Here is a 115,343-nt window from a genome sequence, read left to right on the forward strand (position 1 = left end):
TAAATAGCGACGCGATTCCCATAGTACCGAAAACCAATCCAAATTGTGTTCCCTCCCAACCTTTTGTTCCAAACCAACAATTTGCAATAGTTATAAGCCATGCTCCCCAGACAAAAAATTGGAGGAAACTCATCGAGATTAACCGATTCTTTATATTCATTATGTTTCAGGTATTATAAAAAGAAGTTTTGTGGATGCAAATTTACTTATAATATGGAAGTTAGCGTTTTTTATTATATAATTTCACTCACAAGTTCTAGAACAATTTCAAATTGTTCAGAAATAGTTAGATATGAATTATCAATTTCGACCGCATCATCCGCTTTTACTAATGGTGAATCATCTCTATGAGTATCTATATAATCTCTTTCCTCCACATTTTGCAAAACCTCATCAAAAGTTATATCTGGATTTTTAGAAACTAATTCTTCATATCTGCGCTGCGCACGTGTAGATGCAGAAGCAGTCATAAATATCTTTAGTTCGGCTTCTGGAAAAACTACCGTTCCAATATCTCGGCCGTCCATCACAATTCCGCTTTCTGTGCCCATCTCTTGTTGTTGCTGCACAAGCATTGCTCTAACTTCAGAAATTTCGGCAACTCGACTCACAAAACTTGAAACCTCTATAGTCCTTATTTGCTGCTCGACGTTTTCGTCATTCAGAAACATTTCGGCGAAAGCCAAATTTTGATTGTACTTAAATTGCAGTTTGATTGAATTTAAAGATTGAATCAGAAGATCTTTATCGAAGAAATCTTTGGAAATGTATCCATGCTGCATGGCAAAATATGCTACTGCACGGTACATAGCCCCAGTATCGACGTAAATATATCCAAGATGATTTGCCAATTGTTTGGCCAAAGTGCTCTTTCCAGTAGACGAAAAGCCGTCAATTGCTATAATAATTTTTTTTGTCAAAACTTATTCTTGAAAGTTAATAGTAAGGCCAAATAAACTTGTATTCGCTGCTAAAGTATACCTTGAATACGAATAGTCGAATTTTATCTTATTAAATTTTAATCCAAACCCAACCGAAATACCTGAAAAATTTCTTTGCTCTAATAATTTAAGTTCTTCGGCACGCCTAAAATTGTATCCAACTCTTAAGTTAAAGCCTTTGGTTGGAAAAAGCTCAGCGCCTACAATGACGTGACGAAGCGCGTTATTAAAAAATGATACCTTCTCTTCTACAGCACCACCATCAATCGTACCTTCGGCTCTTGCGGGATTGCTAAAAGCTATATTCCACTGTTGTAAATTTTCTAATGTAAGATGCCATCTTATTGGTACATTCTCAAGTTCCTGAGAAATTCCAGCCATAATTTCGAGTGGTAATTTTTCTTGTGTTCCGGAGTAGGTTGTAAACTGAGTTCCGATATTGCGAATAACCAAACCATAGTTAATGTCATTATCTTGATCGATATAAAGTGCACCCAAATCGATAGCTCCTCCGTAAGAATTATAACTTTCTAAAGTAGACGCAATTAATTTCGCGGAAGCGCCCAAATACAATTCAGAATAAGGGACATTGTACGCATATCCAAAAGATAGCGCAATTTCTGAACCTGTGAATTCACTGGTGGCTATTCCATTTTCGTCACGGCCATCGAAGGTACCATAATTGACATAATTGACCCCGGCTTGGAAAGTTTGCACGCGTCGGTCATAGGTGTAGGCATAGGATGCAGTTCCGTAAGAAACTTCACCAAAATAGCTTCCATAATTTAGAGCTAGATGATTGTCCATATCCGCATTAATAGTGGCTGGATTATAATGCGCCTGATTGACATCATTATCGTATATGGTAATGGTTTTACCACCTAAAGCTGCTTGTCGTGGAGAGGTAACTAGATTGAGAAATTCGTATACGTGCTTTCCTCCAATCTGCGCGTAAGAAGCAGAAAAAAACAAAATCAAGAAACAAGAAAAAAACAGTTTATACATCTTTAAAATTCAACTTCTATTATGCATAACGCAAATAATAGGGCAATATTTTTATGTCGCAATTTAAAACAATTTTCACTGCGAACGCAAAAAAAAACCGGCAACATTGTTACCGGTTTCTATATGTGCTGCTTATAGATTTAAGAGAGTATTTTTGCGTGTTTTACTTTCTCATCAGTTAATGCATAATTTATAACTTCTTTCATTTCAGAAACATAGTGAAATGTAAGTCCCTCAAGATATTTTGGGTTAATCTCATCAATATCGCGTTGATTTTCTTTACAAAGTATAATCTCCTTAATATTAGCGCGTTTTGCGGCCAGAATTTTTTCTTTTATTCCGCCTACAGGCAGTACTTTACCTCTTAAGGTAATTTCGCCAGTCATTGCGAGATGTTTTTTTACTTTGGTTTGCGTATACAATGATACTAATGATGTTAACATCGCGATACCCGCACTTGGACCATCTTTGGGTGTTGCGCCCTCCGGCACGTGAATATGTACGTTGTAATTGGATACTACTTCTGAGCTAATTTCAAACATTTCGGCGTTGGCTTTAATATATTCTAAAGCAATTGTCGCTGATTCTTTCATCACTGTACCAAGATTTCCGGTCATGGTCATGGTTCCTTTCCCTTTGGACAATAATGATTCTATAAATAAAATATCACCTCCTACAGAAGTCCACGCTAATCCTGTTACCACTCCTGCCACTTGATTGTTTTCATACTTATCCCGAGTCATTTTTGGTGCCCCCAGTGCTTGATTTATATCTTCGTCAGAAATCTTTTCGTTATACGGCTCGTCCATCGCAATGGATTTGGCAGAATTTCGAATTACTTGAGCAATTTTTGATTCCAATCCTCTAACTCCAGATTCTCTTGTATATCCAACAACAATTTTCTCTAATTCTTTTTTAGATATGCTTAATTGTTTTGAATCTAAACCGTGCTCTTTTAATTGTTTAGGGAAAAGGTGCTTGCGCGCAATCTCAACCTTTTCTTCGATGGTATATCCAGTCATGGTAATTATTTCCATACGATCACGAAGAGCAGGCTGCACAGCGTTAATACTATTTGAAGTCGCAATAAACATTACTTTAGACAAGTCAAAACCCATTTCTAAGAAGTTGTCGTAAAATTCGTTATTTTGCTCGGGATCCAAAACTTCTAACAAAGCCGAAGAAGGATCTCCCTGATTACCCGATGCTAGTTTGTCAATTTCATCTAAAACAAAAACAGGATTTGCCGTTCCAGCTTTCTTTAGACTTTGAATAATTCGACCTGGCATTGCACCGATATACGTTTTTCTATGACCTCTAATTTCTGCTTCATCTCTCAATCCTCCTAATGAAATTCGAACATACTCTCTACCTAACGCTTCAGCGATTGATTTTCCGATTGAGGTTTTTCCGACTCCTGGAGGTCCTGTAAGGCATATAATTGGCGATTTCATATCATTGCGAAGTTTTAAAACAGCAAGATGTTCAATCATTCTCTTTTTTACTTCTTCAAGGCCAAAATGATCTCGATCTAATATTTTTTGCGCACGCTTTAGGTCAAAATTATCTTTAGAATATGTCCCCCAAGGAAGGTCTAAAAGAAGTTCAAGGTAATTGCGTTGTGTGCCAAAATCAGGAGCTTGCGGATTCATTCGTTGTAATTTTGATAACTCTTTATCAAAACTCTTCTGAGTTGTTTCATTCCACTTCTTAAGTTTGGCCTTGCGACGCATTTCCTCAATCTCTTCGTCATGAGAAACTCCTCCAAGCTCTTCTTGAATGGTTTTCATTTGTTGATGAAGAAAATATTCTCGCTGCTGTTGATCTAAATCGAATCGTACTTTTGACTGGATGTCATTCTTCAATTCTAGTTTTTGAAGTTCGACATTCATAAACCGTAGTGTTTCAAGAGCGCGGTCTTTTAGACTATTAATCGCCAAAAGATTCTGCTTCTCTTCTACAGTCAAATTCATATTTGACGACACAAAGTTTATTAGAAATGATTTGCTTTCAATATTTCGAATAGCGAAAGTTGCTTCGGTTGGAATATTTGGACTTTCCTTGATAATTTCTATAGCAAGTTCCTTCACCGACTCGACAATGGCACTAAATTCTGAGTCATCATCCTTTGGGCGAGTTTCCTCTACCTCTTTTACGGTTCCTATCATATACGGCTGTTCTGTGACGATAGAATCAATCTCAAAACGCTTCTTTCCTTGTAGAATAACCGTGATGTTTCCGTCAGGCATTTTTAAAACTCTTAGAATTTTAGCTACTGTCCCGACCATGTGAATATCAGCAGCAGCCGGATCCTCGTCATCTTCATTTCTCTGAGCAACTACTCCAATAATCTTTGATCCTTCATTGGCGTCATTAATAAGTTTAATCGATTTATCGCGACCAGCTGATATAGGAATAACTACACCTGGAAAAAGTACCGTATTTCGCAAGGGCAAAATCGGAAGAGTTTCAGGTAGCGCTTCGCTATTCATTTGGGCTTCATCCTCTGGGGTAAGAAGTGGAATTAAATCAGCTTCTGAATCTATTTCTTGTAGTGACAAATTGTCAAGAGTAATTATTTTTTGTTGAGACATATTTTTATTAGGTCATTTTGTCATTAATAGTATAAGGAATGTTCGCTTTCCAGTGAGCTATAGACTATATAGTTCTCAAAGTCAGTAAATAAACAGGGTATTACGTTCTTCCTAATTGTAGGTAGACAAGCACTATGCCATAAAAATGCCCCGAACAGAATTACACTATAAGGGGCATTTTAAATAATTAAGATTTAGAAAAAACTCGTATTACTATAGATTAGCTTTAAACTGTCCTGCAGTAATTGTATAAGTTACACCGGCGATATTTACCACGCCCGAGAATGTTGCTTTAATGTTGGTAGCAGTTTTAACCGTAATTTTAACTTGACCTGCAGTTGCTTTGTTCACGTTCACCCCTTTTTTTAATTTGATTTGAACCTTATCCTCAGCACCACCAGCCGTAATATTATAAGTTCCAACGGGAGTATTCGCCTTTATATTGATTGTAATTTCATCTCCTTCGTCATTGACTGCTTTATACGAATCAAATGACACATTATTAATTGAAGTTGGACCATATAGTACAAAATCATCCACCGCTAAGAAATTTTCACCATTAATTTTTGCAAAGAAATTTTCGAAAACAACTCCAGGTCCACCTCCATTATCAACAGGAATATCTCCAGTATACGGTATAGCAGTAAAGATTCCGTTAGTAAATTCTTTAGTACTTAATGCTTCATCAGATACAAAATCGCTTTCATAGCCAGTAAAATGAAATGTTCCAGAAACAGTTTTTGCAATAGTATCTATTTCGGCAAGAATTAACTCACCATTTGGAGCGAAAGGATCAGCAGGATTAATATGGAAAAATGCGGTAGTGCTACCTAACATCGAATACTGTCCTAAGGCTGATGGTCCAAATTGATAAGTTCCAACTGTGTAACCAATTGTTGTTATTTGAACAGCATTCCCTAGTGAATTTACTGAAGAAATAGTAAAACCAGTGCTGTGAGCCATTGCTTGATTAGAAAAACCTACGAAAGTCTGTCCATCAAAATCAACTTTAAAATTTCCATTAGTGACAGGATCTACTGGACCAGTGGTACCGCCATCGCCAATTACCCCTGCACCTAATGGCTCAACATCCGAGCATGAGTTTAAAGTGAAAACAGCAAACAATATATAAATTGAATAAAGTAGGTTTAGTTTTTTCATTGTTAGATTAAAGTTAAATTTTTCAAATATAATTAATTTAGTTTGGCGAATAAAACGAGATTGCATTTTTTTTCGAATATATTCGTAAATGGTTCAACATAATGACCCCCACTATAAAAAATAAGGCTAAAAATAGTATCGCAAGACGCGGACTACCAGTGATTTGGTCAATTACTCCATAAATGCACATTCCTATTACAATTCCGATTTTTTCTGCTACATCATAAAAACTGAAATACGACGCAGTATCTTGTGTTTCCGGTAACAATTTTGAATAAGTTGACCTAGATAATGACTGAATTCCTCCCATCACTAGACCTACAAATCCTGCCGTAAGGTAAAAATGAAAAGGAGTTGTAACAAAGTATGCTCCTAAGCAGATGGCAACCCAAATACTATTTATAAGAATTAATGTTCTAATGTTTCCAATTTTAGATGACAATAATGAAGTGATCTGCGCTCCTACAACGGCCACCAATTGAATGACCAAAATGCTAATAATCAAACCAGATGTTTTTTGCGAATCATCTTTCCACGAAATTTCTTGCTCTCCAAAATAGGTAGCTACCAACATTACCGTTTGTACCGCCATACTGTAAATAAAAAAACTACTTAAATATTTTTTAAGTATCGGATTAGTGCTCAGCGATATCCAAACTTTTTTTAGCTCTTTAAATCCGCCAAAAATCAGCGATTTGTTTGCAATGTAGCCTACCTTTCTCTGACCCTTAGGCAAGTAATAAAACGTGTATTGGCTAAAAACTATCCACCAAACACCCACCATTATAAAAGAAAGTTTCATTGCAGAAAGTGCTGCTTCGTTTGACTCAGCCGTCATTACCATAGCAAGATTTATTAAAAGTAGCACGACACTTCCAAGGTATCCAATTGAATAACCTTTGGCGGAAGCCGCATCTTGCTGATCTGGAAACGCAATATCGGGCAGGTAAGAATTATAAAAGACTAAACTCCCCCAAAATCCAATAAGCGCTAAAAAGTAAAATAAAAGGCCAATATAAATATTTTCGAGGCTAAACCAATAAAGACCTATACAAGACGATGCTCCTAGATAGCAGAAAAATTTCAGGAATAATTTCTTATTACCTGCATAATCGGCAATACCAGATAGTAAGGGCGAAAGAATTGCAACAACTAAAAATGCTGCAGCAGTAACAAAGCTAATTAAGGCAGTACTCTTAAAATTTGACCCGAAAGCTTCTATATATAAGGTACCCTTTAATTTAAATAGCGCACCGTAATATATAGGAAAGATCGATGAAGCAATAACAAGTGTATAAACTGAATTTGCCCAATCATAAAAAGCCCACGCGTTGATTAACTTTTTACTTCCTTTAGGTAAGTTTTGCATCGATAAATAATTAGAAAAAAAAAGCTGCTCATTTTGAGCAGCTTCGAAGGTAGTATTTTTTTCTAATTATTGAAGACAACACCAAATTTCTTTGCAGTCGCTTTCGCTTCGGGAATTAAAGCTTTAATTTTTGCAATTCTAGTTGCATCGCTAGGGTGCGTACTTAAAAATTCAGGTGGTGCATTTCCGCCAGAATTCGCAGACATTCTTTCCCAGAAAGCTACTGCATTATCTGGATTATAACCTGCAATTGCCATTAATGTCAATCCTATCATATCAGCTTCAGATTCATGACTTCGCCCAAAAGGTAGCATCACTCCAACTTGCGAACCTAAACCATAATATTGTTGCCACATTTGCTGTTGTTCCTCGCTCTTACCACCTGTTGCAAGACCTACTCCTACTGCTCCTAATTGCTGCAATTGTGAAGCACTCATTCTCTGTGCTCCGTGATTTGCTAAGGCATGTGCTACTTCGTGCCCCATGACAGTTGCAAGACCTGATTCATTTTTTGTAATTGGTAAGATTCCAGTATATACCACGATTTTCCCACCGGGCATGCAAAAAGCATTTACAGCTTTATCTTCCACCAATTTGTATTCCCACTTGTAACCTTCCAGATAATTATCGTATCCCAATGATTTCAAATAACGCTCACTTGCATTTTTTATTTTTGTACCAACATTCTCAACATTTTTCGCATCATTCGAGCCTCTAACTACTTTATGTTCTGTGAGAAATTGATCATACTGCTGAAATGAGCTCGGGAATAATTGCTCATTGCTAACAAAATTTAAATTATTTTTTCCTGTAAAAGGATTCTTTGTCGTGCACGAAACTGCAATAACTAATGCAAGTATCGACGGTAATAAAATTTTTGTTTTCATATGGCTGATTTTAAGTTTCAAAAATACAATTGATTTTGGTAGGAATTTTATATGAATTTAGAAAAATGTTTTATAATCTTCTCCTAACCAATAATTGTTCCTTTAATTTAATCTTAAGAGTTTGATGTCAAATTAATGCAGACCTTTGTTTGAATATAAATTTCAGAATACTATGAGCAGTAAGAATAAACAGGAAATTAAAAACATAGCCGCTTCACAAGTTCCCAAAAATATTTTGAGAACCTCTAAAACGCTACAGTTTTTGTCTCCTAAACTTGCGTCTCTTTTTGCGTCTAAGATTTTTACAACTCCGGTCAAACATAAGCTTCCAAATCGGGAAGTTGCGATGTATAAGGATGCAAAAAAAACTCCTCTGCTGATTCCAGAAATTAAGAAAGAAGTTGTTGTTTATGAATACGGTAATGATTCGCACACACAAAAAAAGATATTGTTAGTTCATGGCTGGTCCGGTCGAGGCACTCAGCTTTTCAAATTTGCCGATGCATTTGTTGCTCAAGGCTTTTCGGTTATTAGTTTTGACGCGCCTGGTCATGGCGATGCGAAGGCAAATACCGCCATACTAACAGATTTTATCGCTTCCATTTTATTTATACAAAAACAATACGGACCCTTTGAGGTTGCGGTTGGACACTCATTGGGTGGAATGGCAATGCTAAATTCTGTACCTAGAGGATTAGTGGTTTCAAAAATGGCGGTAATTGGAAGTGCTGATGTGGTGAAAGATGTGATAGATGAATTTATCGCTGCCATTGGTCTCAAGGGAAAAATTGCCAATATAATGGAAAAGTTGTTCGAAAAGAGAACCAACACTCCAATGGCCGAATACTCTTCTTATATTTCTGCTCAAAAGATTTCAATTCCTGTTCTAGTAATTCATGACGAGGATGATGCCGAAGTTTCGATTGACTGTGCATATAACATAAATGAAAATTTACTAAATGGTGACCTTTATATCACCAAAGGTCTAGGACATCGCAAAATTCTTGGAAGTGCAGATGTTATTAATAAAGCTGTCGATTTCCTAAAATAAGGAATTCTAGTTCAATTCTGTATTTTATAAAAGTTCTTTAAGTGAAATTTACATTACTTAAGGTTAATATAAAATAATAGTGGTTGCGAATTTCATTCTGTAATTTTACAATTGAATAAATAAATCGCATCACATTCATACAAATTCATCATGAAAAACATATTTTTAATAGCAATTCTATTTGTGCTTTTTTCCTGCAAAGGGCAGTCAAATAGTGAAGCTACTCCCACGAAGAACTACAAAATAAACAAATCTGAAGGGGAGTGGAAAAAGTCATTGACCGCGGAAGAATATGAAGTTCTTCGAAAGAAAGGGACAGAAAGAGCCCACGCTGGCGAATATGTCAACACCTTCGAAAAGGGGAGATATGTTTGCGCAGCCTGCAACAATTTAATCTTTAATTCCGATACAAAATTTAGATCTGATTGCGGCTGGCCTTCATTTGATCAGGCTATCAAAGGTTCAGTGATTTATAAGGATGACAATAGTTTTATGATGGAACGAACTGAAGTTCTGTGTTCAAAATGCGGCGGACATTTAGGACACGTCTTCGATGATGGTCCCATGGAAACTACCGGAAAACGGTATTGCATGAATTCAGTAGCAATGAAATTTATACCTGAGAATAAGTAGGGCATAATTTTATAATTAATAATTTTCAAATTAATATCGAATGAAATATAATATAGAGAAAACAGAACAGGAATGGCTTGCCGAATTAGGTCCAGAAAAATATAGAGTTCTACGGCAGAAAGGTACGGAAGCACCTCATTCTGGAAAATACAATCTTCATTTTGATCAGGGACAATATTGCTGTGCCGCATGCGGGCAAGCACTTTTCGCTGATGATTCTAAATTTAATTCCAGTTGCGGATGGCCCTCTTTTGACAATGCTTTGCCAGGCACAATCGAATACATCAAGGATACCACTTACGGTATGTTGAGAACTGAAGTTGTTTGCTCCAATTGTGGAAGTCATTTAGGACATGTTTTTGACGATGGACCCACCGATACTAAGCAGCGTTACTGCATCAACTCTTTATCTGTAGATTTTAAAGAACGTTAATTTGCAATGAATCCATAAATTAATGTCCTCAAAACTAGGCTAATGACCATTAATGAAAAAGTAGACGAAGACAGTAGATAAATTAATTTTGTAAGCTTCCATGCAAATTATGTAAGAAAATGAATCGTCGGATTTTCCATCTTTACCGAAACCAAAAACAACTATATTATGAACGGATTTTTCAAAACAATATTGGCCGGGTGGGGAGCTAAAAAATTAGGCGGTGGTTGCATCGGTACTATAATAGTATTTATTATAATTTATTGGCTATTAGGAATGTTCTAAAATACAATGACTGCTTTTTAAGCAGTCATTTTTTTTATAAGCTTTCTCAACACTGAAAGATTTAACTTTACAGCATTGCAATAAAAATAGAGATATTAAAGTGACTTGATGTAAAGTACACTGTTTTTATCTTGTTGGATTGTTACATACATTAAAAATTATTAACATATTTTGCTTCGCAAACTTCCTTGCGTTGCTGATTACTACTTTGACGCTACAATTAGCCAATAGCAAGACAATCGATTGAAAACGTATGAATTTTTCGAATTTCAAAGTAAAACATTTGCTGGTTCATAGTCATTTAATATGGAATCTCTAAATGGTTCATTTGCTACTGCAACTTATAGTAGATCCTTTCTTTACATGGAAATTCTATAAACTTTCTACAACAATAGGTAAGTGACCTTCCCCATGATTGTGCTAATTTTAAAAAAAATAAAATACTACTATTATGAACAATCAAAACAGCAATCAATCTAAGGGAAATCGCTCAGCAAACCACCGAGCAGGTGACAATCCTAGAAGTGATACTCAGAAACATCAATACTCTGATTATAACGAAGAGCAGACTAATGATGAATTATTCAAAGGTGGAAAACCTAAAGTAGATATGGACTTTAGAGACAAAGCAGATAATCTCGCGGATGAAGAAGAAAATAAGAAATAGAAATTTTAGGGAAATTTAGATCGTCAAGGTACTACTATGCACGTTCTAAATTTCCCTTAATTATTTTTTCAATTTCCTACCAAATTAATAAATGCTGCTTTGCCCAATTTTAGATTTACCCGTTAAAATATGTACACGATTAATTCCACTTCAAACAAGACAAGTTCGATTATAAGCGAAGTTATCACCGATTTAAAATCTTTAAGTCAAAATAATAACTTCTCTAAACAACAATTAGCCTCCATTTCAGAAAAAATTGAAAAATTAATTTCTGTTTTAGATAACACGACCATTTCGGATAGTCATGAATTTCAAAAATTATTTAATGCGAAAAATAAAATTATCGAATTATCAAATTCTTTAGTTGAAAATTTAGAAAGAGGTGATGATTTAGAAGCTTCAAATACTAAAGCGATACTTGCTGTTTGGATAGATAATTTTTTGTTGCATAATGAATTAATTCAATTTAAGTTTAATGAAATTGTACAGAAGGATTCACTTGACAACCATAGTTATAAAGATCACAATAATTCAGATTTAATTCATCAACAGGACGATAATTTAGATTTTTCTGACAGCATACAAGGAACTATCAGTAAGGCAGCAGCTGAGAGCTTTAAACAGAAATTACCCTCATATCTTGCGCAACTTCCCTTGGGTATATGTATCGCAACCGGTGAAGATTTAGTCTTCCAATTCGCTAATGAAAAGTATTTAGAGATTATTGATAAAGATATCAGTATTATTGGCAAAAAAGTTTCTGATACGTTAATAGATATTGATTCCCAATTAATTTTTAATGCCATCAAAAACGTTTATGATACGGGAGAAGTGTATATCGCAAACGAAGTTTTAGTAAAACTTGAAAGATACGGTCAATTTAAAAATGCTTATTTTGATCTCGTTTGCGAACCTCTTCGAGAATTAGACAACAGTATTTCAGGGGTTGTGGTTATTTGTACAGAAGTTACAGAAATTGCATCTTCACGCAGAGCATTAGAAGAAAGTGAACTCAAATTTCGTCAAATCATAGATAGATCTCCTGTTGCAAAAACAATATTAAGAGGACCTGAATTTAAGGTTGAATTAGCTAATAAAAGAATGTTGGATTTTTTCTGGAGAAGGACTCTTGAGGAAGTACAAGGTAGACCGTTTCTAGAACTTTTTCCCGAACTAGAGAGTCAAGTTTTTCCTCAACGACTTCTGCAAGTCTATTCTACCGGTATCGCACATAGTGAAAATAATGCTTTGGCATATGTAGATTCGTCCGATGGAAGAAAGGAATATATTTTTGATTACGAATATGCGCCTTTATTAGATGAAAATAAAAAAGTTGATGGAATATTGATTTCAGCTTATGATGTAACTGATAGAGTTAGATCTGAACAGGCGCTTAAGGTTAGCGAGGACAGATTTAAATCTATTGCATCGGTAATGCAGCAATTTATTTGGACAGCAACTCCAAAAGGTCAGCTCGACTATTTTAACGAGGCAATCTATGAGTTTTCTGGCAAGACTGAGGAAGATTTACTTACCAATGGTTGGCTTAGCATCGTTCATCCAGATGACAGGGATGAGAATATTAAATTGTGGCTTCAATCAATTAATACCGGTAAAGATTTTATATTTGAACATCGCTTCAGAAAATCAAATGGAGATTATAGATGGCAATTATCGCGAGCAGTAGCTCAACGCGATGATCAAGGTACTATATTGCAATGGGTAGGTACAAGTACTGATATACATGACCAAATTAAATTTCAAGAAACATTAGAAGATCTTGTAGATGCAAGAACAAAGGATCTTAGTATATTAAATATTGAATTACAAAGTTCTAATCAAGATTTAGAATCGTTTGCATATATATCAAGCCACGATTTACAAGAACCTCTGCGAAAAATTCAGACCTTTATCAATATAATTTTAGATTCAGATTACGAGAATTTAAGCGACCGAGGCAAATCATATTTCTTACGAGTAGAAAGTGCAGCTGCTAGAATGAAAAACCTTATTACAGATTTGCTGACTTATTCTCGCACTAGTGCCGTGGACAAAGATTTTGAAAAAGTAAATCTTCAAGAATTATTGGAAGAAATTGAAGGAGATTTTATTGAAACTTTAGAGGACAAAAATGGAAATATTACCGTGGAGTCGATGCCAATAGTTAGTGGAGTTTCGTTCCAACTCAGCCAATTATTTGTAAATCTTATTTCAAACTCAATTAAATTTGCGCGGGATGGTGTGCCTCCTCAAATTAAAATTTCTAGTAAAATTCTTAGCGGTAGTGAAATAAATATCCCAAACCTATACACGAATCAGAAATATGTTGAAATAACGTTGCAAGATAATGGAATCGGCTTTAGTCAAGAATATGCTTCCAAAATTTTCGAAGTATTTCAAAGACTACACGCGAAAGGAACATATGATGGAACTGGAATAGGCTTGGCCATCTGTAAGAAAATTGTGGATAAACATCATGGATTAATAGCTGCTAGTTCTGTTCCTGGAGAAGGCGCAACCTTTACAATATTATTACCATTAGAGTTATAAAAACAAGAGCAGTAGGCACTACTGCTCTCCGTTTTTAAGTCTGTCGAATAATAGTTCTAAATTTACCGTGGCAAAACTTGAGCTATAATCAGATAGTCCGTAAGGAATTATCAACTCACCGTTGTGAATTATACTGCCACAAGAATAAACCACATTTGGCACATATCCTTCGCGCTCTTCGGTATTTGGAATAATTAAGGGTTCAGAGAGCCTCCCAATTTCAATCTCCGGATTGTGCAAATCTAATAGACTTGCGCCAATACTATAACGACGCATCGGACCCACGGCGTGCGTCATTATCAGCCATCCGTCTTTTGTCTCAATTGGCGAACCGCAATTTCCTAATTGTACAAATTCAAAGGGTAACTTGGGTTGTTGTATCAAAATTGGGTTTTCCCAATTATGGATGCTATCAGAATACATTATATAGTTATTGTAGCCATCTACGCGCGAAAGCATGACATATTTTCCATTAATTTTCCTCGGAAATAGAGCTAAATTCTTATTCTGTGCCCCTTTACCATGCAATGGGCTGGTTTTAAAATGGTAAAAATCTGAAGTTTTTAAAAGTTTTGGCATTATATATTGTCCATCAAATGCGGTGTAAGTTGCATAGTAAACACAACTGCCATTATCCAATGTAAATTTCACAAATCGCGCATCTTCAATTCCTTTGCTCTCCAAGTCCGAAATTGGAAATATTACCCGATCGCTAATATCAGTATCCTTCGAAAATGTAATATTTCTATAACTGTCGGACAATGCTAAAATTAAATTATATTGTTTTAAAGTTCTTGCATCTGTAGTTTCAGCCTTTTTTTCAATAATTATTGCTTTCAATTGAGGATAATCAAATTCATCACCCAACCGCTCGTCAACGGCCTTCAAAAAATCTTTATTAATTCCTTCATCTTGAGCCTTTCGTATAAACAGTCTCTTCTGATAAACCCCATTTCGAATCTTTTCTGCCTCATCCACATACTTTCCTGCAGGCAAGACCGTAATATTATTATACCTATCTATTAGCGCACGCCTAAACACTACCGACGACACGTGCCCTTCACCTACTGCTCTAAAGCTAATAATCACCCGCAATTGTCCTCGCTCCAGATTGCTCTGATCGATATCTTCGACAATTGATGGATTGAAAAAAGCTGCCGATTCAATTGAATATTCATGTGTAAAATAGGAACCAAGCAGCAATCTGCTATACTCATCCAACTTTTCTGGATCGTAGCCGGCAAGCCTTATCTGATGCTCCACTTTTTTGCAATGTTTCTCTAGTTTTTGAGTAATATTTCGGTGTCTTTTTGAAAAGTCCTGTAATATTGGCGAAATTAATTTAAAAATTTCCTCCTTAGAAAGTTCCATCACCTGCTTTATCAGCTGTACCGCTCGCTCCTCACCATTAAAGAAGAATTTTGCTATTACTCTGGTGGAATCAGGAGAAATTTTAACCTCTTTTCTTTCAATTATTAATCTCATAAATACTGTAATTAGGCTAAATTAGTTTTGCAATACTAGTAAAAATACAAATTGAATACCAACATCAAAATTTTTTAACGGATCATTCTCAATTGTCTTATAGGAATAATAATTATTTTTTATGCAAGTCCGAAGCCAGATCCTTTTCGTAAAAGTTGAAATTATCGTTTGGCTTTGGCCGGGCTATCTGCTCCCAATCTTTCTTACAGCTTGTGCTCCGTAAAGCCAAAACAAGGATTTCTACTTCAAATGAAGTTCACTGAACTCCTTTGCCAAATAAAATTTTAGTGATGTATTCACTCTCGCAGAATCCTCATTGAGACGAGCTAGTTATTAAATACGAGATACACCTAAAAAGAGTTTGAAAGTAATTTTTCATTCAAAATATTAACTTCACTCCCATCTTTTTTAATAAATAAAATCTCTACTAATAAAAAACTCCGCTAATTGCGGAGTTTATATTTTAGTAATCTAATAAGCTTTTTAATTCTTCTTCAAATCTGTCCTTAGGCAAATATTGATCTTCCAATGCTTTGGTGAATGGAATTGGTGTTTCGATACTCGCTACCCTTTTTACAGGAGCATCTAAATACTCAAAACAATTTTCCATAATCATCGCGGATAAATCAGAGGCAATGCCGCCAAACATACTATCTTCTTGCAGAATAATTACTTTGCCTGTTTTTTTAACCGATACATAAATCGTCTCTGTATCCAAGGGTTGCAAAGTTCTAAGATCAATTAAATCTGCCGAAATAGCACCTATTTTGTCTAAAGTTTCAATTGCCCAATGCACAGCGGCACCAAAAGAGACAACAGTAACATCAGATCCCGCACGCAAAATCGCCGCTTTTCCTAATGGAAGTGTATAATAATCGGTTGGTACGTCTTGCTTAATACTTCGGTATAATTGCTTATGTTCAAAAAACATCACAGGGTTTGGATCCTCGATAGAAGCATTCAGCAACCCTTTTGCGTCATATGGAAAAGCTGGATACACTACCTTAAGTCCTGGTGTTTTGGTAAACCAAGCTTCGTTTGTTTGTGAGTGGAAAGGTCCTGCTTGAGTACCGCCTCCGCAAGGCATTCTCACCACTACGTCAGCCTTTTCATTCCAACGGTAATGATTTTTTGCTAGATAATTTACGATTGGATTGAAGCCAGAAGACACAAAATCAGCAAACTGCATTTCCATTATTGCTTTATAGCCATTTATCGAAAGTCCCATCGCTGTAGACACCACCGCACTTTCGCAAATTGGCGTATTGCGAACTCTTCCCTTACCAAATTCTTCTACAAAACCTTCGGTAATTTTAAAGGCACCACCATATTCGGCAATGTCTTGACCCATAATTACAAGTTTATCATATTTTTGCATTGATTGTCTCAAAGCCGCAGTAATTGCATCAATAAAACGAATATTTTCAACTTCGTCAGAAGGCTTGGTTTCTTGAAAATTAAAAGGCTTATAAACATCTGCCAATTCTGCTTCCATCGACGCTACAATTGGAGCTTCGGTATTGGCAGTAAGCAAATTGTCTTCAATTTCTTTTTTAATTTCAGAACGCCACTGCGCATCAATTTCTTCGCTTAAAATGTTTTCTGAAACTAGGTATTTCCTAAAATTTTCTACCGGATCTTTAATAGCCCACATATCCATTAATTCCTGAGGAACATATTTGGTACCACTCGCCTCTTCGTGTCCGCGCATTCTGAAAGTTTTAAACTCAATTAATACAGGACGCGGATTTTCACGCATAGATTTGGCTATAGCCGAAATCTTATTATAAACTTCCACAATATTATTCCCGTCAATTATATGAGCTTCCATTCCATAACCTATGCCTTTATCAGCAAGATTCTCACAACGATATTGCTCATTTGTGGGAGTGGAAAGTCCGTAACCATTATTTTCGATCACAAACAAAACGGGCAAATCCCATACAGAAGCTATATTTAGTGCCTCGTGAAAATCGCCTTCACTTGTAGCACCTTCTCCTGTAAATACAGCAGTAATTTTTCCGTTATCGCTAAGTTTATCTGCTAGCGCAATTCCGTCGGCAACTCCAAGTTGAGGACCAAGGTGCGAAATCATTCCAACTATTTTATATTCTTGTGTACCAAAATGAAATGAACGATCACGACCTTTGGTAAAGCCATTTGCTTTTCCTTGCCATTGTGAGAAAAGTCTGTACAATGGTATATCTCTTGTCGTAAATACACCTAAGTTTCGGTGCATCGGTAAGATGTACTCATCTTTTTGCAATGCGGCGGTAACTCCCACTGCGATAGCTTCTTGGCCAATTCCAGAAAACCATTTTGATACTTTACCTTGTCTAATTAATTTTAACATCTTTTCTTCAATCAGACGCGGTTTAATTATTTTTTTGTACAAATCTAATAACTGATCATTGCTAAGATTACCTCTTTCAAAATTCATTATTTGCCTAAAATTTAGTTGGTTTAAAACAGTCCAAAAGTAATTAAAATTTAGATGAGACATTCTACCAATTTCAGAAAAATCAATAATTAAATAAATAGCAAATCTGTTGTCCTTTTATTAATTATATTTGTAGTAACAAGGTCAAAACACCATATTGGTACTGACATCAATTTAAATATTATGCAACAAATTCCTAGCGTTGATCTACGTGATTTCCTTTCGGACGACCCGAAACGTAAACAAAAATTTGTAAATGAAATCGGAAAAGCATTTGAAGATATTGGTTTTGTAGCTCTTAAAGGGCACTTTCTTGACGAACCACTTGTCGAAGAATTGTATAGTGAAATTAAAAAATTCTTTTCGATGCCAAAAGCAGCTAAGGAGAAATATGAAATTCCCGGTATTGGCGGTCAGCGTGGCTATGTGTCTTTTGGCAAAGAACACGCAAAAGGCCGAAAGGAAGGTGATTTGAAAGAATTCTGGCATTTTGGTCAATATGTAAATGACGATTCAAAATATAAAGGTCAATATCCTGAAAATGTTGAAGTAGAAGAATTACCAAGATTTAACATAGTTGGTAAAGAAGCATATCAAATGTTAGAGAAAACTGGAGTTTATGTCTTAAGGGCTCTCGCTTTACATTTAGGTTTAGATGAATTTTATTTTGATAAATATGCGCACGAAGGAAATTCGATTTTGCGACCAATTCATTATCCACCTATCACAGAAGAACCTAAAGATGCCATCAGAGCAGCTGCTCACGGCGACATCAATTTGATTACGCTCTTAATGGGTGCGCAAGGTAAAGGATTGCAAGTGCAAAATCATGAAGGAGAATGGATTGATGCCATTGCAAAGCCTGACGAATTAGTGATAAATGTAGGCGATATGCTTTCTAGGCATACCAATAACAAACTAAAATCTACCATTCACCAAGTTGTCAATCCTCCAAAAGAACTCTGGGGAACATCCAGATATTCGATTCCATTTTTTATGCATCCGATAAGTGAAATGAAGTTGGATTGCCTTGATAATTGTATAGACGCCGAAAACCCTAAGAAATTTGAAGATATCACCGCTGGAGATTTTCTTCACGAACGTCTTGTTGAATTGGGCTTAATTAAAAAATAAATTTAAAAACTGTAACTTCAGAAAGATATTGAGTTTTACTTACTGCTTTTCTGATTTAAATACTACATAAATGGATTTAAAAGATCAGCTTAAAAATCTCTTTCCAGAACACGAAGAGACTGACGAGCCAATTGCAGAAGATACTAGTTCATCAGAATTATGGTTGCAAGATGAGCCGATGGTTTGTAAATTCGAAAAACGAAAAGGCAAGCCAACAACTATTATCGAAGGGTATACCGGAGCGGACTCAGATTTTAAAAAACTAGCCAAAGAGATAAAGACAAAATTGAGCGTTGGCGGTACTTTCAAAGACGACACCATCATAATACAAGGAGATTATCGCGATCAGATAATGACCATTTTAAAAGAAAAGGGATTTAAAGTAAAACGTGTTGGCGGATAATAATTTTGCTTTCGCTAAATAAAAAATAGAACAATGATTAAAGCTTCAGAATTAATTTTAAATCCAGACGGTAGTGTTTACCATCTAAATGCTCGACCGGAAAACATTGCACAAGACATTATTTTTGTGGGTGATCAGGATAGAGTCGAGAAAATCACTCAATATTTTGATACCGTCACTTTCCGAACTCAAAAAAGAGAATTTAAAACTCAGACGGGCACTTACAAAGGAAAAGAGCTTACAGTTATTTCTACTGGAATCGGCCCTGACAACATTGATATCGTAATGAACGAATTGGATGCCCTGCACAATATTGATTTTGAAACAAGAAAACCAAAAAAAGAATTAACCAAACTCCACATTATTAGAGTTGGAACCTCAGGTTCTTTGCAAAAAAATATTCCTGTAGATTCAATTGTCATTTCGACGGCTGGTTTAGGAATGGACAATATGTTGCGTTCTTATAAAATGGAAGATGTGTGCAATATGAAAATGGAAGATGCATTTATAAAACATACTCAGTGGAATCTCGATAAGGGACGACCTTATGTTATTGAATGTTCAGAGATGTTAAAAAAACATTTTGATTCAGAAGATATTCACAAAGGAATTACCGCAACATCTGGAGGATTCTACGGTCCACAAGGTCGAGTTCTTAGATTACAATTAGAGGATGACAAGCTGAATGATACTCTCTCTAGTTTTGAATTTAAAAAACAAAAATTGACGAATCTTGAAATGGAAACCGCAGCTATTTATGGATTATCATCACTATTAGGCCACGACGCACTATCTATGAATGCGATCGTTGCAAATCGCGCTAACGGCACTTTTAGCGAAGATCCCTACAAAGCGATTGACTCCTTGATACAATATACTCTCGAGAAACTTGTTAGTTTATATAACCACTAGAAACTATGAAAAAAATAAAGATCGCTGGAGTACCTGAACATTTTAATTTTCCTTGGACTAAAGCTATTGCCGACAATAAATTTTCTGATAAAGGAATTAATTTAGAATGGACCGCAATTCCCGAAGGAACAGGACGTCTAAATCAGATGTTACGAGATGGACAAACTGATATGGCCATAATTCTTACCGAAGGAATAATTAAAGATATTCTAGCTGGAAATCACTCTAAAATTGTTCAAATTTACGTTGAATCGCCACTTATCTGGGGAATTCATGTTGATCATAATTCTCCTTTTGAAACTCCAGAATCTCTAAAAGATAAAATAGTTGCCATAAGCAGATTTGGATCAGGATCAGAATTGATGGCCAGAGTTCACGCACATCAAATGGGTTGGGATAATGATCGAATGCAGTTTGAGATCGTTAATACCATTGAAGGAGCAGTTACAGCGCTGCAAAATAAATCTGCCGATTACTTTATGTGGGAGCAATTTATGACAAAACCGCTTGTAGATCAAGGAATATTTAGACGGGTTGGCGTTTGTCCAACACCTTGGCCGAGTTTTGTAATTGCGGTTCGAGATGAAGTTCTCGAAAATGATACTGAGGCAATCCGCACAGTCTTGAACGTCATTAATAATTTTACTAAAAACTTTAAAAAGGAGGAAAATATTTCCACAATTCTTTCGGACACTTTTAATCAAAATGAAAATGATATACTTGAATGGATGGACCTAACAACTTGGTCACAATCTTCTATGGATGAGTCGTCGTTAAACAAAGTTCAAAATGAGTTATTAGAACTCGGAATTATAACAAAAAAAGGTACTTTTGCAGAAATCGTCAAAGCTTTATAGCTAGGGATTTACACTAATGGTAAATAATACAATTACTTCTATAAAAACGGTGAAAGAGCGACTACGGGTTAAAAAACCGTGGGATACAATCATTATTTTTGTTTTGAATGTTTTGATTGCTATTCCGCTGTTCATTATCGTACACCAAAATTTAATAGATCCAGAATGGCCATTTCATTTTGATAGGGTTTTAATTTTTATCGGAATTATTGCGATTATTCAGTTGTTATTGCAATTAATGCGCTCTATTATTATTATCTGTATCTTTTTTTACCTTATTTTTCTCATTTACGGAAGTGTTTTTGGAAATTATGGTTTCGGAGCTGTATTTGAGGATTATCGTTCGATGATGTACTCTATGGCCGATGATCCGTACCCACAGGATCTAATTATTTCAAAATTATTGCCATTTCCAAATAAATCGAAAGTTATAAATGCAATAAATTTCGAAAATCCCAATGTCCGAAATTTTGCTATTATGGCAACAACCAAGAGGTTTCGCAATGTGCAAGGTTTTAGAGAATACCGTCAAATTATTCAGTGTTTCGCCGTTTTTGAAGAAATTAATAGTCAATGGAATTACGTAAATGATCCTAAAGGTCGCGAATATATAGCCAAAGCGAGCGAAACTGTCTTTTCACTATCGGGTGATTGCGATGATCATGCGATTTTTATGGCTGCCTGTATACGTGCAATTGGTGGAACTCCGCGATTAATCCATACTAAGGGTCATATCTATCCTGAAATTTTGATTGGAAATAAATCCGATCTTGAAGCAATCAACTACTTAATTAAAAAAGAGTTATTTGTAAAGCAAAGTAAGAATAAGGAAATTCATTACCACATCGATGAGCGAGGTCAAATTTGGCTAAACCTTGATTATACCGCCAAATATCCGGGAGGACCATTTATGTCCGAAGAAATACTTGGAGCTTTGACACTTCAGTAATTATAGCCACCTTATCGGAGATTGCCTTGTTTGCTCTAAATATTCATTGGTTTTAGAAAAGTGCTTATTGCCAAACCACTTTCCTTGATTGGCACTTAATGGCGAAGGATGTCCAGACTTTAAAATCAGATGTTTTTGTTCATTTATAAATTTTGCTTTTTTCTGTGCAAAGCCACCCCAAAGTAAAAAAACTACATTTTCTTTTTCTTCTGAAATTATCTTGATTACCGAATCGGTAAACTTCTGCCATTCCAAATGTTTGTGGCTATTTGCTTGATCTTTTTGAACACTCAAAGTTGCATTCAACAACAACACTCCTTGTTTGGCCCAATGTTCTAAATTTCCTGATGTTGGAAAAAATACCGAATCCATATCTACAAGCAGTTCTTTGTAAATATTCCGCAATGACGGTGGAATTTTCACATTATCATTAACCGAAAAGCATAGTCCGTGCGCCTCACCTGCTCCGTGGTAAGGATCTTGTCCAATTATAACCACTTTTACATCTTTTGGCAAGCAATAATTAAATGCATTAAAAATTTGCGCTTTTGGAGGATAACATTCTGCTTTTTGGTATTCTTCGGAAACTGCTTTCATTAAATTTTGAAAATAGTTTTGAGAGATTTCATCTTTTAGAAATTCACGCCATTCTCCAGAAAGATTTAGTTGCATTTTGATAATTTTTGAGAACAAATTTCGTCAAATTTAATTTAATAATATCACAAGAAAAAGGTCGATAATTACTTTGTAACTTTGCATTCTAGAAATAAAGGAACTTAAAAAATATAATGGTTAGTATTACCGAAAAAACATTACAAGATTTACAATTTCCGACGGTTTTAAATACTGTTTCAGAATTGTGTAACACCGAATTAGGAGCTGAAAAAGCATTATTGATAAAACCATATCACGGTAAAGAAGCTTTAATGTCTTCCCTATTGATGACATCAGAGTACGCATCCTCATTTATAAATAATAATGCAATACCAAATCACGGTTTTGAGCAACTGTCTGCAGAGCTAAAATTTCTAGCTATTGAGGATAGTTATTTAGATACTCCCTCATTTAAAAAGATTTCAAACCTTTCTGAAACTGTAAATGTACTATTGCAATTTTTCAAAAAGTTTTACGACTATTATCCAGAGCTCAAAAAGTTTTCAGATAATGTGCCGCTCACTACTGAGCTTATTTCTGAAATTGCGAAAGTTGTCGATAAATATGGCGAAATAAAAGACAATGCTTCGCCGCAGTTGGTAGAGCTTCGTCGTGAGATGAATAGCGTTCGCGGAAAAGTGAACCAAAGTTTTGGAAGCGCGCTCACTCAATATAACTCACTTGGATATCTTGACGATATCAAAGAAAGTTTTGTTCAGAATCGTCGTGTTTTGGCAGTGCTGTCAATGTACCGACGCAAAGTGAAAGGTTCTATTTTAGGAAGTTCCAAAACAGGAAGTATTGCCTACATTGAACCTGAAGCAACTCTAAAATATTCGCGAGAGCTTGCCAATCTAGAATATGAGGAAGGAGAAGAAGTCAAGAGGATTTTGAAAAAATTATCAGCGATTATTCGGCCTCACGTCCCGCTCATAAAGCAGTATCAAGAATATTTGAGCGATATTGATGTGCTGGCCGCAAAGGCGAAATATGCTCGAAAGATAAACGGAATTTTACCCGAAATTACGGAGAACAGGATTGTAAATTTTCGAGATGCCTACCATCCTATTTTATATTTAACCAATAAGGAGAAAAAGGAAATAACTTATCCTCAAAGTATCAATTTCAGTGATGAAAAACGCATTATTGTAATATCAGGTCCAAATGCTGGAGGAAAAACAATTTCGCTGAAGACTGTTGGTTTGCTTCAATTGATGTTGCAAAGTGGAATGTTGATTCCTGTTCACGAACGAAGTGAAACATTTTTATTTGATAGAATTCTAACCGATATTGGTGATAATCAATCGATAGAAAATCATTTAAGTACTTACAGCTACCGACTAAAGAATATGAATTATTTCTTGAAAAAGTGTAATAACAAAACCTTATTTCTGATTGATGAATTTGGAACGGGATCTGATCCTGAATTAGGTGGAGCTCTTGCCGAAATTTTCTTAGAAGAGTTTTACCACCGAGAAGCTTTCGGAATTATTACCACACATTATTCGAATTTAAAGATGCTTGCCAATGAATTGCCACATGCAATTAATGCCAATATGCTTTTTGACGAAAAAACGTTAGAGCCAATGTATAAATTGATTCTAGGTCAAGCAGGTAGCTCGTTTACCTTTGAAGTCGCGCAGAAAAACGGAATTCCGTTTGGGTTGATAAATCGCGCAAAAAAGAAAATCGAGGGTGGGAAAGTTCGATTTGACAAAACGATTGCAACGTTGCAGAAGGAACGTTCAAAACTCGAAAAAACGTCTCAAAACTTGAAAGAGGTTGAAACGAAAGCTCGCGAAGAAGGTGCTAAGATGGAAACTACGAATGCAAAGATTAAACAGAAACTCGAAAGTTATCAAGAGCTCTACGACGCCAATCAGAAGACAATATATATAGGACAGAAAATTGAAGATATTGCTGAGAAGTATTTCAATAATAAAAGTAAGAAAGATTTGATTGGCGAGTTTTTGAAACTTGTCGAAATAGAAAATTCTAAGAGGAAAGTGGTTGCTCCAAAAGAAGTCAAGAAAAAGGAAGCTATAAAGAAAGAGATTATAAAAGAAGTTGCCGTTAAGGTTGATGAAATAAGAGAAGAGAAGAAAGAGAAGAAAATTAAGGCTGCACAAACTCCAATTAAGACAAATCACGTTTTGAAAGTTGGTGATCGTGTTCGTATGCTTGACGGAAAGGCAGTGGGAAGCATTGATTCTATTGAGAAAAAGAAAGCAATGGTAAATTATGGTATCTTTATGTCCAAGGTAAATCTTGATCAACTAGAGCTTGTAGAAGCAGTAAAAAAATAAAATGGAAATCGAAGAAGTTACAGTAGTAAAAAAAATCATTCTATTTGATGGCGTTTGCAATCTTTGCAATAGGATGGTAAATTACGTAATTGAACGTGATAAAAAAGATGACTTTAGATTTGTGTCCTTACAGTCTGAAACGGGAATTTCGATTTTGAAAAAGATTGGACTATACGGTAATAACATTGACAGCATTGTGTTGTACGAGCCTGGAGTTGCTTACTTCTATAAAGCAAACGCAGCACTTGAAATCGCAAAAAGCTTGGGTGGAATCTATTCTATTCTTGGCTATGTTCTAAATATATTGCCAGATTCCATTCTAAATTTTGGTTACGACTTCATAGCTAAAAACCGCTACAAATGGTTTGGAAAGCAGGATGCTTGTATGATACCCACAGCCGAATTGCAGTCAAAGTTTCTTGATTAGTTTTTTGAAAGCTTAGTTTCAATTTACCAGAAAATCCTCTAAAGAGGCGGAGTCGTTTTTAGCCCTGACTGAAGTGGAAAGCCTTTTGCAGGCAGAAGCCAATTTTTGTTGCATAAAAAAAGCGACCAAAGGAAGCTCTTTTTTTTGCTTACAAAAATGGCTTATGACCAAAAAGCTTGGAACAAAAAGCAGGATTAGCTCCAAAAAAAAAGCGCCCATAAAAAATTACGGACGCTATATAAATTAAAAATTTTCTACAAATTCACAGGAACGGGATTGTCGTGCAGTTTGTCTACAGATTTTGCAACAATCGTAGCAACGGCGGCATCCGATGTTACATTTACGACAGTTCGAACCATATCTAATGGTCTGTCAATGGCGAAAATCAAGGCTAAACCAGCCTCGGGTATTCCTGCCTGACCTAGTACAATTACTAGCATTACCATTCCCGCACTTGGCACTGCTGCCGAGCCAATTGACGCCAAAGTGGCGGTAACTACAATCATTAACTGTGTGCTTAAATCAAGCTCTAAACCAAAAGCTTGGGCGATAAAAATCGCTGCAACCGCTTGATAAAGACTTGTTCCATCCATATTTACGGTCGCACCAAGTGGCAAAACGAAACTCGAAACTTCTTCGTCCACGCCCAAATGTTCGGTTACTCTTTCCATCGTTACAGGCAAAGTAGCGGCACTCGAACTGGTTGAAAACGCCAATAATTGCGCTGGCATCATCGCAGAGAAAAATCGGCGCGGCGATACCTTGGCAAAAATCATCAAGAGCGACGGATACAACACAAAAATCATCAATAAGAGCCCTGTGAGTACGGTTGCTGCATAAACCAATAGTGCCTGCAGTGTTGAAAAATCGGGTATTTCGACCATTAAGGCCGCCATCAAAGCAAAGACTCCAATGGGTGCGGCGAGCATAATAATGTCGATAATTTTAAGAATTACATCGTTTAAACCTCGAAAAAATGCAGAAACGGGTTCGGCTTTTTTGGGTTCGATTAGGATTAATCCAACTCCAATCAAAATGGCAAATAAAATTACTTGCAGCATTTTGGAATTGTCGCCCATCGCAAAAAATACGTTTTCGGGAACAATATCTACGAGTGATTGCAATGGTCCTTGATTTTTGGCAGTTTCGGCCAACTGAATTTTCTGAGCGGCGTCACCAGCAAAACTAGATAATAGTGATTCTCGTGATTCTTGATTGATGTAACTGCCCGGTTTTACCAGATTGGCCAAAACCAGACCCAATGAAACGGCAATGACTGTGGTACATAGGTAGAGTCCGACTGTTCTTCCGCCTAATTTGGATAATTTCGAAATATCTTGCAAGTCAGCCAATCCGTTAATCAACGATACCAATATAAGTGGCACCGCAATCATTTTGAGCAGGTTGATAAAGATGGTTCCAAATGGTTTGATCCAATCGGTTACAAAAGTCAATTGATCAAAATTCTTCATGATATAACCGAAGACGAGTCCGGCAACCATTCCGAATAATATTTTCCAGTGCAGTGCTATTTTCATTTATTGCTGTAAATTTTATTTAAAAGGTAGAAATCGGCCATCACTAGAGCAGCCATCGCTTCGACAATTGGCACCGCGCGCGGTACAACACAAGGATCATGGCGCCCTTTGCCCATCAAATCGACGGTCTCTCCTTTTGCATTAATGGTTTGTTGATTTTGCATAATCGTGGCCACCGGTTTAAAGGCTACTCGAAAGTAAATATCCATACCGTTACTAATGCCGCCTTGAATTCCACCCGAGAGATTGGATTTTGTAGTTCCGTCGGGACTAAAAAGATCATTATGTTCGCTTCCAAGCATTTTGGCGCCACAGAAACCGCTTCCATATTCAAACCCTTTAACGGCGTTAATGGATAACATCGCGTGACCAAGAGTGGCGTGAAGTTTGTCAAAAATGGGTTCCCCCAGTCCAAGTGGCACATTCTGAATTACACACGTTACGGTACCGCCAACGGTATCGCCTTGCTTTTTTATTTCTTTGATGTAATTTTGCATTTTTTCTGCAGAAGCCAAATCAGGACAACGAACATCGTTGGTTTCGGTCAGCGAAAAATCTAAAGCTTGGTACGGTTTATCAATAAAAATGTCTCCAACCGACGATACAAAAGCATTTATTACTAGATCTGGAAGTAGTTGCTTTGCGATTGCTCCCGCAGCAACTCTTACTGCTGTTTCTCGAGCCGAACTACGACCACCACCGCGATAATCACGAATCCCATATTTTTGTTGGTAGGTATAATCAGCGTGACTTGGTCGGAAAGTGTCTTGATTATCGCTGTAATCTGCGGTTTTTTGATTGGTATTTCGAATAATAAATCCTATGGGCGTGCCAGTGGTTATGCCTTCAAATATACCAGAAAGAAATTCGATTTCGTCTTCCTCCTTTCGCTGGGTTACAATCGAGGATTGTCCAGGTTTTCGCCTTTGCATCTCTCGTCGTATAGCTTCGAAATCTAATTTGATTCCAGATGGACATCCGTCAATTGTACCGCCGATTGCCTCGCCATGCGATTCTCCGAAAGTAGTAAGTTTGAAGAGGATTCCGAAACTGTTGCCTGCCATTTTTTGAAGTTTGGAAACAAATATATGATTTAACTTTAAAAAATGGACTTTGCAAGCCTCAATTCTTCAATAATTGTGATTATTCCGACTTCCTAAATCTCCTATTTTTTGGCTTGACAGCCCATAACTGTCAAAAAAAATGTACCTTTGCCAAAAAATTAAAATGAGTACATTCGAGCAATTTAACCTTCCAAAATCTGTACAGAAAGCTATTGACGACCTGGGCTTTACCTCGCCTACGCCAATACAGGAAAAATCTTTTGGAGTTATTATGTCCGGTCGTGATATGATGGGTATTGCTCAAACTGGTACTGGTAAAACTTTGGCTTACCTATTACCACTTTTAAAATTATACAAATTTTCTACTTCTCATACTCCAAAACTGGTAATTCTTGTTCCTACACGTGAACTAGTTGTACAAGTTGTAGAGGAAGTTCAGAAATTAACTAAATATATGTCGGTACGCTCCCTCGGAGTTTACGGAGGTGTAAATATCAACACTCAAAAGACGGCGGTTTATACCGGGATTGATATTCTTGTGGGAACTCCAGGACGTGTGATGGATCTTGCGCTCGATAATGTAATTCGTTTTGAAGATACCCAGAAACTAGTTATTGATGAGTTTGACGAAATGTTGAATCTTGGTTTTAGGGTTCAGCTTACCTCCATTCTTGCGATGATGCCTAAAAAAAGACAGAATATTCTCTTTTCGGCAACGATGACCGATGAAGTTGATGCAATTTTAAATGACTTTTTTGATTATCCAGAAGAAGTTACACTTGCCGCATCAGGAACACCTTTGGAAAATATCGAGCAGTTGACATACAATGTTCCGAATTTTAATACGAAAATAAACTTACTCACTCATTTACTTCAAAATTACGAAGATATGAGCCGTGTTTTGGTTTTTGTAAATAATAAGAAGATTGCCGATTTATTACACGAGAAAATCGAACCTAATTTTGAAGATCAATTTGGCGTTATTCACTCAAATAAATCACAGAATTACCGCCTAAATACGATGGCAAGCTTTCAAGATGGAAAATTGCGCGGACTGATTACTACTGATATTATGGCGCGTGGATTGGATATTTCAAATATTACACACGTAATTAATTTTGAAATGCCTGAAATGCCGGAGCAGTATATGCACCGAATTGGTCGAACTGGTCGTGCCGATGCTAGCGGAACGGCAATTAATTTTGTAACTCCCCGAGAGCAGGAAATGCAAATGTCTATTGAAGAATTAATGGATTATGAACTTGAAATAACCGAATTTCCTGAAGAGGTTGCGATTTCTACCTTTTTGATTGGTCCAGAAAAAGACAAAGAGAAAATTAAATTTCTTCTTAAAAAACCAAAACTTTCGGGTGACGGTGCTTTTCAGGAAAAATCTGATAAAAATAAGAAAGTGAATCTTGGTGGTCCTTCAAAAACCAAAAAGAAAACTCACGGCTCGATTAACAGAGGGTTATTGCGCGCTCAAACGGCAAAAAGAAATAAAAAGAAAAAGTAAATTGAAAATAGAAGTGGAGGTTTGACAAATGCGTCAAATGTTCTGATTTTACTTTTTGATTTTGAAAACTTACTACTATATTTGATAAACTTAAAAAAGAATGCACTTTAGATACCCAGAAATTCTCTACTTCCTTTTCCTTCTGGTTATTCCTATTATAGTTCACTTATTTCAGTTACGTCGATTTAAGAAAGAATATTTTACTAATGTTCAATTCTTGAAAAACCTTGTCGTGCAAACAAGAAAAAGTTCACAGCTTAAAAAATGGTTGCTACTTATTACGAGAATGCTACTTCTTGCAGCTCTAATTATCGCATTTGCACAACCTTTTAGCGCTGCTAAAGATACTTCAAACACCAATAATAGTCTTTATATTATTCTTGACAACTCCTTTTCGATGCAAGCAAAAGGAGAAAAAGGAGAATTGCTAAAACGCTCAGTTGAAGATATTCTTCAAGAGATTCCTGAAAATCAGACCTTTTCACTTCTTACCAATGATGGGAATTATTGGGATACCGATATTACCTCGATGCAAAAGGATTTGCAACAGATTTCATATTCAAACAATTCATTTGATTTAGAAACTCAAATTGGAAAAATCAATACTAAAAATTCAATTGCAGGAAAGGACATAATAGTAATTACTGACGGAATTGGATTAAAATCTAAAGATGTCGATGCAACAAACAAGGGACTTCTGACTCATTTTATAATTCCGAAATCTCAAAAAACGAGCAATGTTTCTATCGATAGTGTTTACATCAGCGATATTCAAGATAGTTTTTACGATATTGCCGTAGATGTAAACGCTTACGGAAAAAACGATGGCAATTTGAGTATTGCCCTTTATAATAATGATAAGCTTGTCGCTAAAACACTGTTGCAATTTGATAAATCTAAAGTTACGGTGCCCTTTAAAATAGCCAAAGCAGATTTTCACGGATATGTTCAAATCGAGGACAACGCTTTAGAATATGATAATACGTATTATTTTTCGATCGCAAGTCCAAAGAAAACTTCGGTGATCAGTATTGGAGAAGACGATCTATCAGGATTTCTAAAAAGGATTTATACGTCAGAAGAATTTGATTATCAAAATTCGACTATTCAAAAACTCGATTATAGTTTATTGCAAAACCAAGATGTTATTGTGTTGAATGAATTATCAGAAATTCCCGAAGCACTTCAAACAAATTTAAAAGCCTTTTGCGCCGAAGGTGGAATTGTGATTGTGATTCCATCAAAATCAATGTCATCTGAGAACGGATCTTCACTTCTTTCTAAATTTGGAAATTATCAATTTTTAAAATACACTGAACAAGAAAAGAAAGTAAGCACAATTGCATTTGACAATCCATTGTTTAAAGGAGTATTTGAAAAGAAAGTCGATAATTTCGAATATCCCTCAACTAATGGTTCATTTGAAATTAGAAGTTCAGCAATATCAGCTTTAAAATACGTTGATCAAAGCAGTTTTCTAGCTGTCGTTCCTCATAAAGCGGGAAAAGTTTATGTGTTTTCGGCTCCTATAAATAAGAAAAATAGCAATTTTCAAAATTCACCATTAATTGTTCCCACCTTTTTTAATATGGCTCAAGCCAATGCAAATGCGGCGATTACTGCAATTAAAATTGGTTCTGAACAATCCTTTTCGGCAATTACAAGTTTGGGGAAAGATGCCGTTTTGAAAGTTGAAAACAAGGATGAAAGTTTTATCCCAATGCAGAAAGTCTTTAATAAAAAAGTCACACTTTCATTTGCCAATAATCCTTCGGTTTCTGGAAATTATCAGGTAATGAATAAGAGCGAAAAAGTTGCTTTAATAAGTTTTAATTACAATCGATCAGAAAGTGATTTAAGCAATATTGACAACAATCTTTTAGACAAGCTAAAAACCACAGAAAATATTGATTCGATATTATCTACTATAAAATCAGACAGAACAGACAATTCCTTTTGGAAATGGTTTATAGCCCTCTGCTTCCTCTTTTTACTAACTGAAATAGCCATTCAAAAATTTATAAAATGAAAATAATCATTAAAGCTGCTACGATTATTGATGCTGCAAGTCCATTTAATAATAAAAAAATCGATTTATTAATTGAGGAAGGCATCATTTCAAATATCGCAGAAAACATTGAGAATGATTCTAATATTAAGGAACTTACTTTAGAGAACTTACATATTTCTAGCGGTTGGTTTGATAGTAGCGTAAGTTTTGGCGAGCCTGGTTATGAAGATAGAGAAACTATCAGCAACGGTCTGATGGTTGCAGCAAAAAGTGGTTTTACAGCCGTTGCTTTGCAGCCCAATTCTACCCCTAGTATAGACAATCAGTCACAAGTTTTATTTGTAAAAAACAAATCAAACGCAGCAGCTACAGACCTTTATCCAATTGGTGCTTTGACAAAGGCGTCGGAAGGAAAAGATCTTGCCGAACTTTTTGATATGAAAAATGCTGGCGCAATTGCATTTGGCGATTATAATAAGAGCATCGGCAATTCTCTTTTATTTAAGATTGCACTACAATATGCTCAGGATTTTGATGGCTTAATCATCGCTTTTTGCGAAGACAAAAATCTTAAAGGTGTCGGAATTGCCAATGAAGGTATTATAAGTACACAACTGGGAATGAAAGGAATTCCCAACCTTGCCGAAGAAGTTGACCTTGCCAAGAATTTATTTATTTTAGAATATACTGGAGGGAAACTTCATATACCAACAATTTCTACCGCAAAATCGGTCGAATTAATTCGCGAAGCTAAAGCTAAAGGTCTAAAAGTTACCTGCAGCGTCGCTGTACACCACTTGACTCTTACCGACGAAACTTTGCAAGCTTTTGATACGAGATACAAAGTTACACCGCCTTTACGTGAAGACTCAGACAGAAAAGCCTTGATTGAAGCAGTCATTGACGGAACAATAGATATGATCACCTCTGACCACAATCCAATCGATATCGAACATAAGAAGATGGAATTTGATCTTGCGATGAATGGTACAATTGGTTTAGAAAGCGCATATTCAGCCCTGCAAACAGTTCTGCCAACAGAAGTAATCGTTAAAAAACTTACTGCAGGAAAAGCGATTTTTGGAATAGAGTCTACCAAAATTGAAAAAGGAGCGAAAGCAAATTTCACTTTTTTTACTCCAATGGGAACGGCAACTTTTACAAACCACGATATTCTATCGAAATCCAAAAATTCTGCATTTCTGGGTTTTGAAACTCAAGGACAGGTCTACGGTATTTTGAATAATTCACAATTAATATTAAAATAAAGATTATGCTCGAGAATATGGATGAAGGAAAAAAGATTGCAATCATAAGCTATGTCACTATAATTGGAACCATTAGCGCAATGGTAATGAATGGCGAAAAGAAAAATGCCTTTGCTGCTTTCCATATCAGACAATCACTAGGAATTTTTATCAGTTTTTTCCTTTTGGGATATTTTGTAGGCTATTTTGATAGTTGGATGGCAACTTATTCTTTCTGGTTATTTATTTTTATATTGTGGATTTATGGTTTTTCGACCGCTTTGCAAGGTCAGATGCGGGCAATTCCCCTCTTAGGAGATTTTTTTCAGAAAATTTTTAAAAATATAGAATAATATGACAACATCACTATATCATTTGGTTCGCGAACCAAAAGTTAAAAAAGACAAGAATCCACTGTTGCTTTTGCTTCACGGTTATGGCAGTAACGAAGATGATTTATTCGGATTTGCTGCTGAATTACCTGAAAATTACTGCATCGTTTCGGTACGTGCGCCCTACGATTTACAGCCTTATGGCCACGCTTGGTACGCAATAAATTTTGACGCAGATCAGAATAAATTCTCGAATAATGAGGAAGCAATTGTGTCGCGAGACAAGATTATGAACTTTCTGGACGAGATAATTCCGATGTATAATATCGACCAAGACGACGTGACATTGATCGGTTTTAGCCAAGGTTCTATCTTGAGTTATGCGATTGGATTGTCGTATCCAGAGCGCATTCGCCGCATTGTTGCGATGAGTGGCTATCTAAATACCGACTTGATTGTTGATGGTTTCCGAGAAAAGAATTTCGATAATTTCAAGGTTTTCTGCTCTCACGGAAGTCAGGATCAGGTAGTGCCCGTAGAATGGGGACGTATGGCAAAGCCTGTTTTGGAATCAATGAAGATCGATGTTACATATAAAGAATATCCTATTGGCCACGGCGTTTCTCCTCAAAATTTTAGAGATTTTCTGGGCTGGCTACTACTTACAAAAAAGTAGATTTTATACAAACCTAAAAAAATCGATTTGAGGACTAAGATCTAGTCTGCAAATCGATTTTTTGCTTTTTATTATACAAATTTCTTCTAATACTTAGTAATCAAGAGCAACGTAAATCTCATCATTAACGGTTTGCGCGAAGGATGGTAGCGGCATCCTTTTCTGGAGCTTGCGGAAGAAAAGATACAGCGGACAGCCTGACCAGAGCCACATTAAATAGTGTATTTAACGAAAACATTCTGGCGATGGTCGCGCCCAAAAAAGGACACTTCAAATGAAAACCTTATTTCTGGTATAGAATACTTTGAAATGTCTCGAAAGAAACCGTACCGTCGTCGTTTAAGAAATATTTGATCATCGCTTCTCCCCAATATTCACCATCGCTATAATCGGCGATAATCCATCGGTGGTTAAGAATCTTGATTTTATTGATGATGAATTTTTGATCAGTAATTCGATCCTGGCCTGTGTATTTATTTCCTTTTGGATCATCGTTGTAATTCAACAATTGATCCTTTACAAATGGAATTAATTTCACGTAATCCACATCTTTTGCAGGATCTTCATTGTAAAAATAATTCTGAGCCTTCTCATTTTTAATTAGTGCGAAATAATCATCATCATTTGAGGGAGAACCTTTCATTAAGCTGATGCTATCACGCATTTTCTGAGCCATTTCATCGTAGCGCTTTTCCTGAAAAGTCGATTGTTTGTTGAAAAACATATACGTAAAAATGTTAAAGAGGACAGCGAAAATAAATAAGTACAGATATAATTTTTTCATTACAAGTAAGGTGGTTTTTAAGAATTAAATTGTTATTTCGAGATTATCGTAGGCTAAAAAAACATTTTCAGGAAGCTTTTTCTGCACCTCTTCATGAAAACCCATTTTATGACTGATGTGAGTAAGATAGGCCTTTTTAGGATTTACAAGTTTGATAAAATCTAAGGCTTCGGCTAAACTGAAATGGGTTTCGTGCTCTTCCTCCCTTAGTGCATTTATAACTAAAACATCTAAATCTTCAAACTTAGAAAGCTCTTCTTTAGGAACCGTTTTTAAGTCGGTCAAATAGGCGAACTTGTCAATTCGATAACCAAAAACCTGTAACCATCCGTGAAAAGCGTTGATGGGAATAATTTTTTTTCCTGCCACTTCAAACGGTTCATCATTATTAACTTCGATTGTTTCAAGTGATGGCGCGCCAGGGTATCTGTTTTTAGTTTCGAAAATATATCCAAATCTACTTTTGATATTATCTAGAACTCTTTTATGACCATAAGCTTTTAAGGCGCCTTGCTGAAAATTAAATGGTCGGATGTCATCAAGTCCTGCGGTGTGATCGGCATGTTCGTGAGTAAATAAAATTGCATCAATCCAAGGACATTCCGATTTAAGCATTTGCTGCCTAAAATCTGGCCCACAATCTACAACTATCGAAAAGTTATCATCGTAAATCCAAACCGATACACGCAATCTTTTATCTTTCTGATCTTTGCTCAGGCATACAGGATCTTTGCTTCCTATCACTGGTATTCCTTGCGATGTTCCAGTACCTAAAAAATATACTTTCAAAGTTTTTAATTTTTACAAAAATAGGATAAAAAACTTTTCGCCTTGCCCTATTTCCTTAACTTTGTACTTAATCTAGTATTACGATTTTATGAACACTGAAAATTCGTTAAAAGGAGATAGAATTATTGCCCAAGTTCCATCCCTTGCCGACAAAACACTTCGCATAAATTTAAACACAAATATTTACGGAACATTTGCCGAAATTGGCGCTGGCCAAGAAACGGTTCGCCACTTCTTTAGATCAGGAGGATCTGCGCGAACAATTGCCAAAGCAATGTCTGCTTATGACAAAGACTTTAGTGACGACATTTACGGAATTGAAGAGGATGGACGTTATGTAACCGAAAGCAGATTAAAAAAAATGCTGAGTCACGAAGTTGATTTGATGGAAAGTCGCCTAAGTCGAGAAAAGCATCCTACAAAAATTTTCTTCAGCTACGCAAATACGGTTGCCACCATCGATTTTGCAAAGCAATTTAAAGGACACGGTTGGGTAGGAATTCGCTACCAATTAGATCCAGAGGAAGATTATAACGAAATCTCTTTACATATTCAGTTTAAAGAAACAGATACAAAGTTGCAACAGGAAACTTTGGGTACTCTTGGGGTGAACCTTATCTATGGTGCTTTTTATAAGTACCGTGATCCTAAAGTATTGATATCTTATTTATACGATCACTTAGACAAAGATCAGTTAGAAATTGATACAATCAACTTCTCAGGCCCTCGATTTGCTCAAGTTGATAACAGATTGATGAGTTTGCAACTTGTAAAATTTGGAATGACAGATGCGGTAATGTTTACACCAGACGGACATAATATCCTTCCAGCAACCATGTTGTACAAAAAGAATATTTTGGCGTTGCGCGGAAGTTTCAGACCAGTGACTAAAGTCAATATGGATATGTACCAGAAATCGATGGATATGTTCCTAAAAGACAAAAAAGTTGATAAAGAAAATACTCTGGTAATTTTTGAAATCACGCTTTCCAACCTAGCTTTTGAAGGAGAAATTGATGAAGCTGATTTTATTGATCGAGCTGAATTGCTCTGTTCTCTAGGGCAAACCGTAATGATTTCGAACTTTAGAGAATACTATAAAGTTGTAGAATATTTTGCGAATTACACCAAGGAAAGAATGGTGCTCGCAATGGGTGTGAGCAATCTTGTTTATATTTTTGATGAGAAATACTACAGACACCTTAGCGGTGGAATTCTAGAGGCTTTTGGGAAATTATTCTACAGAGATCTAAAAGTATTCTTATATCCGATGCTGGACGAATCCGGAGAAATTATTACTTCTGAAAATCTAAAAGTTCATCCAAGATTAAAAGAACTTTATAAATTCTTTAAATTCAACGGAAAACTTGTAGATATTGAAAATCCTGATTCCACAATTCTAGGAGTATTTTCTAGAGATGTTTTAAAAATGATCAATAAAGGCGAAGCTGGATGGGAACAAATGCTACCTGAAGGAATTGCAAACTTGATAAAAGATAAAAAGCTTTTTGATTACGATCATAGTCGTTCATTAGAAGCTAAAAAATAATAAAATAGCGGTCACTAAGTTGACCGCTATTTTTTTTACTTTAAAATTTGAGCTGTATGTTCTTTGGTTTTGACTGCCGTAATTATATCTTCGATATTTCCGCTTTCGTCAATTACAAAAGTTGTGCGTTTTATTCCGTCAAAAGTTTTACCCATAAATTTCTTCTCACCCCAAACATCGTAGGCTTCCAAAATCTTTTTGTCTTCGTCGGCAATTAATGGAAAAGGCATCTCGTATTTATCTTTAAACTTAGCTTGACGTTCTTGACTATCAGCACTAATGCCTAGAATTCTATAATTCTTAGCCTCAAATTCCTGGTAGTTTTCTGATAGATTCTTGGCTTGTGCAGTGCAACCGGGTGTACTTGCTTTTGGAAAGAAGAAAATAACAAGTTTCTTTCCAATATAATCGTTCAGTTTATGAATATTACCGTCTTGATCCAGTCCTTCAAAATCTGGAGCCTTATCTCCTACCTTAAACTTTGTCATAATATGTATCTTTGCATTAAAGTTACGGCAAATATTTATGAATAAAAAAGAACGAGTTCAGTTTGTAATTGACCAATTAGATAGACTCTACCCTAACATTGAAGTACCGCTTGACCACAAAGACCCATATACTTTATTAATTGCAGTACTGCTTTCGGCACAGTGCACAGATATAAAAGTAAATCAGATAACACCATTATTGTTTGCGAAAGCTGATAATCCTTACGATATGGTAAAAATGTCCGTAGAAGAAATACGGGAAATAATTAAACCCTGTGGATTAAGTCCGATGAAATCGAAGGGGATTTTTGGTCTTTCAAAGATGATTATCGAACAATATGATGGTGAGGTTCCTGCAACGTATGAAGCACTAGAGTCTTTCCCTGCGGTAGGGCATAAAACGGCATCTGTTGTAATGTCCCAAGGGTTTGGTTTTCCAGCATTTCCTGTTGACACTCACATTCACCGTCTCATGTATCGATGGAATCTCACAAACGGAAAAAATGTCGAACAGACTGAGCGAGATGCCAAACGGCTATTTCCTATAGAAAAGTGGAATGATATCCACTTACAGATGATTTGGTATGGTAGACAATATTCTCCGGCAAGAGGTTGGGATTTAGAAAAAGATATTATTACAAGGACAATTGGAAGAAAATCAATTTTGGACGAATATTCTAAAAAAAAATCCTGAAATAGCTCAGGATTTTTTTTTAGTTTGCAATTAATTCAATATTCATTCTGCCCACTTTAACTACTTGTAGTGCTTGCGAATATGCAAGTAGAAACTTTATTGTACTATTCTTGGGCATTTTGCTTGAATTTACTGAAGATTTTTTAGAGTAAAGTTTAGCCATATCATTATGTTTTTTATTATAACGATATCTTTGAAACATTATTACTAGTTTGTCAAAACTATTTGATGCTTGTCAATAACTTTACGCATATTCATCAGCGCGTATCTCATTCTTCCTAAGGCAGTATTGATACTTACTCCGGTAAGTTCAGAAATTTCTCTAAAGCTCAAATCTTGATACATTCTCATCATCAACACTTCTTTTTGATCAGCTGGAAGCTCTTCGATAATTTTACGGATATCTTCTTCTACTTGCGAAGTGATAATCCTACTTTCGATATTAGGTACATTATCTGACATTATTGAGAAGATAGAAAATTCTTCGGTTTCTCGAAACATTGGCATCTTCTTGGTACCACGAAAATGATCAATTACCAAATTATGTGCAATTCGCATCACCCACGGTAGGAATTTACCTTCTTCATTGTAAGAATTTGATTTTAAAGTCTTAATAACTTTAATAAAGGTATCTTGAAAAATATCGTCAGAAAGATTTCTGTCAGAAATTTTTGAATAGATAAAACCGTATATTTTTGATTGATGTCTATTAATTAATATTTCTAATGATTTCTCGTCACCAGCAATATAATTCTTCACCAATAAAGCGTCAGTAGTTGTGTTAGTAGCCATAATAGTACCTTTTAATTTGGGTTGGTCATAAATTTTTAAAAGTACTTTTGCTGTATAGGCTGCTATTTTTTTAGAGTTTATATTAACCAAATTTAACATTATTAAACTTTAGTATCCAAACTTTTTTTAAAGTTTAACAAAAAAAGGACAATAACTATTTCAAAAGCGAAGTAGTCTTCACTAAATATTAGGATATTCTAGCGTTGACTTTTTAGTATCTTTGTGTAAAAACAAGGGCTTTTTACTATGCAGAAAGATTTTAGCAAGTTGGATCCAAAAACCAACATTATAATAAAAGGAGCAGAAATTCACAACCTCAAAAAATTAGATGTTGTAATTCCGAGGAACAAATTAGTAGTAATTACAGGGCTTTCCGGTTCTGGAAAATCTAGTCTAGCTTTTGACACCTTGTACGCCGAAGGACAGCGTCGATATGTAGAAAGTTTGTCATCCTATGCCCGTCAATTCCTTGGCAGACTAGACAAGCCAAAAGTTGAATATATAAAAGGAATCGCTCCGGCAATCGCAATTGAACAGAAAGTAAATACTACAAACGCTCGATCGACTGTAGGAACATCTACCGAAATCTACGATTATCTTAAGCTATTATACGCTCGTATTGGCAAGACAATTTCTCCAATTTCTGGACAAGAAGTCAAAAAAGACACGGTCACAGATGTGGTTAAGAAAGTGTCTGAGTTTGAAATAGGCTCACGGTGGTTATTACTAGCGCCAATAGTTTTAGAAAAAGACAGACCTCTTGAAGACAAGCTAAAGGCATTGTTACAGCAAGGATTTGCGAGAATTTTAGTAGACAACGAAACCGTTCGATTGGATGAAATTGCAGATATTAAATTTGCCAAAAAAGAAATTCTGTTAATTGTTGATCGAATTGTTGTGGCCGACGATGAAGCATTTTTTAATAGATTGGCAGATTCTGTACAAGTGGCTTTTTATGAAGGAAAAGGTATTTGCTACCTTCAAGAAGTTGATGCTAAGAATCGTATAGAATTCAGCAGTAATTTTGATTTAGATGGCATTAGTTTTCTTGAACCAAATGTTCACCTTTTTAGTTTTAATAATCCTTATGGTGCTTGTCCAGTATGTCAAGGATATGGAAATATTATTGGAATTGATGCAGAATTGGTCATTCCAAATACGTCATTGAGTATTTACGAAAATGCTATTTTTCCGTGGCGTGGCGAATCAATGAGTTACTACAGAGATGAATTAGTTAAAAATTCACACCGTTTTGACTTTCCAATCCACAAACCATATTTTGAACTTTCTGATGAGCACAAAGCATTACTGTGGACAGGAAATAGTTATTTTACCGGTCTAAATGATTTTTTTAAGGAATTAGAATCAAAAAACTACAAAATTCAGAATCGCGTTATGCTATCGCGTTATCGCGGAAAAACAAAATGTTATTCTTGTCTTGGGCGACGACTGAGAGTTGAAGCAAATTATGTTAAAGTTGGCGACAAAACTATTTCTGAATTGGTCGATTTGTCCATCAAAAAGATTATTCCATTTTTTCAAGAATTAACATTAAGCGAGCACGACGCAATTATTGCAAAACGTTTGCTGATTGAAATAAATAACCGACTGTCATTCCTTTCTCAAGTTGGTCTGGACTATTTGACCATAAATAGAAACTCTGCAACCTTATCTGGTGGAGAATCTCAAAGAATAAATTTGGCAACTTCTCTAGGTAGTAGCCTTGTAGGGTCGATGTATATTCTTGATGAGCCAAGTATTGGATTGCATCCAAAAGATACTGAGCGCTTGATAAAGGTGCTAATTGCGCTTCGTGAACTTGGTAATACCGTAATTGTAGTAGAGCACGACGAAGATATTATGAAGGCGGCAGATATGATTATTGATATTGGACCAGAAGCTGGAACTTACGGTGGTGAACTTGTTGCGCAAGGAACTTATGATGAAATCTTGCGATCAGACTCGTTAACCTCCAAATATTTAAATGGTGACCTAAAGATTGAAGTTCCAAGAATTAGACGGAAAAGCGATGCTTATATCGAAATTCTTGGTGCTAGAGAAAATAACTTAAAGAATATTGATGTTCGTTTCCCTCTTGAAATGCTTACGGTAATTACTGGAGTATCTGGAAGTGGGAAAAGTACTTTGGTTAAGAAAATTCTTTTTCCGGCGATGCAAAAACATCTCGATGGACCTGGCGAAAAAAGCGGACAGTTTACAGAAATGCGCGGCCATTACCATAAAATTAGACATATTGAATATGTAGATCAGAATCCAATTGGAAGAAGTTCGAGGTCAAATCCTGTGACATATATTAAAGCTTATGACGACATTCGTGACTTATTTTCGAAAGAGAAGCTTTCGAAAATTCGCGGATATCAACCAAAACATTTCTCTTTTAACGTTGATGGCGGTCGTTGCGAAACGTGCAAAGGCGAAGGTTCAATTAATGTGGAAATGGTTTTTATGGCCGATGTGCAGTTGCCGTGCGATGATTGTGGAGGGAAAAGATTCAAAAAAGATGTATTGGAAGTTCGATTTGAAGGAAAAAACATAGACGACATTCTAACGATGACCGTTGACGATGCTGTAGAATTTTTTACAGAAACCAAACAAACTAAAATAATGCAAAAGCTTCAACCCTTGCAAGATGTTGGTCTTGGATACGTACAATTAGGTCAGTCCTCCTCCACTCTGTCTGGCGGGGAAGCACAACGTATCAAACTGGCAACTTTTCTAGTAAAAGGAGTTACAAAGGAGAAAGCTTTATTTGTTTTTGATGAGCCAACCACTGGTTTACATTTTCATGATATCAAAAAACTACTGGCCTCATTTGAAGCTTTAATCGATAAAGGACATTCAATTATTGTAATCGAACACAATCTTGATCTAATTAAATGTGCCGATTATATTATTGATATCGGTCCCGAAGGTGGAGAAAATGGCGGTTTTGTGCTTGCTACTGGAACCCCAGAAGAAGTAGCTAGAAATAAGAAATCAATCACTGGACAATACTTAAAAGAGAAACTTTAAACATCTCTTTATTTAATTTTTCGAGGCAGAATAAATTTAAAAATTTGATCTATCACCTGATTAATTTCGGGTGATATTTTTAGATAGTAATTTATAAATCCAAAGAAAACAGTCAAAATGGTCGACTTTAAAATAATATTAATAATGGGGTGTAAATTAAAATCCCAAAAATAGAAAACTCCAAAGCTTAGCAGTAATATGCCAAACGATTTGAGTGTCTCAACAGTAAATGGAAATAATTTCATCTGGAAAACTACAAAAAGTAATTTGGCAAGACTATAAAGTAAAATTGCTGATAATGTAGCAATTGCTGCACCGATAATTCCGTACAATGGAATTAGAATCATATTCAAAGTAATCGCAAAAAACGCAAGCAAAAGTCCCAGCATCAACACAATTTTATAGTATTTTGAATTAAAGATAATTGCATTATTATTCCCTAATATTAAATCTAAATATTTTGAAAAACCAATTAGAAATACAACAGTAATTCCGCCAGAATATTCAATTGGTAAGAGTGAATAGACAGATTTGATATTTATCAAAATTCCCAATAAAACATATCCTCCAACGATCTGAAGCGTAATAGAGGTTTTTTTGTAAAGTAGATTAAGCTCGTCGTATTTGTTCTCGCTCATCAACTTTGCAGTGATTGGATAAGTTATTTGATGCATCGCACGACTAGGTACCGAAATCACGGTGGCGATAAAAATTGCAACAGAATAAAATGCAATGTTGTCAATGTTAATGTATTGTCCGAGCATAAATTTGTCGATATCCAAAAGTAAAACTGCCACACTGCCCGATAGAATTATAAAGATAGAATAGGTAATAATCTGGCCTTTATTTTTTGGAAAATTAAAATTTAAAGACAATCGCTTGACGCGAATGGCAAAATACAGCATCAGCAGAGTTGTAGCCAAATAAATTGCTACCGTAATATAAATAAACTGCTCAACGGTGATGTAGTCGAAATAAACGGCAAAGAGAAATATCGAAATTAAAACCCTTAAAAAAACTTCTTTAATAAAATTCCCTAAAACTGATTTCATATTGACTTTGACCCAAGCATAAAAAATCTCAAAATAACCCATACAAAGTCCGATGATTGGCACAAGCCAAACGTAATCGTATATGATAGGATTTTCTACGGACAATGATTGTGCTATTTGCTTATAAAAAAATAACAGAATTAGAGAGAGCGGAATAATTGTGAGCAGCGGTAATAGCAGAACGAATGATAAAAATTGTGACTTTTGAAGGTCAGACTCGTAGGTGGAATAAAACTTCACTAATGTATTATGAACGCCAAAAGCCATTAAAGGCATAATTATATTGGCCGAAGAAAGCAGAAAACCGGTAAGTCCGTAGAAAGTTTTTCCTAGAAATTCTGGATACATAAAAAGTGCATTTACCGCACCGATTGCAAATCCTATATAGGTAATTATAGTATTTTTTATCGATTGATTTATGACGATGCCCATTCTACTTCTTTAAAATTTGTGCCAATTGAGAAGTCAAATTTTTTCTAGAATATTTCTGTAATCCCACCGCATTTGACTTTAAATTTCCTTGAAGATATTGTGTATAATATGCTAAAATAGTTTCTTTCAATTTATCTTTTTCGTCGTAATTGATAAAAACACCCGTGTTGGTTTCTGTAATGATTTCGGCAAAATCAGACATATCGGGTCCAATTCCGATAACCGGCCTGCCCGATACCATATATTCGAAAATTTTTCCTGGAATAATTCCATTCGTTTCTTCCGAGTCAATTTCGATTAAAAGCAAGACTTGCGCAGCTCTTTGTTCGGCAACAGCCTCCTTATGCGCCAAATATCCCAAATTGTTTAGGAATTTTGTCAAACCAAATTCATCAATATTAGCCAGAATAATAGGACTAACTGCTCCCGCCAATTTTAATTCAAAATTATCAGCGAAGCCAGGTTCTTCCTTGATTAGCTCTTTCAAAGCTTTCCATAATATACGCGGATTACGTTCAGAAAGAAAAGATCCAATATGCGCCAAAGAAAATTTTGTATCCAATGCTTTCTTCTGAACTTTTTCAGCGTCATAGCCATTTGTAATGATTTCGATTGGCTTGGAAGTAATCTTCGAAAATTCAACTTTCGTAGTTCTAGAAGTTACAATTACAGAATCGGCAGTATTAAGTACTTCTTTTTCTAAGGAAATATGGCGCTGCTGCGATTGTGCCGTTAATTTTAAAGACTTATGATACCCAATGGTAGTCCACGGATCTCTAAAATCTGCAATCCAAGTAATATTATTCAACTTTTTAAGCCCAAGACCAATTAGATGAACACTGTGAGGTGGTCCAGTTGAAATTATAGTTTCAATCTTATTCTCCTTAATATATTTATCTAAATAAGTAATTGACGGCTTCACCCAGAATACCCGGGCATCTGGAATAAATAAATTTCCCCGAATCCATAATGATGCCCTTTCAAAGAATGATTGCTTTCGCTGATGCGGAATAATTCCTTTGCTAATCTTCTTGATATTGCCACTACCGAAGATTGAAGCTATTCTGTAAGGTTCAAAAATTCGCTTACGCAAAATTGTTGCCTGTTTTGAAACATCATTTTCAAGATCTGAATCGAGAATTGGATAAGTCGGATTTTCGGGAATATAAACGATTGGTTCAATATCGAAATCTGGCAGATATTTGACAAATTTCAACCATCGCTGTACACCCGGTCCCCCTGCAGGCGGCCAGTAGTAAGTGATGATCAAAACTTTCTTTCTCTCTTTTTTCAAATTTAAAATCTGTTATTCTGTCTCTTCAAATGTATCTGACTCTTCTTTTCTAAAGAAAAATTCATAGTAAATTCCACCAACTATCAATAATAATATCCCTAACGAACTTACCAGCGAAATCATACTTCCAGTTTTAACCACTTGCGGCTCAAAACTAAATTCAATTGTATGATTTCCTTTCGGAATTTCCAATGCTCTTAAAGTGTAATCTACTCGAATATGATCAACTTCTTTTCCATCAATTCTCGCTTGCCATCCCTGCGGATAATAAATTTCAGAGAAAACCGCAAGACCGTTATTTGCATTGTTCGAAGTGTATTTTAAATAATTAGGTTTATACACTTGCAATTCAATTTTAGCAAGGCTGTCTTTTGAGAAATTTGACGACTTCAAAGATGGAAATTCAGAAGTATTGACGATTGCCTCTTCCAAACTATTAAATTCATCCAGCGCCTTCATTTCTTGGTCTGCAGTCGTTACTTTATTCACTTTCGAGACAAACCACGCGTTTCCGTTAGCGTCAGGATTAACGGCAGGAAATTCCTGTCCTTTTTCATCCACCTGAATCACATACTTTGTATTCAGCATATTCAGGATTTCAAAATTATTTTTTGCAATTTGGTAATCAAACAATTGCTCAATTCTTCGTGGACGCACTGCACTATAACCAGAAAGTGATTTATGGAAATAAGAAGTTCGAGCCTTTAATCTACCTTGAACTTCAAAAACTCTGTAATGTGAAGTATCTTTTAGAATTTCAAGATCTGCTGCTGTCGGCTGGAAAGGCTCTTCGACTTGTCTTGCTGCTACAAAGCTGCTGCTGTCAACATATTTTTTATCTACAAAAAATAAATCGGCAATCATAAAAACGCCAACCAAAATAACTGCTGTGGTTTGCGAAAAACGCTTTAAACTGTGTAAATAAAGGATTAGTCCAGCAACTATTATAAAGAACCCACTTCTTAAAAGATCGGCAGAATACATTGTTTTTCGGTCATTTTTAAGTGCGCTAACAAAGTCTGGACCGAAATTTTGAGCATATGCACCGTCATTGGAACCGTTGAAATTAAAGAAACCTTTTATTAAAAATAAAAATAAAATCAATCCCAAACTAATTGCAGTTGTTTTCCAAAGAGCATTCCATCGCTTGGCTTCGTCTTCTTCCTTAAAATAAGCCGAAAGTCCAATGATTGCTATTGCTGGCATACACAATTCGAGAATTACTTGGATTGAAGATACCGCTCTAAATTTATCGTAAAAAGGGACATAATGAATAAAAAAATCGGTAACAAGCGCGAAATTTTTTCCCCACGATAAAATTAGCGAAAGCAACGCACCGGCTAATAATAAGTACTTAATTTTCTTATTGTCTACGAAAAATGCTAATACCGCTAAGAAGAAAACGATTGCTCCAATATATGCCGGCGCTGCCACAATCGGTTGATCTCCCCAGTAGGTCGGCAAACCAGAGATAAATTCTCGTGCTTGTCCTTCTGATGCACCCGCTCCAATTAAGTAATCGTAAACGTCGCTGTCTTCTCCTAATTTTTCACTGTTTGAACCACCAAAAAGTCTCGGTGCAATCAAGTTAAAACTTTCGGCTAGACCATAACTATATTCAGTAATATAGCCATAGTCCATAGCAGCAGTTGTGGTATTTTTTGACCCATCAGGATTAAAAGTAAGTTCGCTTTTAGCCCGCATACTAAAGTCAGCATATTCTGCAGTCGCTAGCAATCCCGTGGCATTTGATCCAATTGCAAATATTGCTGCAATTCCAAACGTTGCAAGGGTAAATCCTAAAGTCTTGAAATCCTTTTCTTTAATAAAAATATACGTATAATAAATTCCGATTATTAGAAGTAAAAACAACAAATAATAGGTCATTTGAAAGTGATTGGCATTAATTTCTAAAGCCGCTGCGACCATCGTAAGCAATCCGCCCAGAATATATCTCTTTCTGTAAACCAGCAAAACTCCTGCAAGCACAAGTGGCATATATCCAATAGCGTGTGCTTTGGCATTATGACCAACGCCGAGAATAATGACCATATAAGTTGAAAGTCCGAAAGCAAGTGCTCCAATAAATGCTTTGAGCGGATTGATTTTTAGAACAATCAGCAAAACGTAAAATCCTATAAAGTATAAGAAAAGATAATCTGCAGGTCTGGGTAGAAACCGTATAATGCTGTCAAGCTTTTTTACATAATTATGAGGATAATTAGCACCTAATTGATAAGTTGGCATTCCGCCAAAAGCCGAATTTGTCCAGAATGGTTCCTGATTTTCTGATGCTCTAAAATCATTCTGCTCTTTGGCCATGCCAGTATACTGCACAATATCTGATTGAAAGATTTGCTTGCCTTGTAAAACTGGATAAAAATAAAGAAGTGCAATTATAATAAAACCGGCAATTGCAGCCAAATGGGGATAAAACTTACTAATAGATTTCATAAATGCTTAGAAAATTCTGTTTGATATACTTTGTAAAAGTAGAAAATTAAAAACGCTAAGCCGAAAATCAAATTGAATTTATTTGATTTCTTCGAAATCGATATATTCGCCAACCTTTGTTTTCTCTTTTGGGCGGTCAGATGTGGGACTCTCAAAGGTAGTTTGAGACTCTCGTGGTTGCTGCGGCTGTTGTTGTTGACGGAAGCTTTCTTGTGCTTTTTCCATAGCTTTTCGCAAAAGAATAGGCGCGAGAAATCGCATCACGAATTTTGCAACGTAATAAAATATTATAAAATAGAAAAGTATTTTTACTACTCCTTGAATTGAAGCTGTCTGCATAATTGTATTTTATTAAGAGCAAAATTACTAAATCAAAGTTTCAAAAACTGCCTATAATTCTTAAATTAATAATAAATTGCAGTACATTTGAGTTCTTCAAAAAATCATTAAGCTATGTTTTCATTACGTTTCGCATCAACAATTCTTGCTTTATGCTCTACTGCTTTCGGCTACAGCCAATTTACGGATGTTATAAATTCTAATAGACCCGGAAAATCGATGGCCGCATTTTCGGTTGGACAAAGTGTATTTCAAGTCGAAGCTGGAGTTTATGCAATTGACGAAGAAAATAAATCTATAAATCAAAAAGGTTTTGGTTTAGGATCAGAGATGAGCCTTCGCTACGGTGCGTTTTTGGAGCAATTAGAATTTAACTTAGACCTTCAATATCAATATTCAAATTACGAAAGGTCGGATTACGAGTACAAAGTTTCGGGTTTACGCCAAATGGCCCTTGGTGCAAAGTTTCTTGTATACGATCCCTATAAAAATTTTGAAAGAAAGCCGAGTATCCACAGTTGGAAAGCAAATCATAAATTTATTTGGAGACAGTTAATTCCCGCAATCGGAATATATGCTGGAGCAAATTTTAATCTTTTCAAAGATGGTTTTGCTTATGAAGATGAATCTAAAATCTCACCAAAAGCTGCCGTTATTACGCAAAACCAATTTGGAAAACACGTTTTGGTAATGAATTTTCAGGCAGACAAAATTGGATCAGATTATATGATATTGGGAGGAATAATAACGCTTACTCGAGGGTTTAATGAGCAGTGGTCTGGATTTGTTGAAGCACAAGGATATAAAAGTGATTTCAGAAATGATATTGCCTTTAGACTGGGAGCAGCTTATTTGATTGCCGAAAACCTTCAAGTTGACGCTTCAATTGGAGCAAATATCAAAGACAATCCCGCCTATATGATGGCAGGACTAGGAGTTTCTTGGAGATTTGACGAAAACTATAAAGAGGTGTTCCTTCGTATCAAAGGCGACGATGATAAAAAAGGAAAAGATAAAAAAGACAAAAAGAAAAAGACAAAACGCATTGACGAAGTTGGTGGCGATAACCTTCCTGAATAACAAATGATAACAATAAAAGAATGTATCTCAAAAAAGGAAATCGAGGAATATGTATTATTCCCTTTTTCAATCTATAAAGACAATGCTAATTGGATTCCGCCATTAATTTCGGATGAGGTTGAGAGTTTTAACAAAAAAACTAATCCTATTTTCGAAACTGCCGAAGCCTATTTCTACCTAGCGTATCGCGATGGAAAAGCGGTGGGACGAATTACGGCAATCATCAATTGGGACGAAGTAAAACTTCAGAATAAGAAAAAAGTTCGTTTTGGTTGGTTTGATGTAATTGACGACATAACTGTCACCGAGGCACTCCTAGAAAAAGTACGTGAATTAGGAAAAAAGAACAATCTAGAACATATTGAAGGTCCGATGGGGTTTTCCAATCTAGATAAAGTTGGGGTGCTAACTGAAGGCTTTGAATATGTCGGGACAATGATCACTTGGTATAATCACGCGTATTACGCAGAGCACTTAAAGCATTTGGGGTTTGAAAAAGAGAAAGAATACATCGAAAGTATTTTCCCGTTTGCCAATGTTCAAGAAAAATTTTTCATGAAAGCTTCAACGCTAATCAAGAGAAGATATGAACTAAAAGCGCACGCTTACAAAACTAAAAAAGATGTAATGGGCAGAGTCGACGAAATGTTTGATCTCTTTAATAAGACTTATGCAAACCTGTCGTCCTTTGTTGGAGTTTCAGAAAAACAGAAAGAGTTTTTCAAAAAAAAATACATAGGACTAATTAATCCAGAATATATCAAATTTATAGATGATAAAGATGGGAAAATGATTGCCTTTAGTATTGTGATGCCATCATTTGCAGAAGCTTTACAGAAATCTAGAGGAAGATTATTTCCTTTTGGATTTCTTTATTTTCTAAAAGCAAAATTAACTAGCAAAGAGGTGTTATTCTATCTTATAGGAGTCGCGCCTGAATTTCAGAATAAAGGAGTAACCGCAGTGATTTTTGAGGAATATTACAATACCTTCAAAAAAAAAGGGATCAAAACGTGTATAAGAACTCCAGAATTAGAAGAAAACCACGCCATCCACAATCTTTGGAAAAACTTTGATCCGTTAGTGCATAAGCACAGATGTACTTTTGCAAAAGATATTTAGCAACAGCGCAGATATTTAAAATAAAACCGTCCGAAACTATTCGATCACATACAAGATTTTGATTTCGAAAAGATTTAATAACATAATATAAAAATGCCCCCAAAAGTTTTTACTTTTGGGGGCATTTTACTAATAGGTATCTGTAATTTAGAAACTATACAGCACTACCTGGTGCAGTTGGCTCTTCTCCACCTGCGGGATCTATATCACCCCAATCACCACTTTGTTCTTCTAATTCTTCCTTAAGTTTCTCTTTCTCTTCTTCTCTACGATCATCGTCTGATTGATTCGTGAATTGGTATTTTTCTTGTAATGGTTGATTATCTCTTTGTTGTGGAAATGGCTGGTTTGAATAGTTCATATCTGATATAATTTAATGTAAAAAAATTCTCGTTTTTCAAGTTATAAAGATACTAGTCATATTGCAGGTCTTTTTATACAATTTGTGGAAATTCTTGCGAAACTTTTAGAAAACGAAACTGTATATACTGTGTAAAGTCAAGATTATAAGGGCTAATTATCAAAACTCTCATTATTACAGCAATTTCAAATTAAAATTGAAATTATAGAAAAAAAAAACAGCATTGCGTGCTTCCTAATCTAGCGAAACCAAAAATAAAAGAACAATGTAAGCACGATTGAAAATAAAATATTCAATCCCAATCCAGCTTTCATCATATCTTTTTGCGGCACAATGCCGGTCGAGAAAACCATTGCATTTGGCGGCGTTCCTACCGGCATCATAAAACCGTAAGAAGCGGCAATAGTTGCGGGCAGCACAAGAATCATTGGATTTATTTGTGACTCTACCGCCAAAGTATATAGCAGCGGTAAAATCAGAGCTGCACTCGCAGTATTGCTCATAAATTCGGTCATGATAATTGACCCAATTACAATTACCCATAAGAAAAGGATTAGCGGCATCTTTTCGCTTAGCGACATAATACCTCCTATCAAAATACTACCTAGACCAGTACTTTCTACCAGAAATCCTAGTGTTAATCCACCACCAAAAAGTAGTAAAATATCCCAACGCACCGATGCTATAATTTGTTCCCATGTCATAACTCGAAAAACATAAAGCATCAATATCGATAAAATTGCTACAAGCGAACTAAATCCGGACGGAACACCCATTATTGGCGCCAGAAAACCTTCCAGAACCCAAAGCAACACTGTGATGGCAAAAATTACAATCAGTGCAGTTCTATCCTTGCTTTTCTTTCCCGGTAGGGAAACCGCAGGAATTAAAATAGTTCTATCTGGCTTAAAATACAAGGTTAAAACGATTACCATTATCGGAAAGCTCAATAAAAATATTGGAATCCCATAAACCAGCCACTCCGAAAATGACAAACCCAATGTCGCTGCCCCAATTGCATTTGGTGGACTTGCAATCATCGTAACGATTCCCCCAATATTCGCCGCATAAGCAATTCCCAGTAAAAGGAATTTTGCTTCCGAAGTCGATTTTTTGCTATCTGTTATCGCCAACATTCCCAGTGCAAGAGGAATCATCATCGCTGCGGTCGAGGTATTACTTACCCAGCAGGCAGTTAGAGAGGTGGCAAGCATCAATAATATCGCCGATTTATAGAAATTTCCTTTTGCTAGTCGCATCAATTTATGCGCCAACAACATATCGAGAGAGTGTGCAGATAATGCGCCTGCTAGCACAAATCCACCCATAAATAAGTAGATTACAGGATTGGCAAATTCGCCGAAAGCCGCTGCTGGCGTAGCGATATTTAGCAAAACTGCCATTACCGGTATCAGCAATGCAGTCATTGACAACGGAATCGCTTCGGATATCCACAAGCTTGCAGCAACCAACAAAATCGCCAAAGCACTATTAATTTTGGAGTCCTCAAAAACTGGAAATAATAAAACTCCTGCCAGTAATGCTACAGAAAAAAGCAATCCTTTCCAATGTAATTTTTCCTTCATAGCGTTCAATTCTGAGAATCTAATTGTTTAAACATCTAAGTACAATAGCAGCTGTAATCAATAATTTAAAGATAATTCATTTGATAAAGAACCAATTGTTAGAATCATTTAGAGTCACAATCAAATGTTTTTTGCCTCCGCAAGGTATTCTTTCGCCTCGACGCAGACTAACGATTTTAACAAATAGATTTGTGATTTCTAGATTATTTTTCAGGAGCTAAATCCTGCTGTCCACTGTATCTTTCCTGCCCAAAACAAAGGGCAGGAAAGGATGTGCTTCGCCAGTTCGCTTCGCTCGGGTCGTTCCCATAAGGGTTAGGGGTTTTGTAGTTCTATACCAACTATATTTTACTAAAGATCTTAGATCTTCGTTTGGAATGGGAAGAGAATTTCTTGCAGTCGAGCTTTCAGTTTATCTTTCAAGTCTTTAAAGCAGTCTGATAGTTTGATTTTATGGAGGTTCTCAATTGAAATCGATTGATCCATAATGGGTAGTTGATGTGCTTTGATGGTGATTGCTTGCTGTTGGGCAAGTTCATCGATAATTGAAATGGTTTTTAATTCAGAACAATTTTCTCCCTTGCAAGTATTGGGATAAAGTAGTTTTATGTCTGTAATTCCAAACCGAATTGCGTAGCCTACCATCTGGTATAAGTCAGTTTGTGAAATTCCGTTTTTAGCATCAGCTCCATCTGCATAAACCATCTTATATTTGGTGTCAGCAATAATCGTCTTATAATCTGCAAATTCCAAAATCAAATCTGGTTTCAAACCAAATGCTTTTGCTTCATCGAGATAAGTTCCCTTAGCCTGCCCTTTTGGATTTACATTATCGATTTCTTTATCTATGAAACCATAAATGAAATCCTCAAAAACATATTCCATTGGAAGTAGGAATGCGAAAAGTTTCAAATCATTTTTATAATTAAAAGAAACACTATTTTCTAAAAACAAAACGCAGTAATCACGCACCGTTTCAAAATCAGATAACAACGGATTAAACTGAATTTTTTTGCATTGTTCAGATGTAATATAACAGTCTGTAACCTCGTCGAAAATAAATAAAATGTCGTTTAGATTTCGTCTATTCTGCTGATCTTTTGACGCAGACAGCAGCATTTTCGAAACATATTTTATACACTGATTGAATTCATTATCCATTTCGAATGAGTCATAAGTACAGTTCACTTTGTGATTCCGACCGCGGGCAAGATTCTGATTTATATATTCATCAAAGTTAATTCGACCTTTTACAAAAGATAATTCATTTTCTACATCCACGTATTTCTGAAAAACGGACGAATTCAATAGTTCCTTGGTGTACTTACTAAATAGGTAAATTAGAATTTCAAAAAAGTCAGATTGCTGTGCATTAAGGCCAGAAAGATAATTTGGGAACTTTAGTTTTCTACAATAACTCAGCCACCATAAAATATGCGAGTTTATAACCTTTACATCATTTTCCTCAGCTTCAGTTCCATCGTAAAAAATCTTTGGCAGTAAATTGATGGTTTGATTTTCAAAATGGATAACGCCAACAAACTTATTGGATTTAAGTTCTTTATTTTTATGCAGAAATTGCAGAAAATGCTGTACCTCTTCCCTATTCTCTTCTTCGCTATAGTATGTTGACTTTTCTCTTTTATTCCAAACTGCATCCAAAAACACTTCGAGATTTTCGAAATGCTGTTCAGGGAAAGTTTCCTTATTTTGATATTCAAAAAGATTAATCATTTTGACTCATCAAGGTTAATGGCCAATTACCAACTTTAAGATTTGCCTGATTTAAAATTGCAATAACTTCTTTCTCATCGTTGATAAAATATTCTAGCAAAAGCGGAATTACTTTATTGTTAATTGTCTTTTCTCTAGAATAAGAATCGCCCATAAAATAAGAATGGCCAATCGTAAAGTCGTGATTTTTTCTATCGAGAATAGCTTTGTTAATTGCTTCTAAAACTAGAATATCATTAATTCCTTGAACTTTTAAATCTGGATACATCGGAATAAATTCGAATCTTCGTCTTAAAGCGATGTCTAGCAACGCAATAGATTTATCAGCGGTATTCATTGTTCCAATAATATAAAGATTGGAAGGCACAATAAACGAATCTCCCGAAGGCAAAGTCACTCGCATTGGAATCTTCCCGTGCGATCGCTTGTCCTCTTCAATCAAAGTGATTAACTCCCCAAAAACTCGCGAAATATTTGCTCTATTGATTTCGTCAATGATGATAACGAAGTTTTCTTCAGCGATAGTTTGAACATTACTTTTACCTTTCTCCAAAAGAATTTCTAAAATAGGATTATAATAAGGTTGCAATCCCCCTAGAATTAAATCATTTGAACCTCTTTCATACATTTTGCGAAGTGTATTAATGCTTAGAGTATGATTAGATTCACCAATATTTTTCCTGAATTCGATAGATTTCAAACCAACCTCCGTAATAAAGAAAGAAGATTTTTTCATTTTTATCTCTAACTCTTCAATATCTCCCTCATTTAAAGGTTTGAGTAATTCTTGAAAAACTAGGTCGAAGTCCTTTCTGGCAATTGCTGGATTTCTAGAAACTTCTATATTTTTCAGTGCTCTATCCGCAATCCTTTTAAAAACGCCATCTTTCTTTTCAAAAGTCAGAATACTTGCATTTTCTGTATCTGGACGCAATCCTTGTATGAAATCTTCATAACTATAATTTTGATGGAAAGTAATAAACTCAATTTGGCCACCAAGATTCTCATTAAAAATTGCTAATGCTTCATCGTATTTAATATTTTCATTACCAGAAATAATCTTTGCGGCTTCTAAAACGGTACGATATGTTTTTCCAGTTCCTGGAGGTCCGTAAAAAATTTGATTGATGGGATGGAAAGATGACTTTGTAATTTTTTCTTCAGCAGGGTACACTTCGGAACTTTCCTCAAAGTTCATATCGCTATTTATTTCATCATAGTTAAGTAAACGGGCGTCTTTCTTTATCAAAAATTTCCTAAACTTTTCGATACTGATTCTCTCAAAAACTAAAGTAGGATTTTGCTTTATGAAATCTTTCGCAACATTGTCTACAACAGAAATCACAGTCGACAATTGCTTATCTACATCAAGAAGCATTTGTTGGACTGTTGAATAGTGAGGTTGAATAGATTTTGTTTTAAAAGAATAGATTTTGTTTTCATCACCAGAAACAGAATCTAAACCAATACTTTCATCTAGCGGTTTTTCTACCGCTTTAAGAAGTTTGAGAGCCAATTCATTTTGCTCATTATGAGGATTATTTGTTTGAGTAAATTCAAAAAAATAACTATAGCCCTTGTCAGATGTTCTAAATATTAAATTAATACAATCTCCAGCAGATCCAGGATATGCGGCTGGGAAAGTCCAAAATGTTGTTCCAAAATACTTTGATTTACTAGTCCCTATAAAAAAATCTGTTTCACTACCTCTCACTTTTTTTTGTCTGAGAGAAAATGTAAAAGAACTATCTTTAGTATGCTTTGACATTAACCAATCGTAAACTTCTTCTTCGTATTCTCTATATTTTAAGATATCAGACATTTCTATTTCAAATAAATTTATAAATTATATACTGCTATTTTGGTCTCTCCCTGATTTAAAAAGTTAAATTGAGAGACTTAATCTTTTTTAAAACTAAAATTCCCCCTAATACCCATCTCCGCTTATCGCCTCAATTACGCCCATCGCAGCTCTTTCTCCAGAAATCATTGCCGCATTCAGCGAACCATTAAGTTGAGTATCTCCCGCTAGGAAAACTCTGGTAGTCAATCGTGTTTCGGATGGACTCATTTCATATTGCAAGCTATCAAGTTTTGGCAATGCTTTCTCAATCGAATACTGCTTGAGGAATTTCACAGAAGTAATTCCGCATATTTCTTTGAGTTCTTTTTCAACTTGCATTCGCAATTCAGTTACATCCATAAAATCCTTTACAACAGTAACCGATAGTAATTCCTTATTGCCAGCCGAATTAGTTTCGAGACTTGTATGATAGAAAATATTATTTACTAAGGCATTTTTTGCGGTAATTAGTCCAATTAGTGGCTTTTCTATATTTCTAGAATCTACTTCGAAATACAATGTTTCGCAACTTTTCCACTGAATCTCTTGATTCTTTAAATTGCTGATCAGCTTACTAGCTTCGGCGGCAACAATGGTATAATCACTTTCTAATTCGGTACCATCTTCTAGAATTAATTTTCCGCTTTCTACCGATTTTACTTTGGTGTTAAACTTAAAAGTCGTTTGCTTTAGATTTTCTTTTAGTTGCTGAGGAATCGCTTCAATGCCTGCCTTTGGTAATGCAGCGGAGCCTTCTCCAAACATTTTATACACAAATTCAAACATTCTGCTTGAAGTTTGCAGTTCTGCTTCTAAAAAAATTCCGCCAAAAAAAGGTTTGAAAAACTTCGAAATCATCTCCTCCGAAAATCCGAAGTTCAACAAATAGTTATATGTGGTAATTTCTGGTTTTTCAAAAATCTGTTCGATCGTTGTACCTTTTAATAAGATATTCAACTTTAATACTTTCAGTTTATCAGAAACACTTCCTATTCCCGAAAATAATGTTGGTAGCAGCAAAGACGTATCTCGCAATGGATCGCCGAGAATTTTCTGCTTTCCATTGTCAAATATTGCTGCTCCAGAAACAAAATGCTGTAGTTCTAATCTATCAAAATCTAAGTATTTTATAGCTGCAGGATATGCCGTTAGTAATACTTGAAATCCGCGATCTAGCTGATAACCATCAACAATATCTGTTTTGACTCTACCTCCCACTCTATCCGTAGCTTCGATAATTGTCGGGTGAAATCCATTACCTTCCAAAACTTTAGCCGCAATCAAACCACTGACACCGGCACCAATAATATGTATTTTGTAATCTTCGTTCTTCATCTTTCTTATTCTAAATTCAATTCGATTTTAACTAAAAATCCAAAAAACTAAAGTAAGGTTTAATAATGTTTTTGTTGAAGATATTTAGCTATAATTAATTTTTTATGTTTTGAGAAGTCAATCTAATTATAAATCATCACAAAATATAAAATAATATGGCAGATTGAATTTAGCATAGGTCAAATATTGAGGGCATCATAGTTTACACTTCTCTCAGTATTTATTTTCAGAACTATCCTTATTGTGATCATCTACACATGTTTTTAAAAAGCGTTATTTTAAAAACATTTTAAATGCCAAAATGGATTTATCCGCGTCTTTATATTTTCCTTATTTTTACAGGCAAAATTACAACAGATACTATGCTAAAAAACTTTAAAAATGTTTTCAATTTACACGAGGGTGAAGATGACAGGGAGAAAACGCTAGAAAGTATTGTTAAGAACATTTCCTTCAAAGGAGCAAACTTATGGATTTTGGCTTGTGCAATTATCGTAGCGTCGGTAGGGCTCAACGTTAATTCCACCGCGGTAGTAATTGGTGCGATGTTAATTTCGCCGCTAATGGGACCTATTGTCGGAGCTGGATTTGCCTTGGGGATTTACGATTTTAAACTTCTCAAACGATCTTTGCGAAACCTCGCCAACGCCACAATCGTAGGTCTAGTGGTGTCTACAACCTATTTCGCCTTGAGTCCTTTCAAAGATGTACAGTCAGAACTTTTGGCGCGTACATCACCTACAATTTATGATATTTTAATTGCTTTCTTCGGTGGAATAGTAGGGGCAATTGCTGTGACAAGAACCGAAAAAGGAAATCCCATTCCCGGAGTAGCAATTGCAACAGCATTAATGCCACCACTTTGTACTGCGGGTTACGGCCTCGCAACAGGACAATGGACATTTTTTTTTGGTGCCATTTATTTATATACAATCAATTGTGTTTTTATAGGTATATCGACCTTCTTAATTATTAAATATCTAAAGTATCCTGCCAAAAAGCAAGTTGACGAAAAACAGCAAAAGCAGGTACGTGTGATAATTACAATTCTCATTATCGCAATGTTAGTCCCAAGTTCATATCTAGCCTATTCCCTATATCAAGAACAGCAGTTTAAAAAAAATACCGAATTATTTATTGAGAAAGAATTTACCTCAAAAGGTCTAACAGTTATATATAAAAAGACCGTTTTTGAACCTACCAAGAAAAAACTGGAACTTGCTTTTTTGAGTAAAATTTTTACAGAAAGCGAAATTACCCGTTTGGATAGTACTTTGAGCAGAAATAAATTTTTAAGAGGTACTAATTTAATAATCAGGCAGGACACTACCGATCGATTTTTGGCATTGCGTGGCGATATTATGAATCAGATAAAGAGTAGTGAAAATGAGCTGAGTCAAAAAGATATTAAAATCGTACAGTTAGAAAAGAAACTATCGCAATTTAGTTACGACAATTCTAAAATCCTCAAAGAAGTTCATACTGTTTTTCCTGAAATCACTTCGCTATCAATCTCGCACAATGAGATGAAAAACCTAACCGACAGCATTATCGTCGTCACCGCCGTTCTTTATGATGCCAAAGAGCCTCTGAAAGGCAAGGAATTGGAAAAATTTAAAAATTATCTCAATCAACGACTGTCTGTGAAGAATATTGAGATTTATAAAAAGCAGAATCCAATTTCCAAAAAATGATAATTCGTTTAAAATACGACTAAATACAAGGTGACTTTTCGTAAATGAAAAGTCACCTTCTTTTACAGTAAAAAGCTTAAGTTACCGCAATTTTTAAAGATAAATTGCCTTTAAAGACATATTCTGCCGCTTAGCTCAAAAAAAATAATGTATTTTTGCACCTCCAAAAAAGCCTCACAAAATAATTTAAAAAACTACTTTTCCTTCTGTTTTATTAGCTATACGTAGCAATTACTCATATAGAACAAAGGATCCAGTATTTGCGATAACGCAGACCTAAAAACGCAAAAACTAAGATTTAACAATTTTCGACTGCTGCACTTATAATATATGAAAAACGTACTCAATCTTTTTGATTTCTCACAAAAAATAAATTACCGAAATGAAATTCTCGCCGGATTAACTGTTGCTATGACAATGATTCCCGAGTCACTCTCATTCGCAATTCTGGCAGGCTTCCCGCCACTTGTCGGATTGTATGCAGCATTTATTGCAGGTTTAATCACGGCGATTTTTGGTGGACGTCCTGGAATGGTTTCTGGCGGTGCTGGAGCTACAGTAGTTGTATTAATCGCTCTAATGAGATCTAACGGATTGGAATATGTTTTTGCCGCTGTCGCATTGGCTGGTGTAATTCAAATTCTTATCGGACTTTTTAAATTCAGCAAATTTATAAGGCTTGTGCCACAACCAGTAATGTATGGTTTTGTCAACGGTCTTGCGGTCATCATATTCATGTCTCAACTCGAGCAATTCAAATTCACTTCGGGAGGCGAAAGCTTCTGGCTCCAAGGTGGACCGCTCTTCATAATGCTAGCATTAGTAGCACTTACCGTAGCAATAGTGGTCTTTTTCCCGAGAATAACTAAAAAAATTCCAGCCTCACTAGTCGCAATTATCGTAGTCTTTCTGGTTGTAATTATATTTAATATTGATACAAAAACCGTTCAAGATATCGCCTCGATTGAAGGTGGTTTCCCTCCTTTTCATATTCCAAATATCCCTTTTACCTGGAAAGCTTTTCAGATAATTTTGCCCTACTCTCTAATTTTTGCCGCTGTCGGACTTACCGAAGGTCTACTTACGCTCAATCTTGTAGACGAAATGACTGGAACGCGCGGAAATGGCAATAGAGAATGTATCGCACAAGGAAGTTCGAATATTGCCAACGGTTTTTTCTACGGTATGGGCGGTTGTCCAATGATTGCTCAGACACTTGTCAATCTTTCTGCCGGTTCTAGAGCACGACTTTCTGGAATTATCGCAGCATTAACAATTTTACTCATCATCCTTTTTGGCGCACCAATTATTGGACGTTTGCCAATGGCGGCGCTAGTTGGAGTGATGATTATGGTAGCACTCGGCACCTTTGAATGGGCTAGCTTTAAGATTATCACCAAAATGCCACGGCACGATATTTTTATCGGAATTCTAGTCGCAGTAATTACCGTCCTGCTTCACAATCTTGCTCTCGCGGTTCTAATTGGAGTCATCATTTCAGCTTTGGTTTTCGCCTGGGAAAGTGCCAAAAGAATACGCGCAAGGACACATATTGATGTCGATGGAGTAAAACACTACGAAATTTACGGCCCACTTTTCTTCGGATCTACCATGGCTTTTTCGGAGAAATTTACCATAAATGATGATCCAGAAAAAGTTATAATTAGCTTCAAAGAATCCCGCATCACTGATATGTCTGCGATAGATGCGGTAAATAACGTGACCCGAAAGTATCGAGAGGCTGGCAAAACGGTCCGTTTGCAACACCTTAGTTTCGATTGTATAAAGTTGCTCGACAATGCCGATGCGGTCATCGACGTCAATATTGTCAAGGATCCCGAATATTTGGTGGCTATTGAGGAGATTAGAAAATCGAAATAGTAGAATGACTGATATAATCTAAATTAAGTTGCTATAGATTATTTGGAGCTATTCCCGCTGTGCATTCCAAGAACCCCACAAAAAAGCAGTTTTTGCAAAAAAATATAAGGAGCTTCCGTTGGTCGCTCTTCTATTTTAGCAAAAAACTAGCTTTTTTTGCGGGATTGCTTTCCACTCCCATCGGGGCTAAATGCGAATCTAAAGAAATAAAATTGAACTTATTTAAATATTCGAAAACAGCGAAAATCTTTTAAATAAATTTGCAACTTTTACCGATTTGGTCTTCCATCAAAAAATTTCGCTGTTTTTCATTTGTTTAGTAATGATAACAATCCAATCATTATATAAAGCGGTGTACATTACTTGAGTGTCACATTCCTTAAGTTGTAAAATCATTTCCAACATTGCTTTTTGAACATATTGATCTTCTTTGCCATAACGCCAAATAGGAACGATACATCTTTCGAACATATCTAAGAAAGTAGACGAACCTATGTAGATTCTTGGTGTGTTTTCATCATCATCTAATAAAGATGGCATTTTGCAATACATTCGATATTGCAACAATCCCGAGAGTGCGTGCAGGCTTATAACTGCGGTACCTGGATCATTAATTCCAGGACTTAACGCTCTTAAAGCAATTTCGGTCAGTTGACCAAAACCATAATCAGCATTTACATCAATGGGTTGTCCTGGAAAAAATTCGATCGAATTTGCAATTGATTCTTGAATTTCTTTATCCAATCTTGCTGCGCAGTACACCCTCAAAACAACGGTTCCCTTTAGTAAATACGATCCAAAATTCCGTTGAAAACTGATAAAGAAATTTTTGTCTTTGCTCAATTGTAATAATGCTGTTCTATTAAAATTCTGAAAATACCCAGAATTTTTAACCACTATTTCTGTATAAGGGTGACCTTCCCAAGTAGCAAAATTTTCATTTAAACCTCGAAATTCTTTCACCATCATTTTCTTAGTTTGATGGCAAACTCTATCAATTACCGTTTCATATTTTACAGTCTGAGTGACATAATCCAAAAAATATATAAATAGAAAAATATCTATTACAGTCATCAATATAAGTACGTAAATACTCAAGGCGGGAACCAAAATTCCGCTTTCAATATCTCGAATTGTGCTAAGTAAAAACAGCGCATAAACGATTGTTCCGATATAAAATCCTAGAATCATTTGCTGAAAACGATTTTCAATCATACTATTAAGCACTCGATTACTCATTTGCGATGCAGCCTGATTAAGTACAATCATCACCATCGAAAAACTAAAAACTGTAAGCGAAATGATGGCCGCAGCAACCGTCGAAATGATTGATCTAGCCGTACTTGCATCCTTAAGACTTAGCCAACTCAATCCCGACTTAAATTCTTTTCCAGCTTCAGAAAAATCAAACGTTATCATTAAAAATGATAGCAGCAAAAAACCGATAGCAATTAATGCAGGATAAAATGCAATGCTTTCAATTACTTTGTTATAATAAATTCTAACAAATTTTCTAATTTTCATATTGGCAACCGTCATACTTTATTTGTCTCTTTAATGAACATTAAAACCTTTACTCTAACTACCTTACATGAGTACATTTCGCGTAAGCGTAAATTTTCTACCATTATTATTGGGCACGTGCATCTTTAATATTGAGAATATTAATTGGCAATGGCTCTTGTTTATCATACAATTTAAATTCCTGAATATCCGCAGGTAACGAAAATCCATCCGCCACTAAAACTTCTTTCACCTTACTGATTACTTCACTTTTTATTTCGAGCACACTACGTTTATAATCCATGGTATCCGTCCAGAAATAAACTCGCAAATTCACTGTACTAGTTGCAAGTTCCTCCACCACCGCAAAGGCTTCGGTGTTTTTTTTAAGATCTTGAATGGGTCTAATCGTACGTTTTATGGTGTCAATTGCAGTGGTAATATCGTCTTCGTAAGCGATGCCCACCAAAAAATCTATACGAATTTTTCCATCGCGAGTATAATTTATCAAAGGTTCTTTAATCATAATAGAATTGGGAATAAAGACATCGCGCTCATCAAAAGTTTTGATATGAGTGGTTCTAAAATTGAGCGCAACTACGTGGCCGCTAAATTCGCGCACCATAATTGTATCGTTAAGACTAAAAGGTCGGTTGAAGGCCAAAATCATTCCGCCAAGGAAATTTTCGGCAATATCTTTAAAAGCAAATCCAAAAATGAAAGCTCCAACTCCAGCACCAGCAAGCAAACCTTGGGCAATTCCGCTCAGTCCAATCACATTCATCGCAATAATAACTCCAATTACTATCAATATAAATTTGACCGTTTTACTTAGGAAATTGACAAAAAGTGGATCATGGTCCTTATTTATATATCTTGTCCTGATCAGGTTCGAAAAGTATTTTGCTACAAAAAATGTTATGATTAGTATAAGCAATGCAAACACAAAACGAGGGAGTGCATGCACGAAACTATTGTAATAAGCATTGATTGATTCTTCTATATTTGCTGTAAAACCAGCGGTTTCATCTTCCATAAATTAATTTATTAATTGTAAAGCTAACTCCCACGAAATTGCAGATTCTACTTAAATGATTTACATTAAATATAAGATTGTTTTGGACATTTATAAAACAGACTGCCAATTTCTTATGCAGAATTGCAAATTGTGCATCATATTTATATAAATGTTCTCAAAGTTACATCCGGAAACAATTAAATTTGTATTCTGCAATCAACATTGGTAAAATTGATTTTAAAAAAATAAAAAACTAACAATGAAGCAATTATATTTCATACTAGCAGCTATATTTTTGATCTCCTGTCAACCTCCAAGTGACGAATTAATGGTGCTTTTTAAATTACCGAAAGATTTAAAGGAAGTCTCAGGAATAACTTACAATAAAGTGGACAATAGTATTTTTGCAATACAAGATCGAGGAAATGGTACCGAAATTTTGCAACTAAATTTAAATGGCGATTGGTTAAAGTCGATCGAAATCACCAACGCAAAAAATGTAGATTGGGAAGATATTACTCAAGATCATGCGGGGAATATCTACATTGGCGATTTTGGTAATAATGAAAATAAACGCCAAGACCTTTCTATTTATAAAGTTTCAAAAGAGCAACTCTCAAAAAAAAATGCGGTAGCAGAGTACAAAATTGAGTTTTCATATCCAGAACAAACAGATTTCCCACCTAAGAAAAAGGACTTGATTTATGATGTCGAAAGTTTTTTTGAATTAAATGGTTCTTTCTTTCTGTTTACCAAAAATCGCAGCAAGTTTTTCGATGGCACTTCGATGCTTTATAAGGTAGAAAATAAACCCGGCCCCCAAAAAGCAGAATTATTAGGAAGCTTCGTTAGTTGTGGAAATTATAATAGATGTGCCGTGACTTCTGCGGCCATCAGCCCCGATGCAACGAAGATTGTGGTGCTCTTTCACGATAAAATTATTCTCTTTGAAGACTGGAAAGGAGAGCAAATCCTAGAGGCGAAAAAAACGATCATCGAGTTAGGCCACACTTCACAAAAAGAAGCGGTAACTTTTCTTGATAATGAAACGATTTTAATCGCCGATGAGCGTAAAAGTAAGGAAGGTGGAAATGTATATCAATTAAAAATTAAAATTTAGTCCAAAAGAAATCCGAACTTCCTCATCAGGCGCCTTAAACATGCTGATTCGTGCGGTGAACTTTTTCACCGTATTTATCCAAATTCCCCCGCCATAATCGTAGCGCCACACTTCTGCTTCCGGCGCTTCAATCCACACTCGGCCGTAATCAAAACCTGCAAATAAACCATAGGATAGTGGTGCAATACTTTCTTTAATACTCCCAATGGTTACCCTTAAATCTGTGGTTTGAACAAAGTAACTATCTCCTATAAATCTTTCATTTCTATAGCCTCTTAAATCTGAATCACCACCAATCGATGCCGCTTGATAGAAAAAATAATTAGAAGTTAAGATTTTTTTATACTTAGCATTTGTAGCCAAAACTATATTTTTCTGAGCATCAAGATGGTGAAAGATTCCCAAATTTGTTTCTAAAGTTGGAAAGTTTTGCTGGCTAGTATATAAATTTGTGGTCCAAGTTGCTGCAATTCCAAAATCTAGACCTAAACTTGGAATTGACTCAAAATCGAGATTTGTAAATTTATACTTCGCCTGAGTTGAAAAGAAATATTGATTTAGAAAAACATCTCGATTTACAATGTTTGGAATATTTATAAATCGATCATCAGTTTTTTCCACTTCAAATTGTTCAAATTGTGGCCTGATCGATACTTCACTTCCACTACGACCTACTTTTTTAATAGCCGTCCCGATTTTAATCTTTTGAATGCGGACACGATTGAAATTCATTCCTTTTTCTTCATCTTGATTGCGTGTATTATTGCCAAAACCAAAATAATTCATCGTGAAATTGGGAGTCGTAAAAAGGGTATGAACTTCCAGTCCCCATTTCCCCAATAGTTCTGGAAACGAACCTTTATAACTAAGCTCGACGCCTTCTGTTCCAAAAAAGTAATCACCTTTGAAACTGTGTTTTTGTGTATATATATTTTGCTTAAAATTGTTTACTGTATAATTTACTATAAATCCAAGTTTCATATTATCGTCAGGATTGTAGCCAATTGTAGGTAAAAAAGAGGCAAAATTATACTTTGGCCTCTTATAAGAATAAGAATTGTCTTCGTAGTTATCTCGAAGATTTATTACCGTACGCTTGTCTGCTTCAATTGTGTTCTTTTTTGTCTTAAAATCGTAAATTTTTAATTTCCTGCCGTTTTCAACCAGATACGAATCATGGTTTTGACCACCTATAAGCTTAATTTTAATTGATGACTTTTGATTTCCGAGAACTTCAAACATATCATCATCTTCTAATCCATAGATCCATAAATGCTTTGTTTTTTTACTAAAAAAATCTTTTTTGTACAAAAATTCTTCACCCGTAGATTTGATCCGATACACCCCAACTTCCACTATTCCATTAGCTTTACGCTCGATTTTAAATTTGTCCTTTTTATTTGTACCAACCACTATGGCAGTTTCTTGTAAAATATCATAATATTCTTGGGCATATTTCTGCAAATGGTCTCTCCTAATTTTAATATTTGCTTTGATCGTTTCCAAAGTTTTGTCATTGACCTCATCTGGTAAGTTAAAAAAAGCGGTCTCGATGTTTTTGTCTGTCAAATTACTTTTGATGTATTCCGCTTCAGCCAGCCAATCTGCAGCCGTTGAAGATATCAAGAAGGCAATATCCAAAGGATAAGGTTCGCGATTAAACCATTTAATATTTCGAATCTTGCTCGTGAAAGTTTGCATATGACGAAGTTCGGGCGTCGTCATGATAAGCCTAATTGCGGCTCCGTCATATTTAGAAAATGCTTGATCACGATCTCTAGCAATCGCTCTGTAGATTGTGCTGTCGTCCTGAATATATTCGCCCCAGCGCCATTGATCATCGTGTCTATCCCAATCGCCAATTAACATATCAAAAAGTCTACTTCGGATATATGATTTGGTATCGACACTATACTTTTGGCTTTTATGTAGATTTTTTAATACATCACTGCTGCTAATAATATCGGATGCATCGCCAAAAGTTTCTAATTCTATCTGACTTCCGGCAGCACGCTCTTCAATCATATATAATTCGTCACCATATTCTGAATTATAATCGCCCAATATTTTCTGTTTTGGAATATAAAACAATTGCGGATTTGAGTGAGAGATTCCCACAAAATCTGCAAGATGTCCCACGGCAAAAGGCGCAAAAGGATGTGAGGTGGTATAAAAATCTAATAAAAAGTTTTCTGCGTAAGTATTTTCAAAATCTTGAGTAATAATTTGATCTCTAAAAGCAACCGACTGCAAAAACTGAGTAGCGCTTTTTTTAAGTGCACGCATTACATACTCTCTACCTTCAGGGTCTTGGAGTCGCAATGACTTTGATTGGTGTCCGCCTCCTGCTCTTGTAGGTATTAATCCTCCATAAATGGTATCTAGCGAAACTGTTTTGGCCAAAATTGGCATGCTGTAATAGTCGCGATAGTGCTTTCCGAACAGAATATTGTAGAAAAAAGATTTCTTGTTTGTATTTGTTGCATAAATACTAGTCGAAACCTGTGCTGGAAAATTTTCAGCAAGATGAGACGTGTCATATTTTTGCGTCGGGATAAGAACATTATGAGTAAAAAGCAGTTTTTCGATATCGCCTTCTATTCCATAGTATTGGACCGAAGCCATCCCTTTTTTACTAATTTCCAGAATCGCATATCCATTCCCACCATACGAAAAATCAAATTTCCCCACTGCCTTTGCTGCTTCGGTTTTTGAACCTGAGCCGCTAACAATTTGCTTTACATTGTTTTTCTCGATGTATTGCAAATTGTGATCATGACCAGAAACCACGACTACATTTTGATATTGTGAAAGCAGTGTTTGAATTCTATTTGAAAAAGTTCGGTAAATTTTATTTTGATTGTCTTGCGGACTAGCGCCCGAAGTTTTGCGAAGTAAATTTGCAATTGATCCAAGAATGGGCAGTGGGATTTTTTTTTCGAGTGGAAAAAACTGTTTTTCTATTGAAAATTGACCGCCATGACTACCATTTGTGAGCAGAGGATGATGCAAAGCAATTACCACAGTCTTATTCTGATTTTTCTTGAGCAAACTTTCTAATTCATCGAAAAATCCTTCTCGCGTTTTAATTTCGCAATTTTTGTTTATTTCGGGATGCTTATCCCAATCTGCCAAATACCACTGACTATCAATTGCAATCAGGCTGATGTCATTATCCATTTTCAGCACTTCTATAGCACAACTTTTCCGCGGTAAAAAAGCTTTCTTATCTTTTAAGTGAGCAGTTACAAAGTCTGCTTGACGTTCAACGCCATCCAACCCGCTATACCAGTCGTGATTTCCTGGAATAAAAATAGTACTCCCTTTAAAATCATCCGCCAAGTGAAGTTGATTTAAAAGTTTAACTTTTGGCAAAGAATCATTTTGGGCTGTAAAGCCAATTGGGTAAATATTGTCACCTAAAAAAAGCAACGTTGATTCTCTTTCGGCATTATCCAAACGCCTTTTAAAAGATGATAAGATTTGTTCCGATTTTAATTCATCGGTGTTTCCGGCATCACCTATAAGATAAAAAGTATGTAATGCTTTTGCTGTATCAATATCTTGAAACACAAAATTTTTTTTTATTTCCTTTCCATACTGCGGTGCTTTTGTAGCACATGAAAAGAAAAAGCACGAAAAAATTGCGAGAGTTATTTTTAATATAAATTTGTAAGTCAACTGCATCTCTTAAAACTATTTCATATTTTAGTGAAAATATATCAAATTATGAATCTCGTCTCAAAATCTGAAGATTATATTTCCCAATTATTCAAAGATAGCCTATCTCATTTATATTTATACCATAATATCGAACATACAAAGCAAGTCGTAGCGGCTTGTAAGACAATTTCCCAAGATATGAATCTCGACGAAGAGCAGTTGGAAAAGCTCCTCGTTGCGGCTTGGTTTCATGACGCGGGCTATATCAAAGGCCGTGAAAATCATGAAAATAGAAGTATGAAAATCGCTGCCGATTTCCTCAAAGAAAATGGCAAATCTGAAGATTTTATTACAGAAGTAAACTATATAATTGCTGCGACCGAGAAATCATTTGCACCTCAAACCACCCTGCAAAAAATTATTAGAGATGCTGATTTTATGAATTTGGGAAGTCCTAATTACTTTACAAACTGCGAAAAATTACGGAAAGAGTGGCAGGACACAGAGCAAACTAGGTTTTCTGATTCTGAATGGAATCAAGAAAATCTTACCTTTTTAGAGTCTGTTCATGTGTACTATACCGAATATGGCAAAGAAAATTTAGCGCCAATAAAACGAGAAAACATTGCAAAAATCAGAAAATATTTGGAACCAAAAGAAGAACCTAGTTTAGAAATTAGTCCGATTAAAAAGAAAAAAACTAAAGACAAAAGCGCAAAGTCAGAGCGTGCTATTGATACCGTTTTTCGCGTTACACTAGCCAATCATACTCGCTTGAGTGGAATTGCCGATAGCAAAGCAAATATTTTACTATCAGTAAATGCGATCATCATTTCCATTGCCCTTTCAATCATCATCCCAAAATTAGATAGTCCAAAGAATGCACACTTAGTAATTCCAACCATGGTCATGCTTTTTTCTAGTGTGGTGACAATTATTTTTGCCATACTTTCTACCCGACCGAAGGTTACGAAAGGACTTTTTTCTCGAGAAGATATCGAAAATAAGAAAGTTAATTTATTGTTTTTTGGAAATTTTTACAAAATGCCCATTGAAGAGTACGAATGGGCAATGAAGGAAATGCTGAAGGACTCAGAATATACCTACAGTACAATGATAAAAGATTTGTACTATCTGGGAATAGTTTTAGAAAAAAAATACCGGCTTCTCCGTATCACATACAATTTTTTTATGTTTAGTATAATTTTGTCAGTATTGGTTTTTGTTTGGGCGTTTGTCAAAAATTAACTTATGTAAATTAATCGTATAACTGTTCAAAATTGATGGCTTCAATTGAATAATTTGATTCATTTTTTATTTTGATCCTTAGCGCTTTCAAACCAGCAACGCCTTGAGTTTCAGATATGTCGAATTTCTCCACAGAGTTTTCCAAAATTTCTTTAAACTGAAGGTATTTAATATAATTTAGATATTCCTTTTCTTCATTGATGGTCGAATAGACAATGGTAATTTTTTCTTTTTCGACAATGCGCTCGTTGGTATCTTTGATAGTTGCTTTGTCAATTCTTTTTTTCACCATTTCGTACTGAACATTAAAGCTACTATCAATATCAAAACGCTTTTCGTCCATTCTGAATCGTATAGTAATTGGGTTGCTAAAAACCAATATAAGAGAAGTTACATCCAATTCGTAAGGCAAAGACGACTTTAATTTATGATGCTCCAACTCCATTTCGCAAAGTGTTTGTAATTGCCAAAGGCGCAAATTGGCAAAATAGGAGATATCAAATTTAGAATGTGGTGCAATTGATGCTCCAATATACATTGTATGCTCGACACCATCGGTTTTAAAACGCTCGTAATAATGCGGAAACATTTTTTGAGCATCCTGCTGTTTCTTGTCTAAAATATTGGCCAACTTTTTATTGATAATAGACATCGCACTATCAAATTTCTTGCGTTCCTGATAAAAAACACCCGTTTTGTCGTCAAGATTTTCAAAATAACTTTCTATCAATTCAGGATTGAAAGTGTTTTTCTCATTTCGCAGAAGCGGATGAATTTCTGTTTCTACAAATAGCTGTATTTCTTGCTCTGTATTGGTAAAAAAAGTTAATTCTAAATTCTCTAAATAAGATTTTAACTGAAACTGCAATTGCTCAAAAAGTGGAATTATCTCGGCTGATTTTTTACTTTTAAAGATACTTTGGAGTAATTCTAATTCGGTCCTTAAATCTAGTTTAATCGTATCATTGCGGTGAATTGATGAACTTTTTACATCTATTTGTCCATACAATGGATACACATCCTTGAAGATAATTTGATTGAAAATATAATCTTTCGTTTGATTAAAAGTCTGGTAGTATTTTTCTGCTTCTTGGCGAAATTTCCAATAAACACTAGAATGAATGGTCGTGTATTCTCGCTGAATAATCGCCTCAATCTGATTGTTTTTGTCAATACCGTAGCGCTCCATCGTATCGACTAAATAAGGCATCACCAAATCCAATTTATGAGCATTAATACTGTTTAGCGCCCTAGTTTTGGAAGACATTAATTCGACCACACCCAAAACTTTTCCATCATTAACAATTGGAGCAAATACACAACTTTGGATATTTTGCGAAAGCAGATGCTGCGCTAATTTGGATGTTTTAGCATCATTAGCAAAGTTGGCAACATCCGAAATTACAAACGGCTTCTGACTTTGCAATAAATTTTCGAATGCGCAGCCCAATAGTCCGTCGCTGCAACTAATTTTCTGGCCTGGACTTAAAATAAAACTATTCACATTGCTACCAAAACCAGGTCTTGTAAAAGATTTATCATCCAAATCATAAAGTACAAATCCAATCTGCAAATCGGGTATCAAAAACAATGATCTAAAAATTATTTCTACATCACTATTCTCATTATACCTTCCTATTTCGGGTCTGATTAAACTCGTCTTCAGATTTGAAATGGCATTTTCAGTAGTAGCATCAAATAAAGTAACAATCGCAAATCCTTTGATAATCCAGCTGTGGAGCGGAAATTTTTCTTTCCAAAGCTCGATATCATCATAATTATCTAAAAGTAGATTGATGTCTTCCTGAGTAATTTTTTTTGCCTGAGCTGAAGGTAAAATTTCTAAAAAATCCCCATTGTAAAGAATTCTATAATGATTTATAATTCCGTCTTGTCGCGGAATATCGTAAAAAAATGGCCGGTTAAAATTAATATTTTGATTATAATAAAATTGTAAAATCAAACAGCAATTGTTTATGTAAAATTCATCCTTGGTGAAATCTCGAATATTCATATCAAAATCAAAACCAGCATTATTCAAAATCTTTTGGAAACGTTTTGTGTAATTGAAGGTAAAGTTCTGAAAAGGCAATGTTACCGCCTTAATTTCATTGTTGGTCAATGCCGAAGGAAATAAATCCGATAACATGTACCGAATTAATTCTTCGTTTTCTTCAACAATTTTAAGATCATCAATACCATTTCGGAGCGCTGGCACTTTCATGATTTCATCCAGCAAACCCTGCGCATACTTCGCTCTGTAAGTAACTACCGAAAGTGTAACTTCTTCCAACTGCTCAATAAGCTTATGAAAAGATAGGTAGGTTTTAAAAGGACTGTCGTCAAAAAATGGAGAACTCATAAAATTGATGGTTTCAACAAATTTACAAATTATCGCCCGCGATGCCTGATTTTATGTACCCAAATTATTTAAAACGCTTTTGACAATCTCTTTGCTTGGCAGTAAAATAAGTTACTTTTGCAAAAAAAATTGTTCAATGATCATCAAAACAAAAGCACATTGGTTTAAAATGCTTTTCGAATGGAAAGGTTCGGTACTGCCTCAACTCCTTCCTCGATTGACTTTGCTTTTTATATTTGCCGCATCCGTTGTTTATTTTCAAGGATTCTTCCAAACTTATAATCTATCAATAGATCCTGCAATATTTACATTATTTGGAGTAGCACTTGCCATTTTTCTAGGATTTAGAAATAGTGCTAGCTACGAAAGATGGTGGGAAGCACGAAAACTTTGGGGTGCACTTCTTAATGATACTCGATCTATTGCAAGACAATCATACAGTCTGATTGATGATGAAGATTACCAAAAAAAACGCACTGATTTCATTAATAAAATGATCGCTTTAGTGCATACTTTGCGACACCAACTTCGATTTACAGATAGTTCTGATGATCTAAAGCGACTTTTAAAGAGTGAGGATTTATTGGAAATAAGCAAGACAAAATATCAGCCGATTATGCTTTTGCAAAAGCTAGCAGAGCAGATTAAACTTGCTAAAAAAGAACAGCGAATTACCGCAATTGAACAACTTGCTTTTGAAGATAACTTCAACAAAATTTCGGATATAATCGGTGGATGCGAGCGAATTGCAAGTACGCCAATTCCATACACTTATAGCGTTTTACTACACCGTACTGTGTATCTGTACTGCTTTCTACTTCCTTTTGGATTTGTGCAAACACTTGGCTGGATGACGCCGTTTGCAATTGTCTTTATTGCTTACACTTTTGTCGCGCTCGAAGCAATTGCCGATGAATTGGAAGATCCTTTTGGGTTGCAGCCAAATGACTTAGCACTAGATGCAATGTCAAAAATGATAGAAAATACCTTATTGGAAATTGACAATAGACCTGATTTTCACGATGAGAAATTTGATAATTATTTTATTACCTAAATCATTCTGACTTAAGTTTGTCGCTCAAAGCACGTTTGTAAGTTATTCCGATCGGAATCGTTTCTTCGCCAATTAATATATTATTTTTATCAAAGGATTTGATTTTATCGATTGCAACAATATAAGATTTGTGAATTCGCATAAAATTATTTGTATTCAAAAGACTTTCCAATTCTGAAGTGGTAATTGATGCAACGTATATTTTCTTAAAGCAAAATATTTTAACGTAATTGCCGTAACTCTGGGCAAAAAGCACATCCTGAAAGTCAATTTCCACCATTGCTCCATCCACTTTTACCAGAAAAGAAGAGCAGATATCACTAGCAGTTTCGACCTTCTGTGAGGCTAAAAATCGTTCGACTGACTTTATAAAACGCGGAAGAAAAATTGGTTTTAGCAAATAATCAAATACGCCAAAGTCGTAACTTTTCAGCGCAAATTCTGAATAAGCCGTGGTGAGAATTGTAGTTGGAGGATCCGGCAATGTTGCCAGCAATTCCAAACCAGTAATCTCGGGCATATCAATATCTAGAAACATCAAATCGACAGAATTTGAGCGCAGATAATTGAGCGCTTCGATTCCGTTATAGCACTGATGCACCAACTCCAACTGCGGATTTTGCTTTATATAATTCTGAAGTACATAATGTGCTGCCGGTTCGTCGTCCACAATAAGACATTTGGTTTTTTTCATATTTATAAATCAAAAGTTAAAATTACCAAATATAAATTGACCGTATTATTAATTTCTAGAGAATGCCGCTTGGGATACAAAATATCCAACCGATCTTTGGTATTTTGCAAACCAATATTATTAGAACTTATTTCCTTCTTTTTATTGGGAACCGAATTTTCTACTACCAACCGTAGTTTGTTACTTTCCACCGAAATATTAATTTTCACAAAACACTTTTCAACAGTTGCCGTGCCGTGTTTGAAGGCATTTTCGATAAAGGCAATCAATAACATCGGGGCAATTTCGTAACTATTTTCTTTGTCAGACGTAAATGTAAAGCCAATATCACATCTATAACCAACGCGCTCTCGCTCAAGTTCGACGTAACTTGATATAAAGTCAACCTCATCTTCTAGTGAAACATATTCACGTTCGCCCTGCACCACTTGGTATCGCATTAATTGCGAAACTTTCATTATCATATCCGAAGTTCTTTCTGGATGTTGCAGCGAAATTCCATACAAGGTATTCATCGTATTGAACAAAAAGTGCGGATTAAACTGATTTTTGAGCGCTTTTAGCTCCACCTCATTAGATAGCAAGTCCTTTCTAGACTTATTTTTCAATTCTCTATAATGCTCTATAATCTGAATGGTCCCCAAGATGCAGAGCAAAGTTCCTGCGAGGGTGGCAAATTGAAATTGATAAGTCTTTTGGTGCGCTGATTTATATAAAAAGCAATTTTTGTAAATATATCCGGTACTTGCCTCGAAAAGAAACAATGTAAACACCAAAATTAAAGCTACAGTAAGTGCGATATAAAGTGCTGGCTTATGTTTTTTGAGTAGAATTGGCAGTAGATAAAAGCGATTAATCATCGCGTGGGCGTACAATACAAAGAAGTATAATAGTCCATTGCTAAAGCCCTTCCAACTTTGGATAAAAACCCAATCGTTGAGCGTAAAAAGCACAAACGAAAACAGGATAATCAAGATTTCCTGACCCCACCTATTTTCCAAGGCAAATTTGAATTGACGATTCATTTTTAAATTTAAGACTTCAAAGTAACGATTTTAGTTGAGATTTCCTCCAATCTAAATGACCAATTCAATTGGTCATTTACTACTTCCGTTGGTCATTTAAAACCCAAATTATTGCCTTTGCCAAGTTAGATTTGCGCTACAAACAACGATTATAATGAGATTTAGATCAAAAAAATTACTTTATCTATCACTTCTTGCCTTTCCAATCTTAAGTTCCGGACAAGTGCTTTCGCTGAAAAAGGCTGTTGAAATTGGCACTGAAAATTATGGAATTATAAAAGCAAAAAAGGCTTTCGCCGAAAGTTCGACTCTGAGTGTTGGACAGTCAAGATTAATGGCTATTCCAGATTTTACCATTGCAGCTCAAAATGATTACGGGACGATTAACGGTCAAAATGGACCTCTTTTTGGTTTTGGCGGTCAGGCGGCAACTTCTTCCGGACCAGTATTAGATTCGCAGAATTGGAATGCAGCTTTCGGTGCGCTTTATTTAGCAAATGTCAATTGGGATGTTTACGCCTTTGGCCGCGCTAGACAACGAATTAATTTGGCGAAAGCCCAATCTCAAAAAGCCACTTTTGATTTTGAACAAGAGAAATTTCAACAAAGCATTAAAATTGCCGCCGCTTACCTTAATCTTTTGGCTGCCGAGCGGGTGGAGATTTCACAATTGAAAAACCTCGAACGTGCCGAAATTTTTCACCGATTAGCTTCGGTAAGAGTAAAAAACGGACTTCTTGCTGGCGTAGATTCTACTGTGGCTTTCGCCGAAGTGTCTCGGGCTCGAATTATGCTCAATCAAATAAAAGAGAATAAAAATAAACAGCAAAATCAGCTGCAGGCTTTAATGGGAATGGAATCAAATGAAATTATTGTTGATACGGCGTTTGTAAGTACAATTCCAAAATTTCCTCTTACATCCGAAACTTTGTCAAATGCACCTCATCCGCAGGAAGCTTTTATGCAAAGCCGAGTAAATTTGGCGGAAGCCGAAACCAGATTATTTAAAACTGAAAGATTTCCAACTTTATCTCTTTTCGGAATTTACCAAGGTCGCGCCTCAGGGTTTGGTGATAATTACGGAAATAATCAGACGTCTTTCACTCAAAATTACCTCGACGGAATTAATCCGAGTCGTGAAAATTATTTGCTGGGAATTGGATTGAAATGGAATCTATCTGACTTTTTTCGAAATGATAAAAAAGCTTCCGCACAAAAAATGATTGCCCAAGGAGTTGCCGAGGAGTTGAAACAGGTAAAATTAGAATTGGTAACTCAGGCAAAAACTGCCGACGCCACGATGCAATTTGCTTTGCAAAATTATGCCGAAGCACCGCGACAAGTGGAAGCGGCGGCTCAAGCTTACCTTCAAAAAAGCACCCTTTACAAAAACGGACTCACCACACTCACCGAAGTTACCCAAGCATTGTACGCACTAAACCGTGCCGAAACTGATCGCGATATTATCTATACAAATGTGTGGCAGGCTTTGCTGATGAAGGCCGCTGCAACTGGAGATATGAATCTATTTATGAACGAATTTTAATATAACAATACTATGAATATGATTCGATTTGCACTTCGGAAACCAATTTCGATCATGGTGCTTGTTGCAGGACTTCTCTTCTTCGGAATTGGCGCCGTACGCAGCGTAAAGATTGACATTTTACCCGAAATGAATCTGCCCGTAATTTACCTCGCCCACTCTTTTGCCGGATATACTCCCGATCAGATGGAGTCGTACTTTGCCAAAAATTATGTCAATGTGATGGCTTTTGCCAACGGGGTAAAAAGTATGGAGACCAAGAATATTCAAGGTCTTACTTTGATGAAGGTAACCTATTATGAAGACACTAATATGGCTCAGGCTGCCGCCGAAATTTCGGCGCTATCCAACCGAATTCAGTCGCGTTTCCCTCCCGGCTCTCAACCTCCATTTATTATTCGATTTGATGCTTCTTCTTTGCCCGTCGGACAATTGGTCTTGAGCAGTAAAACCAAATCTAATGATCAGCTTCAAGATATTGCAAATATGCAAGTGCGAGCTACCTTTACTGCCGTGCCGGGACTATTGTCTCCTCCTCCATTTGGCGGAAGCCCAAGAACGGTAGAAATTAACGTAAATCCTGATTTGCTTCGGTCACACCAACTTACCGTAGAGCAAATAGTTGCGGCAATAACATCTAATAATATTACCGCTCCCTCTGGGAATTTGAGAACTGGTAATACTAATTTCATTATTCCGACCAATAATACTATTAAGGATATAAAGGATTTTGAGAAAATACCATTATTTAAAAATGGAGTCGAAAATCTTTATATCGGTGATGTTGCCACAGTTAAAGATGGTGCCGATATCACCGCCGGTTACGCACTAGTAAATGGGAAACGTTCAGTTTATATTAGTATTGCCAAAGCTGGAGATGCTTCGACTTGGGACGTTGTTCAGAATTTGAAAAAACACTTACCAAAAATTCAAAGTACACTTCCAGATGACGTCGAATTGTCTTATGAGTTTGATCAATCGGTTCACGTGATAAATTCGGTGAAAAGTCTGGTTTTAGAAGGCGTAATTGGAGCGACATTAACAGGATTAATGGTTTTGCTATTCCTTGGCGACAAACGTGCCGCTTTCATTGTAATTCTTACGATTCCAATTGCGATTATTTCAGCGGTATTATTCTTGAAATTATTTGGACAAACCATTAACCTAATGTCCTTAAGTGGACTTGCTCTAGCGATTGGAATTCTGGTCGATGAAAGTACGGTGACTATAGAAAATATACATCAGCATCTCGATATGGGCAAACCCAAGGCGCTCGCCATTTGGGATGCTTGTAAGGAAATTGCACTACCAAAACTGCTAATTCTTCTTTGTATTCTAGCGGTTTTTGCTCCAGCCTTTACGATGGTTGGAATTCCAGGAGCACTTTTTCTACCATTGGCACTGTCGATAGGATTTGCAATGACCATTTCGTTTTTACTTTCGCAAACATTTGTACCGATAATGGCGAACTGGTTGATGAAAGAGCACAAATCGGCAAAAACTTCAACTGATCAAGAAATCTTTGAAGATTCAGGATTAACGGTGGAATCTGAGGAAGATACAATGAATCAAAAGCGAATTTTGGTTCAAAGAGAAGATTTTAATAATGACGGTAAAATCAGCTTTTTTGAGAGATTCAGAAATGGCTATATGAAACTGATTCATCAGTTGCTGGTTTACAAAAGGATGGCAAGTATTATATATTTAGTAGCCTCGGTTGCATTGGTTGCCATCTTAATTGGTACAATTGGACAAGACGTGTTCCCGAGAGGAAATTCATCACAATTTCAAATGAGAATGCGTGCTCCCGACGGAACGCGACTAGAAGTAACGGAAGAGAAAGCCAAAACGTTGCTTCAAGAGATTGAGAAAATGGTTGGAAAAGAACATATAGCAATTTCATCAATCTATGTCGGACAACATCCAGGAATATTTTCGGTATCGCCAATTTATCTTTTTACAGCAGGACCGCACGAAGCAGTTTTTCAAGTTGCTTTAAAAGATTATGACGTTGAAATGGATAATTTTAAAGAGCAAATAAGAGCTAAAGTAACAGATGTGTTACCAGACGTGAAAATCTCTTTTGAGCCAATTGATCTTACCGATAAAGTTTTAAGTCAAGGTTCGCCTACTCCAATTGAGGTTCGAATTGCTGGAAAAAACAAAAAGCAAAACGAAAAATACGCGAACTTACTAATGGCAAATATGAATCAGGTAGATTATCTACGTGATATTCAGATTGCGCAACCAATAAATTATCCAGCACTCGACATTACAATCGACAGAGTACGCGCGGCACAATTGGGTGTAGATATGAGTGACATCTCAAAATCTCTGATTGCCTCCACTTCTTCTTCTCAATACACCGACAAGAATATTTGGATTGACGAAAAAGCAGGTTTCTCCTATAATGTACAAGTTCAAGTTCCGCTGAATCAAATGAAAAGCGAAAGCGATTTACTACAAATTCCGTTGCTTAAAAATCAATCGAGACCAGTTTTGAGTGATGTTGCGACAGTAACGCCAACCACGACTCACGGTCAGAATGATAATATTGGAGCTAGACCTTACTTATCGGTAACTGCGAATGTTCACGATAATGATTTAGGAACGGCAAGTAAAGCAGTTCAGAAAAGTATTGAGAATCTTGGTGAACTTCCAAAAGGATTATTCATTGAGCAAATAGGATTGACTACAGTTTTGAAAGACACAATGGAAAGTCTACAAGTTGGATTATTGATTGCAATTATTGTAATCCTATTGATGTTGACTGCAAACTTCCAGAATTTCAAAACAGCGTTGGTAATTGTAACCACAGTTCCAGCAGTAATTCTCGGTTCACTGTTAATGCTGATGATTACGGGAGCAACTCTAAATTTGCAATCTTATATGGGAATCATTATGGCGGTTGGAGTTTCGATTGCGAATGCAGTACTGCTAATTACAAATGCAGAGCAACTTCGTAAACACAATGGGAATGCGATGCAATCAGCTCGTGAAGCGGCTTCTTTGAGAATCCGACCAATTATTATGACAACGATTGCGATGATTGCGGGAATGATGCCTTTGGCAATTGGACACGGCGAAGGAGGCGATCAAATTGCACCACTGGGTCGCGCGGTAATTGGCGGACTGCTATTTTCAACATTTGCAGTATTACTGATTCTACCTCTAATTTACGCTTGGGCAATGAAAAAATCGACAACTCAATCAATCTCTTTGGATCCTGAAGATCTGGAAAGCATACATTATATACCATCAATAAATTCTAGTAATGAAAAATAATAATAAAAAATATCTTGTCTCCTCTTTCGCATTTCTTCTAGTACTTGCGGGCTGTGCTGAAAAAACCGAAGATAAGCCAGCAACGGAGCAAAAAGCCGTGGCTCAAAAAATAATTGTTCTCGAAAAGAAATTGCTTCAAAGCAATTTGAATATTCCTGCGGAAGTTAGAAGTGATCAGGAAGTGGATTTATACGCAAAGGTCAGCGGATACGTCAAAGATATCAAAGCGGATATCGGATCGAAAGTGAGAAAAGGACAGCTTTTAGCAACTTTGGAAGCTCCGGAAGTAAGTTCTCAATTGGCCGGAGCAAAAAGTAGAATGCTTTCGCAAAAGGCAATTTACACCGCAAGTAACAGCAATTATCAAAGATTGTTTGAAACTTCAAAAGTGGAAGGAACCATTTCGACTAATGATATCGAGCAGGCTATTGCCAAAAAAGAATCCGATCACGCTCAGTTTCTTTCGGCGGAAGCCAAATACAGAGAGATCGCAATTATGCAATCCTACTTGCAAATTCGTGCACCATTTGATGGAGTAATTTCCAGCCGAAACACCAACCTTGGAGCGTTTGTTGGGCCAGGAAGCGGAAAAGCAGACTTGCCGTTATTTAGATTAGAAAAGCAAGATAAATTGCGTTTGTCGCTGTTTGTTCCAGAGAGATACAGTGGGTTTTTAAGCGAAGGCGACAGCATTAGTTTTAAAGTAAAATCATTGCAAAACAAAACTTTTAAAGCACAGATCACACGTAAATCGGGCGCTCTTGATCAGAAATTACGATCAGAGAAAATCGAATTGGATTTGGTTAATACCGATGGAAAATTACTTTCGGGAATGATTGCCGATGTGAGTTTGAAATTAAGTGCGAAGAATGCAAACTTCGTAGTTCCAAAATCGGCGGTGGTTCAGGCGAGCGACGGAACTTATATTTTTGTAATTAAAGACTATAAACTCGAGAAAAGAGATGTTCAGATAGGAAGAGCAGAGAAAAACGAAGTAGAAATTTTTGGCGATATAAATGAAGGAGATTCGATTTTAGAACTAGCTTCAGAAGAAACGATAGATGGCAGTTTGTTAGTTAGTTAAATAGTATTCCCTAAATATTATTGTTTTAAAAGTAGTCCAATTGGGCTACTTTTTTTATATTTACTAGCCAAGAAAGAAATTTTTAGTAGAACTACAGTCAAAATTAGCGAATGAAGTATTTTATAACACTCATCTTATTAATTGCAATTTTAGGTTATGGTCAAGTCTTTGAACCTAACTTTCCTATTACGGTCAATATTGGATTAACATTTTTAATTTTACTAACCGCAGTTTTATTAGAATGCACTCCACTGAAAAAGAATTTCGAATCTGATTTCAAAATGAGAAGTCAGCGAAAAATAATTGGAAAATTTGGATTAGTATATGCTGTTGCTTGGACGACATTTTGGGTACTTGGCACTAATAATTATAAAGATATTCTATTTCTAACTTTTTTGTTTTGGATATTTCCAGTAGCTGAAATAATTGTTTGGTTTATATATAAGAGAGAAAAACCATATACTCTGTTTATAAAAAACAATGAATTGACACTAAATAATCGTTGGATCCAGAGAAGAAATCTAACTGAACTTAAAGAAATTCGATTTGACCGAATTAGTAAAATCTTAAAGCTTGATTTTGAATCAAACTCAACCATAGCAATTAAAACTTTGGAATATACTGCTGCTGACATTGATAGGTTACTTGAGATCATAATTGAAAAATCTGAAAACAATGTTTTCATCCCTCTAAATTATCAACCTTCAACAGATAAAGCTGCTATTGGCACAATATAAAGTTTCCGAGGCAAGGAAATAAAAATGAATTTTATAGAAGCAAAATATAATGACTTACAAAGTCTTGATCAATTTACTGATGAAAAGATCGGTAAAAAAGGAACAACAAAACGTGACGAGTTTGAAACTAGATACGAAGCTTTTAAGCTTGGAGTTTTGATTCAGCAAGACGAAGAAAATAAAAGACTGAGTAACTAATAACTTTTAGAAGCATTGAAAGAGTATAATCCCATAAAAAAGAAAAAGCCCCTCACAAAAGGGGCTTTCACATTTTAATAAAAATTGCAACTATTTATTTCGCTGCTACGTCTTTCTGAGATCTTCTAATTTGCTGCTCTTTCATAATTTCGTTCATAAATGGCGCAACAACTTTCTCAATATCTTTCGCTGAAAGATTCAATGATTTTGGATTGGTATTTAATTTCATCCACGGTTTACCGTTTTCAAAATCGTAAGCTCCAAAAACAACGGTTGGAGTTCCTTTCACTTTCACAGTGTGCTCATCTGCAAGAATCCATTGATCAGCCCATTCGTACAAAACTTTTGCATCTTTCTCCTGTAACCTCAAGCAAGAATGCGAAGCTGGATAGCCTGGAAGCGAATATTCGTGCCATCCCACACCCTCTTTATTTTCGATATTAAAGTTCCACTTCAATTCCCACTCATCATCAAAAGTACTGATGGTTTCTTCAGCTTTCCAGTTGCTAAAAAACAATCCAGTTGGCGTCAAATGCTTTTTACTTCCCATATTTGTTGGTCCAGTATGAATCAACGCACCGTGCTCATAAGTCGCAAATGTCTGCGATGGATACGAGAACAAAATTATTTTGTCAACTTTCTGCAAAGCTGGCACTTCAAAAGGGAAAGGCAGATAATAAGCGATATCACCTGAGAAATCGGTTGGAACAATGATAGAATCCATTGCCGAAATGTTTTTGGCATCCGTTCTATTTGCGGCCAAAACCAAGTTCATTTTTTGAGAATCGTCTTTGTTAGCGGCTAACCATTCTTTGGTTTTCGCAATTTCGTACGAAACAGCTTTTGTAGGCTCAACGCGTGGTGGAAGTTTAATTTCCTGAACATCATCTTCAGGATTAACGTTAATCGATTCTGATTTATCCTTACAAGAAACGGTGGCAAGAAGCAAAAATGCGCTAATACCAAGAACTGCTTTTTTCATATTTTTATTTTTGTATGGTTTATCTATCTCAAAAAAGAGACCAATTTTTAAATTCCAATTTGGGCCAAAAATATTACTATTAACTGTCACGATGCAAATGAATTATGTGATTTTTAAGATTATTTTTCTTTCAAATATATCTTTTTTAAGAGACTTTACTTTATAAGCCCGATAAGTTATATAATTGTTATCGACCACTCGAAAATCCGATAGAGCGGAATTGTAATCCGCGCCCGCAAGTTATGAAAAGTATTAGGCTCTTCGATCCCCGATAACTATCGGGGCTGACCTCGAAGCAATTTATACTGTTGTAGATTCATAATCCTGTTATCCTCTGGTAAAAATTTTTGAAGTTAATTTCTGCGACTTTTTTTCTGCGAAAGTCCCCAGCCCTGATTGCCGAGCAAATCCTGTGGTAGCAATTTGCCTTTTTTAGAGCAGCGGCGTGCAAGAGCGACCAACGGAAGCTCCTTGCCCGCCCTCTGCTCTGGCAAATTGTTGCCGCAGATTGGAACAAAAAGCAGGATTAGCTGCCAAATAATCAGAATCGCATTTGTCTCTATTATTGCTTAAATTTGCCATAATAATCTTAGTAAAAATCATTGCTACACGTAGACAAATATGCAGCTGGATAATCAGAAAGTCAAGGAAAATATTTTAAAATTTAGTTTAGGCTCCGATCTGGTAATCTATATTTCCCGCTGTATCATTGGGTTTCTTATTGGCTACACTCTGTATATGAGTTTTCCCGAACACCATCTTTATTGGACATTGCTTTCGATAATTTTGGTTATCTCGCCCGAGGCTAAAGATTCGCTTAAATTGGCACTGGATCGATTTAAATCCAACTTAATTGGTTCAGGCATTGGTTTAATATGCTTTTTTATCGAAGGTCCGAGAGTGTGGGTGATTTTATTTGGAATTATCTTAGCAATTTTGGTTTGCCATTGGCTGAATCTGCTGTCTGTGGCAAGATCAGCGATCGTGGCAATGATAATAGTTCTTATTTTTGAAAATGAATTAGTGACCTGGACGGGCGCTCTCGAGCGGTTTTTCTCCGTGACTTTAGGATGTCTAATTGGTTTGGGAATCACCCGAAGTACTTCCTTTTTACTAAATTATCTGCGCAAACACGCCGATTTACCACAAGAAAAGTTGTAAAGCTGATCCAATAATAGATTCAATAGGGCAGAATTCTTTTTGTAACTTTGCCGCTGCTAAAAAATCTAGTTATGCGCATTGATATTGTCACACTTTTACCAGAATTATTGAGAAGTCCTTTCGAAGCTTCGATTATGAAACGCGCCATAGACAAAGGTCTTGTCGAAGTTCATTTTCACAATTTGCGCGATTATTCAACCAATAAACAAAAGAGTGTCGACGATTATCAGTTTGGCGGTGGCGCTGGAATGGTGATGACCGTGCAACCGATTGACGATTGCATCACCCACTTAAAATCCCAGCGCGAATACGACGAAATCATTTATATGTCCCCGGATGGTGAGACTTTAAACCAGCCAATGGCCAATAGAATGTCGTCTTTAAAGAATATAATTATTCTGTGCGGACATTATAAAGGAGTTGATCAGCGCGTGCGTGACCACTTTATTACCAAGGAAATTTCTATTGGCGATTACGTTTTGAGTGGTGGCGAATTGGGTGCGATTGTCCTTTCGGATGCGCTGATTCGATTGATTCCAGGAGTGCTTAGTGACGAAACTTCGGCACTTACAGACAGTTTTCAAGACAATCTTTTGGCGCCGCCTGTGTACACGAGACCCGCGGATTACAAAGGTTGGAAAGTACCCGAAATCCTTACTAGCGGCCACTTCGCGAAGATTGACAAGTGGCGTGAAGACAAGGCGTACGAACATACCAAGAATAGAAGGCCCGATCTTTTGGGCGACGATTAGTGTTTTTTGGGTGTGCCCTTTTTCCTGCTTTTAAGGAGCAGGAAAAAGGTCGGCCTATCCGCTGTATCTTTTTAATGACCTTGCTTCGCAGGTCATAAAAAAGGATGCCGCTGCTATGCCTCACACAATTCTAAGAACTACTATTTTTAGGATTCAAATGTAACACATTAAAGATCACTCGCATTTTGTTCACAATCAGTGAAATACATATTTTTTAAAAGCATTAAAAAATATCAAAGCAATCATAAAAAACTTAGCTTTTTGAGATTGTTAATTAAAAATATTTTCTACCTTTGCGCCCACTTGGACCAACCTCTGGCGAAAACCGCGAATGTTGCTCTGATTTAAAACCATAATTAAACAATTATCATGGCAGATTTGATGAAATTCGTTCAAGACGAATTTGTAGAGAAAAAAGACTTCCCAGCTTTCGCAGCAGGAGACACAATCACTGTTTACTACGAAATTAGAGAGGGTGAAAAAACTAGAACACAGTTTTTTAAAGGTGTTGTAATTCAAAGAAGAGGTTCAGGAGCTACTGAAACTTTTACAATCAGAAAAATGTCAGGTTCTATTGGAGTTGAGCGTATCTTCCCAGTACACTTGCCAGCACTTCAAAAAATTGAACTTCATAAAGTTGGAGCTGTTCGTAGAGCACGTATTTTCTACTTCAGAGAACTTACTGGAAAAAGAGCAAGAATTAAAGACAAAAGAAGATTCTAATATCTCTTTGTACTCAAATATTAAAAGCTTCGATGAAAATCGAAGCTTTTTTTTGCTCTACTTTAAAAATTAATTTGCTGAATTATTACCACGAAGTTCACACAGCTGAATTAGTGAAATGGTAGAGTTTGTAATTGAAATTGCACTGTGAACCAAGTATTGTTAGCTAGCGCAAGCATCTTGCTCGCGCTTAAAAATCAAAATCTCTACTTTTCAACCTGAAAATTACTTTACAATAACAACTCTTTCCGCAATATTCTCGTCAATTCTTCAGCTTTGTTGAGAGTCATTAAGTGACCATCTTTTTGCACAATTATATCTGCTTTTAAAAAAACTGCAAAGGCAAAATCCTGTCACTATTTTCGCGACTATAAATTGTACTATTTCAAAATAAGTTTGAAAAAAATTTTTAAAGCACAGAATTTATAGCATTCACCAACTCTTCTTTATTTTCTAAACTTCCATCAAAAACTTTGATAACTTTCTTATTTTTAATTAGATATGTCATCGGTATTGACAAAGAATTTAAGGAGTTATCGGCTGGCTTATTTTGAAGATAATTAATAATTGCGGTGCGAAATTCCAAATTCTCATTTGTGATATCTTTAAAGTAGAAGCGATCATTTTTTAAAAATTTGTTCAGCTTTACAGAATCCTTATCTACTGAGAGCGATAGAAATTCGATATTCTGCCCGTTGAAATCTGATTTAATCTGGTTTAGCATCGGAATTTCTACCAGGCAAGGTTCGCACCAAGTTGCCCATAAATTTACACATATTATCTTATCTGACTCCAAATATTTCTTGCTGAATTCACTTTGATTGATTTCTGATTTTTGGGTAATTCCTAAAGTATCATTTTGATTTCCGATGCGCACATTTCCTATCTGAATGCCGAAAGACATTACCGCAATTAGAGCAATCATCAATAAAACACTAAATATTAGTAGACCTTTTTTCATAAATTTTTTGTGGAAGATTAACTGTGTGAAGTTTTATGTAGAGTTATTTAATAAATTCTTGCTTAGTGAGATTAAATTTAAGAATTTCCTCTGCACGTTTTACGGTAACACTTATTTCGGTTTCGTCTTTTTCAATTCTATCGAGAAAGTATTTGCAGAATTCACTGCTTTGAATTTTTGTAAAGTCGGTGTCATTAATAGCTAAAATCTGATCGCCTAAGTCAATTGGAATATTCTTGTCTACGACTTTGGACATTACTGTCGCTTTGCCATCCACAAAAAGATAGGTAAATCCGAAACCATCTAATTCTGCTGGCTCGACGGTTGAATTCTTTTTAAAGTGAATTTTATTCGTATTCCAATCGATTACAAAGACATAGTTTTTAAGGAATTCGTTCCCAATTAAAGTCGAAGCTCCACTATCCATAAGTTCATCTTCAAAAATGCTTGAGTTTAGAGTTAGGGCACTTTTCATTACAAACGTTGTATCACTTCTACTATTTCCATAAATCCCAATTGAATTTACTCCAGATTTAATATAGAATTTCTCTGAACTTGTAAGTTCTTGATGGTAAGAAAGATCATTAGCGATTTTGATATTTCCTGCATATCCCGTGTCAAAGGTAAAATCTTGAATTTTATCATTAACAAGTCCCGCAACGTGCGGAGTTTTTTGAGCTTTGCTAGTAAAATCTAAAGTGAAGTCAGACTGCTCAATATTGAAAAGCGCTGCATTTTTTGAAGCGCTAATTTTTTTGTTTTGGTAATCAAATTGCCAATTTAATTTAGCTAATAAATTTGCACCCACTATTCCATCAAATCCAAAACACTTTAACTCCTGATTATTTATGGTCATTGCTACAGCAGCAATATTTTTAAAAGTCAAATCTCCAATCTTGATTTCCGGCAAAAGACAAAAGTCTTGTGTTTCCTTATTCTTTTGTGAATCGCCGACAGTTGCTGAATGCAATGTTTTTAAATCTAAATCTTCAAATATCTCTTTAGAAATTACCATTGCCGCGCCCGTATCTACCAAAAACCAGTACTCTTTTCCTTTGATAGTCACTTTGCATAGCGGCAAGTCTTTTACGATTTTCAAATTAACTACCTCGATATCTTTATTGATAATAGCTTCTCCTGAATTAAAAAATTTCTGATTGGAACTGCAGCTTATATTTAAAAATATCAAAAGTATAATAATGGCTTTAAATCTCATCGCATAGAATTTTCGTAGTAATGGATAAATATAGGTTTAATTTGGATATTATTGAGGTTTCAATTTTTGACATTTATGCTATAGAGGGACACGAGCGGGACGATTGCAGCAGCTTAAAAAACAAGCTTTCAAAATGCTGTTTTATTAGAAAGACTTCTCCGCTAGTGGAAGTATCTTGCTCGTGCCCACAAATTGAATAAAGCATAATAGGAGCACAAGATAAAGTGAAGAATTCTATTTAAACTTTCTAGCAGAAGTACTTCAAAAAAAGACAAATCGTCTTCTTTCTATTGGTCTAATAAGAAACCAATCTTCCTTGGGATTGACAAAACGTGAATCGAGCTCTGTTCTTTCCGAAAGGAAAAATTTTAAAATAATTCTACAAAAAAACCGACTAATTGCTTAGTCGGTTTTGTGATTTATAAATTTTATAGCCTATCTAAATGATTTTCTTGAACCTGTAGTAGAAAATATTGCCGCCATTCTTGTAGCTTGTCCATTTGAAAACATGTACATTCCAGCGTCATCAGTGTAATCCATGTAATTCATATACATTTCCAACGGTGTTCCAGAGCAAGTACTTCTGTGGCCAACTGCAGGAATACCGTAATTTGAAGTATTATGTGTAGGCGTATCGGCAACAAGATCGCTTCCGCAAGTTGCATCACCCCAGATATGACGAAGATTCATCCAGTGACCCACTTCGTGCGTGGCAGTTCTACCTTTATTGAAAGGTGCCACAGCTGATCCAGTTGTTCCAGTGTATTTTGAATCGATTACAACACCATCGGTCGTAGAAGATCCACCAGGAAATTGCGCGTAACCCAAAATTCCACCGCCGATATTACAAACCCAGTAGTTTAATTTGGTTGTAGGAGAAGTTGCAGCGATACCGCCCGAAGCAGTACTTTTCATCGCATCATTGGTACCCCAAGAAGTTTTGGTTGTTGATTTTCTAACTACATTGTCTAAAACGAAACGAACATTTAGCGCACCTCTAACCGAGTTGAAAGGATTGCTCGAATTGTAATCGGTATTTGTTCCTTGAAAATCTTTGTTAAGCACATCAATTTGGGATTGCAATTGTGCTTGCGAAATATTTTCGGCAGTAGTTCTATACAACACGTTGAAAACTACGGGAATTTCAAGAACACCATTTACGATTTTACCATTTTTGATAAATTCATCGGTCTGTTCTTCGATGGCATTCATTCTCAATGCTAGTGTCGGATCTGCTTTAAGCTGACGATCCAAAACTTCATGCGAAGCACAGCCTCTTTGTGCGACATTTGGAGATTGATTTACTGAGTTTTCAGATGAGTCATCATTCTGACAAGCAATCATCAAGAAAAGCAATGCCACTGCGATAAGGGATTTTTTCATAATTCTAATAAATATTAAGTAGGTTAATTAATGCTGCAAGTATATAATATTTTCTTAAAATAAAATTTAAAATTATAACATTTTTTTTGAGATTTTAATTGCATTGAACTTGCGAACAAAACAATTCATTTATAAATCTCCTTATTTATTAGCAAATTGTGGATTTTAAAGCTTGAATAATCAACTCTACAAAGTTTTAACCGCAAAGATATTTGTAAGAATAATCTTTGTATGGGATTTGAAGCGAAATAGTTTGACAGAAATAGGCGGTTTATTTACGCTGTATATATTTTCAGCGCTTGCAAAAAAATATAGAAATTCAGCAACATAAATAATATAGCGGGAAACGATGCGATAAAGCCGTCTTTGACTTTTAGTCGGACGATTACGCCAAAGAACATTAGTAATGAAAGTCCTCCTGAAGAAATTAGTAAAAAGAAGTCGGATTTGAGTCCTAGCAATAAACCCAGAGCACCAACAATTTCCAAAACGGCGGTTAGCGTTCCTAATTTTGCTAATCCGAATCGGACAAATTCGCTTTTCATTTTTGGCGATGCAAAATAGGAGATTCCGTAGCCGAGGAAAGAAAGGCTAGAAAAGACAATCAGAAGGTTAAGTGAAGTCATCACTAAATCATATTAAGAGATACGGCGGCGATGAAAAGACAAAGTGCTAGTAGGAATAATGATGGTATTCTCTTCTGCCAAGGATTGTTAACTTTAAAGTGGAAATACTGTGCGCTAATCATCAAGAAAGCCATAATTAGAGCGGGAATTAAAACAAGCTCTTTGTGCCAAATTCCCACAACGAGCAAGGTTGCCAAGATAATTTTGGTTGCGCCAACGATTGTGCGCATTTGGTCGCTTAGTTCGTATTGTTTGAATTCTTTTACGATATTATCAAATCGGAATACCCAAACGATAATAATTGAAACAGCGACGATTAATTGTGCGGCGATTGCTATATTTTCCATTTTGAGGATATTTTAGTGGTTTTAGGTTGTGGTTTTTTGTTTGATAAAAGTAGGTTATAAAAGTTTAGTAAAAACATTTTGTTTAATTATTTTTTAATAAAGTTAAACACGTTTGTTTTTTAATTTAATAGCCGATTAAATAAGATAGCTATCTATGGCATTACACGCAGAACTTTGCGCTTTTTTTATAAAGTCGTCCCGAAGGGACTTTGACTTCACGTTCGAATATCTTAACCCGCGGTTGAAACCGCGGGCTACAATAACGCCGTCCCGATGGGACTGAGAAGCTGTTAATGGGAAGATTGAAAGATTGGGAGAGCAATAAAGGTACAAACATTGTCCTTTAGGTTGAGCGCCTCGCTGGTGTTATTAAATAATTTTACGTGACTGTCTGCATAAATATCTCAAATAACCGATTTATCGGGAAAGCTTTATTCTAATCCGCGGCATTAGCTGTGAGTACAGATAATATTGAATTTCCAGATACTCCCGTAAGGAAGATTTTATTGTCGCCTACAGTTTAATTTTGGCTTAAGAGGAATATTTAATGAAGAGAGAAGCATCGCCACAGATTTACGGCAGCAGGTAGATTTAATTGCGGGCAAAGAAAATATTGGATTCCCAAAAAGTCCCGTAGGGACGATGTTATTGTAACCCGCAGTTTGATTTTGGCTCAAGAGGAATATTTAATGAAGAGAGAAGCATCGCCACAGATTTATGGCAACCGGCAGATTTAATTGCGGGCAAAGAAAATATTGAATTTCCCAAAAGTCCCGTAGGGACGATGTTATTGTAACCCGCAGTTTTAACTGCGGGTAATAATGCGCCGGAAGATAAGAAAGTCCCATAGGGACGATGTTATAAATTATAGAGTTTTAGAACGCAAAGTGCGCAAAGCTGGGTGAGTATTTTAGTAACTTTTATAGATCAAAGTACTTTGTATTTACCACCAAAGGAATTATCATTGCTAGCAAAATCCAGAAGAGTTTCACAAATTTATTATGGGAATTTATCATAATTTGAATCTTTTCGTTTTCGGTATTGTCTTCAATTGGCAATGGCATCCAACCATAAAATGTTCCGCCGTGAAAACTTCCAATTGAAGATTTAAAATCAGGATCTTCCAACTTCTTTTTCAAATCTGCATATTGAATATGTCTATCGTAGACGAATACAAGAATGAGTAGTAGAATGACAGAAAAAGAGATGAATATTATGACTTCTAATTCTAACATAATATATTTTTAATTATTCAACTTTCTGTAGCATTTACAATCTTATCTTCTTTAATATTTCAGAAATATCTTGATCATAATAGTCAATCCAAACTGTCTTAACTCCCAATGATTCTGAATCTTTTTCTTCAAATCTATTTTTAAGCTCCGTCAAAAAATTAATCGTGTCCTCTACTTGCAATAAATCCATTATTTTATCTTCTTTACTATCTTGATTTTCTGAAATCAATTTATTTATCGAAGATTTAAGCCACGCTTTGTCTGTCCTTTTCTTAAAAATATAATGAAATTTGCCTGATTTTCTTTGAGATCTTGCGATATCAAGTAAACGTCTAATATTGGGATCAGTAAGAGATGTTCCAATAAATAAACAAGTTTTATCTCTAAATTTGTTTATTTGGACGATATTATTCCAACTGTAAGTATTACTGTATTGTTCATGATAGACAAATTCCCCTAAAGTAATCTTGTTGTCAATTCCAATCTTACCTTTCCTAGGAAGAAAACCGTGAACGTGGTAAATTTTTAAAATATTATTTTCCTGACTTACTGCTTGGCCGAACACAGACTCAAAAGGGATATCAAGATTAGTATCTTTTAGTTTAGCTTCGATGATATCATCGTAGTTATAGGTTATAATTCCATCTAAATTAGGACTATTTCTTGGCGCAACACAGAATTTAACTATCTCCTCAATAATTAATGACGTGAAATTATCATTAAATGTTTCATAGAGTGCTTCTCTTACTTGACTTTCAAATTTATTTTTATTGTTTTCATCTTTGAAAGATTCCTCCAAATATCTACCAGCAATCAAGGGACTAGGATTAAATATTTTCGAAAAGAATTTTGATAAAGTAACAGCTTTATCTGTTTCAGTTTCGATAGTTGTCATTAATAGGCGTTGAAGCAAGTTTTCCCACGTAGGTATTCCAAAGCCAGAAGAGATGCCAGCGCCTACTACGAAATTTAAATTTCCCCTAGTATACGCTTCTTTTAAATGCTTGATTGCAGTGACAGAAGTTGATTTCCTTGTTTTAGGAAGGCTTATCAATTTCCAATCATTTTCTATAATTTTACTCAAATCTTGAATCATAGCGAATAATTTTTCACTGGATGCTTCAAAATCAAATGTTGCATCGAATGGAATATTACGTTCTACTATTAAATCTGAAAATAGACCTTCCTTATTATCATTTTTTGATTCGTTGTCCATATTTACTAACTTCAATATTATTGTCCTTCTTTAGTGAGTAGGTTAAATATTTAAGTAGAACGCAATTTATATTAATTAACAAATCACTTTATTTTCCACCCCGCTAATATAATCCTTTTCCCACCTCAAAAACCTGCTTCAACCACATTTCCCAACGGAGTACTTCAACCAAGGACAAATCCCATTCTTTGCCCACATCTGATAAACTACTATCTGCCTTACCAACGATCTTGGCTGAATTATCTTGAAGTCTTTTGGCGAAAGCCTAAAAATTATCAATATGACAATAATTCTGAATGTGAAATTGGGAATTCTGCCCTACTAAAAATGCTGATACTGAATTTTTAAAGGACAATGTTTGCTATATTTTGAGCATATCCAAAAATTTTGCTAAAGTGGATTATTGCCTGCCTTCTACTCCACTTTATCGGGCTGTTTTTGCTATCTTTGCGTGACTAAAAAAATATTTTAATTAACATAAATACCACTATAATGTCAGACAAAGCGACCATTTACTACACAATGACAGACGAGGCGCCAATGCTTGCAACTCATTCTTTTTTGCCTATTGTAAAAGCATTTAATGCTCCAGCAGGGATTACTGTTGAAACCAAAAATATTTCACTTGCAGGAAGAATTATCGCAAATCTTGGAGAATACCTTACGCCAGAGCAGCGAATTGTAGATGATCTTTTGTTTTTGGGCGATATGGCCAAAACGCCTGAAGCTAACATTATTAAACTTCCGAATATCTCGGCGTCTGTACCGCAACTTAAAGAAGCGATTGCCGAATTGCAAAAACAAGGTTACGCGCTTCCTGAATTTCCAGCTGATGCCAAAACTGCTGAAGAGAAAGCAATTAAAGCGGCTTATTCTAAGGTTTTAGGATCTGCGGTAAACCCAGTTTTGCGCGAAGGAAACTCTGACCGTCGTGCGCCTAAAGCGGTGAAAAACTTTGCTAAAAAACATCCACACTCAATGGGTGCTTGGAGTTCAGACTCGAAAACTGAAGTGGCAAGTATGACGCAAGGTGACTTTTACGGAAGTGAAAAATCTGTTTGTCTGCAAGAAGCGGATACTTTCAAAATCGAATTTGTAGGTACTGATGGACAGACAAAAACATTAAAAGAAAATGCTCCTTTATTAAAAGAAGAAATTATAGATACAGCAGTTTTGAGTGTTTCGGAACTGAAAAAATTCGTAGCCAAAGAAATTTTGGTGGCAAAAGAAAAAGGAATTTTATTGTCGGTGCACCTAAAAGCTACGATGATGAAAGTTTCTGATCCAATTATCTTTGGAGCAATTGTAGAAGTTTTCTTTGCTGATGTATTTGAAAAATACGCCGACCTTTTTGCTGAGCTTGGTGTTGACACCAAAAACGGTTTAGGAGACGTTTATGCAAAAATCGCTGGTCACGCTAAGGAAGCTGAAGTAAAAGCGGCCCTTGAAAACACAAAAGAAAATGGTCCCGCTTTAGCAATGGTAAATTCTGATAAAGGAATTACAAATCTTCACGTTCCTTCTGACGTTATCGTTGATGCTTCTATGCCTGCAATGATCCGTACTTCTGGACAAATGTGGAATAAAGATGGAAAAGCTCAAGATACACTTGCACTTATTCCAGACCGTTCGTACGCTGGAGTTTATGTTGCTACGATTGACTTCTGTAAAAAACACGGTGCCTTTGACCCTGCAACAATGGGAAGTGTGCCAAACGTAGGTTTGATGGCTCAAAAAGCTGAAGAATACGGATCTCACGACAAGACTTTCCAAATGGAAGCTGATGGTGTGGTGAAAGTTGTAAACTCTAAAGGAGAGGTTTTGATGGAGCAAGAAGTTGCTAATAAAGACATTTTTAGAATGTGTCAAGTGAAAGACGCACCAATTCAGGACTGGGTAAAACTAGCGGTGAATAGAGCAAGATTATCTGATACTCCTGCGATTTTCTGGTTGGACGAAAAGAGAGCTCACGATCGTTTGTTGATAGAAAAAGTAAATCTTTACTTGAAAGATCACGATACTGCCGGTCTTGACATAAGAATTATGAATCCGATTGATGCAACAAATTTCTCTTTAGAGCGCATCAAAGACGGAAAAGATACCATCTCTGTAACTGGAAACGTTCTTCGTGATTACCTAACTGATTTATTCCCAATTTTGGAATTAGGAACTTCGGCAAAAATGCTATCGATCGTTCCGTTGATGAATGGTGGTGGATTGTTTGAAACTGGTGCTGGTGGATCTGCGCCTAAGCATATCGAGCAATTTATCGAAGAAGGATATTTGCGTTGGGATTCTCTTGGAGAGTTTTTGGCTTTGGGAGTTTCTTTGGAGCACCTTGGTCAATCGCTTAACAATTCAAAAGCTTTAGTAATTTCTGAAGCTTTGGATCTTGCAACAGAAAAATTCCTTGACAATGACAAATCTCCAGCTCGTAAAGTTGGACAAATTGACAATAGAGGATCGCACTTTTACCTAGCGATGTACTGGGCAGAAGCCCTTGCAAATCAAACGAAAGATGCTGAATTGAAATCTAAATTTGCTCCAATCGCTGAAGAGTTGAAAGCAAACGAAGAAAAAATTAATTCTGAACTAATTGGAGCACAAGGAAAACCTCAAGAAATTGGCGGTTACTACCACCCGAACTTCAAGAAGACTGATGAGGCAATGCGTCCAAGTGAAACATTGAATACTATTTTGGCTAAACTTTCGTAGTTTCCCTTAAATATATATCAAAAAGACGGCCTTAATCAGCCGTCTTTTTTTGTGAATACTATATTTACCTGCTTTTTAAACTTGCTGCTTTTCAGCAAAATTGTACTAACTGTCAAACACTTGGCTCTTCTATGGTTTTTAAAAATATAATGCCGTTTATACTTATTTTCCTCTTTGCGGTTTCGACTACAATGGCACAGGAAAAAGTCACGATTTCGGGTACTGTGAAAGATCAGAATACTAACGAAAAAATTATTGGAGTGAATATTCTGTTGTTGCCGTCCAAAATGTATGGGGTGACTAATGAATATGGATTTTTCTCGTTGACCGTTCCCACGGGAGATTACACGCTTGAGGTTAGTTATATATCCTACGAAACTGTGATGCGTGAAATCAAAGCGACACAAAATATTCGGTTGAATATTGATTTGCGTGAAGACGCGCTACAACTATCTGAAGTTATCGTGGGAAGCAAAAGCCGAACTAATACTCGAAGTACCGAAATGAGTGTGGCCAAGATTAGTATGGCCGAAATTAAGAGAATGCCCGTAGTTCTTGGCGAAAGCGATATTTTGAAATCTATTCTGACTTTGCCTGGAGTTACAAATGCTGGCGAGGGACAATCGGGTTTTAACGTTCGTGGTGGCGCAGTCGATCAGAATTTGATTTTGCTAGACGAAGCGACGATTTATAATTCATCTCACCTTTTTGGATTTTTCTCGGTATTTAATTCGGATGCAATTAAAGATTTGAAGCTGTATAAAGGTGGAATTCCTGCTCGCTTTGGTGGAAGGGTTTCGTCGGTTTTGGATATTTATCAGAAAGAAGGAAATAGCAAAGACTTTAGTATGACTGGTGGCGTGGGACTAATTTCGAGTCGTTTGCTTGCCGAAGGTCCAATTGTTAAAGACAAAGGATCGTTTCTAGTAGCGGGTCGTAGTTCATACGCGCATCTTTTTTTGAAGCTCACAGATAATGAAAATTCCGCTTACTTTTATGATTTAAATACCAAATTGAGTTACAATCTGAATGAGAACAACAATATCTACTTCTCTGGATATTTTGGTCGTGATGTTTTTAATATCAATGATAATTTCGAAAACACTTTTGGAAACACGATTGTAAATCTGCGTTGGAATCACCTTTTTAGCGACAAGATTTTTTCTAATATGTCCTTGATTTACAGCGATTACTATTACGGATTAACTTTGGATTTTGTTGGTTTCAATTGGGATAGTAGTGTAAAGAATTACAATTTCAAATATGATTTGAAGCAATACGTAAACGACAAAATAAAATTAAGCTACGGAATCAATAGTATTTATTACGATTTTGATCCAGGTTCGATTAGTCCTTCCAAGCCAGATTCGGGAATTAATCCTTTTAGCTTAGACAAGAAATATGCTTTTGAAAACGCTGCTTATATTGACGTAGAGCAGAAAATTTCTGAAAAATGGCAGGTTAGTTACGGACTTCGTTTGAGTTCATTTTTGAGATTAGGCGACCAGGAAGTTAGTATTTACGAAAATAATCAAGCTGTAAAATGGAATAACGATTTGAATATTTACGAAAAAGCAACTCCAATCGGAAGTCGAAAATATTCGAAAAACGAGACAATCGCTAGTTTTGCGAATTTGGAACCACGGGTTGCCGTGTCTTTTTCTCTAGACGAAGATCAGTCGATAAAAGGGAGTTACAACCGAATGACGCAGTATTTGCATTTGGTTTCAAACACCGCATCTCCTACTCCGCTGGATATTTGGACGCCTTCGGATGATTTTCAGAAACCACAACTTTTAGATCAATGGGCGATTGGATATTTTAGAAATTTCAATAATGATAAATATTCGCTAGAAGTTGAATCATTTTATAAAGAGATCAAAAATCGCATCGATTATATTGACGGAGCCGATTTAATTGCGAATAATAACATTGAGCAGGTTTTACTAAATGGCCGTGCTCGTGCTTACGGATTGGAAGTGCTATTACGTAAAAATACGGGAGATTTCAGCGGATGGATTGCCTACACACTTTCTACCGCGGAGCAGCAAACCGCAGGTAGAATTCCCGAAGAATTGGGAATCAGCAATGGTGATTGGTATAAATCTGGATATGACAAGACCCACAATCTTTCGGTGGTTGGTTCTTATTTTCTAAATAAAAAATGGACTTTCGGAAGTATTTTTAGTTTGCAATCAGGTCAAGCAACCACTTTCCCAACTGGATATTACGAATACCAAGGAATGCAAGTCCCGCAATATGGCGCTCGAAATGCGAGCCGTCTTCCCGCCTACCACCGTCTCGATGTGTCGGCAACTTTGACTCCGCGCAAAAACGAAAGTCGCAAATGGCAAGGCGAATGGGTTTTCGGAATTTATAATATCTATAACCGTAAAAATGCCGCTTCGATTTCGTTTAGACAAAATGAAGACAGCGGTCAAAACGAATCTGTAAAACTCTCAATCTTCGGAATTATTCCATCTGTAACCTACAATTTTAAATTCTAAGCGATGCAAAAAATAGCCAAACTCATCATATTTTTCTTTGCGATAATCCTCACCACTTCTTGCGAGGATGTAATCGATCTTAAATTGGACAACGCCGCGCCACGACTCGTTGTAGATGCTGCGATTGTCTGGACAAAAGGCACAGATGGCGCAAATCAGACAATTAGATTGACCACAACTGCGCCGTTTTACAACAATTCTGTTCCCGCCGCAAATGCTGCAATCGTTAGTGTGACTAGCAATAGTCAGGTTTTCGAATTTTTAGAAGATGGAAATACTGGAAATTATATCTGTCAGAATTTCGTGCCTGAACTTGGGCAAACCTACGTTTTAAACATCATTTACAACGGCGTGACGTATATCGCAACCGAAAAACTTATTCCGTCGCCACCTATTTTGAATGTCGTTCAGACCGAAGAAGGTGGTTTTTTAGGAACAGATAAGGAGGTTCGTTTTCTCTGGCAGGACAATGGCGCGGAGGACAATTATTACCTCTCGAGTTTCAATGCTCAGGGTTGGCTTACCCCCGATTATTCGCCTCAATCAGACCGATTTTTCAATGGAAATCAGATGTTTGCACTTTATTCTGACCAGGATTTAGCCGCAAATACCACATTATATCTACGCTTGAGCGGAATTTCTTTGCAATATTATAATTATTTGGTCGTGCTTTTCGGCGCGGCAAGTGGTGGAAATCCTTTTCAAGGTCCGCCCGCCACGGTCCGCGGAAACGTAGTGAATCCGATGGATAACAACGATTTTGCACTTGGATATTTCAGTTTATGCGAGAGCGATGTGCAGACCTATATCGTTCAATAGTGGTTGAATTTCTTTTTTAAGGAGCTATTTCCAGCCATCCGTTATAGTCAGCGGGATGCAAAAGCTGTTTTTGTAAGTCCTGCAAGGAGCTTACTTCGGTCGCTCTTGCAGCACAACAAAAAACTAGCTTTGCATTGCCCGCTGCCTGCCACTGCTGTCTGGGCTAGGGATTTTTTGGTAAAATAAAAACAATCGTATATTTACAAAAAACTTTTCAAAACCTATGTCTTCACATCATATTGTACGTACCGATCAAGAGCCTGCACTAATCATCGCAAATGGTCAATCATGCAGCAACGAACTTCTTGGTCAATTGCTAGAATGGTCGCCTTTGGTAGTAGTTTTGGATTCGGCAATTCAGCGCGTGATAGATCTTAATATTAAGGTAGATGTTTTGTTGGGAGATTTCGATAGAGATTTTGATCCCGCATTTTACGAGCAACAGCAATTTCCCCTCGAAATAGTATACACACCAAATCAAGATAAAACCGATCTCGAAAAAGCTTTTGATTACTTAATCGATCGCAAAATTCCCGCAGTCAACGTTGTTTGGGCCACGGGAAGACGCGCAGATCACAGCATTACAAATATGACCAATATCGTGAGATATCGCAATAAACTCAAAATTGTGATTCTCGACGATTATTCCAAAATTTTTCTACTTCAACCAGATTTCAAAAAATGGTATACCGCAAATAGTATTTTGTCGCTTATTCCCGTTGGCACCGTAACTGGCATCACTTCCAACAATCTGACTTACGAACTTAATGACGATACGCTAATTATGGGCTATCGAACCGGAAGTAGTAACTCCGTAAAAGAGGACGGAATTGTGAGTATAGAGCATAAAAGTGGGGATCTTTTGTTGATGGAGTGTGAGGATTGAGGAAGATTTAAAGATTGAATGATTTAAAGATTAAAAGATTTGAGGAATCTCCATGAATAGCACAATTAAAATATTGAAAGATTTGAGGAATTGCCTTGAACAGCACAGTTGAGAGATTGATGATTTCCATGGTGAAAACTTTTAATGAATGCAAATTGTCTTAATATTCTCACGAAACAAAATGCACTTTTCATTTCCGACCCCATAGGGGTCGAATGTTTATAGAAGTTGATTTATCAATGTCGATACGACCCCAGCGGGGTCGCACAATCACATACGTTTTTGTTTTTAAAACACATCAAAAGATAAAATCTTTGAAAAAATAAAATCGTCTAAAATAATATACCTAAAAGTGCGACCCTTCCGAGGTAGAAAATAACTTCACGGCGTTTCTCCTATAAAGATTTGACCCAACTGGGATCAGGAATTTGTATAATGCAAAATTTAAAATTCATCAGACAGATTAATTTGAGTCTGGATGAAAAACTCATCTAAAATCAATCATCAAACGATCTAAATAAATTTTTAAATTAATGGATAGCAAGTTTTAGGTAAAATTATTTCTGATTATAATGTGAATATGCACTTACAACTAAAACCGAAACAACGTTTTCATCTGTAGAATAAATTAACCGATGTTTTTTATTTATTCTTCTAGAAAATAATCCTTCTAAATTATATTTTAATTTCTCAGGCTGACCCGTTCCTGTTGTTGGATGCTCCTGTAATTCACCAAGTAGCACTTCGATTTTTCTAAGAGTTGCTTTATCACCAGACTTTTTGTGTTTGGCTATATCTTCTAAAGCTAGCACAGAAAAATCTAGTATATAACTCATAATCCAAGTAATTCAGTAATTTCTTCTTTTGTAGAAATTTGTTTACTCTGCCCATTTTTAATTTGATCTAAACTTTCTTGAATTCTTTTCAGCATTGCGGGATTAAAGTAATTGTCCTCTAAATTAATCGGCGTGAGTGCATAGGATTTATTTTTTCCTCTCTGAACAATAATTTGTTCACCGTTATCAACCATTTCAAAATAAAGTTTTTGATTCTGTCTAAATTCTCTACTGCTTATTACCACCATAACGCTTAATTTTTTTGTGTACCAATCTGGTACAAATGTAGGATAATAATTGATATTAAGCAAGTTACAAAAAGCTAAGTTGTTTTATGGCGAAACTAATCAGCACAATTTACACCTCACTCCTAGCCCCGATAGCAACGACCCGAGCGAAGCGAACTGGCGAAGCACATCCTCTGGCTTTTTCCTTAAAAAAAAGCCAGAGTTGTAGTGGATAGCGGGAGAAAGCTCCAAAAATAAATTATTCTTGAATTAACAGGCCTTATTCAAATCTTCCTTCTTAAAATAATGATCTATTTCGTCCTGATTTTGAGTTTTGCAAGCGGCATAAGGTTCAGATTGGGAAAGCAATTTTCGTTTGATAATTGGACGTAGAATCTTCGTGAAAAATCGCTGAATAGTTGGCACGCCAGCCGCAACTTGTTCAAAATAGTTGTCGATTGTATCTCTTCTGAAATCAACAATCGAATTTAAAATATCGCCATCTTGGTAGAATCCACAATGGAAATTCTTGGTGGCAAAGGCAGAATGCGGAAAACTCAGAGAGCTTAACCCGAAAATATCGAAGGAACGCAACAGAAAATCTTTATAGGAAACTCGGCAACTCGATCCGCCACCTAAATTAAAAATATTTCCCGCTAGTTCTTCACAATGGTCAATTCCGTTCACAAAAGCTCGAGCAGTATCTGCAGGAGTGGCAATTTCCATAGCCGTTTTAAGTGGCATGTGAAACATCAATTTAGAAATTTTATGGTCGCCCATAATGGCAGCCAAGCGGAAAATCGTCCACTTTAAAGAGGAGTTTTGAATAATATGTTCTGCTTCTATCTTAGTTTTCGCGTATTCATCACGAGGACTCGGCATTAGATTATCGCTAACATTTATTAAAGGACTATCAACTCGGTCACCATAAACCGAAATCGACGAACTGTACATAAAGAATGCTTGTGGAGAAAGTTCGCTAAGAGCTTTTACCAAATTTTCTGTTCCTTGCACATTTATTTTTTGAGAAAGCAATGGAAAATCGTCCGCCACGGGTGGAATAATTGCCGCAAGATGAATTACAAAATCCTGATTGTGGCAAGCTTTACGAACCTCTTCAAATTTAGAAATGTCTCCGTAAACTAAAGTTGCAGTGTTTGCAAAAGGCTTCAATTTTCGCTCTGAGCGTTTGGTTTTAATATCAAAAACTGTGACATCATATAAATCTGATTGCTCTGATAATTGCTTCAAAACTTGAAAACCCACAGTTCCCGAAGCGCCAGTAAGTAGTACTCTCTTCTTAATTCCCATAATGTAAAAATTTCCAAATAGATTGTGATTAAAAATAAATCTACTTAGATCCAAATTAATATTTAATTCTTAATAAATATTTTATACTGTTTTCATTTAACTATTATTTGATATATCTTAAAGTAAATTATCAAATACATCGAATAGAATTAATCTAGTTTATAGTGTCTTAGAAATAGTATCTTTGCAATCTAAAAATGACCCGGCTTTATGAGCGAAAAAAAAGAATTGCATCCTAGAAATTTGCACAATGTAGATTACGATTTAGAATTACTATCGACAGCAACTCCTGCTTTAGAACAACATATTATTGAGAAATTTGGTAAGAAGACGATTGATTTTACAAATCCTGAGGCTGTAAAACTGCTAAATATGGCACTTCTAAAACAATATTATGGAGTAGATAATTGGAATATTCCTTCCGATTTTCTTTGCGCTCCAGTTCCAGGAAGAGCCGATTATATTCACCATATTGCCGATTTACTTGCCTTAAATAATGAAGGTGAAATTCCCGAAGGTGAGATGGTTAGCGGTCTAGACATCGGTGTTGGTGCAAATCTAATTTATCCATTACTTGGAAATGCAATTTACGGATGGAGCTTTGTTGCAACGGACATCGACAAACGTGCAATACGAAATTGCGTAACGATCATCGAGAAAAATCCGCATTTACAAGAAGTTATCAGTTTGCAACTACAACCAAATCCACGTTTTATTTTTAAAGATATTATTGCAGAAGACGACCGATTTACTTTTACAATTTGCAATCCTCCATTTCACGCTTCGGCAGAAATTGCTGCTAAAACTGCAGCTCGCAAGAATGAAAATCTAATTGTTAGCAATAAAAACAAAGCGGCTGAATTGAATTTTGGTGGACAAAATGCTGAATTATATTGCGAAGGTGGCGAACTAGGCTTTATTACTCAAATGATTTACGAATCAGCGAAATATAAAAAACAGGTATTTTGGTTCACCTCGCTTGTTTCGAAACAGGAGAATGTTCATAAGCTTTCGAAAATTTTGACAAAAGTTGCCGCTGTAGAGGTAAAAGTAGTAGAAATGGCTCAAGGAAATAAAAAAAGCCGCTTTATAGCATGGACTTTTCAGACTTCTGATCAGCAGCGAAACTGGAAGTTTTAAGTTTTAGTTTGCATATTGTCAGGCACTTATTTATTAAATTTGTATAATTATTTTTTAAGTAAATCCGCTGGCAGATTCTATGCCCGCAACTCTCTAAAAACATTAAGGTAAACGAATGAAATTTAAGGTAGTTTCTCCATATAAACCTACTGGCGATCAGCCACAAGCAATCGATAAATTAGTCAAAGGAATTGATTCTGGCGAAAAATATCAGACATTGCTTGGGGTTACAGGATCTGGAAAGACTTTTACAATGGCGAATGTTATTGAAAAAGTAGAAAGACCAACGCTGGTTTTGGCGCATAATAAAACACTTGCAGCACAATTATATTCAGAATTCAAACAGTTTTTCCCAGAAAATGCTGTGGAATATTTTGTGTCGTATTACGACTACTATCAGCCAGAAGCATTTATGCCAGTCAGCGGATTGTATATTGAAAAGGATCTTTCGATAAACGAGGAATTAGAAAAAATGCGTCTTAGTACAACCTCTTCCTTACTTTCGGGAAGACGTGACATTATCGTTATTGCTTCTGTTTCCTGTCTTTATGGTATTGGGAATCCAGTCGAATTTCAGAAAAACGTGGTTTCAATTTCTCGAAATCAGCAAATTTCTAGAACTAAACTTCTGCATCAACTGGTTCAAAGTTTATATTCAAGAACCGAAGCAGATTTTAATCCAGGTAGTTTCAGAATTAAAGGCGATACGGTCGAAGTTTTTCCGAGTTATGGAGACGAACCGTTCCGAATTCACTTTTTTGGAGATGAAATTGAAGAAATCGAAGCTTTTGATGCTAAAACATCTCAAGTTTTAGAAAAATATAAAGATCTAAGTATCTATCCAGCAAATATGTTTGTGACGTCTCCAGATGTTCTGCAAGGAGCAATTTGGCAGATTCAACAGGATTTGGTTAAGCAAGTGGATTATTTTAATCAAATGGGAAAACACCTTGAAGCGAAAAGACTGGAGGAGAGAACTAATTTCGACTTAGAAATGATTCGCGAGCTCGGATATTGTTCGGGAATTGAGAACTACTCACGATATCTTGACGGTCGACTTCCAGGAACACGTCCTTTCTGTTTGATAGATTATTTCCCAAAAGACTTCTTGATGGTGGTCGATGAAAGTCACGTAACCATTTCGCAAGTGCACGCAATGTACGGTGGCGATAGATCTAGAAAGGAAAATCTTGTTGAATATGGTTTTAGACTTCCTGCGGCGATGGACAATAGACCGTTGAAATTCGAGGAATTTGAAGGAATGCAAAATCAAGTGGTTTATGTTTCAGCAACTCCTGCAGATTATGAAATGGAGAAATCCGAGGGTGTTTTTGTAGAACAAGTGATTCGACCAACTGGACTTTTGGATCCAATTATTGAAGTCCGACCAAGTTTGAATCAAATAGATGATTTGCTAGAAGAAATTCAGCTTAGAGTTGAAAAAGACGAACGAGTATTAGTAACAACATTGACCAAGAGAATGGCCGAAGAACTTGCCAAATATTTGACTAAGGTAAGCGTGAGATGTCGCTATATTCACTCAGAAGTTGATACTTTGGAGCGTGTAGAAATCATGCAAGATCTTCGAAAAGGTATTTTTGATGTTCTGATTGGAGTGAATTTGCTTCGTGAAGGATTGGATTTACCCGAAGTTTCGTTAGTGGCAATTTTGGATGCAGACAAAGAAGGTTTCTTGCGTAGTAACAGATCGCTGACCCAAACTGTAGGTCGTGCAGCGAGAAATATCAACGGGAAAGCGATTATGTATGCCGACAAAATCACAGAAAGTATGCAGACCACCATTGATCAGACTAATTATAGAAGAGAAAAACAGATTGCTTATAATACCAAACACAATCTGCAACCAATGGCTTTGAAAAAATCTATTGATAGCGTATTGGCTCGAAATTCAGTTTCAACTCAATACTTTGAAGATAAGGCATACAAAGCTGCAGAGCCAGAAAGCAAGTACCTAACCAAACCTGAGATTGATAAGAAAATAAAGTTCGCACGTAAGGAAATGGAAAAGTCTGCAAAAGATTTAGATTTTATGCAAGCGGCAAAATGGCGTGACGAAATCAAGATGCTTCAAGCACAAGAATAAAATATATTTAGGAATACTGCACGCTTGTGCAAAACAAGACACGATTAAACTTACATTTGTAAAAAATTAAAAACAATATGACTAATAACGACATTTTCAAAAAACTTCGAGTAGCATTGATGCTAAGAGATGATCAGATCATTGAAATTATGGAATTGGTAGATTTCAGAATTTCAAAATCTGAGCTTGGTGCTTTCTTTAGAGATGAAAGTCACGAAAATTATATGGAATGCGGCGATCAAGCACTTAGAAATTTCCTTAACGGACTGGTAATTCATTTACGTGGTACCAAGGAAAATCCTAAGAATCCGATGGTGGAAATTAATAAAAACCGCGCTGATGCTTCACCTCGTGAGCAGAAAGTGTTTCCGAGAGATGAGGCAGCTAGAAAAAGCGACAAACCTTTCGAAAAACCTAAAAGCGACAAACCTTTCAAAAAGAAACCAGCTAAAAAGTCTGAACCTAAAATTCAGGTTGTAGAGAAAGTTCGTTTTAGCAATGGAAAGAAGAAATCGTAATTTTCAAGTAGAATTATCTTGCGATCTTTTATAAACATAAAATCCTAAGCCGTTAAAGCTTGGGATTTTTTTATACATCTATTACTCCATTGTCCTTTCGGCCGTTTATATTATTGAATACTCTTCCCTATCGTCTGCTCTAAAGCACTCTAACTTCTACTTCAAAAGTCTAAAAATTTAGAGATAGCTAGTTTTAAGAAGACATTCCTAAATCTAAAATCAAATATCGTAAATCAAAAATCACATATCTAAAATTCAAATCGCTGTAAATAAAAAATCCTAAGCCGTGAAGCTTAGGATTTTTTCTATAAATCAAGTATTAGCAATAATTTGAACACTATAACTAATACTTTTATATTATTTACTTAGAGCAGCTTTTACTTGATCTGCAGCTTCTTGGAATTCTACTGCAGAAAGAATTGGCATACCTGAGTTGTCAATTAATTCTTTTGCTATCTCAGCGTTTGTCCCTTGAAGACGCACAATGATTGGCACTTTAATAGCATCACCCATATTCTTATAAGCATCAACTACACCTTGTGCCACACGGTCACAACGTACAATTCCACCAAAAATATTAATCAAAATCGCTTTTACAGCTGGATCTTTAAGGATAATTCTAAATGCTAGTTCAACACGTTTTGCATCAGCAGTACCACCAACATCTAGGAAATTAGCTGGCTCAAAACCTGCATATTTAATCAAATCCATTGTAGCCATTGCAAGACCTGCACCGTTTACCATACATCCAACAGTACCGTCAAGATCTACGTAATTTAAACCTGCAGCTTTTGCTTCAACTTCAATAGGATTTTCCTCACGAATGTCACGGTATTCCGCTAATTTCGGGTGTCTGTATAATGCATTATCATCTAAATTTACTTTAGCATCAACTGCAATAATTTTACTGTCAGAAGTTTTTAATACTGGGTTGATTTCAAACATTGAAGCATCAGATCCGATGTAAGCATTGTACAATGATGTAACAAATTTCACCATTTCCTTATGAGCACCACCAGAAAGACCTAGATTAAAAGCAATTCTTCTTGCTTGAAAACCTTGAAGACCTACAGTTGGGTCAATTTCTTCTGTAAAGATTAAATGAGGCGTGTTTTCAGCAACTTCTTCAATATCCATTCCACCTTCAGTAGAATACATAATCATATTGCGTCCTTTAGCTCTATTCAAAAGTACTGACATATAAAATTCAGAAGGCTCAGATTCACCAGGATAGTAAACATCCTCAGCAACTAAAATCTTGTGAACTTTTTTACCTTCAGCAGAAGTTTGAGGCGTAACCAATTGCATTCCAATAATTTGTTCAGCAATTTCTTCAACTTGTTGTAAATTTTTTGCCAACTTCACACCGCCACCTTTTCCGCGACCACCAGCGTGAACTTGTGCTTTAATCACATGCCATCCTGTTCCGGTTTCTTCAGTAAGTTTTTTTGCAGCAGCAACTGCTTCTTGAGGGTTGTTTGCAACATAACCACGTTGTATTTGTACACCGTAGCTTGACAGTATTTCTTTACCTTGGTATTCGTGTATATCCATTTTTGAAGTTTTTGTCTTTTAAAAGTGTCACAAAAATAACTAAAATCTCCAAAGAAGCGAAATGTATTCGGCTTTTTCTTTTTAATGATATCAACACCTACTTTATAATGGTAAAAACGCAATTTTTATCCTCCATAATCCAGAAAACATCTTGAAATTTTCATTTCTTCATGCAAATAGATTTTTGGCTTTTGCCGAAAAAATTCTGATAATAGCAGCTTCAGTTTAAAAAAGGCGCTGAAAAGACCTGAGGTTGTATAGTCCTCGAAAATAGTATTTTGGCTTCCGTCGAAAGAAATGTGACGATGTCAATTCTTCCGAATCACTTCATAAAAAACTACTTTAGCACTTTAATCGCTCCTATTTATAGTAAGAATCTCGAGGTGGTCAAAAAAATCAAAAGGACCAGTTATGTGAAATTATATAGTTTCCGATATGCACTAAATGTCTATGCTAGTTATAATTTTAGCGCAAGCGAAAAACAGCGTTTCCATTTTAATAAAAAAACAAAAGGACCGCAGCTTATATCGAAATGTATTCTCAGTTTCATCTCAATAAATACAGTATTTACATCGTCAGATAAAATATTAATCGTAAATTTGCGATTAAGCTTTATTAATCATAACAAGACAATGTATACAGATCGTCAAAAGGAGATTGCTGCCTTTGCAAAAGTTTTTGGGCACCCAGCTAGAGTCGCAATCTTAGAAGAATTATTTACAATAGACGCATGTTATTGTGGAGATTTAGTTGATATCATCGGACTTGCTCAATCTACAATTTCTCAGCATCTAAAAGAATTAAAAAATCTAGGGCTAATAAAAGGCACTGTCGAAGGACCAAGTATTTGCTACTGTATTGACCATGAAAATTGGTCAAAGATGAAAGCCATAATGCTTGAATTTCTAGATCACAAAGTTGAATTGCAAGATAACTGCTGCTAACAGCTAAGGCTTCGTTGGGCTTGAAAAGCCAACAATGAAGCCTTTGTTGAACGGAACCGGTTGAGATTCCATCCCTATGGAGTTATCGTAAAAGAGTTATGAGGATATCGAGAGGATTAGTAGTCCTCTTTTTTTATGGAGTAAAATAATCGAGAGTTTTGGAGTGTTTCTCTTCACTTTGGTGCATACCTGCCCTTACCCGTACCAAATTAACTTTGTTGGGCTGCCGTTTTTTGGCCACTGCCAAGATACCAAGCAGGCGGACCTCTCTTGTCAAAAATCAGAATGGTATGCAAGTTTCCCACTTTACAACATTGGCATTTTCTGATTGCTACTGCTTTGGTTTCTCTAGCAATTGGTGTAAAGTTCATTTTCTTCTGCAGATCCTGAAGCTTTTGGCGTTTCCAATTGCTACTCAAAAAACCATAATGTCTGATCTTTACAAATCGTTTTGGTAGAATATGCATTGCAAAACGTCGGATAAATTCACCGTGAGACAATACCATCTGTTTCTTAGTTCCATTTTGCCGATAATCCTTGTACTTAAAAGTCACATTCTTGTCATCAATTCCTTGGATTCGGTTGTTGCTAATGGCTATTTTGTGAGTATATCTCCCAAGATATTCTACCACAGAATGCGCGCTACCAAAAGGTTTCTTGGCAAATACTACCCAGGGTTTTGCCCATAGATCCTTTTTCACTTTGGTATAGCCATCAGGATTTCGAGCCTTTAATGCGTCGCAAAATTTGGCTCGGTACACTTTCGATAATGCCTTTACAGGAAAAAGAAATTTACCGTCATTTCGGATGTTAACCCAAGCACCATTTTTATCCACGCCACCGCCCGGAACAATACAATGCAGGTGCGGATGCAAGGATAAATTCTGTCCCCAGGTGTGCAAAACTGCAATCATACCGGTCTGCAACGTATTTTTTTTGCCAAAGGTTTTTAAAGTCGCCCAAGCCGATTCAAAAAGAATATCGTAAACCAATTTCGGGTGCTGCATTGCCAAAGAATTAATACTGTCTGGTAATGTAAACACCACGTGAAAATACGGTACTGGCAAAAGTTCACTCATCCGAGCTTGTATCCAATCGTCTCGATTTTTGCCTTGACACTTCGGACAATGTCGGTTGCGACAGGAGTTGTAACTTATTTTGACTGTTCCACAATCTTCACACGCATCGATATGTCCGCCCAAAGCGGCGGTTCTGCACCTTCTCACCGCTGAGAGCGTTCGCAACTGCCAGGTATTTAATCCTAAATTTTCTATACCAGCACCTAACTTTTCGAGCACATCGGCAACTTCACTTCGACTGCGATCAATCTGCACTTCCATTGGAACTGCATTTAGCAAATAAAGTATCGAGAGGACTAAAGGCTTTCTGAGTATCGAGCTGCGCAATGTGCAAATATTCCATCGTCGTCTCAATATTCTCGTGCCCCAAAAGATTCTTTAAACTGATAATATCGAGTCCATCTTCTAGCAAATGTGTAGCAAAAGTGTGGCGCAGTGTGTGGACACAAACATCTTTGGTAATTCCAGCAACTTTACAAGCTTGCTTGACCGCCCATTGCACACCGCGCTGCGAATAGCGGGAGTCAAAATCACCACCGGCACGACCTGCAGGTTGTCCGTTGAACAAATATATCTTTGGTTTTTCAGCTTGGATATAGGATTTTAAACCTCGAATTAAATGGATGGATAAGGGAACATATCGATCTTTTTTGCCTTTGCCTTGAACGACTTTGAGTTGCATTCGATCAAAATCAAGATCCTGCAAGCGCAGACTTCGAACTTCCATACAGCGCAGTCCACAGCCATACAGCAGTCCAATAAGAACTTTGTGTTTGAGCAGATGACAGCTTTTAAGCAACCGCCACACTTCCTCTTTGCTCAGAACGGTGGGAAGTTTTTTGTCGTGTTTAATCGATGGTAAATGCAAAAACTCATAAGGTAAACCTTCCGATTTTAGCATAAATCGAAGTCCGTAAACGGTATGCTTAAAATAGGTTAAGGAAGGCGTTTTGGAACGCTTTTGCAGGATGTATAAGTATTCTTGTACTTGCTCTACATCAAGTTCGGTGGGGATTTTTCCGAAATGCAATGCCATAGCGGCAACGTGCTGGGCATAATTTCGATACGTGCTTTCGCTCCTGCCTAAAATTGACATAGACCGTTTGAATCGGTGAAGTAATTCCCCAAATCCAGGTACTTCTGCAACTGCTCGATTGATGATTGTTGGTGATCCAACTAACTCATCTTCTTTTTTTTATCATTGTAAATAAATTTTAATTAGTTTTACAAAGGACTCAAATTTTCCGCAATACACTACCGAAGGTTTAGTTCAACGAAGCTTCGTAAAAAATCATTAAAACCGTAAAAAACAACAACAATATGAAATTATCAGAAGTAAAAAATGTTCTTAAAAAGATAGAAACAGTTGGATTTCAGTTGCCAAATGGCAATTTAGTTCCCAACCATTTTCACGTTACCGAAGTCGGTAAAATAACAAAAAACTTTATCGATTGCGGTGGGACCGTGCGAAATGAAGAGTTAGTAAATTTTCAACTTTGGAATGCAAATGATTACGATCATAGATTACATCCAGAAAAATTATTAAATATTATTGAGCTCTCAGAAAAGATTCTTGGAATTACGGATCTAGATGTCGAAGTAGAGTATCAAGGTGATACAGTCGGAAAGTACGGCTTAGAGTTTGACGGAACTAATTTTGTGTTAATGGCATTGCAGACTGATTGTTTGGCAAAAGACAATTGTGGCATTCCAACGGAAAAACCAAAAGTTATTTTGGCCGATCTAAATAATACTTGCACACCAGGCGGTGGTTGCTGCTAATTAGGAAAATGACATTAGAGCAATGACAGATAAATCTAGGTTATTTCCGAAAATAGAGAGTGCCATCCGAAACTTAAATACTACAACAATTCCCGAATCACGTAAACAGCAACTAAATCTGCTGCGCGATTTTATTCAAAAAAAAATAGACAGAGACCAAACTATTCGACTCAATTTTATCTGTACACATAATTCCAGAAGAAGTCATCTAGCGCAAATTTGGGCACAGACCATAGCCTATTATTTTGATGTAAAAAAGGTGTTTTGTTACTCGAGCGGTACAGAAGCAACAGCTTTATTTCCAGCAATTGTTGAAACATTAAATACCGTTGGATTTCAAGTTAGTGCGCTTTCAACTAGTGAGAATCCAATATTAAGTATCAAATATGCGGAGAATTCACATCCTATTATAGGGTTCTCCAAAAAGCTTGATTGTGCCTTTAATCCAAAATCTGAATTTGCTGCAATTATGACCTGCGATTCTGCTGATCAAGGGTGTCCTTTTGTTTCTGGTGCCGAAACACGCATTGCATTAGCTTACGAAGATCCTAAAATTTACGACAATACGTCTCAACAACTTGAAAAGTACCACGAAAGAAGCTTGCAAATCGCAACCGAATTATTTCACGTTTTCTCGACTTTAAAATAACAACAATGTCCTCAAAAAAATTAAACTTCCTAGATAAAAATCTAACACTATGGATTTTTGTAGCAATGGCAATAGGAGTTGGTCTCGGCTACTTTATTCCATCATTGCCTAATGTAATTAACTCATTCAATAGTGGTCCAACAAATATTCCTATTGCAATTGGTTTGATTATTATGATGTATCCACCCTTGGCAAAAGTAAATTTCGCACTCTTACCAAAGGTTTTCAAAAACACTAAAATTTTGACCATTTCGCTACTCCTTAATTGGATTATTGGTCCGGTGCTGATGTTTATTTTGGCAATTACTTTCTTGCGTGATTATCCAGAATATATGGTGGGTGTTATATTAATTGGATTGGCACGATGTGTAGCGATGGTTTTGGTGTGGAATGACCTTGCCGAAGGTAATAGTGAATATGGTGCAGGTTTAGTTGCTCTTAATAGTGTTTTTCAGGTTTTTGCCTACAGTTTTTATGCTTGGGTTTTTATTACAGTCCTTCCACCATATTTTGGTTTTGATGGCGCTATTGTAGATATTTCAATTGGAACAATTGCCGAGAGTGTTGCCATCTACTTAGGAATTCCGTTTTTAATGGGAATTTTAAGTCGCATTATTTTAGTAAAATTAAAAGGTGAAGAATGGTATAGTAAAAAGTTTATTCCAGCCATCTCACCACTAACTTTGATCGCATTATTATTTACAATTGTCATTATGTTTTCGTTAAAGGGAGAGTTAATTGTACAAATTCCTATGGACGTATTGGTTATTTCTATTCCTCTTATTATCTATTTTACATTGATGTTTATCATCGGATTTTTCGTTACAAAAGCCACAGGTGCTGAATATGATAAGACTACTGCGGTAGCATTTACTGCTGCTGGAAATAATTTTGAATTGGCTATTGCAGTAGCAATTACAGTTTTCGGCCTTAATTCTGGTCAAGCTTTTGCGGGTGTCATTGGCCCATTAGTCGAAGTTCCGATTTTGATATTGTTAGTGCGTGTTTCCTTTTGGTTGCGCAAAAAGTATTACAAAAAAGAATTTGTTTAGAAAATTTGGAATTACTTTCAAATCAATAATATCTAAAGGACTACTTCGGTGGTCCTTTTTTAGTGTTTTATTTTCAATGTAAGAACTCATCCGCAGTACGATTCTAAATAAATCTCAAGACATTTTTTTACATTTTTCTTAATCGTTAAAGTATGGCTTTCGCCGAAAGAATTCTAATAATCTAAACTTCGGTTGAAATACTCCGTTGGAAATCATTGTAGATCTTGAGTTGTTTATGAAAATGTTATTTTGGCTTTCGCCGAAAGAAATTAAATGACTTTTTTGAAATGTTTAGGTGGAAAGTAATTTAGTGTTTCACTTCCTAATTATTAGAGTTTTGGCTTTCGCCGAAAGAATTAAGAGGATCTCGAGTCTTTTGAAATAGTTCGTTGGAAATCAATCAAATTACAGATGAGAGATTTTCATCTTAAATGACGTTCTTTCTTAGGCCTTAGACTGTGCAGGCAGGCACCTGTCCGCTGAAAATTCCGAAACCCGAGCGAAGCGAACTGGCGAAGCAAATCAAAAACTGTTTGAGCGAAGCGAGTTTTTTTGATTTAGGAATTGAAGCGATGACAGGTCGCCGAGGCTCCCTCTCCTTCGGAGAGGGCGGGGAGAGAGGAACTTTTTTGTTTCTTTTTGGGGCAATGCCAAAAAGAAAGGAAGTGAAAAATAAGCGGGTGTTGTGATTTATGAGATAATTAAGGTTTTTTAAGAGATAGAGATAGTATGTAATGAGATTGCTTCGCCCGTTCGCTATCGCTCGGGTCTTCCTTCGTCAGGATGACAAGTTTGCGCAGTAGTTTGAGGAGTCTGTGTGTGGAGTCTGTGTGTGGAGTCTGTGTGTGGAGTCTGTTTGTGGAGTCTGTTTGCGGATATTTTCTAAGTAAACTTATTGTGAGTAGAAACATCAACTTTTCTGAAATGAGATTGAGTCTCAGATGCGATTGCTTCGTTCCTCGCAATGATCCTCGCTATATGGTAGGCAGTCGTCTATTGGGATTGTTTCGCTGATAGCAATCGTGATCGCAATGACCCTCGCTGTGGGTTGTTTGTAATATTGATTTCATCGTATACTTTTATTCGCAAAACCTCCCCTCCTCGGTTACTGAGCTTGTCGAAGTAATGGAGTGGAAGAATTCTACCCCATCCTCTGCTTCACTTCCTGCAAGTCTCTTTTTAATTCCAAAAACATCGTTCTCAAATTCTCTGGACTCAAATCATCTGGCTGAAATTCCTCAGTTGCAATACTACAAGCATACTCCCAAATCTCCAAAATCTCCGAAGCCTTGATTTGATACGGTGCATAAAATGTATTATCAGAATGCAGCATCAACGAATTCTTGCCGTTTTTATTCAGTCGTTTATATACAATACCTTCATTTTTAGTGAGTAAAATATAAGTTCGGCCATCGCGTACTTCGCCCAAATTTTCTATGTACTGCCCAACGATAAACGAACCTTGCTTATGTGGCGGCATCGAATCTCCTGCAACTGGAAAAGCTCGGTACTTTCCCGAACCCAAAAACGGCAAACTCAAATGCTGTAAATTCTCTATAAATTCAGGATCCGAATATCCCGTAAGATATCCCGCTCGTGCTTTATGAGGAATTATCTCGATAAAATTTTCTCCATTTCTATCCACCGTAATCGGCAGTAAAATTCGATTATCTGAAAGCGTCATCAGCTCAGTCATCGGAATTTTCCTAAGATCAACGGAAAGTAAGATATCGATGCTGATATGAAAATAATGAGCAATGCGCTGCAGAATATCCAATGGCGGATCTGAGGCATCGTCTTCATATTTTGAATAACGCGCACGAGTAATGATTAAGTCGTCTGCGACCTTCTGCTGTGAGTACTTTTTTTGTGCTCTCAGGTATCTGATATTTTCTGATAGTATTGACATTGCTACAAATTATAGCAACAAATATAAGGAACTTTGCTATAATCTATCCTAATTTTGTAAAATAATTTTCAATCAAATGCAAAGGTCAATAGTACACATGGATTTGGATACATTTTTTGTATCCTGCGAACGATTAACAAACTCATCTTTAGATGGTTTGCCCGTCATTATTGGTGGTGGCGACAGAGGTGTTGTGGCGTCTTGTTCGTACGAAGCACGCCGTTTTGGAGTGCATTCTGCTATGCCAATGAAACTCGCTTTGAGACTGTGCCCACAGGCAAAAGTAATGAAGGGTGATATGGAATTGTACTCGAGACTTTCGCAAGATGTAACCGCGGTAATCAAAGAAAAAGCACCGGTAATGGAAAAGGCAAGTATCGATGAATTCTACCTCGATATCTCCGGAATGGACAAGTTTTATGGGGGTTATAAATGGACAAATGAACTCTCACAAGAAGTCACTCGCGAGACAGGATTGCCAATTAGTTTCGCCCTTTCGGTAAATAAAACCGTTTCGAAAATCGGTACTGGAGAATCAAAACCCAAGGGAAATTTGGAAATTCCCGAGAATAAAGTAAGACCATTTCTGAATCCACTTTCTATAAAAAAAATTCCCGGAGTAGGGTCTGTTACTTTTCAGTTATTGTCCAGATTGGGAATTCGGAATATTCAGACATTATCTGAAATGCCTGCCGAAGTATTGCAGCAAATGATTGGCAAAAACGGTTTAGATCTTTGGAATAAAGCCAATGGAATCGATCAGAATCCTGTTGAAGCTTATACCGAACGCAAATCAATTTCGACCGAGCACACTTTTGATCAAGATACTATCGACACTCAAAAGCTAAAATCTGTAATTATGGGAATGGTCGAAAAACTAGCTTTCCAATTGAGAGAAGAAAGTTGGTTAACCTCGGTGGTTACGGTCAAAATAAGGTATGCGAATTTCGATACTGAAACCAAGCAGATGAAAATCGCTTATACCTCTGCCGATCATACCTTGACAAAAAATGCGATCGATTTGTTTGCCAAATTATACCAAAGACGTATGCGACTTCGATTGGTGGGAATCCGTTTTAGCGGACTTGTGCGCGGTACTTATCAGATAAATATGTTTGAAGATACCGAAGAAATGCTGTCGCTTTATGAAGCGATGGACCGAATGAAAAAGCGTTTTGGTACTGATTCCGTAGCTAGATGCGCGGGCGCGGTATTGAAATCTAAGAAATAAAATTTCGATTACAAAAATCTGACTACTACAAATTTAGAAAGCTTTTGAAATAAAAAGCTAGCAACCTTATTTAAAAAACTGAACGAAAATGTTTCTCAATTGCCACTCATATCACAGCTTGCGCTACGGCACAATTCCACTTTCTGAACTCGTAATTCAGGCAGCAGAATTGCAGGTAAAATCTTTGGCATTGACCGATATCAATACCATAACTGGAATTTACGATTTTGTAAAAGAATGCAAAAAAGTAGATATCCATCCGATTGTGGGAATCGAATTCAGACGTGATAATGAACTCTTATATATAGGACTAGCAAAAAATCGTGCAGGAATTGGCGAGATGAATCGATTTCTAACCAAACATAATTTGGAAGATATTCCGTTGCCGCAAACAGCCGAAAAGTTCGAATCAACAATCATCATTTATCCTTTAGAAAATGCTCCTGACCAACTAGGAATCAATGAATATCTAGGCATCAGACCCGAGCAACTCTCGATGCTTTATCTTTCTAAATGGAATTCGAAAATCGATAAGATGGTTATTTTGCAACCAATTACTTTTCGAACAAAAAAGGAATTCAACTTACATAAAATACTTCGAGCGATAGACCTCAACACTCTACTGTCCAAACTGATACCCACCGATTATTGTACTATAAATGATACAATGTGTACCGAAGCCGAACTGCTTTCACATTATCAAAACTATCCAAAAATCATCAGCAATACCGAAGCTGTAATCGCCGAATGTCATTTTGAATTTGAATTCAATACTCCAAAAAACAGAAAATTTTATACCGAAAATCAAGTTTCGGATATGCAATTGCTGCGAAGTCTTGCCTATCAAGGATGCGAAAAAAAGTACGGAAAGAATCATAAAGAAGCTGAGGAACGAGTTGAAAAAGAACTCCGAGTAATTGACGAATTGAGTTTTAGCGGCTACTTCCTAATCACTTGGGACATTGTTCGATACAGCAATAGTATGGGTTTTATGCACGTAGGTCGAGGAAGTGGCGCCAATAGTATTGTGAGTTATTGTTTGGGAATTACCGCTATCTGTCCGCTGGAACTCGATTTG

At 36.1% G+C, this 115,343-nt stretch carries 95 protein-coding genes (2 of these 95 only partly in view); 48 read left to right on the forward strand and 47 right to left on the reverse strand.

The window, feature by feature from the left end:
* The 7 genes from SBO79_RS12070 to SBO79_RS12100 all read right to left on the reverse strand — a co-directional run.
* Window positions 1-160, reverse strand: partial view of a nucleoside permease gene (locus tag SBO79_RS12070; RefSeq protein ID WP_318640647.1) — the beginning only. Its footprint begins 1,223 nt before the window's first position; the window shows 160 of its 1,383 coding nt (coding positions 1-160); its start codon is at window positions 158-160; its stop codon lies beyond the left edge, outside the window.
* A gap of 73 nt (window positions 161-233) precedes the next feature.
* A complete protein-coding gene (gene cmk, locus SBO79_RS12075; protein WP_318640648.1) occupies window positions 234-920 on the reverse strand; it encodes a (d)CMP kinase in 687 nt (228 codons plus the stop codon).
* Between the two features lie 3 nt (window positions 921-923).
* Entirely contained in the window at window positions 924-1,946 is a 1,023-nt protein-coding gene (gene porQ, locus SBO79_RS12080) for a type IX secretion system protein PorQ (RefSeq protein ID WP_318640649.1), read from the reverse strand.
* A gap of 140 nt (window positions 1,947-2,086) precedes the next feature.
* On the reverse strand, window positions 2,087-4,540 hold the full coding sequence (lon, locus tag SBO79_RS12085) for an endopeptidase La (protein WP_318640650.1): 2,454 nt from the start codon (window positions 4,538-4,540) through the stop codon (window positions 2,087-2,089).
* Window positions 4,541-4,753: 213 nt separating this feature from the next.
* Window positions 4,754-5,701 carry a DUF6252 domain-containing protein gene (locus SBO79_RS12090; RefSeq protein WP_318640651.1) on the reverse strand — a complete coding sequence of 316 codons (948 nt, stop codon included), beginning with the start codon at window positions 5,699-5,701 and terminating at the stop codon, window positions 4,754-4,756.
* 37 nt (window positions 5,702-5,738) lie between these two features.
* The gene (locus SBO79_RS12095; RefSeq protein WP_318640652.1) at window positions 5,739-7,070 is read right to left on the reverse strand and encodes an MFS transporter; all 1,332 of its coding nucleotides are present in this window, start codon (window positions 7,068-7,070) and stop codon (window positions 5,739-5,741) included.
* A gap of 62 nt (window positions 7,071-7,132) precedes the next feature.
* Window positions 7,133-7,957 (reverse strand): M48 family metallopeptidase, encoded by an 825-nt coding sequence (locus SBO79_RS12100; protein ID WP_318640653.1) that lies wholly within the window; start codon window positions 7,955-7,957, stop codon window positions 7,133-7,135.
* A 172-nt stretch (window positions 7,958-8,129) separates the two neighbouring features.
* Here SBO79_RS12100 and SBO79_RS12105 point away from each other — a divergent pair, with 172 nt between their 5' ends.
* From SBO79_RS12105 to SBO79_RS12125, 5 genes are all read left to right on the forward strand, one after another.
* Window positions 8,130-9,008: an alpha/beta fold hydrolase gene (locus tag SBO79_RS12105; protein WP_318640654.1), complete on the forward strand. Its 879-nt coding sequence runs from the start codon at window positions 8,130-8,132 to the stop codon at window positions 9,006-9,008.
* A gap of 150 nt (window positions 9,009-9,158) precedes the next feature.
* Window positions 9,159-9,641 carry a peptide-methionine (R)-S-oxide reductase MsrB gene (gene msrB, locus SBO79_RS12110; RefSeq protein WP_318640655.1) on the forward strand — a complete coding sequence of 161 codons (483 nt, stop codon included), beginning with the start codon at window positions 9,159-9,161 and terminating at the stop codon, window positions 9,639-9,641.
* A gap of 40 nt (window positions 9,642-9,681) precedes the next feature.
* Window positions 9,682-10,074: a peptide-methionine (R)-S-oxide reductase MsrB gene (msrB, locus tag SBO79_RS12115; protein WP_318640656.1), complete on the forward strand. Its 393-nt coding sequence runs from the start codon at window positions 9,682-9,684 to the stop codon at window positions 10,072-10,074.
* A gap of 736 nt (window positions 10,075-10,810) precedes the next feature.
* Window positions 10,811-11,026 carry a hypothetical protein gene (locus tag SBO79_RS12120; protein ID WP_318640657.1) on the forward strand — a complete coding sequence of 72 codons (216 nt, stop codon included), beginning with the start codon at window positions 10,811-10,813 and terminating at the stop codon, window positions 11,024-11,026.
* A 129-nt stretch (window positions 11,027-11,155) separates the two neighbouring features.
* Window positions 11,156-13,576 (forward strand): PAS domain-containing sensor histidine kinase, encoded by a 2,421-nt coding sequence (locus SBO79_RS12125; protein WP_318640658.1) that lies wholly within the window; start codon window positions 11,156-11,158, stop codon window positions 13,574-13,576.
* 18 nt (window positions 13,577-13,594) lie between these two features.
* Here the strand turns inward: SBO79_RS12125 and SBO79_RS12130 are convergent, their stop codons facing one another.
* The gene (locus SBO79_RS12130; protein ID WP_318640659.1) at window positions 13,595-15,061 is read right to left on the reverse strand and encodes a glycoside hydrolase family 130 protein; all 1,467 of its coding nucleotides are present in this window, start codon (window positions 15,059-15,061) and stop codon (window positions 13,595-13,597) included.
* 463 nt (window positions 15,062-15,524) lie between these two features.
* Window positions 15,525-17,501: an alpha-ketoacid dehydrogenase subunit alpha/beta gene (locus tag SBO79_RS12135; RefSeq protein WP_318640660.1), complete on the reverse strand. Its 1,977-nt coding sequence runs from the start codon at window positions 17,499-17,501 to the stop codon at window positions 15,525-15,527.
* Between the two features lie 183 nt (window positions 17,502-17,684).
* Here SBO79_RS12135 and SBO79_RS12140 point away from each other — a divergent pair, with 183 nt between their 5' ends.
* From SBO79_RS12140 to SBO79_RS12160, 5 genes are all read left to right on the forward strand, one after another.
* Window positions 17,685-18,635, forward strand: a complete 951-nt coding sequence (locus SBO79_RS12140) for an isopenicillin N synthase family dioxygenase (protein WP_318640661.1) — start codon at window positions 17,685-17,687, stop codon at window positions 18,633-18,635.
* Between the two features lie 70 nt (window positions 18,636-18,705).
* Complete coding sequence (locus SBO79_RS12145; protein ID WP_318640662.1) at window positions 18,706-19,038, forward strand: translation initiation factor; 333 nt, start codon at window positions 18,706-18,708, stop codon at window positions 19,036-19,038.
* 33 nt (window positions 19,039-19,071) lie between these two features.
* Window positions 19,072-19,950 (forward strand): nucleoside phosphorylase, encoded by an 879-nt coding sequence (locus SBO79_RS12150; RefSeq protein WP_318640663.1) that lies wholly within the window; start codon window positions 19,072-19,074, stop codon window positions 19,948-19,950.
* 5 nt (window positions 19,951-19,955) lie between these two features.
* On the forward strand, window positions 19,956-20,807 hold the full coding sequence (locus SBO79_RS12155; RefSeq protein WP_318640664.1) for a substrate-binding domain-containing protein: 852 nt from the start codon (window positions 19,956-19,958) through the stop codon (window positions 20,805-20,807).
* A 16-nt stretch (window positions 20,808-20,823) separates the two neighbouring features.
* Complete coding sequence (locus SBO79_RS12160; RefSeq protein WP_318640665.1) at window positions 20,824-21,756, forward strand: transglutaminase; 933 nt, start codon at window positions 20,824-20,826, stop codon at window positions 21,754-21,756.
* Here the strand turns inward: SBO79_RS12160 and ung are convergent, their stop codons facing one another.
* Window positions 21,757-22,428 (reverse strand): uracil-DNA glycosylase, encoded by a 672-nt coding sequence (ung, locus tag SBO79_RS12165; protein ID WP_318640666.1) that lies wholly within the window; start codon window positions 22,426-22,428, stop codon window positions 21,757-21,759.
* 116 nt (window positions 22,429-22,544) lie between these two features.
* Here ung and SBO79_RS12170 point away from each other — a divergent pair, with 116 nt between their 5' ends.
* Both SBO79_RS12170 and SBO79_RS12175 read left to right on the forward strand, forming a co-directional pair.
* Window positions 22,545-24,716, forward strand: a complete 2,172-nt coding sequence (locus SBO79_RS12170) for an endonuclease MutS2 (RefSeq protein WP_318640667.1) — start codon at window positions 22,545-22,547, stop codon at window positions 24,714-24,716.
* Between the two features lies 1 nt (window position 24,717).
* Window positions 24,718-25,143, forward strand: coding sequence for a thiol-disulfide oxidoreductase DCC family protein (locus tag SBO79_RS12175; protein WP_318640668.1), 426 nt, complete (start codon window positions 24,718-24,720; stop codon window positions 25,141-25,143).
* 254 nt (window positions 25,144-25,397) lie between these two features.
* Here SBO79_RS12175 and SBO79_RS12180 read toward each other — a convergent pair whose 3' ends face one another.
* Together SBO79_RS12180 and aroC are read right to left on the reverse strand one after the other, a co-directional pair.
* A complete protein-coding gene (locus tag SBO79_RS12180; RefSeq protein ID WP_318640669.1) occupies window positions 25,398-26,681 on the reverse strand; it encodes a dicarboxylate/amino acid:cation symporter in 1,284 nt (427 codons plus the stop codon).
* Window positions 26,678-27,745, reverse strand: a complete 1,068-nt coding sequence (gene aroC, locus SBO79_RS12185; protein WP_318640670.1) for a chorismate synthase — start codon at window positions 27,743-27,745, stop codon at window positions 26,678-26,680. The genes SBO79_RS12180 and aroC overlap by 4 nt, the downstream gene beginning before the upstream one ends.
* Before the next feature lie 163 nt (window positions 27,746-27,908).
* On the opposite strand from aroC, the gene SBO79_RS12190 reads away from it, so the two are divergent.
* From SBO79_RS12190 to SBO79_RS12210, 5 genes are all read left to right on the forward strand, one after another.
* Window positions 27,909-29,261 (forward strand): DEAD/DEAH box helicase, encoded by a 1,353-nt coding sequence (locus SBO79_RS12190; protein ID WP_318640671.1) that lies wholly within the window; start codon window positions 27,909-27,911, stop codon window positions 29,259-29,261.
* Window positions 29,262-29,361: 100 nt separating this feature from the next.
* On the forward strand, window positions 29,362-31,290 hold the full coding sequence (locus SBO79_RS12195) for a BatA domain-containing protein (RefSeq protein ID WP_318640672.1): 1,929 nt from the start codon (window positions 29,362-29,364) through the stop codon (window positions 31,288-31,290).
* Window positions 31,287-32,540, forward strand: a complete 1,254-nt coding sequence (locus SBO79_RS12200; protein WP_318640673.1) for a dihydroorotase — start codon at window positions 31,287-31,289, stop codon at window positions 32,538-32,540. The genes SBO79_RS12195 and SBO79_RS12200 overlap by 4 nt, the downstream gene beginning before the upstream one ends.
* A gap of 5 nt (window positions 32,541-32,545) precedes the next feature.
* Window positions 32,546-32,872: a hypothetical protein gene (locus tag SBO79_RS12205; protein ID WP_318640674.1), complete on the forward strand. Its 327-nt coding sequence runs from the start codon at window positions 32,546-32,548 to the stop codon at window positions 32,870-32,872.
* 1 nt (window position 32,873) lies between these two features.
* Window positions 32,874-33,527, forward strand: coding sequence for an alpha/beta hydrolase (locus SBO79_RS12210; RefSeq protein WP_318640675.1), 654 nt, complete (start codon window positions 32,874-32,876; stop codon window positions 33,525-33,527).
* 283 nt (window positions 33,528-33,810) lie between these two features.
* Here the strand turns inward: SBO79_RS12210 and SBO79_RS12215 are convergent, their stop codons facing one another.
* Together SBO79_RS12215 and SBO79_RS12220 are read right to left on the reverse strand one after the other, a co-directional pair.
* On the reverse strand, window positions 33,811-34,311 hold the full coding sequence (locus tag SBO79_RS12215; protein ID WP_318640676.1) for a hypothetical protein: 501 nt from the start codon (window positions 34,309-34,311) through the stop codon (window positions 33,811-33,813).
* A 24-nt stretch (window positions 34,312-34,335) separates the two neighbouring features.
* Entirely contained in the window at window positions 34,336-35,100 is a 765-nt protein-coding gene (locus tag SBO79_RS12220; RefSeq protein ID WP_318640677.1) for an MBL fold metallo-hydrolase, read from the reverse strand.
* A gap of 88 nt (window positions 35,101-35,188) precedes the next feature.
* Between SBO79_RS12220 and SBO79_RS12225 the strand changes: the two genes are divergently transcribed.
* Entirely contained in the window at window positions 35,189-36,649 is a 1,461-nt protein-coding gene (locus SBO79_RS12225; protein ID WP_318640678.1) for a TonB-dependent receptor, read from the forward strand.
* A gap of 35 nt (window positions 36,650-36,684) precedes the next feature.
* Here the strand turns inward: SBO79_RS12225 and bcp are convergent, their stop codons facing one another.
* A complete protein-coding gene (bcp, locus tag SBO79_RS12230; RefSeq protein ID WP_318640679.1) occupies window positions 36,685-37,137 on the reverse strand; it encodes a thioredoxin-dependent thiol peroxidase in 453 nt (150 codons plus the stop codon).
* Between the two features lie 37 nt (window positions 37,138-37,174).
* Between bcp and SBO79_RS12235 the strand changes: the two genes are divergently transcribed.
* Entirely contained in the window at window positions 37,175-37,831 is a 657-nt protein-coding gene (locus tag SBO79_RS12235; protein ID WP_318640680.1) for an endonuclease III domain-containing protein, read from the forward strand.
* 19 nt (window positions 37,832-37,850) lie between these two features.
* On the opposite strand, the gene SBO79_RS12240 is transcribed toward SBO79_RS12235, so the two are convergent.
* Both SBO79_RS12240 and SBO79_RS12245 read right to left on the reverse strand, forming a co-directional pair.
* The gene (locus tag SBO79_RS12240; RefSeq protein ID WP_318640681.1) at window positions 37,851-37,994 is read right to left on the reverse strand and encodes a hypothetical protein; all 144 of its coding nucleotides are present in this window, start codon (window positions 37,992-37,994) and stop codon (window positions 37,851-37,853) included.
* Window positions 37,995-38,038: 44 nt separating this feature from the next.
* Window positions 38,039-38,623, reverse strand: a complete 585-nt coding sequence (locus SBO79_RS12245) for an RNA polymerase sigma factor (RefSeq protein WP_318640682.1) — start codon at window positions 38,621-38,623, stop codon at window positions 38,039-38,041.
* Between the two features lie 246 nt (window positions 38,624-38,869).
* Here SBO79_RS12245 and uvrA point away from each other — a divergent pair, with 246 nt between their 5' ends.
* Window positions 38,870-41,656, forward strand: coding sequence for an excinuclease ABC subunit UvrA (uvrA, locus tag SBO79_RS12250; protein ID WP_318640683.1), 2,787 nt, complete (start codon window positions 38,870-38,872; stop codon window positions 41,654-41,656).
* 8 nt (window positions 41,657-41,664) lie between these two features.
* Here the strand turns inward: uvrA and SBO79_RS12255 are convergent, their stop codons facing one another.
* The 4 genes from SBO79_RS12255 to SBO79_RS12270 all read right to left on the reverse strand — a co-directional run bounded on the left by SBO79_RS12255 (window position 41,665) and on the right by SBO79_RS12270 (window position 47,227).
* Window positions 41,665-43,140: a lipopolysaccharide biosynthesis protein gene (locus SBO79_RS12255; RefSeq protein WP_318640684.1), complete on the reverse strand. Its 1,476-nt coding sequence runs from the start codon at window positions 43,138-43,140 to the stop codon at window positions 41,665-41,667.
* A gap of 1 nt (window position 43,141) precedes the next feature.
* Window positions 43,142-44,434 carry a glycosyltransferase family 4 protein gene (locus tag SBO79_RS12260; RefSeq protein ID WP_318640685.1) on the reverse strand — a complete coding sequence of 431 codons (1,293 nt, stop codon included), beginning with the start codon at window positions 44,432-44,434 and terminating at the stop codon, window positions 43,142-43,144.
* A 12-nt stretch (window positions 44,435-44,446) separates the two neighbouring features.
* A complete protein-coding gene (locus SBO79_RS12265) occupies window positions 44,447-46,888 on the reverse strand; it encodes a YfhO family protein (protein WP_318640686.1) in 2,442 nt (813 codons plus the stop codon).
* 78 nt (window positions 46,889-46,966) lie between these two features.
* Window positions 46,967-47,227, reverse strand: coding sequence for a DUF4834 family protein (locus SBO79_RS12270; RefSeq protein WP_318640687.1), 261 nt, complete (start codon window positions 47,225-47,227; stop codon window positions 46,967-46,969).
* A 114-nt stretch (window positions 47,228-47,341) separates the two neighbouring features.
* Between SBO79_RS12270 and SBO79_RS12275 the strand changes: the two genes are divergently transcribed.
* Together SBO79_RS12275 and SBO79_RS12280 are read left to right on the forward strand one after the other, a co-directional pair.
* Window positions 47,342-48,307: a transporter gene (locus tag SBO79_RS12275; protein ID WP_318640688.1), complete on the forward strand. Its 966-nt coding sequence runs from the start codon at window positions 47,342-47,344 to the stop codon at window positions 48,305-48,307.
* Between the two features lie 3 nt (window positions 48,308-48,310).
* A complete protein-coding gene (locus tag SBO79_RS12280; RefSeq protein WP_318640689.1) occupies window positions 48,311-49,429 on the forward strand; it encodes a GTP cyclohydrolase in 1,119 nt (372 codons plus the stop codon).
* Window positions 49,430-49,583: 154 nt separating this feature from the next.
* On the opposite strand, the gene SBO79_RS12285 is transcribed toward SBO79_RS12280, so the two are convergent.
* The 5 genes from SBO79_RS12285 to SBO79_RS12305 all read right to left on the reverse strand — a co-directional run bounded on the left by SBO79_RS12285 (window position 49,584) and on the right by SBO79_RS12305 (window position 56,288).
* The gene (locus SBO79_RS12285) at window positions 49,584-49,790 is read right to left on the reverse strand and encodes a hypothetical protein (RefSeq protein ID WP_318640690.1); all 207 of its coding nucleotides are present in this window, start codon (window positions 49,788-49,790) and stop codon (window positions 49,584-49,586) included.
* A gap of 239 nt (window positions 49,791-50,029) precedes the next feature.
* Window positions 50,030-51,376 (reverse strand): SLC13 family permease, encoded by a 1,347-nt coding sequence (locus tag SBO79_RS12290; RefSeq protein ID WP_318640691.1) that lies wholly within the window; start codon window positions 51,374-51,376, stop codon window positions 50,030-50,032.
* A 360-nt stretch (window positions 51,377-51,736) separates the two neighbouring features.
* Window positions 51,737-53,110 (reverse strand): McrC family protein, encoded by a 1,374-nt coding sequence (locus tag SBO79_RS12295; protein ID WP_318640692.1) that lies wholly within the window; start codon window positions 53,108-53,110, stop codon window positions 51,737-51,739.
* The gene (locus SBO79_RS12300) at window positions 53,103-54,932 is read right to left on the reverse strand and encodes an McrB family protein (RefSeq protein ID WP_318640693.1); all 1,830 of its coding nucleotides are present in this window, start codon (window positions 54,930-54,932) and stop codon (window positions 53,103-53,105) included. Before SBO79_RS12300 ends, SBO79_RS12295 begins: the two co-directional genes overlap by 8 nt.
* A 105-nt stretch (window positions 54,933-55,037) precedes the next feature.
* Window positions 55,038-56,288 (reverse strand): NAD(P)/FAD-dependent oxidoreductase, encoded by a 1,251-nt coding sequence (locus SBO79_RS12305; protein WP_318640694.1) that lies wholly within the window; start codon window positions 56,286-56,288, stop codon window positions 55,038-55,040.
* 362 nt (window positions 56,289-56,650) lie between these two features.
* Here SBO79_RS12305 and SBO79_RS12310 point away from each other — a divergent pair, with 362 nt between their 5' ends.
* Together SBO79_RS12310 and SBO79_RS12315 are read left to right on the forward strand one after the other, a co-directional pair.
* Window positions 56,651-57,982, forward strand: a complete 1,332-nt coding sequence (locus SBO79_RS12310) for a TIGR00341 family protein (protein ID WP_318643509.1) — start codon at window positions 56,651-56,653, stop codon at window positions 57,980-57,982.
* Window positions 57,983-58,312: 330 nt separating this feature from the next.
* Window positions 58,313-59,863 carry a SulP family inorganic anion transporter gene (locus SBO79_RS12315; RefSeq protein ID WP_318640695.1) on the forward strand — a complete coding sequence of 517 codons (1,551 nt, stop codon included), beginning with the start codon at window positions 58,313-58,315 and terminating at the stop codon, window positions 59,861-59,863.
* Between the two features lie 288 nt (window positions 59,864-60,151).
* Here SBO79_RS12315 and SBO79_RS12320 read toward each other — a convergent pair whose 3' ends face one another.
* Window positions 60,152-61,387 carry a DUF2254 domain-containing protein gene (locus SBO79_RS12320; RefSeq protein WP_318640696.1) on the reverse strand — a complete coding sequence of 412 codons (1,236 nt, stop codon included), beginning with the start codon at window positions 61,385-61,387 and terminating at the stop codon, window positions 60,152-60,154.
* A 106-nt stretch (window positions 61,388-61,493) separates the two neighbouring features.
* A complete protein-coding gene (locus SBO79_RS12325; RefSeq protein ID WP_318640697.1) occupies window positions 61,494-62,402 on the reverse strand; it encodes a mechanosensitive ion channel family protein in 909 nt (302 codons plus the stop codon).
* A gap of 241 nt (window positions 62,403-62,643) precedes the next feature.
* Here SBO79_RS12325 and SBO79_RS12330 point away from each other — a divergent pair, with 241 nt between their 5' ends.
* Window positions 62,644-63,504, forward strand: coding sequence for an SdiA-regulated domain-containing protein (locus SBO79_RS12330; protein WP_318640698.1), 861 nt, complete (start codon window positions 62,644-62,646; stop codon window positions 63,502-63,504).
* Here SBO79_RS12330 and SBO79_RS12335 read toward each other — a convergent pair.
* Window positions 63,487-67,077: a metallophosphoesterase gene (locus SBO79_RS12335; protein WP_318640699.1), complete on the reverse strand. Its 3,591-nt coding sequence runs from the start codon at window positions 67,075-67,077 to the stop codon at window positions 63,487-63,489. The genes SBO79_RS12330 and SBO79_RS12335 overlap by 18 nt on opposite strands.
* Before the next feature lie 156 nt (window positions 67,078-67,233).
* On the opposite strand from SBO79_RS12335, the gene SBO79_RS12340 reads away from it, so the two are divergent.
* Window positions 67,234-68,415 (forward strand): Pycsar system effector family protein, encoded by a 1,182-nt coding sequence (locus SBO79_RS12340; protein ID WP_318640700.1) that lies wholly within the window; start codon window positions 67,234-67,236, stop codon window positions 68,413-68,415.
* Between the two features lie 10 nt (window positions 68,416-68,425).
* Here SBO79_RS12340 and SBO79_RS12345 read toward each other — a convergent pair whose 3' ends face one another.
* Entirely contained in the window at window positions 68,426-70,777 is a 2,352-nt protein-coding gene (locus SBO79_RS12345; protein ID WP_318640701.1) for a GAF domain-containing protein, read from the reverse strand.
* A gap of 136 nt (window positions 70,778-70,913) precedes the next feature.
* Here SBO79_RS12345 and SBO79_RS12350 point away from each other — a divergent pair, with 136 nt between their 5' ends.
* On the forward strand, window positions 70,914-71,831 hold the full coding sequence (locus SBO79_RS12350; RefSeq protein WP_318640702.1) for a bestrophin family protein: 918 nt from the start codon (window positions 70,914-70,916) through the stop codon (window positions 71,829-71,831).
* A 1-nt stretch (window position 71,832) separates the two neighbouring features.
* Here SBO79_RS12350 and SBO79_RS12355 read toward each other — a convergent pair whose 3' ends face one another.
* The gene (locus tag SBO79_RS12355) at window positions 71,833-72,525 is read right to left on the reverse strand and encodes a LytR/AlgR family response regulator transcription factor (protein WP_318640703.1); all 693 of its coding nucleotides are present in this window, start codon (window positions 72,523-72,525) and stop codon (window positions 71,833-71,835) included.
* Between the two features lie 2 nt (window positions 72,526-72,527).
* On the reverse strand, window positions 72,528-73,550 hold the full coding sequence (locus SBO79_RS12360; protein ID WP_318640704.1) for a sensor histidine kinase: 1,023 nt from the start codon (window positions 73,548-73,550) through the stop codon (window positions 72,528-72,530).
* 154 nt (window positions 73,551-73,704) lie between these two features.
* Between SBO79_RS12360 and SBO79_RS12365 the strand changes: the two genes are divergently transcribed.
* From SBO79_RS12365 to SBO79_RS12385, 5 genes are all read left to right on the forward strand, one after another.
* Entirely contained in the window at window positions 73,705-75,096 is a 1,392-nt protein-coding gene (locus SBO79_RS12365) for a TolC family protein (RefSeq protein WP_318640705.1), read from the forward strand.
* Window positions 75,097-75,108: 12 nt separating this feature from the next.
* Window positions 75,109-78,381, forward strand: coding sequence for an efflux RND transporter permease subunit (locus SBO79_RS12370; protein WP_318640706.1), 3,273 nt, complete (start codon window positions 75,109-75,111; stop codon window positions 78,379-78,381).
* Window positions 78,371-79,465 carry an efflux RND transporter periplasmic adaptor subunit gene (locus SBO79_RS12375; protein ID WP_318640707.1) on the forward strand — a complete coding sequence of 365 codons (1,095 nt, stop codon included), beginning with the start codon at window positions 78,371-78,373 and terminating at the stop codon, window positions 79,463-79,465. The genes SBO79_RS12370 and SBO79_RS12375 overlap by 11 nt, the downstream gene beginning before the upstream one ends.
* A gap of 110 nt (window positions 79,466-79,575) precedes the next feature.
* Window positions 79,576-80,202, forward strand: a complete 627-nt coding sequence (locus SBO79_RS12380) for a hypothetical protein (RefSeq protein WP_318640708.1) — start codon at window positions 79,576-79,578, stop codon at window positions 80,200-80,202.
* A 24-nt stretch (window positions 80,203-80,226) separates the two neighbouring features.
* On the forward strand, window positions 80,227-80,400 hold the full coding sequence (locus SBO79_RS12385) for a hypothetical protein (RefSeq protein WP_318640709.1): 174 nt from the start codon (window positions 80,227-80,229) through the stop codon (window positions 80,398-80,400).
* Window positions 80,401-80,494: 94 nt separating this feature from the next.
* Here the strand turns inward: SBO79_RS12385 and SBO79_RS12390 are convergent, their stop codons facing one another.
* Window positions 80,495-81,382 (reverse strand): L,D-transpeptidase, encoded by an 888-nt coding sequence (locus SBO79_RS12390; RefSeq protein ID WP_318640710.1) that lies wholly within the window; start codon window positions 81,380-81,382, stop codon window positions 80,495-80,497.
* A 738-nt stretch (window positions 81,383-82,120) separates the two neighbouring features.
* Between SBO79_RS12390 and SBO79_RS12395 the strand changes: the two genes are divergently transcribed.
* From SBO79_RS12395 to rplS, 3 genes are all read left to right on the forward strand, one after another.
* Window positions 82,121-82,543, forward strand: coding sequence for an FUSC family protein (locus tag SBO79_RS12395; RefSeq protein WP_318640711.1), 423 nt, complete (start codon window positions 82,121-82,123; stop codon window positions 82,541-82,543).
* A gap of 71 nt (window positions 82,544-82,614) precedes the next feature.
* On the forward strand, window positions 82,615-83,295 hold the full coding sequence (trmD, locus tag SBO79_RS12400) for a tRNA (guanosine(37)-N1)-methyltransferase TrmD (RefSeq protein ID WP_318640712.1): 681 nt from the start codon (window positions 82,615-82,617) through the stop codon (window positions 83,293-83,295).
* A gap of 369 nt (window positions 83,296-83,664) precedes the next feature.
* Window positions 83,665-84,018 carry a 50S ribosomal protein L19 gene (gene rplS, locus SBO79_RS12405; RefSeq protein ID WP_318640713.1) on the forward strand — a complete coding sequence of 118 codons (354 nt, stop codon included), beginning with the start codon at window positions 83,665-83,667 and terminating at the stop codon, window positions 84,016-84,018.
* A 409-nt stretch (window positions 84,019-84,427) separates the two neighbouring features.
* Here rplS and SBO79_RS12410 read toward each other — a convergent pair whose 3' ends face one another.
* The 7 genes from SBO79_RS12410 to SBO79_RS12440 form a co-directional block, all read right to left on the reverse strand.
* Entirely contained in the window at window positions 84,428-84,979 is a 552-nt protein-coding gene (locus tag SBO79_RS12410; protein ID WP_318640714.1) for a TlpA family protein disulfide reductase, read from the reverse strand.
* A gap of 43 nt (window positions 84,980-85,022) precedes the next feature.
* Entirely contained in the window at window positions 85,023-86,195 is a 1,173-nt protein-coding gene (locus SBO79_RS12415) for an aspartyl protease family protein (protein ID WP_318640715.1), read from the reverse strand.
* Between the two features lie 435 nt (window positions 86,196-86,630).
* Window positions 86,631-87,578 carry a zinc metalloprotease gene (locus tag SBO79_RS12420; protein WP_318640716.1) on the reverse strand — a complete coding sequence of 316 codons (948 nt, stop codon included), beginning with the start codon at window positions 87,576-87,578 and terminating at the stop codon, window positions 86,631-86,633.
* A gap of 275 nt (window positions 87,579-87,853) precedes the next feature.
* Window positions 87,854-88,204, reverse strand: a complete 351-nt coding sequence (locus SBO79_RS12425; protein WP_318640717.1) for a DoxX family protein — start codon at window positions 88,202-88,204, stop codon at window positions 87,854-87,856.
* 2 nt (window positions 88,205-88,206) lie between these two features.
* Entirely contained in the window at window positions 88,207-88,551 is a 345-nt protein-coding gene (locus SBO79_RS12430) for a DoxX family protein (RefSeq protein WP_318640718.1), read from the reverse strand.
* A 920-nt stretch (window positions 88,552-89,471) separates the two neighbouring features.
* Window positions 89,472-89,786 (reverse strand): hypothetical protein, encoded by a 315-nt coding sequence (locus SBO79_RS12435; RefSeq protein WP_318640719.1) that lies wholly within the window; start codon window positions 89,784-89,786, stop codon window positions 89,472-89,474.
* Between the two features lie 34 nt (window positions 89,787-89,820).
* On the reverse strand, window positions 89,821-91,002 hold the full coding sequence (locus SBO79_RS12440; RefSeq protein WP_318640720.1) for an SIR2 family protein: 1,182 nt from the start codon (window positions 91,000-91,002) through the stop codon (window positions 89,821-89,823).
* 492 nt (window positions 91,003-91,494) lie between these two features.
* Here SBO79_RS12440 and SBO79_RS12445 point away from each other — a divergent pair, with 492 nt between their 5' ends.
* From SBO79_RS12445 to SBO79_RS12460, 4 genes are all read left to right on the forward strand, one after another.
* Window positions 91,495-93,717: an NADP-dependent isocitrate dehydrogenase gene (locus SBO79_RS12445; RefSeq protein WP_318640721.1), complete on the forward strand. Its 2,223-nt coding sequence runs from the start codon at window positions 91,495-91,497 to the stop codon at window positions 93,715-93,717.
* Window positions 93,718-93,848: 131 nt separating this feature from the next.
* A complete protein-coding gene (locus SBO79_RS12450) occupies window positions 93,849-96,224 on the forward strand; it encodes a TonB-dependent receptor (RefSeq protein ID WP_318640722.1) in 2,376 nt (791 codons plus the stop codon).
* Between the two features lie 3 nt (window positions 96,225-96,227).
* Window positions 96,228-97,043: a DUF4249 domain-containing protein gene (locus tag SBO79_RS12455; RefSeq protein ID WP_318640723.1), complete on the forward strand. Its 816-nt coding sequence runs from the start codon at window positions 96,228-96,230 to the stop codon at window positions 97,041-97,043.
* A 223-nt stretch (window positions 97,044-97,266) separates the two neighbouring features.
* Window positions 97,267-97,929, forward strand: a complete 663-nt coding sequence (locus SBO79_RS12460) for a thiamine diphosphokinase (protein WP_318640724.1) — start codon at window positions 97,267-97,269, stop codon at window positions 97,927-97,929.
* A gap of 557 nt (window positions 97,930-98,486) precedes the next feature.
* On the opposite strand, the gene SBO79_RS12465 is transcribed toward SBO79_RS12460, so the two are convergent.
* From SBO79_RS12465 to SBO79_RS12475, 3 genes are all read right to left on the reverse strand, one after another.
* The gene (locus SBO79_RS12465; protein ID WP_318640725.1) at window positions 98,487-98,765 is read right to left on the reverse strand and encodes a Txe/YoeB family addiction module toxin; all 279 of its coding nucleotides are present in this window, start codon (window positions 98,763-98,765) and stop codon (window positions 98,487-98,489) included.
* Window positions 98,762-99,013 carry a prevent-host-death protein gene (locus tag SBO79_RS12470; protein WP_318640726.1) on the reverse strand — a complete coding sequence of 84 codons (252 nt, stop codon included), beginning with the start codon at window positions 99,011-99,013 and terminating at the stop codon, window positions 98,762-98,764. Before SBO79_RS12470 ends, SBO79_RS12465 begins: the two co-directional genes overlap by 4 nt.
* A 249-nt stretch (window positions 99,014-99,262) precedes the next feature.
* Window positions 99,263-100,303 (reverse strand): NAD-dependent epimerase/dehydratase family protein, encoded by a 1,041-nt coding sequence (locus SBO79_RS12475; protein WP_318640727.1) that lies wholly within the window; start codon window positions 100,301-100,303, stop codon window positions 99,263-99,265.
* Window positions 100,304-100,513: 210 nt separating this feature from the next.
* Between SBO79_RS12475 and rlmF the strand changes: the two genes are divergently transcribed.
* From rlmF to SBO79_RS12490, 3 genes are all read left to right on the forward strand, one after another.
* Window positions 100,514-101,443, forward strand: coding sequence for a 23S rRNA (adenine(1618)-N(6))-methyltransferase RlmF (rlmF, locus tag SBO79_RS12480; protein ID WP_318640728.1), 930 nt, complete (start codon window positions 100,514-100,516; stop codon window positions 101,441-101,443).
* A gap of 115 nt (window positions 101,444-101,558) precedes the next feature.
* Window positions 101,559-103,547: an excinuclease ABC subunit UvrB gene (gene uvrB, locus SBO79_RS12485; protein ID WP_318640729.1), complete on the forward strand. Its 1,989-nt coding sequence runs from the start codon at window positions 101,559-101,561 to the stop codon at window positions 103,545-103,547.
* Between the two features lie 77 nt (window positions 103,548-103,624).
* On the forward strand, window positions 103,625-104,065 hold the full coding sequence (locus tag SBO79_RS12490; protein WP_318640730.1) for a DUF1456 family protein: 441 nt from the start codon (window positions 103,625-103,627) through the stop codon (window positions 104,063-104,065).
* Between the two features lie 357 nt (window positions 104,066-104,422).
* On the opposite strand, the gene sucC is transcribed toward SBO79_RS12490, so the two are convergent.
* The gene (gene sucC / locus SBO79_RS12495) at window positions 104,423-105,619 is read right to left on the reverse strand and encodes an ADP-forming succinate--CoA ligase subunit beta (RefSeq protein ID WP_318640731.1); all 1,197 of its coding nucleotides are present in this window, start codon (window positions 105,617-105,619) and stop codon (window positions 104,423-104,425) included.
* 632 nt (window positions 105,620-106,251) lie between these two features.
* Here sucC and SBO79_RS12500 point away from each other — a divergent pair.
* A complete protein-coding gene (locus tag SBO79_RS12500) occupies window positions 106,252-106,563 on the forward strand; it encodes an ArsR/SmtB family transcription factor (RefSeq protein WP_406600234.1) in 312 nt (103 codons plus the stop codon).
* A 209-nt stretch (window positions 106,564-106,772) separates the two neighbouring features.
* Here SBO79_RS12500 and SBO79_RS12505 read toward each other — a convergent pair whose 3' ends face one another.
* Together SBO79_RS12505 and SBO79_RS12510 are read right to left on the reverse strand one after the other, a co-directional pair.
* The gene (locus SBO79_RS12505; protein ID WP_318640218.1) at window positions 106,773-107,903 is read right to left on the reverse strand and encodes an IS91 family transposase; all 1,131 of its coding nucleotides are present in this window, start codon (window positions 107,901-107,903) and stop codon (window positions 106,773-106,775) included.
* Entirely contained in the window at window positions 107,887-108,738 is an 852-nt protein-coding gene (locus SBO79_RS12510) for a tyrosine-type recombinase/integrase (protein WP_318640217.1), read from the reverse strand. The genes SBO79_RS12505 and SBO79_RS12510 overlap by 17 nt, the downstream gene beginning before the upstream one ends.
* Before the next feature lie 224 nt (window positions 108,739-108,962).
* Between SBO79_RS12510 and SBO79_RS12515 the strand changes: the two genes are divergently transcribed.
* From SBO79_RS12515 to arsB, 3 genes are read left to right on the forward strand one after another with little or no spacing between them, the layout of a single operon-like run.
* The gene (locus SBO79_RS12515; protein ID WP_318640732.1) at window positions 108,963-109,424 is read left to right on the forward strand and encodes a DUF6428 family protein; all 462 of its coding nucleotides are present in this window, start codon (window positions 108,963-108,965) and stop codon (window positions 109,422-109,424) included.
* Between the two features lie 22 nt (window positions 109,425-109,446).
* Window positions 109,447-110,073 carry an arsenate-mycothiol transferase ArsC gene (locus SBO79_RS12520; protein ID WP_318640733.1) on the forward strand — a complete coding sequence of 209 codons (627 nt, stop codon included), beginning with the start codon at window positions 109,447-109,449 and terminating at the stop codon, window positions 110,071-110,073.
* 5 nt (window positions 110,074-110,078) lie between these two features.
* The gene (arsB, locus tag SBO79_RS12525; RefSeq protein ID WP_318640734.1) at window positions 110,079-111,125 is read left to right on the forward strand and encodes an ACR3 family arsenite efflux transporter; all 1,047 of its coding nucleotides are present in this window, start codon (window positions 110,079-110,081) and stop codon (window positions 111,123-111,125) included.
* A gap of 1,141 nt (window positions 111,126-112,266) precedes the next feature.
* Here the strand turns inward: arsB and SBO79_RS12530 are convergent.
* Window positions 112,267-113,034, reverse strand: a complete 768-nt coding sequence (locus tag SBO79_RS12530) for an XRE family transcriptional regulator (protein ID WP_318640735.1) — start codon at window positions 113,032-113,034, stop codon at window positions 112,267-112,269.
* Between the two features lie 76 nt (window positions 113,035-113,110).
* Here SBO79_RS12530 and dinB point away from each other — a divergent pair, with 76 nt between their 5' ends.
* Entirely contained in the window at window positions 113,111-114,265 is a 1,155-nt protein-coding gene (dinB, locus tag SBO79_RS12535; protein WP_318640736.1) for a DNA polymerase IV, read from the forward strand.
* Window positions 114,266-114,353: 88 nt separating this feature from the next.
* Window positions 114,354-115,343: the beginning of a DNA polymerase III subunit alpha gene (locus tag SBO79_RS12540; RefSeq protein WP_318640737.1), read on the forward strand. It continues 2,067 nt past the right edge of the window; 990 of the gene's 3,057 nt are visible here — the first part of the coding sequence; it begins with the start codon at window positions 114,354-114,356; its stop codon lies beyond the right edge, outside the window.

It is taken from the genome of Flavobacterium ardleyense, assembly GCF_033547075.1.
Classification (GTDB): domain Bacteria; phylum Bacteroidota; class Bacteroidia; order Flavobacteriales; family Flavobacteriaceae; genus Flavobacterium; species Flavobacterium ardleyense_A.

What these genes read in the sequence shown, in the direction of transcription:
- SBO79_RS12375 (WP_318640707.1), top strand. Translation starts at nt 78,371, where the DNA reads ATGAAAAATAATAATAAAAAATATCTTGTCTCCTCTTTCGCATTTCTT.
- bcp (WP_318640679.1), bottom strand. Translation starts at nt 37,137, where the DNA reads ATGACAAAGTTTAAGGTAGGAGATAAGGCTCCAGATTTTGAAGGACTG.
- SBO79_RS12155 (WP_318640664.1), top strand. Translation starts at nt 19,956, where the DNA reads ATGAAAAAAATAAAGATCGCTGGAGTACCTGAACATTTTAATTTTCCT.
- SBO79_RS12285 (WP_318640690.1), bottom strand. Translation starts at nt 49,790, where the DNA reads ATGAACTATTCAAACCAGCCATTTCCACAACAAAGAGATAATCAACCA.
- SBO79_RS12320 (WP_318640696.1), bottom strand. Translation starts at nt 61,387, where the DNA reads ATGAAAATTAGAAAATTTGTTAGAATTTATTATAACAAAGTAATTGAA.
- trmD (WP_318640712.1), top strand. Translation starts at nt 82,615, where the DNA reads ATGCGCATTGATATTGTCACACTTTTACCAGAATTATTGAGAAGTCCT.
- sucC (WP_318640731.1), bottom strand. Translation starts at nt 105,619, where the DNA reads ATGGATATACACGAATACCAAGGTAAAGAAATACTGTCAAGCTACGGT.
- SBO79_RS12430 (WP_318640718.1), bottom strand. Translation starts at nt 88,551, where the DNA reads ATGGAAAATATAGCAATCGCCGCACAATTAATCGTCGCTGTTTCAATT.
- SBO79_RS12380 (WP_318640708.1), top strand. Translation starts at nt 79,576, where the DNA reads ATGAAGTATTTTATAACACTCATCTTATTAATTGCAATTTTAGGTTAT.
- SBO79_RS12215 (WP_318640676.1), bottom strand. Translation starts at nt 34,311, where the DNA reads ATGAAAAAATTATATCTGTACTTATTTATTTTCGCTGTCCTCTTTAAC.
- SBO79_RS12280 (WP_318640689.1), top strand. Translation starts at nt 48,311, where the DNA reads ATGATAACAATAAAAGAATGTATCTCAAAAAAGGAAATCGAGGAATAT.
- SBO79_RS12435 (WP_318640719.1), bottom strand. Translation starts at nt 89,786, where the DNA reads ATGTTAGAATTAGAAGTCATAATATTCATCTCTTTTTCTGTCATTCTA.
- arsB (WP_318640734.1), top strand. Translation starts at nt 110,079, where the DNA reads ATGTCCTCAAAAAAATTAAACTTCCTAGATAAAAATCTAACACTATGG.
- SBO79_RS12455 (WP_318640723.1), top strand. Translation starts at nt 96,228, where the DNA reads ATGCAAAAAATAGCCAAACTCATCATATTTTTCTTTGCGATAATCCTC.
- SBO79_RS12170 (WP_318640667.1), top strand. Translation starts at nt 22,545, where the DNA reads ATGGTTAGTATTACCGAAAAAACATTACAAGATTTACAATTTCCGACG.
- SBO79_RS12275 (WP_318640688.1), top strand. Translation starts at nt 47,342, where the DNA reads ATGTTTTCATTACGTTTCGCATCAACAATTCTTGCTTTATGCTCTACT.
- SBO79_RS12420 (WP_318640716.1), bottom strand. Translation starts at nt 87,578, where the DNA reads ATGAAAAAATCCCTTATCGCAGTGGCATTGCTTTTCTTGATGATTGCT.
- SBO79_RS12460 (WP_318640724.1), top strand. Translation starts at nt 97,267, where the DNA reads ATGTCTTCACATCATATTGTACGTACCGATCAAGAGCCTGCACTAATC.
- SBO79_RS12255 (WP_318640684.1), bottom strand. Translation starts at nt 43,140, where the DNA reads ATGGGCATCGTCATAAATCAATCGATAAAAAATACTATAATTACCTAT.
- SBO79_RS12310 (WP_318643509.1), top strand. Translation starts at nt 56,651, where the DNA reads ATGCTAAAAAACTTTAAAAATGTTTTCAATTTACACGAGGGTGAAGAT.
- SBO79_RS12090 (WP_318640651.1), bottom strand. Translation starts at nt 5,701, where the DNA reads ATGAAAAAACTAAACCTACTTTATTCAATTTATATATTGTTTGCTGTT.
- SBO79_RS12305 (WP_318640694.1), bottom strand. Translation starts at nt 56,288, where the DNA reads ATGAAGAACGAAGATTACAAAATACATATTATTGGTGCCGGTGTCAGT.
- uvrB (WP_318640729.1), top strand. Translation starts at nt 101,559, where the DNA reads ATGAAATTTAAGGTAGTTTCTCCATATAAACCTACTGGCGATCAGCCA.
- SBO79_RS12475 (WP_318640727.1), bottom strand. Translation starts at nt 100,303, where the DNA reads ATGGGAATTAAGAAGAGAGTACTACTTACTGGCGCTTCGGGAACTGTG.
- SBO79_RS12300 (WP_318640693.1), bottom strand. Translation starts at nt 54,932, where the DNA reads ATGTCTGATATCTTAAAATATAGAGAATACGAAGAAGAAGTTTACGAT.
- SBO79_RS12175 (WP_318640668.1), top strand. Translation starts at nt 24,718, where the DNA reads ATGGAAATCGAAGAAGTTACAGTAGTAAAAAAAATCATTCTATTTGAT.
- SBO79_RS12315 (WP_318640695.1), top strand. Translation starts at nt 58,313, where the DNA reads ATGAAAAACGTACTCAATCTTTTTGATTTCTCACAAAAAATAAATTAC.
- SBO79_RS12340 (WP_318640700.1), top strand. Translation starts at nt 67,234, where the DNA reads ATGAATCTCGTCTCAAAATCTGAAGATTATATTTCCCAATTATTCAAA.
- SBO79_RS12235 (WP_318640680.1), top strand. Translation starts at nt 37,175, where the DNA reads ATGAATAAAAAAGAACGAGTTCAGTTTGTAATTGACCAATTAGATAGA.
- SBO79_RS12515 (WP_318640732.1), top strand. Translation starts at nt 108,963, where the DNA reads ATGAAATTATCAGAAGTAAAAAATGTTCTTAAAAAGATAGAAACAGTT.
- SBO79_RS12100 (WP_318640653.1), bottom strand. Translation starts at nt 7,957, where the DNA reads ATGAAAACAAAAATTTTATTACCGTCGATACTTGCATTAGTTATTGCA.
- SBO79_RS12465 (WP_318640725.1), bottom strand. Translation starts at nt 98,765, where the DNA reads ATGAGTTATATACTAGATTTTTCTGTGCTAGCTTTAGAAGATATAGCC.
- SBO79_RS12385 (WP_318640709.1), top strand. Translation starts at nt 80,227, where the DNA reads ATGAATTTTATAGAAGCAAAATATAATGACTTACAAAGTCTTGATCAA.
- msrB (WP_318640656.1), top strand. Translation starts at nt 9,682, where the DNA reads ATGAAATATAATATAGAGAAAACAGAACAGGAATGGCTTGCCGAATTA.
- SBO79_RS12180 (WP_318640669.1), bottom strand. Translation starts at nt 26,681, where the DNA reads ATGAAAATAGCACTGCACTGGAAAATATTATTCGGAATGGTTGCCGGA.
- SBO79_RS12190 (WP_318640671.1), top strand. Translation starts at nt 27,909, where the DNA reads ATGAGTACATTCGAGCAATTTAACCTTCCAAAATCTGTACAGAAAGCT.
- SBO79_RS12445 (WP_318640721.1), top strand. Translation starts at nt 91,495, where the DNA reads ATGTCAGACAAAGCGACCATTTACTACACAATGACAGACGAGGCGCCA.
- lon (WP_318640650.1), bottom strand. Translation starts at nt 4,540, where the DNA reads ATGTCTCAACAAAAAATAATTACTCTTGACAATTTGTCACTACAAGAA.
- SBO79_RS12450 (WP_318640722.1), top strand. Translation starts at nt 93,849, where the DNA reads ATGGTTTTTAAAAATATAATGCCGTTTATACTTATTTTCCTCTTTGCG.
- SBO79_RS12130 (WP_318640659.1), bottom strand. Translation starts at nt 15,061, where the DNA reads ATGAGATTAATAATTGAAAGAAAAGAGGTTAAAATTTCTCCTGATTCC.
- porQ (WP_318640649.1), bottom strand. Translation starts at nt 1,946, where the DNA reads ATGTATAAACTGTTTTTTTCTTGTTTCTTGATTTTGTTTTTTTCTGCT.
- SBO79_RS12410 (WP_318640714.1), bottom strand. Translation starts at nt 84,979, where the DNA reads ATGAAAAAAGGTCTACTAATATTTAGTGTTTTATTGATGATTGCTCTA.
- SBO79_RS12245 (WP_318640682.1), bottom strand. Translation starts at nt 38,623, where the DNA reads ATGGCTACTAACACAACTACTGACGCTTTATTGGTGAAGAATTATATT.
- SBO79_RS12270 (WP_318640687.1), bottom strand. Translation starts at nt 47,227, where the DNA reads ATGCAGACAGCTTCAATTCAAGGAGTAGTAAAAATACTTTTCTATTTT.
- SBO79_RS12355 (WP_318640703.1), bottom strand. Translation starts at nt 72,525, where the DNA reads ATGAAAAAAACCAAATGTCTTATTGTGGACGACGAACCGGCAGCACAT.
- rplS (WP_318640713.1), top strand. Translation starts at nt 83,665, where the DNA reads ATGGCAGATTTGATGAAATTCGTTCAAGACGAATTTGTAGAGAAAAAA.
- SBO79_RS12520 (WP_318640733.1), top strand. Translation starts at nt 109,447, where the DNA reads ATGACAGATAAATCTAGGTTATTTCCGAAAATAGAGAGTGCCATCCGA.
- SBO79_RS12120 (WP_318640657.1), top strand. Translation starts at nt 10,811, where the DNA reads ATGAACAATCAAAACAGCAATCAATCTAAGGGAAATCGCTCAGCAAAC.
- SBO79_RS12530 (WP_318640735.1), bottom strand. Translation starts at nt 113,034, where the DNA reads ATGTCAATACTATCAGAAAATATCAGATACCTGAGAGCACAAAAAAAG.
- SBO79_RS12195 (WP_318640672.1), top strand. Translation starts at nt 29,362, where the DNA reads ATGCACTTTAGATACCCAGAAATTCTCTACTTCCTTTTCCTTCTGGTT.
- SBO79_RS12295 (WP_318640692.1), bottom strand. Translation starts at nt 53,110, where the DNA reads ATGATTAATCTTTTTGAATATCAAAATAAGGAAACTTTCCCTGAACAG.
- SBO79_RS12140 (WP_318640661.1), top strand. Translation starts at nt 17,685, where the DNA reads ATGCAACAAATTCCTAGCGTTGATCTACGTGATTTCCTTTCGGACGAC.
- SBO79_RS12330 (WP_318640698.1), top strand. Translation starts at nt 62,644, where the DNA reads ATGAAGCAATTATATTTCATACTAGCAGCTATATTTTTGATCTCCTGT.
- SBO79_RS12160 (WP_318640665.1), top strand. Translation starts at nt 20,824, where the DNA reads ATGGTAAATAATACAATTACTTCTATAAAAACGGTGAAAGAGCGACTA.
- SBO79_RS12290 (WP_318640691.1), bottom strand. Translation starts at nt 51,376, where the DNA reads ATGAAGGAAAAATTACATTGGAAAGGATTGCTTTTTTCTGTAGCATTA.
- SBO79_RS12425 (WP_318640717.1), bottom strand. Translation starts at nt 88,204, where the DNA reads ATGACTTCACTTAACCTTCTGATTGTCTTTTCTAGCCTTTCTTTCCTC.
- SBO79_RS12500 (WP_406600234.1), top strand. Translation starts at nt 106,252, where the DNA reads ATGTATACAGATCGTCAAAAGGAGATTGCTGCCTTTGCAAAAGTTTTT.
- SBO79_RS12390 (WP_318640710.1), bottom strand. Translation starts at nt 81,382, where the DNA reads ATGAAAAAAGCAGTTCTTGGTATTAGCGCATTTTTGCTTCTTGCCACC.
- aroC (WP_318640670.1), bottom strand. Translation starts at nt 27,745, where the DNA reads ATGGCAGGCAACAGTTTCGGAATCCTCTTCAAACTTACTACTTTCGGA.
- SBO79_RS12225 (WP_318640678.1), top strand. Translation starts at nt 35,189, where the DNA reads ATGAACACTGAAAATTCGTTAAAAGGAGATAGAATTATTGCCCAAGTT.
- SBO79_RS12370 (WP_318640706.1), top strand. Translation starts at nt 75,109, where the DNA reads ATGAATATGATTCGATTTGCACTTCGGAAACCAATTTCGATCATGGTG.
- msrB (WP_318640655.1), top strand. Translation starts at nt 9,159, where the DNA reads ATGAAAAACATATTTTTAATAGCAATTCTATTTGTGCTTTTTTCCTGC.
- SBO79_RS12095 (WP_318640652.1), bottom strand. Translation starts at nt 7,070, where the DNA reads ATGCAAAACTTACCTAAAGGAAGTAAAAAGTTAATCAACGCGTGGGCT.
- SBO79_RS12125 (WP_318640658.1), top strand. Translation starts at nt 11,156, where the DNA reads ATGTACACGATTAATTCCACTTCAAACAAGACAAGTTCGATTATAAGC.
- SBO79_RS12135 (WP_318640660.1), bottom strand. Translation starts at nt 17,501, where the DNA reads ATGAATTTTGAAAGAGGTAATCTTAGCAATGATCAGTTATTAGATTTG.
- SBO79_RS12360 (WP_318640704.1), bottom strand. Translation starts at nt 73,550, where the DNA reads ATGAATCGTCAATTCAAATTTGCCTTGGAAAATAGGTGGGGTCAGGAA.
- SBO79_RS12350 (WP_318640702.1), top strand. Translation starts at nt 70,914, where the DNA reads ATGATCATCAAAACAAAAGCACATTGGTTTAAAATGCTTTTCGAATGG.
- SBO79_RS12470 (WP_318640726.1), bottom strand. Translation starts at nt 99,013, where the DNA reads ATGGTGGTAATAAGCAGTAGAGAATTTAGACAGAATCAAAAACTTTAT.
- SBO79_RS12325 (WP_318640697.1), bottom strand. Translation starts at nt 62,402, where the DNA reads ATGGAAGATGAAACCGCTGGTTTTACAGCAAATATAGAAGAATCAATC.
- SBO79_RS12345 (WP_318640701.1), bottom strand. Translation starts at nt 70,777, where the DNA reads ATGAGTTCTCCATTTTTTGACGACAGTCCTTTTAAAACCTACCTATCT.
- uvrA (WP_318640683.1), top strand. Translation starts at nt 38,870, where the DNA reads ATGCAGAAAGATTTTAGCAAGTTGGATCCAAAAACCAACATTATAATA.
- SBO79_RS12205 (WP_318640674.1), top strand. Translation starts at nt 32,546, where the DNA reads ATGCTCGAGAATATGGATGAAGGAAAAAAGATTGCAATCATAAGCTAT.
- SBO79_RS12265 (WP_318640686.1), bottom strand. Translation starts at nt 46,888, where the DNA reads ATGAAATCTATTAGTAAGTTTTATCCCCATTTGGCTGCAATTGCCGGT.
- SBO79_RS12200 (WP_318640673.1), top strand. Translation starts at nt 31,287, where the DNA reads ATGAAAATAATCATTAAAGCTGCTACGATTATTGATGCTGCAAGTCCA.
- SBO79_RS12240 (WP_318640681.1), bottom strand. Translation starts at nt 37,994, where the DNA reads ATGGCTAAACTTTACTCTAAAAAATCTTCAGTAAATTCAAGCAAAATG.
- SBO79_RS12365 (WP_318640705.1), top strand. Translation starts at nt 73,705, where the DNA reads ATGAGATTTAGATCAAAAAAATTACTTTATCTATCACTTCTTGCCTTT.
- SBO79_RS12210 (WP_318640675.1), top strand. Translation starts at nt 32,874, where the DNA reads ATGACAACATCACTATATCATTTGGTTCGCGAACCAAAAGTTAAAAAA.
- SBO79_RS12510 (WP_318640217.1), bottom strand. Translation starts at nt 108,738, where the DNA reads ATGTCAATTTTAGGCAGGAGCGAAAGCACGTATCGAAATTATGCCCAG.
- dinB (WP_318640736.1), top strand. Translation starts at nt 113,111, where the DNA reads ATGCAAAGGTCAATAGTACACATGGATTTGGATACATTTTTTGTATCC.
- rlmF (WP_318640728.1), top strand. Translation starts at nt 100,514, where the DNA reads ATGAGCGAAAAAAAAGAATTGCATCCTAGAAATTTGCACAATGTAGAT.
- SBO79_RS12395 (WP_318640711.1), top strand. Translation starts at nt 82,121, where the DNA reads ATGAGTTTTCCCGAACACCATCTTTATTGGACATTGCTTTCGATAATT.
- SBO79_RS12415 (WP_318640715.1), bottom strand. Translation starts at nt 86,195, where the DNA reads ATGAGATTTAAAGCCATTATTATACTTTTGATATTTTTAAATATAAGC.
- ung (WP_318640666.1), bottom strand. Translation starts at nt 22,428, where the DNA reads ATGCAACTAAATCTTTCTGGAGAATGGCGTGAATTTCTAAAAGATGAA.
- SBO79_RS12505 (WP_318640218.1), bottom strand. Translation starts at nt 107,903, where the DNA reads ATGGAAGTGCAGATTGATCGCAGTCGAAGTGAAGTTGCCGATGTGCTC.
- SBO79_RS12440 (WP_318640720.1), bottom strand. Translation starts at nt 91,002, where the DNA reads ATGGACAACGAATCAAAAAATGATAATAAGGAAGGTCTATTTTCAGAT.
- SBO79_RS12145 (WP_318640662.1), top strand. Translation starts at nt 18,706, where the DNA reads ATGGATTTAAAAGATCAGCTTAAAAATCTCTTTCCAGAACACGAAGAG.
- SBO79_RS12150 (WP_318640663.1), top strand. Translation starts at nt 19,072, where the DNA reads ATGATTAAAGCTTCAGAATTAATTTTAAATCCAGACGGTAGTGTTTAC.
- SBO79_RS12490 (WP_318640730.1), top strand. Translation starts at nt 103,625, where the DNA reads ATGACTAATAACGACATTTTCAAAAAACTTCGAGTAGCATTGATGCTA.
- SBO79_RS12105 (WP_318640654.1), top strand. Translation starts at nt 8,130, where the DNA reads ATGAGCAGTAAGAATAAACAGGAAATTAAAAACATAGCCGCTTCACAA.